This is a genomic window from Maritimimonas sp. 2304DJ26-3 (assembly GCF_056591635.1).
In genome coordinates this window covers 692,059-774,280 of record NZ_JBWQOK010000002.1, presented here as the reverse complement: position 1 = coordinate 774,280, position 82,222 = coordinate 692,059, and the positions used below count along the sequence as shown (strand labels likewise).

Genomic DNA, 82,222 nt, shown 5'->3' with positions numbered 1-82,222 from the left:
GTTTAGCGTGAATTAGTTACGATTAATTAGTCTTTGCATTATTGGTGGTAACTCACGATAAGCAGGTAAATTTACTGTTACATCTCTATCATATTCGAAAGAGGCAGTACCGTCTTTTCCAGAATCTATAAATATAAGCCTGTTGTATTGATCAAAAATCATAGATTTACCTCGTTCTGAGCCTGAGCCAGCAGTTAGCTTTACACAACTTTGCGTAACACCATCTGGGCAAGTTTGTGGTGTTTCAATTATATTGTCACTAGCATATTTTGTTTTAATATAATCGGGTGAGTATAAAAAAGCCCAATGTATAAAAATAGGAAACCCACCTATTTGAGATTGTAATCTATCAAATGATTGCCTAATCTTTCTTCTTAATGCTTCAGTATCTATATCAGAAAGATTTTCAAGAAAATTTTCAAGCTCATCGAAATAATTACTTGAATTGGTATTACTAAAACTTTGAAGATTCATCATATTTAGTATGTCTATGTATCTGTTAATTAGACCAGCATCTTGTACTCGATCTATTGCATCTAAACCAAGATTTGTAATTCCTTCCATTTTAAACCTGGTATAAACAGTTGAGCCTTGCATTTTAACAGGGGTATACCAGTAACCATCTTTATCTACATATTGCATAATATCTACAGCTTCTTGGGTATTACTTTCATTTAAATTTATCTCAGGTAATGTTATTCCAATCATTGATGTTTTTTTGGAATCTTTTGCACGCATTGATAAAGCTTTATTATCCCAGTCGAACTCAGCATAAAGAGACCCTTTTGATTCACCTTCATTATAATAGATACCATTACCATAAATACTAAGCCCCCCATTTACCTCTTCAAAAGTCGCATTCATAGTAAGCCTTATATCGCCTTGTCGCAGCATTATTTGTCGGATGACTTCATCTAATTCGGGCAAACTTTCAACAAAATTATTTAGAGAATTTTGTATACCATCCCATATATCACTAAGTTCGGATGATGTCTGTGTTTGTGCTTTTGTAGTAGTGTTTATCAATAATACAATAGCTATAAGTATATATTTCGTTTTCATTAGATTTTATTTTTATTCTAAATATTCATTATTGTTAAATGTTAATGTTTCGGGCTGTAGCTCTATGCAGCGCATTTGGTAATTTTTGGAAGAAGATTCAACCGATGTAAAAGAGACTTCCATAATCATGGTGTTTTTACTAAAAGGCGAATTAGCTTCATCGGTGCGCCTTGAAAACATAGTTCCAAATAAGGTTGCAGGTGCTTCATTAGTAACCCAAAGCTTCGTTGTACCAATTTGAGAAGATATTTCATAGCCCTTGCAGTTGTAGCCTAGTATTGCTTTTTCGCCAATAGATTTTACTTTTTTATCAGGACCATCTTTATATGCACCAATAAGTTTAGCTTTGGTAAGAATATTCATTTTTTTGTGAGCTCTTCTTTTTTTACTGTTTATTTTGGTGTAATAAACTTCTACATTACGTTGGCTATCGTAAATAATATGTTCGGTTAAGTTTTTATTAGTTTGCTTTTTGGCATAATATGTTTTACCAGGTTGTAGGTAATATTGGGTTTTTTTGCTACCGTTGTTATTTTTTACTTCCATAACTGCTCCATATGAAAATTTATAATCACTAGGAAGCTTTATGTTATTATCTGGCGGCGCAGGCTGAAGCTCGCCCATCATCTCCATAGATGAATTTGATCTCTTGCTTTTATTTGTTTCATTCGTATTAAATACATTGCCAAAAAGACCACCTTTTTTCCTTTTCTTTTTAACAGAACTTTTTTCTGAAGAATTTTGAGATACACTATCTTTTTTTGCAACCTTAGATATTTTCTCCTTAAGTTTTTTAAGAAATTGTGCTTCTGCATTAGTATAGCCTAAACATGTGAGGCTAAATGCGAGAATTATTAACTTTAGTTTCATAATTGAATTTTAAATTGGCTCTATTGCCTTTTTAAGTAATTACATTGTTAGATTTAGAATCTAACTTTGTAAAATTATGCTATGTAAGCCAAGCTAAATGCTACATATGTAACAATGCATATAAATTATGTAACATCTTTAAAAAAGAGGTTAGGTAAGTAGTTTTGAATATGTAAAATTATACTTGATTAATTACGTTATATTTTATATTTCTCTTTTCTTTGTGCGACGTATGAGAATTGTTGTTTTGTTTCTATTTTTATTCACTTGTTTGAGTTCTTTTACTCAAGTCGGGGGAGAACGTATATTCAATTTTTTAAACGTTACAACTTCAGCAAGACAAGCATCTTTAGGTGGTGAAGCATTAACTTTAACAAAAGATGTTAATCAGCCTTTATGGAATCCGTCTATTATTACGAATGAAATTGACAATCAAGTCGGACTGAGCTATGTAGACTTTTTAGCAGATGTTAGTTACGGCTCATTATCTTTTGCACACTTATTTACCAGACGTATAGGTACATTTCATGCAGGTATTACCTTTGTCGATTATGGTAAGTTTATAGCTGCAGATGAACAAGGAAATGAAACAGGTACTTTTAAAGCAAGAGACTTGGCTTTTCAAATTGGTTACGCGTATCAATTGCCATGGGATGGTTTTTCGGTAGGAGCAAATATTAAAGTAATTAGCTCTCAGATAGAAAATTTTAGCTCAAGTGGTTTGGCTGCAGACTTCGCTATATCATATTACAATGAGTTTAAACCTTATATGTTTACAGCTGTTATTAGAAATATAGGTTATCAGATATCTGTTTTTGATGAGACAAGAGAAGAATTGCCTTTAGAAGTTGCAGTTGGAGCATCGTATAAACTAGAGCATATCCCTTTAAGATGGCACTTAACCTTAAGTAATTTACAACAATGGAAGTTGGGCGTACCAAACCCTTCAGATAGCCAAACTAATATTGGAGGCGAAACAACAAACGATGATATTACTTTTTTAGGAAATGCAATTCGTCATGTTAATGTTGGTGCAGAATTTTTTCCTGATAAAGGATTTAACCTTAGACTAGGTTATAATTTTAGGCGTGGTAGAGAATTGCGTTTGACAGAAAGTAGAACTTTTGCAGGCTTTACAGCTGGCTTTGGTTTAAAAATGGGTAGATTTAAACTGAATTATGCATTTAGTAAATTTCACCCTGTTTCTAATACGAATACATTTTCATTAAATATAGATCTCGCTAGAGAAGGATTTAAACGACATTAAATTGAAAGAAGAAAACAAAATAATTATTGCTATCGATGGCTTTTCATCTACAGGAAAAAGTACTATCGCCAAACACCTGGCTAAAGAGCTAAACTATTTATACGTAGATACTGGTGCTATGTATAGAGCGGTAACTTATTACGCAATGCAACATGATTATGTAACTTCTAATTATTTTGATGCTAAAAGGCTAATAGCCGATCTAAAAAAAATAAAATTAGAGTTTAAGTATAGCGGAGATTCTAAATTTTCTGAAATGTACCTTAACGGGAAGAATGTAGAGCGTGAAATAAGAACAATAGAGGTTTCTAAGTTTGTAAGTTTAGTTTCAGAAATTTCAGAAGTTCGTAAAAAACTTGTTGAACAGCAGCAAAAGATGGGAGAGAAGAAAGGTCTGGTGATGGATGGTAGAGATATTGGTACAGTGGTTTTTCCAAAAGCAGAACTGAAGTTGTTTATGACGGCTTCACCAGAAAAAAGAGCCAATAGACGTTATAAAGAATTATTAGATAAAGGCCATAAAGTTGATTATGATGAAGTGCTAGAAAACGTACAACAACGTGATCGAATAGATTCCACAAGAGAAGACTCTCCATTAAGAAAAGCTAAGGACGCCGTTGAATTTGATAATAGTGATATGGGTTTACGCGAGCAGTTTGAGCGTGTGTATAGTCTAGCTTTGATAAGAATTAAAGAGAAAAACAACTAATAAAATTGAACCTATTTTTTAAGTTTTAAAAAGTTTACCTTTGGCGAAAGTGTTTTGTTGATTTTAGCTTTTTGCAAATTGAATTAATGGGATTATATTTCCACTATCAGCTTTTCTTAAAGCATTAATGTATTCTTTTCTTACATAATCAGATTTTACCATATTTGATTGATGCCAAGAAAATATTTCCTCTTTAAATATTGACTCCATAATAATGTCGGCAATCATTCTAGAGTGCCTTCCATTTCCATTTGGAAAACAATGAATTGATACTATTCGATGCTTAAACCTTATAGTAGTTTCTTCAGATGAATAAGTTTTGTTTTTAATCCAATATTTAGTGTCGTCGAGTAAATTTTTTAATTCAATTCCAATTTGTATCCAGGGAATTCCAATATTTTTTTCAGTTTTTCTAAATTCTCCTGCCCATTTCCAGACATCGCCGTACATTCTCTTATGTAAGTTTTTCACAAACTTTTCTGTCAAAATTTTTTCAGGTTTGAATTTTGTATGAATAGTCCATTCGACTGCTTTTTCAATATTCAATTGCTCAAATTCGTCGAGTTCGCCTTGAGTAGTAATTGACTTTATTTTTAGACCTTCCTTTTCATCTTCGTCTAAAGGTGTTTGTCCATCTTTATAGTCGAGTTCTAATCCCATAATGACTTTCTCGTTTCTCGTTTTATTTCAGTAGCAAGTTCTTTTATGGTTTTAGCTATTTTTTCGTCGCCAATACCTTGGTCCTCCAATTTCATATTTTGGTTGGTCCTTAAAACTATTTTTTTGGCCAGCTTTTCAGCTTTTTGCTGTATTAAATTGTTAATCGTTCCATCTTTTGGTATCAACGCATAAACTAATTTTAAGTCCATTACGTTGGCTACATCTTTTAAAGAATTCAGTGTTATGGTACCGTTAGCCTCACTTTCCTCAATTCTTTTAACACCTTGCCTTGTTATGCTTAATTTGGTCCCAAGTTGGGCCATAGTCATATTCAATGTGGTCCTTACTGTATTTATCCAGCCACGTTCTGGGACTAGGACCTTATCAGTTTTAGAAAATGGTTGAAGTTTTTGGTCCAATTGTTCTATTAGAAGTTTTCGCTTATTTCTCATTTGTTGTAACTTTTTAAGTTTACATGGTTAAATTAATGTAAACAATAGCATTTACAAATATAATAAAATGTCAACATAAAAGTTTACAAAAAATAATAAAAGTAACTCATTACGTTTACTTTTAGTAAATCATTTAAATTAAAGACTACTATAAGGATATAAATTCATTTTAATGATTCATATCTGACAACAAACGAAGTTACCTGAAAAAAAATGTAAGAACAAGCTAAATTATACTACGGTATATTCAAATATTTATGAGTTTGCAATGAGATTTTCCATTCAGGGTGTTCCATCACATAATCTACTAATAAAGGCGTCATTTTTTCTTGTTTGCTCCATTCTGGTTGTAAAAACAGCACACAATCTTTATTGACTTTTGCCGCTTGCTCTTCAGCGAATTGAAAATCATTTTTATTATGAATTATCATTTTCAACTCGTGAGCTTCTTCATAAATTTTTTCAAGAGGTAGTTTATTCTTTTTTGGCGAAAGACAAATCCAATCCCATTTTCCAGATAACCGATAGGCACCAGAAGTTTCTATATGTGTTTTTATATTTTTCTGTTGCAAATTTTTAGTTAGATAAGACATATCCCACATTAGTGGTTCGCCACCGGTAATGACAACAGTATCAGAATATTTTTTAGCATTAACTGTGATTTCATCAGCATGCGTTGGTGGGTGCAAATTGGCATTCCAACTTTCTTTTACATCACACCAATGACATCCAACATCGCAACCACCAATTCTAATAAAATAGGCAGCTGTACCCGTATGATATCCTTCACCTTGAATGGTATAAAACTCTTCCATTAACGGAAGCATTTCTCCTTTATCAACTAAATCTTTTGTTTTTTTATCCATTATTTTACCGCCGCGATCACATCGATCTCAATCTTTGCATCTATTACTAAATCGGCGACAAAGGTAGTTCTTGCAGGTTTATTTTTAGGGAAATATTGACGAAAAACTTCATTAAAATCTGAAAAATCATTTTTATCTGTTAAGATTACTGTACACTTAGCTACATGCTCTAGATCAGAGCCATTTGCTCCTAATACTGCCTTTATATTTTCTAAAGCTTGAGTTGCCTCAGCCTTGATTCCGCCGTGAGCGATCCTTAACGAATCATTATTAAAACCAACTTGACCTGTTAAGAATAAAATATCACCAATACGCACTGCGTCTGAATAAGGAGCACTCTTTCTTCGTTCGATTTTTGATTCTAAAAATTCAATTTTAGACTTTGTTACTTCAACGATTTCTTGTGCTTCTGTTTCTTTATTCTCTTTTACAGGACTATTACATCCGAAAAACATGAATAATAAAGCTACAATTGGTAAAAAGGATAGTTTTTTCATAATTATGTAGTTAGTTGTAACGAAGATACAAAATAAGCGTATTTTAAATAGTGTGTTAATTTTTGATTTGGAATTATAAGTCTTATTTTTATGACTTCAATCAAACCGATTATTCTAAATGAGTAAAAAAGAGGAATTCTTTAATTATATAAATGAAGGTTATAAGACCAAGGGAGATTTTATCACTTTAGGAGCTGCCATGTTAGGCGAAGAAACCGTAACAAATGCATTTGTTAAGGTGCCTTTAAAAACATTGAACCGTCATGGATTAATTGCTGGAGCTACAGGTACAGGTAAAACTAAAACTTTGCAGGTTTTGTCTGAGAACTTATCAGATAAAGGAATTCCAGTATTATTGATGGATGTTAAAGGAGATTTGAGTGGATTGGCTCAACCCAGCCCAGGGCATCCAAAAATTGATGAACGTCATGAAAAAATAGGATTACCCTTTGAAGCAAAACCTTTTCCAGTTGAAATCTTAACAATTTCTGAACAAGACGGTACTCGTTTACGAGCTACAGTATCAGAATTTGGTCCAGTATTACTTTCAAGGATTCTAGATCTTACAGAAACACAAAGTGGTATTGTTGCTATTCTTTTTAAGTATTGCGATGACAAGAAACTACCATTGCTAGATTTAAAAGATTTTAAAAAGGTACTTCAGTTTGCTACAGATGAAGGTAAAGAAGAGTTGCAAAGTGAATATGGTCGTATTTCCACAGCTTCAACTGGAGCAATACTCCGTAAAATTGTAGAAATTGAACAGCAGGGAGGTGACCTTTTCTTTGGAGAACGTTCTTTTGAAGTGAATGATTTAACCAGAATTGATGAAAATGGAAGAGGAGTAATTTCGGTATTACGTTTAACAGATATACAAGATAAGCCTAAGTTGTTTTCAACATTTATGTTGCAGCTTTTAGCTGAAATTTATAGTACTTTCCCAGAGCAAGGTGATTCTGGCAGACCAGAATTAGTACTATTTATTGATGAGGCGCATTTAGTTTTTGAAGAAGCTTCCAAAGCGTTATTAAATCAGATTGAAAGCATTGTAAAGTTAATTCGCTCTAAGGGAGTAGGTGTGTATTTTGTAACACAAAACCCTAAAGATGTGCCAGAAGATGTGTTGGCACAATTAGGTCTTAAGATACAACATGCTTTACGTGCTTTTACAGCAAAAGATAGAAAAGCAATAAAATTAACGGCAGAGAATTATCCTGATTCAGAATATTACGATACCAAAGAAGTATTAACCAGTTTAGGTATCGGTGAAGCTTTGGTTTCTGCATTAAACGAAAAGGGAATTCCAACACCATTGGCAAGAACTATGTTGCGCGCACCAATGAGTAGAATGGATGTTTTAACTTCTGATGAATTAAAGGAACAAATTACAAGTTCTAAAATTGCAAAAAAGTATAATGAAGAAGTAGACCGTGAAAGTGCCTACGAAATGCTTAATGGTAAAATAGACCGTATCAACAAAGAGGAAGAAAAAGAACGTAAGGCTAAAGAAGCTGCAAAAACTAAAAGAAGAACTTCAACAAGAAAAAGTACTCGAATGAACCCAATTTTAAAAGTGGTAACGAGTGCAACTTTTATTAGAGGAGTTTTAGGAGTATTAAAGAAGGTAATGCGATAAAGATGAGAAAAATATTAGGTTTTGTGTTGGTAGCTATGCTATTTACACAGTGTAAAAAAGAAGATAATTATACAATTGCTAAAGGTCAGTTAGGTAAACTAACATCTATAACGCAAGTGCAAGAACTTAAAGAAATTTTTGCAAAAGATTCTTTGGTGTCTAATTTAGGTGAAGGTGATTTTGCCAATGCGGCATATGATGAATATCGAGTTTTCGAAAAAGGAGGAAAACAATTGCTAACCCTAATACCAAAAGAGCAGCACGACTCAACTTCTACTATAGAAAGCATACAGATATTTGATAAAAGATATAAAACAGTAAAAGGATTAAACCTTGGATCTACTTTTAAGGATATTATTGATAATTATACTGTAAATAAAGTAGAGTCTACTTTTTCGTCGGCGGTATTGTTTATTGACCAAATAGATGTAACAATTGCAATAGATAAAAAAGATATAGGTATAAATGATTTTGGTGTTCAAAAGGTACGTTTAGATCAAATACCAGATTTGGCTAAAATAAAATACTTCACCCTTTGGTTCGACTAAAAAATGGAAGAACAACTTGAAAATTTACCAAAAGAATCCAAAGAAAAACATACAGAAACCAAAAAATATTTTGCCAAACTTAAAAAGAAGAATCCAAAACGATTGGATTTATTAATGCAAGAATTGCATAACGAAGAATTTGAAAGAACAGACTGCTTAACCTGTGCAAATTGCTGTAAAACTACAAGTCCGATTTTTACTGATAAAGATGTAAGTAGAATCTCTAAGCATCTTCGTATGAAAGAAAGTAAATTTATTGGTCAATATTTACAAAGAGATGAAGATGATTTTATGGTATTAAAAACAGCTCCTTGTACTTTTTTAGACGAAACCGATAATACCTGCTTTATTTATGATGTTCGCCCAAAAGCATGTTCAGAATATCCGCATACTAATAGAAAGAAATTTATTCAACTTACAAATTTGACCTTAAAAAACACAGAAGTTTGTCCTGCTGTATTTAATATAGTTGAGGAACTCAAAAAAAAATTACCATTGTAACTAAGCAACCAATACTTTAAACTTTCATCTTAATTCAAAATAACTATCAGATGAAGAAAATTTTATCTCTTTTATTTGTACTTGCAATTTTAATTTCATGTGATTCTGATGACGATGGAGGTGAGTTTACAGAGTTATTGAAAAATCTTCAATTATGGGAGTCCTCTCAAGTAGATACATATGTATGGACAGAGAATATAAGTTGTTTTTGTGGTGGTGTATTAGAGCGGAAGTTATTAGTAATCGGAAATGTCAAGAATAGTGTTGAGTTTGATGAATCTCGTTTGCCCCCAACTCAAACTGCAGAAGATATTTTAAATGACACTAATAGTGTAGAAGAGGCATTTGATCTTATTAAAACTATAATGGATCAGAACCCAGCTTCTTTAGTAGTTGAGTATGATAGTGAATATGGATTTCCGACTTTAATTAGTGTAGATTACGATTTTCAAGTTGCAGATGATGAGATTGCTTATAGTTATTCTGATTTTAGCTTTCCGTTAATCACAAATTAAAGTAGTCAATTAGAGTATATCAAATATTTACTTCTAATCTTCTTAAACTTTTCTAGGTCTGCTTGCCAGGTTCTTCTAATTTCTTCAGCCGATAAACCTTGTTTAATTTGTTCTTGTATTTTAGTATTACCTGCATGAACAGTAAAGGTTTCTCCAAAGAACCTTTCAGTTTTAGGCGTTTTGTTATAAGCATCTATGATCCATTGTAAATCAACTTTACTTAAACGATTTTTATTTCTTAAATCAACACCGTTACAAAGCTCGCTTTTATGTTTTGGGTACTTTGCGCCAAAATTTGCTTGAGGAGTATAGCTAAAACCTGTTTTTTCAAAGAATGGGGCTCCATAAATTTGAAATTGCATTTCGGTACCACGTCCGGCATTAATAGTTGTGCCTTCAAAAAGACCAAGGCTAGGGTATAAATTTATTGCTTTATCATTAGGTAAATTAGGTGAAGGTCTTATGGCTAAACTATATGGAGTTTGATGTGTATAATTCTGTAAAGGAATTACTATTAAATCACACTTTATTCCATTCTTTAACCAACCTTCCTCATTGATCATGTTGGCATATTCGCCAATAGTCATTCCATACACTAAGGGAATTTCATTTAACCCTAAAAAACTTTTATGTTCGAGTTCTAAAGTAGGGCCATCAACATAATGTCCATTTGGGTTAGGGTGATCAAAAACGATTACAGGGATATTCGCTTCTACACAAGCTTCCATTACATATTGTAATGTAGCAATATATGTGTAAAAACGAACACCCACATCTTGTATGTCAAAAATAACTAGATCTATCCCCTTTAGGCTTTCTTGTGATGGCTTTTTACTCTTACCATGTAGAGAAATAATAGGTAATCCGGTTTTAGCATCTTTACCATCTTCAACATGTTCGCCGGCATCTGCTTTTCCGCGAAAACCATGTTCAGGTGCAAACACTTTTTGAACCTTAATTCCGTTGGTAATCAAACTGTCTACTAAGTGAGTATATGAGCTGTCTCTTTTAAAAATAACAGAAGTTTGATTGGCAACTACAGCTATTTTTTTATCCTTTAAAAGAGATAAGTATTTTTCTGTGTTATTTGCACCAACAATTACTTCCTTTTTCACAGGCTTTTCAGACTCAATTTTTGAAGTGTTTTTAGACGTTTGAGATTTACAAGAAATCATCCCCGAAAGGGAAATTAAAACCAAAAAGAAATATGTACTTTTGAACGACATTTTAATCATCTACATTGAATTACGAGTTATTTATAGCTAAACGAATTATTGCTGCTAAACAGTATAAAAGTAGTATTTCATCGCCAATAATAAAAATAGCAATTGCTGCTATTGCATTGGGTATAATAATTATGATGATTTCTATTGCTACAGGCTTAGGATTACAACGTAAGATCAAAGAAAAAATTTCTGGTTTTAATGGCCATGTACAGATTGCTAATTACGAAGATAATAACTCACAAATTACTATAAATCCTGTTTCAACTAAACAAGATTTTTATCCTGAATTTGCTTCGGTAGATGGTGTAGCAAATGTACAAACCTATGCTGCTAAAGGTGGTGTAATTAGAACAGAAACTGACTTTGAAGGTGTCATTTTAAAAGGTGTTTCACAAGATTATGATTGGTCTTTTTTTAAGGATTATTTAGTAGATGGCAAACTACTAGAGCTTACTAATGAAATGTCTTTTGATGTATTAATTTCTAGAACTACAGCAGATCGGTTAGGTTTTAAAGTTGGTGATAAATTCAACACTTTTTTTGTTAAGAATGATCCAAACAAAGCGCCTAATGTTCGTGTGTTTATAATTGCAGGAATTTACAATTCTGGCTTTCAAGAATTCGATGAAAATTATGTGATTGGTGATATCAAGCAAATACAGCGCTTAAATAAATGGAATAAAGATCAAGTAGGTGGATTCGAAGTTCTACTAGATAATTTCGACCAGTTAAAAAATAAAGGTGGTGAAATCTATGCAAACATTGGCTCAACTTTAAATGCTCAAACAATTAGTGAAAAGTACCCAGCAATCTTTGAATGGCTAGATCTTTTTGATACTAATATTTATGTAATACTAGGCATCATGATATTGATAGCTGGTATTAATATGATAACCGCTTTACTGGTACTCATTTTAGAGCGAACACAGATGATTGGTATCCTTAAAGCTTTAGGTAATTCTAATTGGAGCATTCGTAAAATATTTTTATACAATGCAGCTTATCTAATTGCTGTAGGTTTGTTTTGGGGTAATGTAATAGGCATTGGTATTTTACTAGTTCAAAAATATTTTGGTGTTATTAAGTTAAATCCAGAAACTTATTATGTAAATCAAGCACCTGTTTATTTAGATTTCGGGTATATATTGTTGCTCAATATAGGCACACTTGTATTGTGCTTGATTATGCTGTTAATTCCGTCTTATATTGTTAGTAAAATAAGTCCTGTTAAAGCCATAAAATTTGATTAGTTCTCGACTGCGCTAGAACTGACAACCCCAAACTAGATGTCATTTCGAAATGACAAAAAAACAAAATACAAAACCCACAAAATTTCCCTAAATTTGTGCTTCTTAAAATCAACACAATAAATAACTCTTAAAAAGAATAAATTTTAGAAAATGAAACCTTAGAAATTATATAATAATTTTGAGGTTCCATCTGACAAATAAAAAACAATAAAAAAGAACAGATGAAATACGATATTATAGTCTTAGGAAGTGGCCCAGGCGGATATGTAGCTGCTATTAGAGCTTCGCAATTAGGTTTTAAAACTGCAGTTGTAGAAAAAGAAAGCTTAGGTGGTGTTTGCTTAAACTGGGGTTGTATACCTACAAAAGCCTTATTAAAATCTGCTCAGGTTTTTGAATATTTAAAACATGCTGAAGATTACGGATTGTCAGTAAAAGATGCCGATAAAGATTTTGATGCTGTTGTAAAACGTAGTCGTGGTGTTGCAGACGGAATGAGCAAAGGCGTACAGTTTTTATTGAAGAAAAATAAGATAGATGTATTAGAGGGTTTTGGTAAGCTAAAGCCAGGTAAAAAGATAGATGTAGATGGTAAAGAATATAGTGCAGATCATATAATTATTGCAACTGGTGCTCGCTCTCGCGAATTACCTAGCTTACCGCAAGATGGTAAAAAAGTAATTGGTTATAGAGAAGCAATGGTATTGCCAGAGCAACCTAAAAAGATGATCGTTGTTGGTTCTGGTGCTATTGGTGTTGAGTTTGCCTATTTCTATAATTCTATGGGTACAGAGGTTACTATTGTTGAGTTTATGCCAAGTGTAGTACCTGTAGAAGATGTTGATGTTTCTAAGCAATTAGAACGAAGCTTTAAAAAGAACGGTATTAAGATTATGACTTCTGCTGAGGTTACGTCTGTAGATACTTCTGGTAAAGGCGTAAAAGCTACTGTTAAGACCAAAAAAGGAGAGGAAGTTTTAGAGGCTGATATTGTACTTTCTGCTGTAGGTATTAAAACCAACATAGAGAATATTGGTTTAGAAGATGTAGGTATTGTGGTAGACAGAGATAAGATTTTGGTAAATGATTACTACCAAACTAATATACCTGGTTATTATGCTATTGGAGATGTTACTCCTGGTCAAGCATTGGCACATGTCGCTTCCGCGGAAGGAATTTTATGTGTGGAAAAAATTGCAGGACAACATGTAGAAGCTTTAGACTATGGTAACATACCAGGTTGTACCTATTGTACACCTGAGATTGCTTCGGTAGGATTAACAGAAGCACAGGCTAAGGAACAAGGATACGATCTAAAAGTAGGAAAATTTCCGTTCTCGGCATCTGGTAAAGCAAGTGCTGGTGGTAACAAAGATGGTTTTGTAAAAGTGATCTTTGATGCCAAGTATGGTGAGTGGTTAGGTTGTCATATGATAGGTGCTGGCGTAACGGATATGATAGCCGAAGCTGTGTTAGGTAGAAAACTAGAAACTACAGGTCATGAAGTTTTAAAAGCAGTACACCCACACCCAACTATGAGTGAGGCGGTGATGGAAGCTGTAGCTGATGCTTATGATGAGGTGATACATTTATAAAAACTACTATTTAAAATATTAAAAAGCCAAAATGAAAACTTTGGCTTTTTTTTGATTTTCGTTTAACTGTTTGTGTAGATTAATTGTGTATTAAGTACTTAATATTACAAATACAACGAAATTGAATATTCGCAAGAATTTTCGAAAGTGGGCTAGGAACAAACAACGAATTATAGATATTGTTGAGCAACGTTATTTTAATTTGATACAGCCTCGTGAGTAAAACTTATAGCTCGTTTAACAATCCAAGAATTATCTTTTCTTTCCCATACCGTGATAAATTTGGCTTTTTCTACTTTTTTACCATCAACATAGAATTCATGTTCACCAATTTGCACTGCTCCGTAACTTCCTAAAACATGAGATACTGAGCTCACCAATTTGCGAATAATTGAGACAGGTTTGGAACATCTGTCCTTAAATGAGGCTATTTCTCTTTCAAAAGAGGTATTTAACCCAGAACGATCATCATAAAACTCTAAATCCGGAGACATTATTTTTTTATAAAGATCTAAATCACACTTGTTAAATGCTACATTAAATAGCAAACTGTCCATTTTTATAATTTCATTGTCTAAAATTTTTTCGGATTTCAAGTTATCCTTGCTTTGTGAAAAAAGCTGGTTAGAAAATAAAATAAAAAAAAGTAAAGAGTATTTGAAGGTTTTTAAAGAATTCATTGTCTTAATGTTATTAGATTGATAATTTTTAAGACGATTAACTCATGTAATTGTTACTCTTTTGAAGTATTCTAATGTATTACAAAATTCTTCGATAAGATGTGCTTTTATTTCATCTTAGCAATCATTAAGCAAAGTTCTTTTTTATTTTAGAAAGTCAATTTAATTCGTTGTATTTTTCAGTTCTAAAACCCATTATGAGTAAAAACAGGATAAAGCTCAGTATAAAAACACCATTTTGTATAAAGAGATAGAAAGAAACGAGTATTTCTAATATCGATAAAATGGCACCAACAAAAACTATTACAGAAGCCAGTATACCCCAAATCGCTAACCATTTCGGTACTAAACTAGTTCTTAATAAGAAATAATATAAGATAATACCACCAATAGCATACAACATTAATATTAAAAAGTGAGCAAAGTAATAAGCCTCATGGTGCATAGTTGCTAGCGTTGTAAAATGTTGCGCATCTGTTACAGTATTTACCGCGTATTCTTTACCTACAGTTAATAATGACCAATGAATAATATTACTAATAATTACTATACTAAAGTTTATTATACCAATACCAAAGTAGGCTATAGCCAAGCGCTGGCTATATTTTTTTACAATAGGGTAAAGGTAAATAGCAATAAGCACAGCTATGGCACTGCCTAAAACATCTAGACCAATTGCTAATTTCATTTGATCAGCATTTTCAGTCAACCTATTTAAAAAATTTATGATGTTATCTCTTGCACCCGATAATCCTCTTGTGGCTGTGCCCCAAGCCCCAGTTATTACTGTTAATAGAAAAAGCATACCTACAACACGACCAGTATTTTTGGTAATCTGCATAATAAAGAATTTAAGTTAGTTATGCTTGTTAGTAGTAGATTGTCTACTATTGTTACGCTCTAAAGAGCTATTTTACAAAAACTCTTTTTTTGATCATACCACCTTTGGTGTCTTTAATACTTTGTTTAAAAACAAAGGCTTTTGAATCTATTTTATCAATTTCTGTTTGTAATCTGGCTATTTCTAATCGGGTAACAATAGTATATAATATATCGAGATCACGACGCTCTTCACCTTCTTTGCCATAGCCGCCTTCACCTTTATAGATGGTAACTCCTCGTCCTAAATTTTCTGTAATCATCAAACGTAACTGTTCACTTTCTTTAGAAATAATGGTAATACCAGTATATTCTTCAACACCTTCAATCACAAAATCTACAGTTCTTGAAGCAGCAAAATAGGTAAGCATGGCATACAAAGCAACTTCAATAGATAGTACATAAGCACCTACCAAAAATATAATGATGTTAAAAATGAAAATAATATCACCTATGGTTAATCCTGTCTTTTTACTTAGGTAGATGGCTAATACTTCAGTACCATCAATTACTGCACCCCCACGAATGGCCATACCAATACCAGCCCCTAAAAAGAAGCCACCAAAAACGGCAATCAACAATTTATCTGATGTAATGATTGGGTAGGGTACTATATATAGAATAAGTGCTAATCCTAAAATGGCCAAAATACTTTTTATGGCAAAACGGCGCCCTATGTTAAAATAACCTAAGACAACAAACGGTAGGTTGACAATTACAACCAATAATGAAAGTGACAATGTAGTTGTCTCTGAAATTAGTAGAGAAATACCCATAGCGCCTCCGTCAATAAAATTATTAGGTAATAAAAAACCTTTCAATCCGAAGCCTGCAGAAAGTATGCTTAGTAATATAAAGAAACCATCATGTGCCTTATGCCATATATTAACACGTAATAGTTTGGCTTCTTGTGCTAACTTTCTATTAGCGCTGAGGTCTCTTTCTTTTTTAAATTTTCGTTTTGCCAGCGCAATACTTATTCTTTGCCATATTGATTTCATACTTATATACTTTAAAAAGGTATCGTTACTAATTTACCTGTTTTAAAATAGAAATTTGATATATTGTAAATAGAAATTAAAATAAAATGAAATTTTTTCAAAAAGAATTTCGATTGCCCCCTTTTAGTAGAGGTTATCATTTAATTACCAATTTGATTTTAGAACAAATACCAGAGTTAAATCAAATCAATAAAGGTATGTTGCAGGTTTTTATAAAGCATACTTCTGCTAGTTTAACCATTAATGAAAATGCAGACCCGACCGTTCGACAAGATTTTGAAAGTCATATAAATATAATGGTGCCCGAAAATGCATCCTACTACAAACATACTTTTGAAGGCTCTGATGATATGCCGGCACATATAAAAGCTTCGCTTATGGGTACTTCTATTCAAATACCTATAACAAATGGAAGGTTAAATCTAGGCACATGGCAAGGCATTTATCTATGCGAACATAGAGATCATGGAGGCTCAAGAAAGTTGGTTATTACTGCTTTTGGGGTTTAAGAAATGGCTAGTTCTGGTTCTAAATAATCTTCCTCTTTTTCTTTAATAAAGAAATCTAATTTATAATGACTCTTTAAGATGTCACAAAAATTACTTCTAAGTTTTGGGAATTCAAGTAGCATTCCTTTAAAATCCTGAGCAGTTGTTTTATTCATAAAATACTCCAGAACTTTAGCCGAAGCGATGGTTATTCGTTTATTAAACTTAGTTCCGTCACCATGCTTTTCATCAAAATTAATAATCTGCCTACTAACATTCTTAATGGCTTGTTTAACTCCGAATTTTTTAATGTGAATATAGGCTAGTCGCAAATGGGCTTCGTGAGTGAAATAGCATTCAGGTAGGGTGCTGTTTTCACATTGTTTTTCAAACTCATCGTTGGTTAGAAGATGATGTTTTTCAGTCATAGTTGGTAGTTTAAGAAACTTAAACTTTTACAATAGCTTAGCGAATTTAGACTAAAATCTTTAAAACACAAATTTTTAAATGTTAAGAATCATGACATTAACTGTTTATAAATCTAATAACCTTGTAAATTACTAGAGCCTCATAGGAGAGTGTAAATTACTCTCTAAACACTGTAAACACTAAGAATAAGACTAGGATGAATCGTTAACATTTTTTATAATTAATTCAAAATAAGTTTGTTAAAAAATAATTATGGTAGTGTATAAAAGAAAGCTATTCTCTAATAAAAAAATGCTATAAAATAGTATCTCTACTCACTACCCACTTTGTATATTTGCCGCTTAAATTTTAAAAATCAAAAAAATAAATGGCTGTATTAGTAGGTAAAAAAGCTCCAGAATTTTCAGCTCAAGCTGTAATAAGCGGAGGTGTATTTGAAGAAAATTTTTCACTAAATCAATATATTGGTAATAAATATGTAGTGTTATTTTTCTATCCTAAAGATTTCACATTTGTATGTCCAACAGAACTACATGCTTTTCAAGAAAAATTAGCAGAATTTGAAAAAAGAAATACTGCTGTTGTTGCGGTATCTACAGATACTGAACAATCGCATTGGGGTTGGTTACAGTTGGCTAAAGACCAAGGAGGTATCAAGGGTGTCACGTATCCATTAGTAGCTGATACGAATAAAACAATATCAAAAAATTACGATGTCTTAGCTGGTGATTATTTTTATGATGAAAATGATAATTTACAAGCTACAGGTGAGTTGGTTGCTTATCGCGGATTATTTTTAATAGATAAAGCAGGTGTAGTTCGTCATCAAATTGTAAACGATCTACCTTTAGGAAGAAATGTAGACGAAGCAATTAGAATGATAGATGCTTTACAATTTAACGAAGAACATGGAGAAGCATGCCCTGCAAATTGGAATTCAGAAAAAGAAGGCTTAAAAGCAACACACGAAGGTGTGGCCGAATATTTTCAAGTAAATTACAATTAAAATATTAGTTTACTTTTATTGATCAAAACTCCCAAAGTTATTTGGGAGTTTTTTTATGTATTTTTGAATTTAACTAAAACAGAAACTAATTATGGCTTTAATAACATTAGGTGGCAACCCTACACAGACAATAGGCGATTTGCCAAGTATAGGTTCTAATGCACCAGATTTTAAATTAAGAAAGACAGATTTATCTATCAGTTCATTGTCAGATTATAGCGGATCGAAAGTGGTGTTAAATATTTTCCCAAGTGTTGATACCGGTACCTGTGCAGCATCGGTGAGACAATTTAATCAAGAAGCTGCTGAGTTAGAGAATACAAAAGTTCTTTGTATTTCTAGAGATCTACCATTTGCGCAAAGTCGTTTTTGTGGAGCTGAAGGAATCGAAAATGTAGAGTGTTTATCAGATTTTGATAATGGTTCATTTGGTAAAGATTATGGTGTAGAAATCATAGAAGGTCCTTTCAATAATTTGCATTCTAGGGTGGTAATGGTGTTAGATGAAGACGGAAAAGTGCTTTATACAGAACAGGTTCCAGAAGTAGGTAACGAGCCTAATTATAAAGCTGCGTTAGAGACATTGTACAACTAGGATATTTAATGAATAAAAATGATAATTTTTTTATCGGCAGATTAAAAAGTATAAAGTATGCATTAAAAGGAGTTTGGTTATTAATTACTACTGAGCACAGTGTTATGGTTCAGTTTTTTATTGCCATTGTAATGACTATAGTAGGTTATTTAATAGGATTATCTTCTACCGAATGGGTATTACAATTTCTAACAATAGGCCTAGTTTTAGTTGCTGAATCTGCAAATACTGCTATAGAAAAACTGTCAGATTTTGTGCATAGAGATTATCATAAAGATATTGGATTTATAAAAGATATTGCGGCTGGAGCCCCTGCCTTTGCAGCTATAATTGCTATAATAATTGCATGTATAATCTATATCCCTAAATTTTATTAATAGCTTATATTTTTATGTATTTTTGCGTGATATTGATGTATTAATGGCTAAGAAGAAAAGATCGACCTCTAAAAAGAAAAAGAGTAACGGTATCATAAGTTTTTTTAAAAATAAACAAACACACCTTATATTTGGTGTGTTTTTAATGCTGCTTAGCATTTTTTCATTCTTTTCATTCTTTTCATTCTTTTCAAATTGGCAAGTAGATCAAAGTCAATTATCACAATTTGCTGAACGCAATGAACAAGCTAAAAACCTTTTAGGAAAATTAGGAGCTCAAATAAGTCACTTTTTTATTTATAAAGGGTTTGGTATATCATCTTTTATTTTACCCATATTGTTATTTTTTACAGGATTGGTAGCAGCATTTAACCTCCAATTAAAATTACTTAGAAAAGTATGGTTTTGGGGATTGACTCTTGCAGTTTGGCTTTCATTAACATTAGGATTCTTTTTGCCAGAAAAACCTTTATTCGGAGGTGTCATTGGGTTTGAACTAAATCAGTTTTTAAATGATTATATTGGTAGAACAGGTGTCTTTTTAATATTACTTTTTAGTTTATTGGCTTATTTGATTTCACGATTTAAGATAACACCAGATTTAATTAAAGAAAAAATTCCAAAGAAAAAAACAAAAGATTTAACTTCTGCCGCGTTAGAAGATGTAACTGATGAAGGTTATATTGCCCAAGCTATTCATGAAGAGCCAACTTCAGAAATTGAATTTGCAGTCGAAGAAAAGGAAATAGATGTAAAACCAAGGATTGAAGAAAAACCAATTGAAATTGTAGAGTCAAAAGAAGAAGTAGCTATAGAAGTAGCTAAAACTTTTGAAGAAGATCAATTAGTTGAAAATCTATCTAATAAATTGGTTGAAGATTTTGGAGAGTTTGATCCTACTTTAGAATTATCTGATTATAAATTTCCAACCTTAGATCTTTTACGTGATTATGGTAACGAAAATATCACAATAGATCAAGAAGAATTAGAACTCAATAAAAATAGAATTGTAGACACATTACGAAATTACAAAATTGGTATCGCAAGTATCAAAGCTACAATTGGTCCAACAGTTACTTTATATGAAATAGTCCCTGATAAAGGAGTGCGTATTTCTAAGATTAAGAATTTAGAAGATGATATTGCTTTGTCGCTATCAGCTTTAGGTATACGTATTATTGCTCCTATTCCTGGAAGAGGAACTATTGGGATCGAAGTACCAAATAAAAATTCTACCATAGTTTCAATGAAGTCTGTGTTGTCAACACAGAAATTTCAAAAGGCAAAAATGGAATTGCCATTGGCTTTAGGAAAAACCATTTCTAACGAAACTTATGTTGTAGATCTTGCCAAAATGCCACATTTATTAATGGCTGGAGCAACCGGTCAAGGAAAATCTGTAGGATTAAATGCTGTACTTACTTCTCTGTTGTATAAAAAACATCCTGCAGAAGTAAAGTTTGTGTTGGTAGATCCTAAAAAAGTTGAATTAACTTTATTTAATAAGATTGAAAGACATTATTTGGCCAAGCTACCGGATTCTGAAGAAGCAATTATAACCGATACAACGAAAGTGGTACACACGTTGAATTCATTGTGTATTGAAATGGATGACCGTTATAATCTTTTAAAAGATGCTTATGTTCGAAATATTAAAGAATACAACGAAAAGTTTAAAGCACGAAAATTAAATCCTGAAAATGGTCATAAGTTTCTACCGTATATAGTTTTAGTAATTGATGAGTTTGCCGATTTAATTATGACAGCTGGTAAAGAAATAGAAACACCAATAGCTCGCTTAGCACAATTGGCACGAGCAATAGGTATTCACTTAATTGTAGCAACCCAAAGACCGTCGGTTAATGTGATTACCGGTTTAATTAAGGCAAACTTCCCGACAAGGGTAGCATTCAGGGTAACTTCTAAAATAGATTCAAGAACTATATTAGATGCACAGGGTGCTGATCAATTAATAGGTAAAGGAGATATGTTGATCTCAACGGGTAGTGATTTGGTTCGTCTGCAATGCGCCTTTGTTGATACTCCAGAGGTAGATAAAATCACCGATTTTATAGGCTCACAAAGAGCATATCCAGATGCACATTTATTGCCAGAATATGTTGGTGAAGAGAGTGGCACAAGTCTTGATATAGATATCGCGGATAGAGATAAATTGTTCGAAGAGGCAGCATATGTTATTGTAAATGCTCAGCAAGGTTCGGCATCTCTATTACAACGAAAATTAAAGTTAGGATATAATAGAGCAGGGCGCATAATTGATCAATTAGAAGCCGCAGGAATTGTTGGTCCTTTTGAGGGAAGCAAGGCCAGACAAGTTTTGATAAGTGATGTTATAGCTCTTGAAGAGTATTTAAAAAATGAGAAAATCAATTAAAATGAAAAGAATTTTTACACTATTATTTTTGGTTGTAGCAGTTAGCTTTACTAACGCTCAAAATACAGAAAAAGCCAAGAAATTACTGGATGAAGTGTCGGCTAAAATGAATACTTACAAAAACATGTATGTTGAGTTTAAGTACGTTTTAGACAATAAAGAAACGGATACACATCAAGAAACAAGAGGTAATGCGACCATGAAAGGAGATTTATACAATGTAAATTTCTTAGGAATAAATCAATTATTTGACGGCAAGAGAGTTTATACTATTAACCCTGAAGACGAAGAGGTTAATATTACAGCTGCAGATGCCGAAGATGATAATACATTAACACCATCTAAGTTCTTTTCGTTCTATAAAACTGGATTTACCTATGATTGGGCTGAACTTAAAAGCATCAATGGTAGAAAGATACAATATGTAAAATTAAATCCGATTGATAGCGATTCAGCAATAGAAAAGGTAATGTTAGGTATAGATGTGAATACTAAGCATATTTATAATTTAATTGAAACTGGTAAAAATACAACTGTAACTACATTAACAGTTACCAAGTTTAAAACAGATCAATCATTGTCTGGCAATCTTTTTTCTTTTGATGAAGCTAAATATAAATCGAAAGGATATCTTATAAATAGGCTTTAAAAAGAAGTCAACCACATTTTTAAAATTAAGTATTCTCTAACAAGAGAGTACTTATTTTTTGTTTAGTTTTGACATGTCAAAATCTAGATTTGAAGATTTTAAATAAATACATACTCAAGAGCTTTCTAGTTCCTTTTCTAGCTACCTTTCTAGTCATTCTTTTTGTATTAGTTATGCAAACATTATGGCTTCAGTTTGATAAAATAGCAGGTAAAGGAATTAGCATTGCGTTAATTCTAAAGTTTCTTGGCTATATAGCACAAATGATGACTCCTACTGCTTTGCCTATAGCCATATTGTTATCTTCTATTATGGCCTTAGGGAGTCTGTCTGAAAACTATGAATTTGCCGCTATTAAATCGGCAGGTATTTCTTTGCAAAAATTTATTAGACCACTAGTTTTATTAATGATTCTGTTAAGTGGCTTAAATTTTTTGTTTTTAAATTATGCGTTTCCAAGAGCGGCATTTAAATTTAAAAATTTGCTCTTAGATATGCAAAAAACCAAACCAGCTTTAGCATTAGTCCCAGGCACATTCAATACAGAAATTCCTGGTTATAGTATTAAATTTGCCGAGAAATATGGTGAAGATGATAACTTATTGAAGGATGTACATATTTATTATGACCTTGATAAAGGAAAATCTAATACTAAGGTTATAAAGGCAGAAAGAGGGGCAATAACTACTGAAGAAGGTAGTAAATACATGACCTTAGTTCTTGGAAATGGATATCATTATGAAGATATTATTCCAAAAAAGAGAACATATCAAAAAACCAAAAGCATGCCTTTTACAAAGTCTACTTTTAAGGAGTATGTGGTCAATATAGATATTTCTAAGTTGAGTGATTTAGATGCTGCAGAATATAAAAAGGATAGAGAAATGCTTAGTTTAAATCAATTAAGTTATTATACCGATTCTTTAAAGCAACCTTATGATGATTTTGTTACTAATAAAGCTGAAAACTTTTTTATAAGAGCTGGTGTAAAAGAAATGTACACAGATTCCTTATTCAAAAAAGGTTTAGAACCTGTAGTTTTAGAAAATTTTGATTCAATAAATAAAGTAACAATTTTAGACAATGCCATTGCCAATGTAGATAGAACTTTAAAAGATATAGAATCGTACAAAAAAACATTTAAGAATAAACAAAAATTTCTAAATGTTTATAATACAGAATACCATAGAAGATTAGCATTTTCATTGTCTTGTTTGGTATTATTTTTTATTGGAGCACCATTAGGGTCAATTATACGAAAAGGTGGTTTTGGTGTACCAATGATTTTAGCAATTACAATATTTGTTATTTATTTCTTTGTATCAACATTGGGTAAAAACATGGCACATTCTAGCACTATAACTTCCGTTTTTGGAGGCTGGCTTGCCACTTTAATTTTATTGCCTTTTGGTTTGTTATTAATGAAAAGAGCGACCCAAGACAAAGGAATATTTAATATTGATGTATTTTTACAACCTATAACTGATTTTTTCAGCAAGCTATTTAGATTTAAGAAAAGAACTAAAAATGATTAGTACTGTGCCAGAAACATTAAAGTTAAACACTATAAAAGAAGCCATTAGTGACATTAAAAATGGTAAACTTGTTATTGTGGTAGATGATGAGGATAGAGAGAATGAAGGTGATTTTATCGCTGCTGCGGAGGCGGTAACGCCAGAGATGATCAACTTTATGTCGATGCATGGTCGTGGTTTAATATGTGCGCCATTAACAGAAGATAGATGTGAAGAGTTAGATCTAACCATGATGGTACAAAATAATACCGTACTACATCATACGCAGTTTACTGTTTCGGTAGATCTAATTGGGCATGGATGTACTACAGGTATTTCGGCTCATGATAGAGCAAAAACGATTAAGGCATTGGTAGATGATACTACAAAGCCTTTCGACTTAGGAAGACCGGGACATATTTTTCCTTTAAAAGCAAAAAAAGGAGGAGTTCTACGTAGAACAGGTCATACCGAAGCAGCAATAGATTTAGCTCGACTAGCAGGATTTAAACCTGCAGGTATTTTGGTTGAAATTTTAAACGAAGATGGTTCTATGGCGAGACTTCCTCAGTTAATGGAAGTTGCTAAAAAGCATGATCTAAAAGTTATATCTATTGAAGATTTGGTGGCGTATCGCATGCATCATGATTCGTTAATTGAAAAGGTAGAAGATTTTAATTTACAGACACGTTTCGGCGAATTTAGACTTAGAGCGTACCAACAAACTACCAATAATCAAGTGCATATTGCTTTAACTAAAGGTGATTGGCAAGAAGATGATCCAGTGTTGGTTCGTGTAAACTCTACATTAATCAATAATGACATTATTCGATTGCTAACTACCAAGCCAGACGATAGTTTTAGTAGAATGTTCAAGATCATAAATGATCAAGGATCTGGAGCCATTGTATTTATCAATCAAGAAAATCAATCTTTTAATTTAGTTAATCGTTTAGGGTTAATCAAAGAGCTACAATCTGAGAACGAAACTCAAGTACCAAAAATGAAACTTGATGAAAAAGATTTTGGTATCGGAGCTCAAATCCTTCATGATTTAAATATTAGCAAGCTTCGTTTAATTACCAATGGTAAGTATATTAAAAAACGTGTTGGCATTATTGGTTACGGTCTAGAGATCGTAGAGAATGTAGCTTATTAATCTTTTTCATTTTGTATTTTCGTTGTTGTGAGTATACTTCGTAAAATACTATATCCGTTTTCTTTGTTATATGGCGAAATTACAGCTACACGTAATAAAATGTATGATAAGGGCGTACTAAAATCTACTAATTTTGATATTCCGGTAATTGTTGTTGGTAATTTAAGTGTTGGTGGTACTGGTAAATCTCCGCAAATAGAATATTTGATCAGGTTGCTTAAAAGTGGCTATAAAGTAGCTGTTTTAAGTCGTGGTTATAAGCGAGCTTCAAAAGGATTTGTGGTTGCAGACTATAACGCTTCTGCGGAAAGTATCGGTGATGAACCAATGCAGTTCTACACAAAGTTTAAAGATGAGGTAATAATAGCTGTAGATGCCGACCGGGTAAATGGAATTAATCAATTAAGAGAACAATTTAATCCTGATCTAATTTTATTAGACGATGCGTTTCAGCATAGAAAAGTAGAAGCTGGTTTTAATATTTTACTAACACCATATGATAATTTATATGTAGATGATGTTATGCTGCCTACTGGTGATTTACGTGAAAAAACTAAAGGTGCAAGTAGGGCGCAGGTCATTATTGTTACTAAATGCCCTGAAAAACTAACTGAAGAAGAACAATTTGAGATCACTAAAAAATTAAATATAGAATTAAAGCAAACAGTTTTTTTTAGTAAAATAGGTTACAATAATACTGTAATTGGAAATAGTGATGAAATTCCTGTTAAAGACTTAAAAGGTTGTAAAGTTTTACTAGTTACTGGAATTGCCAAAACAAAACCACTTACAGATTTTTTAAAGCAACAAGAAATTAATTTTGAACACTTAGAATTTAAAGACCATTATAACTTTTCGGATAAAGATTTTAAGAAAATTGAAAATAGTTTCGATAAATTAAAACCTGAAAAGAAAATCATTCTTACCACAGAAAAAGATTATGTTCGGGCGTTTTCTAATAAAGAGAATATATACTATCTGCCAATTAAGACTGAGTTTTTAGAGCATGGAGGTGATTTTAATGGGTTGATTAAAAAGCATATTGAAAACGTATAGCTGAAAACTAAGTTACTTTACTATTTCTCTTTTCCCCACTTTTCCCAATTAGGAGATTCTTTTTTCCAAAGCGGTATGGCTTCAATATCTAGTTGATTATTTGGGTACATAACATACCAAGTAGTAGCTGTATATCTATCTATGCCACCACCCGCAATAGTATCTTTAAAATAATTTGTCATAAACCCCATAGTATATCCATTAGTGCCAGCCATTTTGGTCCAATTATTTTGTGTTCTAAATCTAATTTTCAATGAATCATTCTCAATAACAGGTGCTTGACCTATTATGGTTTTGATTTGAGCAAAAACCTCATTTCCTTCAAAAATTGTTAAAAAATCTGCATTTGCTACATGCTCGACTCTGTTACCTCCCCAACCGATTCTTACGGGATATCCTAATCTAACCGCATCTATTAGCTTAGATTTATCACCAAAAATTGCCTTTCCAGATGCATCATTTTGAAATACTTTTTGCCATCCAGAATTAAAATCAAAAGTATTTGTTTGTTTTGTATTGCAAGAGAAATACAATGAAATTAAAAGAAGTAAAAAACATATTTTCTTCATGATAGTAGTTTTATTCTGAATATAGAGGCTTTAAACTTTTATTTGAACTATTAGAGAACCAAGTCACAATATGATTTTGAGGAATTCTTTTAATAAGAGTGTCATTTCGTCTATCATACCAAATAGCATCGAACTCACCTTTGGTTGTAATAACCACTCTCCATTCTTCTTTCAACTTAGATGGATTAACATAATTAGCGGATAGGTTTTCCCAGTCAATAGAAGATAAAACCTGAGGATCAAGATGTGCTATTACCTCTTCTCCATCTAAAACTGCCAGCCATATCGGCTCACTCAAATGTTCAATACTATGATTTTTCCCTCTACTTCCCCAACCAATTTTTATACCCGCTCCGTTTCTTATGGCATCCATAACATTGGCTTTTGATCCCAAAAGTGTGTTGCCTGTCTTATCGTTTTTATAGATGACATTCCATTCGGTAATACTATTCTTTTCTCCACAAGACATAAAGAAAAAGACAAGGAATATTTTCCAAAATGAACCAAACCTTTTCATGATAAATGAATTATTTTATAAAGTTAATCAATTAATATAAAGAGATAATTATTTAAAAGGGTCGTAGAAAATGAGAAAAGAAACGATGAAATAAACTTTTTATTTATTCAGGATAATTTTTAAAAGTGAATGATTTGTGAATAATTTTCCATTTCCCTTCTACTTTTAAGAGTAACATATAATCTGTGTAAATGCGTTTTCTGGTTGGCATTAGAATTTCTATTTTAGCCATGGCAGCATTACCTTTATAGTCAATTGAAATAACTTTCCCTATGCGGTTGCTTTTTATTCCTTCCTTAACGTTATTAATATATTGTTTGCCAGACCAAACTCTTAATGTATCGTTTGATGTGAAATAAAGATTGAAGTCTTCGTGGAAGGCTTTGCGTAAACGATCTGGATCACCATTGGCTGTACCTTCAATATAATCATACAATACGCGGTTTATTTTTTCTATTTCTAATTGAGCATTGACATTTATAAAGCCAGATATTAAAAATATAGTGAAGATGATTTTTTTCATTCTTTATAATTTTTCGTTAGCCAGTCTATTTGATTTTTGCTACATCCTTAACTGAGCTTGTCTCCTTTTGGAACCAGATGTCAGCGACACCACGAGTGGATAATTGAAACCCTGTAATGCTACCATTTGCATCTCTTTTGAATGTAAAAGAAGTAAAGTGTCTTTGATTTCCTGTGAATTGGTCAGGCGTTCTTGGGTCTAATTGGACAGGATCTAATCTTTTATGCATAAGTACAAGTTTTCCTTGATTAACAATAAGTGAGTAAGTCGTATTCAGAGTAGTCGCATAATATTTTCCAGTAAATGAGCTTAGGTCTTTAGTCCAGTTTGCACTAACATCATATGCAATCATATTAAAAGTATCATCTCCTACGATGACTGACATGGTTTTGGGAATTGCTTTAGCATCGAAATTTACTATTACCTCACTACTAGTGATCATTTTAAAAGAATTTTTGGTCAGAGGTACAAGTGAACTTTCATTGCCTTGACCTCTAAAATATCTTAAGGTATCATTGACCATATGAATTTTTCGGCTTGTATGATTGCTATTATCCCAATAATATCCTTCAAATGCTGAAAGCTGTTTTTTTGATAATTTTTTAGAGGTAATTTTAGTGGGTTCAACAGCTGATATAGGATTTAGGAAATCCGTAATGTAAAGTTCACTAACCCCAGTGGCTGCATATCCATTATAGGCGCCATCATTTCCTAGAACAACGACGGCGAGGTCATGATCAGGATAACGAATCAATTTACTAGCATACCCTCCTGCAACTTCGATATGATATAATTTTTTAGCTCCTCTGAAATCCCAAAAACGATGGCCACCGGTGTATAATGCCGTATTAATTTCGTTTACATTTTGTCCGTTAACAATAGAAAGATTGTCGAATTTTTCCATCATTTTATTCGTGCCAATTTTTGGGCTTTCGAGTTCTTTTAGCCAAAGACACATATCTCCAACGGTAGTGTATACATCAGATACTATAGTATGACCATTATTCATGGTTGAACTGGTAAACCCATCATTATGTGCAAAATATCCCTGGGCTTTGTTGGCTATTATGGTTCTATTAGTATCGAATGCAGAATTTGTCATTCCTAAAGATTCAAAAATTTCTTTAGTAATAAAATCAGGGTATGACATTTTACTAACCTTAGCAATGAGATCTTCAAGAATCATAAACCCAGCATCTGAATGACGTTGCACACTTCCACTTTTGGGCGCGGATTCTGCTTGATTCCGAATTTGACTATATGCCTGATCTTTGGTAAAAAGATCTTCCGTTTTCCAACCAGCAAGAACCTTGGAAACTTCATCATTATTTAATCCACCAGTATGATGTATCAATTGTTGTATAGTAACAGCAGATGGAAATGTAAGTTTAGGTAAGTATTTTCGAATATCATCTTGTAAAGAAAGTTTACCCCGTTGTTCCAATAACAATAGTGCATACACTGTGAATTCCTTACCTAGGTCGCCTATATGGAACTTAGTTTCTGGCGTAATTGGAATTTGATGTTCTAAATTAGCTAGGCCATAACCTTTGGTGTGTACTATTTTGCCATCGTTCAGAATGCCTACTGCTATACCAGGATTATTTTGAGTATTCCATTGAGAAAAAACTGCATCTATCTGAGATGCTGTGACTTTTCTTTTTTGAATCTCTTGTGAAAAAGAAACAATACATATAAAGAATAAAAATGATGTGATTAGATTTTTCATTTATAAAGAGGTTTTTATTGTTCTAATACTTTTACTATTTCTTGAGCTACAGAAGTTGCAGCGGTTGGATCTTGGCCAGTAATGAGTCTACCATCTACTTTATAGTAACTATCCCAACCTTTGTCTGAATACGAAAAGTTACCACCACGTTCCTTAATTATTTCTTCTATTGAAAAAGGAAAGGTTTTATAATATGCTGCTTTTTTATTTTCGAAAAGGTCAGGAAATCCATTAACTTCTTTACCAGCATATAAATAATTACCATCTGTATCTTTTACGTTTGCAAGACCGGCGGTACCGTGGCAAATAGCAGAAACAACCCCATTATTGCTGTATATAGAAGTAGTAATATTTTGAATAGTTTCATTTTCTGGAACTCCAAACATTGCCGAACCGCCACCTCCATAATACACTGCTTTATAATCATTAGGGTCAATATCTGATGCTTTAAATGTAGTTTTGAGTTTATTCATAAAGTTTACATCATATAAATACTGCTTTTGAAGAGCATCTGAAGTTTGTAGGTACCCTATTGGTATGGCACCACCACTTGGGCTGACAAAATCTACTTTATAACCTTTTTTCACCAAAACATCATATGCAAATACTATTTCTGCAAAATGATTGGCTGCATTCATATCTGTTTCCCCATAAGTATCTTGATTCGAAACAATAAACAAAATGTTACCTTTTGAAATATCATTTTCGTTTTCTTTTGATGTGTTTGAACAACCAACTAATAACACTGTTATAAATAGATTGATTAAATACCGCATTGCTAATTTTTTAAATTTTAGCTAATATGGTTCTAAAGAAGTAAAAATGATTTTTAACTTATAAATTAGAAGTTCGGATTTATAAATTGGAACTATTCTTAAATTGAGATGGAGTAGTGCCAGCTAGTTTTTTAAAAGTAGTAAAGAAAGTCGATTTAGAATTAAAACCACATTCATATCCTATAGCTTCAAGTGTTAGGTTGTCATTATTACCAAGCATATTTTTGGCCGCTTCAATGCGATATTCATTAATAAAGACAGAAAAGTTTTTACCTAAATTATCGTTTAATAATTGAGAAAATTGATGAGTAGTAAGGTGGATTTTTTTTGCAACATCAGAAGATTTTAAGTTAGAATTTTTAAATAATTCTTCTTCTGTTATCACTTGTTCTAGTTTTTGAACTAATTCATTTGCTTTAGATGAATCAATCTTTTTATCTCCATATTTATTAATCGAATTAAGTAAAATCGTATTCCTATTCTTCCCAAAGAATAAGAATAAAATTAGCAAATATAAAAGAAATGAAAAAGCAAGAGCACCAGAAATATAATTTATGAAGCTTCCAAAATAATACGAAGCCAGTATTAATAAATTACCAACTATAATACTTAGTAGCCAAATATCTAATTTTTCTAGCCTATTTTTTTCACTAAAAACTTTATTTATGATGGGCTTCATAACATGTATTGAAGCTAAAATATATAGAAACCATTGAATGTATATAGCTTTTATTATATATGGTCTCCAAAGTGATACATTGTGCTTAAATGGATATATATAACCGAATACAACCGCAATAGGTAGTAATATGGAAATATGATATCTCCAAGTAATTTTAATATTACTTTTAGGGTCAACTGCAGAGTTTATATAGAAGTATAAAAAAGGACCTATAAAGAAACAAGCAGTGAGGCCAAATTGCAAGTAGTGAAAAGAAAGGTCCGGATTAAAATGAAAGAAAACGGATTTACCAACTCGTATACTAACCATTAGTAAAAAAGCTCCTAAAAATTTATTCGAAATATGTTTAGGTTTAGCATAAAGCAAAAAATAGAGACTTAGAACTAACCCATTAAAAGCACCTAAGGCGCTAAAAAAAAATAAAAGTTCTCTGCTATATTCCATTAAATTTTTCTGTTTCTGAGTTTAAAGATATTAATTAAACTTAAAACATTGCAAATAAAAAACGCCCTCAGAAGAGGGCGCATTTCTTAACTAACTCAAATAATTCATACAATGAAAACAAATTAAGATATTTGCTTCACTTAGTATATATCAACTCTCGTGCCAAACTATAATTTAAAGTTAAATTCAATAAAAAAACGCCTTCGATCGAAGGCGTTTTCTTTTAACTAACTCAAATAATTTATACAATGAAAACAAACTTTATCAGATTGTATTCAATTATATAACGCAAAGTTGCGGCTAAAATTGTCTTTTTTGAGTTAATGAACAGTTAAACAGTTGTTATAGAACTGTTAAGGTTTTATAAAATATGCTTTTGAGCTTTATAAGAAGATCTTACCAATGCACCACTTTCTACATGCCTAAAGCCCATCTCTAAACCTATCTTTTCGTATTTTTTAAATTGCTCTGGGGCAATAAACTCCTTTACAGGAAGATGTTTTTTACTAGGTTGTAAATATTGACCAATAGTAACTACGTCTACATTATTTGAACGTAAATCTTCCATAGTTTGAATGACTTCTTCTTCTTTTTCACCTAAACCTAGCATAATACCAGATTTTGTTCTATTAATACCTTGATTTTTTAAGTATTTTAAAACAGCCAAACTACGATCATATTTTGCTTGTATACGCACTTCGCGAGTTAAACGACGAACTGTTTCCATATTATGAGAAACAACTTCTGGCGAAACTTCTATAATTCTATCTAAATTTTTGTGAATTAATTGAAAATCTGGAATTAATGTTTCTAACGTAGTTTCTGGATTCGCTCTTCTAATAGCTTTTACTGTTTCTGCCCAGATAATAGAACCTCCATCTTTTAAATCATCACGATCTACAGAAGTTACTACAGCATGTTTAATCTGCATGATTTTTATAGAACGGGCTACTTTTTCAGGCTCTTCCCAATCAACAGTTTCTGGTCTACCAGTTTTTACACCGCAAAAGCCACATGAACGCGTGCAAACATTACCTAAAATCATAAAAGTTGCCGTTCCTTCTCCCCAACATTCACCCATGTTTGGACAACTTCCACTAGTACAAATAGTATGTAAATTATACTTATCTACTAATCCACGTAGCTCTGTATATTTTTTCCCTACAGGTAGCTTTACACGTAACCACTTTGGCTTTTTTACAGGTTGTATTACAGGTGTTACAGACATAGGTTAAAATCGAAAGGCAAAGTTACAAATTCATTAGGTACCATATACCAAAACCGATAAGGAAAATAATACCCAAATAACTTAAAATTTTCATTAATATAGATGGGTGCCATTCTTTAGGTGTATGCTTACTAGAAATTAATTTAAAGTTGGCAATGGCATAAAATGGCGCAGTTAAAAAGGATAAAATTGTAGCAATCTTAACCATGGTAATCATATTAGAAATAAAGAATGATAAGATGATAATGGTGCCTAGAGATAAAAGTAGTATCCAAACTAAGTAATTTGATTTAAATTCTTTGCTGAATAATAATTCAGTTGATCTAGCCATAGCTCTAGGTGAAGCGTCTAGTGTTGTTAATGTAGTGCTAAACATAGTTGTAAAAGCTGCTATTGCAATAAAAATTGAAGTTTCTTTACCTAAATTTTCTGTGTAAAGACTAATGAGTTGTTGAGCAAACTTACCTGCCGAACTGCTAAATTGTTCTCCAGAACCAAACATAACCAATGCGCCCAAAGTGATAAAACAAGTGCCAAGAAATACTGTACCTATATAACCAATATTAAAATCGAAAAGTGCTTTTTTCGGAGTAAAATCTTCAGCAGTGGCTTTTTGTTTTTCTAATGCCCAAAGTGAATGCCAAGCAGAAATATCCAATGGTGCGGGCATCCATCCTAAAAAAGCTATTAAAAATGTAATCTCTAAAGTTCCTTTAGGGATTATCTGACTAAAATCAAATGAAGCATCTGAATTAAAAACTGCCATTACTAACGCAACTATTGTGCTTACGGTTAATGTGATGATAATAATCTTAATAAAATTATCTAAGAATTTGTATTTACCTATCATTAAAATTAATAAACAAATAATAGTGATAATTATGCTCCACGTAGTTAAATTTGGAGTGATGCCAAATAGATTAGAAGCTAGACCAGCAGTAACAATAGTTACCGCAGCTTGTATGGTAAACATTGTGGCGAATGTGAGGATGTAATATGATATTAATACACTTTTACCTAATTTTTTATAGCCATCTATTAAACTTTCGCCAGTAGCAGACGCATATCGAGGACCATATTGAAAAAAAGGATATTTAAATAGATTCACTAAAAGTAAAGCCCATAGTAAACCAAAACCAAAATCTGCACCAGCTCTTGTTGATTGTACTAAATGCGATACACCTATTGCGGCACCAGCAAATAATAAACCTGGACCAAGGGATTGTAATAGCTTCTTCATTCAAAAATTAAATGAAGTGAAAGTACTAAAATTTTAAGAATCAGATTTTTTAATAATCTCAGCTAATAGTTTTTTAGCACGTAGTAATTTAACCTTTACATTATTCATAGGTTCGTCTGTTTCTTTAGCTATTTCTTTATAGCTCATTTCTTGAAAGAAGCGTAGATTAATAATCTCTTGATAATGTGGTTTTAATTGCTTGATGTAAGCCAATAATTGCGCAAGATTTTGCTCTATAATTAATTTGTCAACAGGTGTAGGCTCTTCATCTTTTACATCATAGATTTCTGAATCCTCTTTGTCGATAGAAACAGTTTCTGTTTTTTGTTTACGTAATTGATCTATCAACAGGTTGTTTGCGATTGTCAACAGCCATGTTTTGAATTTATACTTTTCATCAAAAGAATCGATCTTGTCAAAAGCACGAGCAAAAGTTCTAATCGTAATGTCTTCGGCCTCGTTTTCATCATTAGTTTTGCTATCTAAAAATCGATAAACATCTTTCCAGAAAGTATTTAAGAGTAGGGTATAGGCTATCTCTTCGCCCTTCTTGGCACTTTGTATGGCTTCTATTATTTTACCTTTTTCGCCCATTACTTATTACCAATGTTTTGGTTTGCTGAATATATTACTAAAGAATAACCCTAATTGAGAAAAGACCAATATAAAATCTAATATTGGCGATAATATGACTATATCTTTTTCATTCAATTTTAAAGAGGACTTATAAATAGCGATATATTGAGAAATTAGACGAATTATTACTAAGATAGTTACAAGTTGCCAATTAAACGAAAATAATAAGAGTATTATTGCTAATAACCAGAACGCCAGTTGTGAAAAATAAAATAGACCCAGCAAGAATTTATGGATAGGCTTGTAATAATTAGCTGTTGAAATATGTCTTCGCTTTTGTTTGAACCAAGATGAGAATGTTTTTTTTGGCTCTGAAATTGTAAAACTATCTTTAGTAAAGCAAATAGCAGTATTTTCTTTAGTTGCTATTTGATTAATAAATAAATCATCATCTCCAGATTTTATAGATAGATGAGTTTCAAATCCATTTACATGGGAGAATAGTTCTTTCTTATAGGATAAATTTCTACCAACGCCCATATAAGAGAATCCCAATTTAGCATAGGAAAAATACTGCATTGCAGTTAATAAAGTTTCGTAACGAATTAGCCGATTAATAAACGTTGGTAGCTTTTTGTATGCTCCATAACCAAGGATTACTTCTTTATTCTTATCAAATTTAGAAGTTATTTGCGAAATCCAATTTTGAGAAACTGGTTCGCAATCAGCATCTGTAAATAATAAATAATTATTAGATGCAACAGCTATTCCTTTGGTGATGGCATTTTTTTTATTTCCAAAATATTGATCTGTAGCTTCTAAATAAATGTACTTTAGATTTTTATGATCCTTTTGAAAATCCTTGCTGACTAGTTCAGTATCATCAGTTGAAGCATCATTTACGAGTACAACTTCAAAACTTTCAAAGTCTTGATTAAGAATTTTAGGCAAGAAGTTTTTAAGATTATGAGCTTCGTTTTTCGCCGCAATGATTACAGAAATGGGTAATGATTTCTTTTCTGAATTATACTCTTCCGCGAAAGCAAACTTCCCAAAAAGGAAAATCCAATACAAAACTTGAATAAATACAGTAGCAACAAAAATATAAAATAGAATGGCCAGTAGCATACGCTACAAACTTACTTATTTATGTTGAGGTTCGGCACAGGTATCAAATTGGTCAGGTGTTTTACCACAAAAACCACAAGATTCACCATCTTTATTTAGCATAGGGTTTTGACTAGCACATGTGCCTGCAAATTCTCCATCTTTTTTTGCCCAAATTTTTATAGCAATGCCTGCAAATGCAAACGCTAATAAAGCAAGTGTGATTAGAAATAGTTTCATGCTAAAAATCTTTCTGCAAAGATACAAAATGCGCTATTAAAAAAGCATAAAAAGATTATTGTATATTTGATGTATTGTGACCTTATTTGATTATAAGTGTCTCAATAATAATCAATTAATTTAATCTTAACTATTATGAAAAAATATCTAGCAGAAATGCTCGGAACATTTGTTCTTGTTTTTATTGGCTGTGGTAGCGCAGTTATTGCTGGTGGTGATGTAGGGTTTTTAGGAATTGCATTTGCATTTGGTATTGCTGTTTTGGCAATGGTATATGCTATTGGATCTATTTCAGGATGTCATATAAATCCTGCAATTACAGTGGCAATGCTCTTTTCGGGCAAAATTGATGCTAAAGATGCTGGTGGTTATATTGTATTTCAAATTATTGGTGCCATTTTAGGTGCCGGAGTATTATGGTTTATTGCTCAAGGATTGCCAGGTTATGACATTGCTGTTAATGGATTAGGACAAAATGGATATGGAACAGGTTCCCCAAAAGGATATGGTATGCAAGCAGGTTTTATAGCTGAGGTTGTACTAACGGCTATTTTCTTGCTGGTTATTTTTGGTGCCACGCATAAAAATGCAAATGGTAAGTTTGCAGGTATTGCTATAGGTTTGGCTTTAACGATGATTCATATTGTTGGAATTCCTGTAACGGGTGTTTCTGTAAATCCTGCTCGTAGTATTGGTCCTGCTTTGTTTGTAGGAGGTGAAGCATTATCACAATTATGGCTATTTATAGTAGCTCCGCTCATTGGTGGAATAATTGGTGCTTTACTTTGGAAAGTAATTAAACCAGCTGATGATTAGAAGTGTAAAATAATGTTTATAAAAAAAACCTCACTGCAGTGAGGTTTTTTATTTTTTCTAAAGTTTGCTTATTGTTTAGATATGGTTCTGTTTTAATGAACTATATCGGTCGATAAGCGAAGTTAGCCGAAAATAATTCAAGAATCAAACTAAATTATAGTAGAAGCTTAGATAATATTTACTTCAGCTTCTAAGTCAATTTCAAACTTTTCTTTAACAGTTTGTTGAATTTTTTTTGAAAGCTCAAAGATTTCTTGCCCGGTTGCATTACCATAATTTACGAGCACTAGTGCTTGTTTTTTATGAACACCAGCGTCACCAAAGCGTTGCCCTTTAAATCCACATTGTTCCACCAACCAACCAGCTGGTACTTTAATTTTTGTTTCAGAAACTTTATAATAAGGCACTTCAGGATGTTTATGTTGTAATTGTCTAAACTGATGTTTAGAAATAACAGGGTTTTTAAAAAAACTACCACTGTTACCTATTTCTTTTGGGTCTGGTAATTTACTTTGCCTAATAGTAATTACCGCATTAGATACATCTTTTATGGTAGGCTTTTCAATAGCATTACTTCCTAACTCAGATTGGATTGCACCATAAGAAGTATTTAGCTGATGTTTATTTTTTGAAAGTTTGAAAAGAACAGAGGTAATTATATACTTTCCTTTAACATGACGTTTAAAAATAGAATCTCTGTAACCAAACTCACAATCCACATTTTTAAACTTTACTAAATTCCCTGATTTAATTTCTAGAGCTTCTAGTTCATGCATAAAGTCTTTTAATTCAACTCCGTAAGCACCAATATTTTGAATAGGAGCAGTACCCACATTACCAGGAATTAAAGATAGGTTTTCAACACCTCCATAGTCATTTTCTAAACACCATAAAACAAATTCATGCCAATTTTCGCCAGCTTGTACTTTTACAAATACATCCTCTTTGTCTTCCTTTAGAATCTCTTTTCCTTTTAAATTTAGATGTATTACAAGCTTTTCAAAGTCTTTAGTGAGTAACAGGTTGCTTCCTCCGCTAAGTATAAAGAAATCTTCATGATTTTTTAAAATTTCTTCTAAATCTAGAATTGATCTGGCATTCACAAATTTTTTGGCTTTAACGTCTATACCAAATGTATTGTAGGGTTTTAAAGATATGTTTTGTTGAATCTGCATTAAGAATTATAAGCTTCTAAAGCTGCCTTTAAGATTTTTACAGAACGGATCATATCCTCTTTATTTAGGACATATGCAATACGTACCTGGTTTAAGCCTAATCCTTTTGTAGAGTAAAACCCTGCAGCTGGGGCCACCATAATAGTTTCATTATTTAAATGAAATTTTTCTAAAAGCCATTGCGCAAAATCGTCAGAATTTTTAACTGGTAACTCAGCGATACAATAAAAAGCGCCATTAGGCTTCGCTACTTTAACGCCGTCTATTTTTTGAAGCTCAGTAATCAATGTATTACGTCTGTCTACATATTCTTCAATAACATTATCAAAATAGCGCTGTGGTGTATCTAAAGCAGCTTCACTAGCTATTAGAGCATAAGTAGGAGGACTCAAGCGTGCCTGAGCAAATTTTAAAGCAGTTTGTATAACTTGTTTATTTTTAGAAACAATACATCCAATTCTCGCACCGCACATGCTATAACGTTTGGATACTGAATCTATAACAATTGTATTATCATTTATACTTTCTTCTTGCAAAACAGAATAATGAGTTGCACCGTCATAAGCAAATTCACGATAGACTTCATCAGCAATTAAAAATAGATCGTACTTTTTGACGATTGATGCTAACTTTTGTATTTCTTCTTTGCTGTATAAATAACCTGTAGGATTACCTGGGTTACAAATTAATATTGCTTTGGATTTAGGTGTAATTAATTTTTCAAACTCTTCAATAGGAGGCAAGGCAAAATTATCTTCTATTTTAGAAATTACCGGTACAACTTTTACACCAGATGCTGTAGAAAAACCATTGTAGTTGGCATAAAAAGGCTCTGGAATGATTACTTCATCATTAGTATCCATAATACTGCCAAATGTAAAGAGCAAGGCCTCGCTACCTCCAGTAGTTACAATAATATCATTGGTCTCAATGCTAATATCATTTTTGGCATAATATGTTGATAGCTTTTGTCTGTAAGCTTCCGAACCTTCTGAACGAGCATATTCTAATACTTCTAAATCAGCATTCTTAACAGCATCTAAAGCAACTTTTGGTGTTTTAATATCTGGTTGTCCTATATTTAAATGATAAACTTTAGTTCCTCGCTTTTTTGCATCTTCAGCAAACGGCACTAATTTTCGGATTGGAGACTCAGGCATTTGCTGCCCTTTAGCAGATATTTTAGGCATTTCTATTTTATAGTTAGATATTCTACAAATTTCAGAAAATTATATCGAAAATTAGTACAACTTTTCTAAAGATTTTATTCCGTTAAAATTATGCTAAAAGTTTTAGTAGCTATTTGAGTTTTTGTAGTTTTAAGAAAGTAAACTAACTCTATGAACTACCGCATAAAATTGCTATCTTTTTTCTTTCTTTATTTATGCGTATCTAAACTTACCGCCCAAGATAGATTCTATATTAAGAACAATGGTAAAAGCTATGCTATGAGTTTTAAGATGGTAAATAATTTGATTGTTTTACCTATAGAAGTAAATGGTTCAAAGCTTAATTTTCTACTAGATACTGGTGTAAATAATACCATAATGTTCAACTTAAGTTTAGAAGATTCAACCAAATTAAAAAATACACAGAAAATTAGAATAAGAGGTTTAGGCGAAGGAAGTTATATAAACGCAATTCAATCTAAAAATAATCTATTTAAAATTGGAAATATTTTAAATGGACAACATATGATCTATTTAATACCAGGTAGAGAATTTGATCTCTCGGCCAGAATGGGTATGGATATTAATGGAATTATTGGTGGTGATATTTTTAGAGATTTTGTTATTGATATTAACTATACCACGAAAAGGGTTAAGTTTTACAACCCAAATTCCTACAAATATAAAGAGTGTAAGAAATGTGAAACATTTGACCTCACTTTTAATAGAAATAAGCCATATGTTGATATTAAGGTTAGATCAGATGATAAAATCATAGACACAAAATTGTTAATTGATACTGGTGGTAGTAAAACAGTTTGGTTGTTTGATAAATCGAGTGATAATATTAAGTTGCCCGAAAAATATTTCGATGATTTTTTGGGTAAAGGATTAAGCGGTAACATTTATGGTAGACAGAGCAAAATAGATGAAATAATCTTAGGGCAATATAGCTTTAAGAATGCAAATGTGTCGTACCCTGATTCGACATCTATCGCTACAGCTTATAGATTTAAAGAACGAAATGGAAGCTTAGGAGCAGGAATTTTAAAACGATTTAGAATGCTTATTGATTATAGAGATAAAAAATTGGTATTAAAGAAAAAATCATCTTATTACAACGACCCTTTTTTGTACAACATGAGCGGTATTGAATTGATTCATAATGGCACAATGCTCATTAAAGATAAAAAGGATTCATCAGGCCTTAATTTTGGAGGAAGAGGAGAAAGTCGAGGAATTGTGCAAGTTATCTTTGAAATGGTTTACAACTTTAAGCCATTGTATACTATTTCATTCATTAGACCAAATTCACCTGCAGAGAAAACAGGTTTATTAGCTAACGATATTATTTTAGAAGTTAATAGTAAGCCTGCTTATACTTATAAGATGGAAGAAATAATTCATTTGTTCTCAACAAAAGAAGGAAAACTTATAAAGCTATTAATCGAAAGAAATGGTAAAAAACTTTTTTACTCTTTTAGATTAAAAGATATGCTAAAATAAAAAAGCGACCCTATTGAGTCGCTTTTTTATTATTTAGTTGTTATTTTCTACTACACTTTTTTCTTTCCGTTCAAGTATAGATAAGGCGCTTTCTTTTTTTACACGTCCCTTAATATAGATTACTTTTTTAGCTTCAGAAGCATTAGAAAAAATTGTAATTGCTTTATTAAAAGGGGAAACTCTATTGGTGTCATATTTTACTTCTAGTTCAGCAGTTGCTCCAGGCATAATAGGCTCTTTTGGCACAGTTGGCACTGTACAGCCACAGCTTGTTTTAACATTAGAAATAATAAGTGGCGACTTTCCTACATTCTTAAATTTAAAAACACGTTTTCCATCTGAACCCTTTTCTACAGTTCCATAATCAATAATTTCTTTTTCAAACTCAAATATTGGAGCATTCGGGTCTGCTTTTTTTTCCTCAGAAGTTCCCTGCGCATTGACAGAAAAACTTATCAAACCAATAACGAATAATAAGGCTAATTTTTTCATTTTATGATATGCTTTTAATAGGGTAAAGATACTTATTTTTTATCTTAAAATTGTAACGGCTAAAGTTTTAACATATTGTTGATAATTGTAACTTTGCACTTCATTTTTATCAAGAAGTACGCCAAATGAAAATTCCAGCAACTTATAGTTCAAATAAAGTAGAAGAGAAGTGGTATAACCATTGGATGGAAAACGATTTTTTTCGGTCTACACCGGATGAAAGAGAACCTTATAGTATAGTGATTCCACCACCTAATGTAACCGGAGTTTTACATATGGGGCACATGCTGAATAATACTATTCAAGACGTATTGATACGTCGTGCTCGTTTGTTGGGTAAAAATGCTTGTTGGGTGCCTGGTATGGATCATGCCTCTATAGCTACCGAAGCTAAAGTAGTTGCTAAACTTAAGGAACAAGGTATAGATAAAAATAATATCACTCGTGAAGAATTTTTAAAGCATGCTTGGGATTGGACTCATGAATATGGAGGAGTAATTTTAGAGCAATTAAAAAAATTAGGATGTTCTTGTGATTGGTCTCGTAAAAAGTTCACCATGGATGATGATATGAGTGAAGCTGTAATTAAGGTATTTGTAGATCAATACAACAAAGGAAATATTTATCGAGGTTATCGTATGGTGAATTGGGATCCAGAAGCCCAAACCACATTGTCTGATGAAGAGGTTATTTACCAAGAACGAACGGATAAACTATACTATGTAAAGTACCAAATAGAAGGTGAGAGTGAATTTGTAACTATTGCAACAACTAGGCCCGAAACTATTTTAGGAGATACTGCAGTTTGTATAAACCCTAATGATGATCGTTATACGCACTTAAAAGGCAAAAAAGTAATTGTACCTATTTGTAATAGAGTGATATCTATAATAGAAGATGATTATGTAGATATAGAGTTTGGTACCGGCTGTTTAAAAGTAACGCCAGCACATGATGTAAATGATAAAGAAATTGGTGATCGTCATAACTTAGAAGTTGTAGATGTTTTGAATGCTGATGGTAGTATGAATAGTTTTGGTCTTCATCATCAAGGGAAAGATAGAGTAGTAGCAAGAAAAGATGTTGCCAAAGAACTAGAAGAATTAGGTTTATTAGTTAAGATTGAAGATATCACCCATAATGTAGGAACTTCGGAGCGCACAAAAGCTGTGATTGAGCCAAGACTATCTGATCAATGGTTTTTAAAAATGGAAGAGCTGATAAAACCAGCAATTAAAGCGGTGCTTGAAACAGAAGAGGTAAAGCTTTTTCCTAAGAAGTTTAATAATACATACCGTCATTGGGTAGAAAATATTCGTGATTGGAATATATCGCGTCAATTATGGTGGGGACAGCAAATACCAGCTTACTTTTATGGAGATGGTAAAGAAGATTTTGTTGTAGCCGAAAATATTAATGAAGCAATTGAGCTTGCGAAAATAAGAACGAATAATCAAGAATTGACCTCTAACGATTTAACTCAAGACCCTGATGTTTTAGATACTTGGTTTTCATCTGGTATTTGGCCAATGAGTGTATTTGACGGTATTCGAAATCCTGATAATGAGGAAATTAATTACTATTATCCAACAAATGATCTAGTTACAGGCCCTGATATTTTATTCTTTTGGGTTGCACGTATGATTATTACAGGTTATGAGTATAGGGGTGAGCGACCATTTGAAAATGTATATTTAACTGGACTGGTCCGTGATAAACAACGTCGTAAGATGAGTAAATCTCTCGGAAATTCGCCAGATGCACTAAAATTAATGGAAGATTATGGTGCCGATGGAGTTCGTGTAGGTTTATTGTTAAGTAGCGCAGCTGGTAACGATTTAATGTTTGATGAAGCTTTATGTCAACAAGGAAAACAATTTGCCAATAAAATATGGAATGCTTTTCGATTAATTAAAGGTTGGCAAGTAAGTAGTTCAATTGAGCAACCGGCGTCTTCTAATATTGCTATTGAATGGTATAAAAGTAAATTCAATAAGACTTTAACTGAGATTGAAGATCATTATAGTAAATATCGTTTATCTGACGCTTTAATGTCTATTTATAAGTTGATATGGGATGATTTTGCTTCTTGGCTTTTAGAGATTGTAAAACCAGGTTATGAACAGCCAATTGATGAAAAGACCCATTTGGCTGTTATAGCTATTCTTGAGAATAACTTAAAAATATTACATCCTTTTATGCCGTTCTTGACTGAAGAGATTTGGCAATTCATTGCTGAAAGAACTCCAGAAGAAGCTTTAATAGTTGCTAACTATCCGAGTGTTGAAAAGATAGATGAGAGCTTAATCAAAGAATTTGACTTTGCTACGGAGGTGATCTCTAGTATTAGAACTATCCGTAAGGATAAAAGTATTACGTTTAAGAATAAAATTGATTTGTCAATTCTTAATAATGAGACGACTTCTGATAGATTTGATGTTGTAATAAAGAAATTAGGTAATGTAGATACATTGAATTATACGCCAGAAAAGATAGATGGAGCTTTAAGCTTCAGGGTTAAATCGAATGAGTATTTTATCCCTATCTCGTCAGATAATATTAGTATAGATGAGGAAATAAAAAAATTAACAGAAGAATTAAATTATACAGAAGGCTTTTTAAAATCTGTTCAAAAGAAATTAGCAAACGAACGTTTTGTTTCTGGCGCTCCAGAACAAGTAGTTGATAACGAAAAGAAAAAGGAGGCAGATGCCTTGGCTAGAATAGAAACTATTAAGGCAAGCTTGGCAAGTTTGGGATAATCACTTTACCCTTTAATTAATTTTTTTAGAAGAGAAATTTGCCCAAAATGATAGTAGGCATGTTCTATCATTCCTTCTATATTTCTTTTATAAGTACCATACTTTTCTTCTATGAATACATTATCTAGTTTCTCATCAGACATTTTTTCAATAAAATTTGCAAACTTTTCAGCATTAGCTAAAAGTGAAGTTACTAATTGTTGCCACTCTTTTTCAGATTTAGTTGGAGGCATATCAAAACTGTATTTATCTCTAATTTCTAATTTGCCTTTTTCGAAAAAATTATTAAGTCCGGAGATGTAGTAGTTAATATGAAAAGTTAATAAAGCGATGGTATTTAAAGAACCAACTTTAGTAGTGGCTTCTTGCCAAGTAATATCAGCCAATTGTTCTTTAAGATTGGTATTTGCAATCCACTTTCCGTTGAATAAAACTTCTCGAAATCTATTGGCAAGCAGAACTGACTGACTCACTGAAATTTACTTTTTCTTTAAATAAATAATTGCATCGATAGCTACCTCGCTCCAAGTTTTACTAACTAAGTCAGGCCCTTTATGTAATTCAAAACAGGCTTTACTTAGTGAGTCTAAAGCTGCTTGAGCATTAAAGTCATTTACAATATCTAATGTGCCTGTCAACTCAACTAATTGCCCACTAATAATATAAGTAATAGGTATTTCTTTACTAACATTATTCATTTTTAGGTTTACTGTACCTTTTCCATCATTATTTAAATTTAATATTCCTGTTAAAGAAACGGTTGCATCCATTACTCCAAAGAAAAGTTCTTTAAGCTTCCCATCACGTTCATCATCACCAGAAAAAAGGCTACTTACAGGTAAATTGAATTCAGCCCCATTCAAGGCCTCTAAAGCTGTTGTTGCCTCTTGTGTATTCGAAATTTCAACAGTTTTAAATTGTCCTTTCACAGGAATTTTTGAGGTAGTTTTATAACCTGTCCAATTTACAGTAATAGTTTCTGCAACTACTGAGAATTTTGCTGGTTCTTTCTTTACTTGTTTTTTACATGAAACGATAGTAAAGGATAGTATAATTGCTACTGATAAAAAAACGATTTTTTTCATGGTTTTAATCTATTTTTTGTTGTGTAATTTTTTCTACAAGTTCAATATATTGTTGTTTTGCCATGTCTTCAGAAATTTCATTGATCTGAAACCAAGCATTCAATTTAAAAGCATTTCGAATTGCGTCATGACCCGATGGTGTTGAATAGTTATTTCCTTTAGTAGCTTGCTTATAATAAGCATATAACTTAAGCATAGTATCAGGTGGTAACTTTTCTTTCATAGAAGAAGATATTTCATAGGCTTTCTCAAATTTTCTATTAATATCTTCCATGCTTGTTTTTACTTTAACAGGAGATTAAACGCGTTCGGCAATTACTGTTTTAGCACCAATCGCTTTTTGATTTAAAGAAACATTTATTTTCATATCTAAAGGTAAAAAAATATCTACTCTAGAACCAAATTTTATAAATCCGGCATCTGTACCTTGTTTTACAGTTTCATCTTTTTTAGCATAGTTTACAATACGTCTTGCCAAAGCGCCAGCTATCTGTCTATATAGAATTTCGCCAACGTTATTATTTTCTACAACAATGGTGGTACGTTCATTTTCTTCTGAAGATTTTGGATGCCAAGCAACCAAGTATTTGCCTGGATGGTACTTGCTGAAATTTACTTTTCCACTAATTGGATATCTTGTGACATGTACATTTAACGGAGACATGAAAATAGATACTTGTCTACGTTTATCTTTAAAATATTCGTTTTCTTGAACTTCTTCAATGACCACTACTTTACCATCTACGGGAGCAATAATTTGATTTAAGTTTTCAACTGCTATTCGTTTGGGGTTTCTAAAAAACTGAAGAATCAAAATTAATATCAATAATAGAACTACCATTAGTGATTTATTGAGCCAATAATTAGCAATAAACTTATCTATAAGCAAAAAGAGTACCGTTAAAATAACAATAGTTATTGTGATAATTTTATAACCTTCTTTATGAAACATAGTCTAATAAAATAAATGCAAATATACATAAACAAAGGGGGCAGCAAAGATAATACTGTCTAGTCTATCCAGAAATCCACCATGTCCGGGAATAAGGTTGCTGCTATCTTTTACCTGAGCTTCTCTTTTAAATTTTGATTCAATCAAATCGCCTAATAAACCAAAAATAACAATCAGAACAGCGATGATCATCCAACTTACTAAGGTTAAAATTGGGACGTACTGAGCTAAGAAATATGCAGCGATAAGGCTTGCAACTAACCCACCAAGAGCTCCTTCAACAGTTTTATTTGGTGAAATTTTCTCATAGAGTTTTGTACGCCCTAATGTAGTGCCAATTAAGTAAGCAAAACTATCATTAGCCCATATTAGTGCAAAAATACTAATGATGGTCTTAGGATGATACTCACCATTTATAAAAGGAATACTTGTCATAAAACTAAAAGGCAAAGCTATATAGGCTACAGCCAATAAAAAATGCCCCATTTTACTTGAAGTAATACTAATCTTTGTAATAAATAATTGATAAATAAAGGGTATGAATAATGAAATGATTAGAAAAAAATGAAAGTATTTTGAACTGAAAATTGATAACTCAGAAAAACGTAAATAGATTAGGATGGCAACTATATATGCCCAGTTATATTTTAAATTAATGAGTCGTTTAAATTCATATAAGCACAACATCATTAAGATGAAAAATAAGGCATAAAAGGACTCTTTTGAATATAAGGTTGCACCTACTATAATAGCGACATATACTATGCCCGAGAGTGCCCTTGTAAGCAATTCTTTCATCTTATAAATCTTCTAGTAAAAGCAAATAAAGATTTTTTGCATTTGTATTACCATAATTCAAAAAATCATCTTTTGCTTTTCCAGGCATATAGCTTTTGATTGAACTAATATTGGTAGGAAAATCATGAACATAATTTTTTCGTATTGCCATTAATCCTTCACTAGTCGTTCTAACTAGTTGACTCGTTCTTGCTAATACAATAAAGTGGTTGGGTAACTTAGATAGTTTATATTGTTGTACTTGATTTGATGAAAACATCACACTACCATTATCAGAGATTAAGTGTTCACATAATGAAAAGAATGGAGCATTTAAGGATATATTCTGAGTACAACTCTTATTGATAATTGTCAATAATTTGACTAAATCGCGGTCAATACAAACAGTTTCTTCCCATTGATTTTCTTCAATGATGTTGAGTAAATTTTGATTAACTTCTTCTAAATTAGAACAGTATAAGAATTTACCTCCTTTTTTAATGAAATTATGAACAAATATATCATCTAAAGAAAGATCTGCCGTGTCTATGGCAGATCCTTGTTCGCTTGAAGCGGAAATGTCTTTATTTTGGTTGAATAACTTTTTTAATAGATTCATAGTAAAACTAGTGAGCTACTCAAAAGTAATAAAATGTTAAAAATTAGGCGAATTCTGTTGAAATCTCGCCTTCATTGTTCACATCTTTAATAGGATTGTCTTTTGTTTTCTTTACTGTACCTTCTTCTGAAGCAACTTCTTCCACAGCTTTAGGGCTAGCTAAAGGCTCTTTTTTAAATGGTCTCTTTCCAAATATTCTCTCCAGATCATCGCTGAAAATAACCTCTTTTTCTAACAATAATTCTGCTAATTCAGTCAACTCCTTTTTATGTTTGATCAAAATTTGCTGAGCTCGTTCATATTGGTTTTCAATTAATTTAGAAATTTCTTCATCAATCAATTGAGCTGTTTCTTCACTATACGGTTTTGAGAAATTATAGTCAGATTGACCACTAGAATCATAATAAGTAATATTGCCAAGTTTTTCGCTTAAACCATATACAGCTACCATAGCTCTAGCTTGCTTGGTAATTTTTTCAAGATCACTTAAAGCCCCAGTAGAAATTTTATCGAAAACAATCTTTTCAGCTGCACGACCACCTAAAGTGGCACACATTTCATCAAGCATTTGTTCTGTTCTAACAATCATGCGTTCTTCTGGTAAATACCAAGCCGCTCCTAATGATTGCCCACGAGGAACAATTGTTACTTTTACTAATGGAGCAGCATGTTCCAACATCCAGCTAACTGTTGCATGACCAGCTTCATGGTAAGCAATGGTTTCCTTTTCTTTCTGAGTGATGATTTTATTCTTCTTTTCTAACCCTCCAACAATTCTATCTACAGCATCCAAAAAATCTTGATGCTCTACCGCTTTATGGCCCTTTCTAGCTGCGACTAATGCAGCCTCGTTACAAACATTAGCAATATCAGCTCCGGAAAAACCTGGTGTTTGCTTAGCTAAAAATTCCACATCTGCATTTTTATCTAGCTTCAAAGGTTTAACATGAACTTCAAAAATCTCTTTACGCTCATTCATGTCTGGCAAATCAACATAAATTTGTCTATCAAATCGTCCTGCACGCATTAAAGCTTTATCTAAAACATCTGCACGGTTAGTAGCAGCTAATACAATTACATTAGTATCAGTACCAAAACCATCCATTTCTGTTAATAGCTGATTTAATGTATTTTCACGTTCATCATTACCACCAGTAATATTATTTCTACCTCTAGCTCTACCTATAGCATCAATTTCATCTATAAAAATAATCGATGGCGATTTTTGTGCAGCTTGTTTAAACAAATCACGAACACGTGAAGCACCAACACCCACAAACATTTCCACAAAATCAGAACCAGATAATGAAAAGAAAGGAACTTTAGCTTCACCAGCTACTGCTTTTGCTAATAAGGTTTTACCTGTGCCAGGAGGGCCTACTAATAAGGCTCCTTTTGGAATTTTACCACCAAGTCTAGTATATTTTTCAGGATTCTTTAAGAAGTCTACAATTTCTTGAACTTCTTCTTTTGCACCTTCTAAGCCTGCAACATCTTTAAACGAAGTTTGTACTTTTTGATCTTGGTCAAAAAGCTTTGCTTTAGATTTACCAATGTTAAAGATTTGCCCACCTGGACCACCACCACCACCAGCACCAGACATCCGACGCATAATAAATATCCAAATTGCAATAATAAAGATAAACGGCAACCACATAAAAATGCCATCCCAAATATTAGTTTGTTTGGCATTATCTCTATCAAAATCTAAGTTATATTCAGTTTTCTCAGTATTTAACTCATTTTCGAAATTTTGAAGATCTCCAAAATCAAAAATATACATTGGGTTACCTTTACTGAAAAAAGGACTCTTAGTTTTAGCACTGTGCTTTTCTTTACTTAAAGCATCTTCTTTAATGAAAACTTGAGCGAAATCGTCATTTACAATAACTATTTTGCTAATATCATTATCCTTAAGGATGGTTTTAAACTCATTATCAGATAATTTATCAGTGCTTAGGTCAGAACTGTTAAAGAATTGATACCCTAAAATAAGTGCGAAAAGGATACCATATACCCAATAAAAATTGAATTTAAATTTAAACTCTTTAAAAGGCTTATTATTTTTTTTATCTTGACTCATGTAATTGTTCTAAAAATTAAAATTAGTAGGCAGCTTCGATCGAAGTAATTTTTGCATCGCCCCAAAGACTTTCTATGTCATAGAATTCTCGAACCTGCTTTTGAAAAATATGCACTACAACATTTACATAATCGATCAATATCCATTCTGCATTTGCTTCACCCTCTACATGCCATGGTTTATCTTTTAAAGACTTACCAACCACTTTTTGTACAGAACCTGCAATTGCATTTACTTGAGTATTAGAATTACCTTCGCAAATAATAAAATAATCACATACTGTATTTTCTATTTCTCTAAGATCTAAAATGCTTACTTTCTCGCCTTTAACCTTCTCTATTCCCTTTATAATTTCAGTAATTAACTGATCTGAGCTCGCTTTGGTCCTCGTCATTAAAATTCTTTAAGATTACCGCAAAGGTATTATATTTTATCGTTAATGAAATGTTATATTTGTAATATTCCATAATGAAAATAGTCAAACTTAATGCCATTAATTCAACCAATACTTTTTTAAAAGATTTGGTTAAAAATTCTAACGTAGAAAATTGGACAATTGTTGTAACAGAGGAGCAAACAGCTGGTAAAGGACAGCTACAAAATAAATGGCACTCTGATCCTGGTAAAAACCTCACCTTTAGTATATTGTGTGAATTGGAAAATTTTAAAGTTCAATATGCTTTCTATTTGAATTGTATAATTTCATTGGCAATTTTTAATGTTTTACAAGATTATATACCTGAAAAATTAAAAATTAAATGGCCTAACGACATTTTGTCATATGCTAAAAAATTATGCGGAATTCTAATTGAAAATACTGTCAGTAATGATAGAATTATAAGATCAATTATTGGAGTTGGTCTTAATGTAAATCAGATTAATTTTGAAGGTCTCCCAAATGCAACATCTTTAAAATTAATTACCAATAAAGAATTTAATAGGGATGTTTTACTGAAAAACCTAGTGAATGAAATTAAAAAACAATCAGTATTGATTGAGAATCATTATTTTAAAGGAATTAAAACAGCTTATGAAAGCCATTTGTTTAGAATGAATACACCAGCTATGTATGAAAATATCCAAGAAAACCAATTTATGGGTAAAATACTTGGTATTGATGATTTTGGAAAATTATTAATTGAACATGAAAACGAATCAATTGAAGCTTATGACTTAAAAGAAATTCGATTTATTTAAAGCTGCTCTATATTTTCGCTTAGAGTATTGATGAATTTTTTTAACGGACTTTTCACCATCATTGCCATCATAGGATTAAATTTGCCATCAAAGACTAATTGTACCTCACTACTTTCATCATCTATCTCATAAATATTTCCTGTTAAAGTAAAAGGAAGTTTATCACTTGCAGCTCCAAGTACAACTTTTTCATTAGGTACTAATTCTTTAATTTTTAGTTTAATTTCTGGCATACCCTTTAAAGCGAATACAAAACCGTTTTCTCTAGTTTCAAATTTGTCTATACTCTCTGGCATAATCTTTTCAAAATTTGCAGGATCTGCTAAAAACTCATACATGTCTTTGCTAGACTTTTGTGCTGTTACGCTTGGGCTTTCTAAATTCATGTTTTTATAATTATTGCCACCTGTCTGGATGTTTTCTCCACTCTTGTAGCGTTTTTAATTCGTTATTATTTATATAATTTGATTCTGTAGCTTGATCTAATAAATGATTGTAATCACTCAAAGTTAAGAGTTCTACTTCAGAATTTCTAAAATTTTCTTTTGCAAAATCAAATCCATAAGAAAAGATAGCGACCATACCCTTAACAATAGCCCCTGAACTTTTTAATGCTTTTACAGCATTTAAACTACTTTTCCCGGTGCTTATTAAATCTTCAATAACAACTGCTTCTTGTCCACTTTCTAAATGACCTTCTATCTGATTTTGTCGACCATGTTTTTTTGGCTCTGGTCGAACATATACAAAAGGTATGCCTAATTTTTCAGCAACTAAAACCCCAATTGCTATCGCACCAGTTGCAACACCAGCAATTACATCTGGTTTGCCATACTTTTCTTTTACTATTTTAGCTAAATTTTCACTTAAAAAATTACGAACCTTTACAAAAGATAATGTAGTTCTGTTATCGCAATAAATTGGTGATTTCCAGCCTGAAGCCCAAGTAAAAGGTTCATTGGGTTGTAGTTTTATGGCTTTGATTTGTAAAAGTAATTCAGCAGTTTTTTTTGCTGTATTTTTGTCTAAAATCATATCGCAAATGTATACAATTTTTGTAAATGAAAATGTTATTTTTTTGGACCAAAAGCCTACTAATAATCCTGACATTCCTTCTCATAGTTTTGAAAATATAGAACTTAATGAGATCATCCTTCAACTAGAAAATGATGAATTGAAATCTATCCACATTTATCATCATAATCTCAAAGAACTTTGGGAAGGTTTTCAAGATAAGTTTAAAATTATTAAGGCGGCTGGTGGCGTGGTGTTTAATGAAACTAATGATAGTTTATGGATATTCAGAAATGGTAAATGGGATCTGCCAAAGGGAAAAATTGAAGCGGGTGAAAATATTGAAGAAGCAGCTTTACGAGAAGTAGAAGAGGAATGTGGTGTGACCAATCTAAAATTATTGGGTCTTATAACTAAGACTTATCACGTATATAAGTATAAAAACAAAAGAATATTAAAGGTTACATATTGGTTTAAAATGACTTCTACTCTCGACCAAAAGCTAACTCCTCAATTGGAAGAAGGTATTACCAAGGTAGAATGGGTAGGAGCTGAAAAGCTTAACGAAGTCTTAAAAAACACATATAGAAATATAGATTTATTATGTAAATTTGCAATCCGTTAAGAAAAAGTAGGAAAAAACGGACCCTAGTTGTTATACATTAGATAAGTGTATTAAATAAAATAAACAAGCCAATTAATTAGAATTGCTTATGAAAAAAATTACTCCCCTAGTTATTATTGCTATTATAAGTTTGCAAAGTATTTTTGCGCAAACATTAACACATTCTACCAGTCAAAATATTGTTGATGGTAATTCATTAGGTTGTAACACCAAAGACGGAGATGGTAATGTTATTTTTGTTCAAGCTACTACTTACTATAGAGCTTTTGACCTCAACGATTTTGGTATTATTAGTGATTATGATATTACATCTATTGATTATGGAATAGAATCATTGTCTGATGCTCCTGCTGGAGGATTCCCGGTTACTGTAGGTGTTTATTCAGTAAATGGCATTTTTCCAAACGGAAGCTTAACACTAATTACTGAAGTTACTCAAAATTTACAAGATCAATCTCAAACAATTGTTAATGTGCCAATTACTGCTACTATTGCTGCAAATGCAGAATTTGTAGTAGCAATTTCTGTACCTTCAGACGATCCAGACGATGGAGGTGCTGGTCAGGTTAAATTTGATATAGGCTCAAATAACGATGGTCAAAATGATCCATCATATTTTTCAGCAGATGCTTGTAATCTAAATATGCCAACCGATTTCGAAGACCAAGGTAGACCAGATATTCATATGGTAGTTAATGTGAATGGTAATGGTTCAACTGCTAGTACAGGTGATTTAGACTTAGTAAGTTTTAGTTATTACCCGAATCCGGTAAAAGAGAGTTTAAATATGATTGCTAAAGAGGAAATCTCAAGCGTCGAAGTTTATAATGTTTTGGGCCAGCAAGTAAAGTCTATGAAGACCTCACAATTAAATGCAAGTTTAGACTTAACATCACTTTCGGCGGGTACCTATATGGTAAGAGCCAGAGTAAATGACAAAGTAGGTTCTTTTAAAGTAGTTAAAGAATAAGAAAATTATATAAAAAAAATATAAGCTCTGCGTTTTGCGGAGCTTTTTTTATGCGCTAGATAACAGTTGTTTACTTTATAAAATAGCCTATCTTTGCCGCCTTAAAATTTTAAGATCATGACTGAATTTATCAGAAAGCGTACAGCCAATGTAAAAAACGATGTTTTATCAGGTTTAACAGTGGCATTGGCATTGGTGCCAGAAGCAGTAGCTTTTGCTTTTGTGGCTGGTGTAGACCCATTGGTTGGATTGTATGCTGCATTTATGATCGGCTTAATTACAGCTATTTTTGGTGGTAGACCAGGTATGATATCCGGTGCTACTGGAGCTTTGGCTGTAGTAATGGTAAGTTTAGTTGCCGAAGGTAATGCACTTGGTGCGGAAGGAGAAAATCTTGGACTGTATTATCTTTTTGCTACGGTTATTTTAATGGGAATTATACAGATGTTAGCTGGTGTTTTTAAACTAGGAAAGTTTGTGCGTTTAATTCCGCATCCAGTAATGATGGGCTTTGTAAATGGGTTAGCAATTGTAATATTCTTATCCCAATTAGGGATGTTTAAAGAAGTAGTCAATGGAGAAAAAGTTTGGATGCAAGGAGCTACTTTATGGATTATGGCAGGATTGGTAGCCTTAACCATGGGGATTATGTTTGGTTTGCCTAAACTTAATAAAAAATTACCTGAAGCCCTAATTGCTATTCTTGTAGTTTCTGCAATTGTAATTTTTGGAGGTTTAGACGTAGCTACTGTTGGTAGTTTTATTAGAGAGGGTGGTGGCGAAGGCTTAAAAGGAGGGTTACCTGTTTTTCAGTCTGAAATATTTGATAAGGTTCCTTTAAATCTTGAAACGTTTAAGTTCATATTTCCATACGCATTGATCTTAGCAGCTATTGGGTTGATAGAATCATTAATGACTTTGAATTTAGTTGATGAATTGACTGAAACTCGCGGAAACTCTAACAGAGAATGTTTAGCACAAGGTGGTGCTAATATTGTTACAGGGCTGTTTGGAGGTATGGGCGGTTGTGCCATGATTGGTCAATCAATTATCAATATAAAAGGTGGAGGTAGAGGTCGCTTATCGGGTATTGTGGCTGCTTTAGCCTTACTAGCGTTTATATTATTTGCTTCTGGTTTAATAGAACAAGTTCCAATCGCGGCTTTGGTAGGCGTAATGTTTATGGTAGTAGTAGGTACGTTTGCATGGTCTAGTTTTAGAATTTTGAATAAAATACCAATAAGTGATGTAATTGTTTTAGTGGCTGTTTCTGCATTAACAGTAGTTTTTGATTTAGCAATTGCTGTAATAGCTGGTGTTATAATATCTGCATTGGTTTTTTCTTGGGAAAATGCCAAACGTATTCGCGCTAAAAAATATGAAAAAGAAGATGGTACTAAAGTTTATGAAATTTGGGGACCATTATTTTTTGGTAGTATACAGGCATTTAATGGTAAGTTTGATGTAAAAAATGATCCAAAACAAATAGAAATTGATTTTATGGAATCACGTGTTTCAGATCATTCTGCTTTAGAAGCTTTATTCAACTTAATTGGTAAATATGAAGAAGCTGGTAAGCAAATTAAGATCAAGCATTTGAGCCCAGCTTGTCAAAGATTAATGGTAAAAGCTTCTCCACGTTTAGCTAGTGTAATTGAAAAAGCCATAGACGATCCTCGTTATCACGTGATGGCTAAAGTGATGGATTAATTACTTTACTTTCACACTATCTGGAACGAGTTTAGTATAATCACCATTATTACGGATTACGTCTCGAACTATAGATGAAGAAATATACGAAGTGCTAGCAGCGGTTAAAAGAAAAACTGTTTCAATAGGAGCTAAATCACGATTAGTATGCGCAATCGCTTTTTCAAACTCAAAATCGGCTGGATTTCTGAGTCCACGCAAAATAAATTCAACACCTATCTCTTTACAAAAATCAACGGTTAGTCCTTTGTAAGTAACTACCTTTACCTTGGGTTCATCTTTAAAAGAGTCTTCAATAAATTGTTTACGTTCCTCTAGGGAGAACATATATTTTTTATCTGCATTAACACCAATTGCTACAATTACTTCATCAAACAATTGTACACCACGTTTTATAATATCATAATGACCTAAAGTAATGGGGTCAAAAGATCCAGGAAATAATGCTTTTTTCATAATCATTAGTTTAAAGCGGTTTCAATAGCATTAACAAATAATGTTTCTAAACTTATACCTGCAGCTTCTGCTTGTTGAGGTAATAAACTAGCTTCAGTTAATCCAGGTACTGTATTGATCTCTAAAAAATAAGGTTCATCACCTATAAAAATATATTCTGCACGCGAAAATCCATTTAAGTTTAGTATTTCATAAACTTCTTTAGCAACTGAATTGAGTCGTTGTAATTGTTTTTTAGAAATTCTAGCTGGCGTAATTTCTTTGGAGGCTCCCAGATATTTAGCTTCATAATCAAAGAAATCATTTTCAGAAACGATTTCCGTCGCTGGTAGCACTTTAGTTTTCCCTTTGTAGTTTATAACTCCAATAGAAACTTCAATACCATCTAAAAAAGATTCTATTAAGATCTCGTTATCTTCCGCGAAAGCATAATTAATGGCTTCTTTTAAATTTTTCTGTTGTGTTACTTTACTGATGCCAAAGCTAGAACCTGCATTGTTTGGTTTTACAAAGCATGGTAAACCTACAGTTTTTATAATTTCTTCTTCATTAATTACATCACCATTATCCAAATAAACAGAAGTAGCTGCCTTTATACCATAATGCCTAACTACACTTAGTGTATCTCGTTTATTAAATGTTAATGCCATTTGATAAAATGGAGCAGACGTGTGTTTTATTCCTAAAAGATTAAAATAAGCCAGTATAGTACCGTCTTCACCAGGATGCCCATGAATTGCATTAAAAACACAATCGAAGGAAATCTTGTTTCCATTTAGTAAAAAAGAAAAATCTCCTTTATCGATATTGTATTCTTTATTATCTATAAAAACTACCCATTTTTCCTTTAAAATATGGACTTTATAAGCGTTGTATATTTGTTTATTTAAGTGTTTATAAACTACATTACCGCTCATTATCGAAATTTCGACTTCAGATGAGTAGCCTCCCATAATAATGGCAATATTTTTTTTCACGTAGCCTATTTAGAAATGGTTATTAGAACAAAAGTATTGATTCTTGCTGTTAAAAATACTACTTTTTTGAGTAAGTTTGTGATTGCTAAATAAAACCAAAATGCAGCTAATACAGTATTTAAAAAGTAAGCAATTTTTACGGACCATTATTACCATATTATTAAGTGTTGTAATTGTTATTTTTTTATTGAATAGATTTTTAAGTTATAGAACCAATCACAATCAAAAAATACCAGTACCAGATTTGGCTAAGCTTTCGTTGGATGAGGCTGATAAAAAGTTAAAGGATGCTAACCTAGCATTTATTGTTATAGATTCTGCAAGTTTTAATGCAGAGTATCCACCAAAGTCGGTATTAGAACAAAACCCTGGAGCTGGCGACTTTGTAAAAGAGGGGCGCAAAATTTATTTAACACTAAATGCTTCTAATTACCGTAAAGTAGCTGTTCCAGATATTTTAGGAAAAACAAAACGTCAAGTGGTAACTCATTTAACATCTATAGGCTTTAGAATTGGAAACTCGAGTTATATACCTGATATTGGTCGTGATGTGGTTCGTAAGCTTAATTTTAACGGTAAAGAACTCAAAGCAGGCGATCTTGTGGCTAAAAACTCTAAAATTGATATGGTCTTAGGTGATGGAAATTTGGGCAACACGAGTGATATTGATGAAGATGAAAATTAATGAGTGAGCAACCTGCCGAAATAGAACAAGACGATCTTTACGAGCATTATAAGTTTACCGCAAGTGAAGGGCAAGAGCCTTTACGTGTTGATAAATTTCTAATGAATTTTATAGAAAATGCTACACGTAATAAGATTCAACAAGCGGTAAAAGCAGGTAACGTTTTGGTAAATGATGCAATTGTAAAGGCTAACCATAAAGTAAAGCCTAACGACGTTGTTAGAGTAGTGTTGGCTCATCCGCCACACGAAAATTTATTAGTGGCCGAAGATATCCCAATTGATATCACTTATGAGGATGATGATGTAATTGTAGTGAATAAGCCAGCAGGTATGGTTGTACATCCTGGTCATGGTAATTATACTGGCACATTAGTTAACGGACTCATACATCATATAGAAAACTTGCCAAAAAATTCTAATGAACGCCCAGGTTTAGTGCATAGAATTGATAAAGACACCAGTGGCTTATTGGTAGTTGCTAAAACAGAATTTGCTATGGCAAATTTGGCAAAGCAATTTTTTGATCGCACTACTGATAGATTGTATTATGCTTTGGTCTGGGGAAATATTGATGAAGATGAAGGCACCATTACCGGAAATGTTGGACGTAGCTTTAAAAATCGGTTGCAAATGGATGTTTTTCCTGATGGAGAACATGGTAAGCACGCAATAACACATTTTAAAGTTATTGAGCGATTTAGTTATGTAACGTTGGTCGAATGCAAGCTAGAAACCGGTAGAACACATCAAATTAGGGCGCACTTTAAACATATTGGGCATACCTTGTTTAATGATGAGCGCTATGGAGGAGAAAAGATATTAAAAGGAACAACCTTTACTAAATACAAACAGTTTGTAGATAATTGCTTAAAGGTTTTGCCTCGTCAGGCATTGCATGCCAAAACTCTCGGTTTTGAACATCCAACTACAAAAAAATGGATGCAGTTTGATTCTCAAATTCCTCAAGATATGCAGTTAGCTTTAGAAAAGTGGAGGAATTATACTGTGAATCAAAAAGATTAGGTTTTGTTTTTCCTATAATCAACGGCAGTAATTTTACCTTCTTCATTAATAATATGAGTTTCTTTACCAGGTACAATATCGGTGTTGTGAGCAGCAACACATAACCATCTGTTTTCTTTTTTTTGAACTACAAATGTGAATATATTCTTTCTATCAAGTGGGTTATTTATTTGATTTGTTCCCGTTTGATTGCTTAGTTTCATTCGGGCATGAACAATAGCAATATTATCTCGTAAAAACGTCACTCTTGTCTTGCGTAATTCAGCTATCGATTTATTGAATATTCGCTTTAAACCATAATCATGAGCTCTAAAAATTGAATCACGGTTATGCCACCATAACCCAACTACATTTATAAACTCAGCATCTTCGACAAAAAGGCTAGCTATACCTTTAGCATCTCTATTATTCCAGAAACGAATAAATAGAAGTGGAATGTCTTTAGGTTTCTTTGCTATAGTATTCATATAAATCCTTTAAGTTAAAAGAGCACTCATAAATTTTGGTAATACATGTATTGGTTTTAAAAGTACTAAAAGTTTGATGATTGCCGTTTTGAATTGTATTTTTATATCATAAATAAAAGTAGAAATGAAAATAGTAATCTCACCGGCAAAATCTCTCGATTGCGAAACACAAATACCAACTAATAAATATACAGAACCCGCTTTTTTGGAACAATCAGAAAAACTGTCAAATGTTTTAAAAAAGAAAAGTGTTAAGCAATTATCAAAATTGATGAGCATTTCTGATAATCTTGGACAATTAAATTATGAACGTAATCAAAATTGGTCTTTGCCATTTACTACCGATAATGCGAGACAAGCTATTTATACATTTAAAGGCGATGTATATCGTGGCTTAGATATGGCAACGCTGCCGGAAGATAAACTAGACCAATTACAAAATAAGTTACGAATTTTATCAGGTCAGTATGGTTTACTAAAACCGTTAGATTTAATGCAACCTTATCGTTTAGAAATGGGTACACGATTGAAGGTTGGTAGAAAAGACAACCTATATCAGTTTTGGGATAATTCTATTACTCAAGCTTTAAATGATGAATTAAAAGATGATGAATTATTTGTAAACTTGGCTAGTGCAGAATACTTTAAAGCAATTAAACCTAAAGTATTAAAAGTGCCTATTGTCACACCAATTTTTAAGGATTTTAAAAATGGACAATATAAAACGATTATGACCTTTGCTAAATTAGCAAGAGGTTATATGGTGCGTTATATAGTTGATAATAATATTGAAGACATTGAAGGTTTAAAAGGATTTGATAGAGAAGGTTATGCCTTTGATGCAAATATGTCTACTGAAACTGAATTAGTTTTTACACGTTAACAGTCAGATAAGCTAACTTTTACGGCCAAGCCACCTTCTGAAGTTTCCTTGTATTTGTTATTCATATCTTTTGCTGTTTCCCACATGGTATCTACCACTTTGTCTAGTGGTACTTTTACATTTTTAGGATCAGTTTCTAAAGCTAATTCTGCCGCATGAATAGCTTTAATTGCACCCATAGAATTTCGTTCTATACAAGGCACCTGTACCAAGCCGCCAATAGGGTCACATGTTAGACCTAAATGATGCTCCATAGCTATTTCGGCGGCAATCATTACTTGTTCAGGACTACCACCTAATAATTCGCATAAAGCAGCAGATGCCATTGCAGAAGAAACTCCTATCTCCGCTTGACAGCCTCCCATGGCAGCAGAAATTGTTGCACCTTTTTTAAAGATACTGCCTATTTCGCCAGCTACTAATAAAAATTGCTTAATATGTTTAAAATTAGCTTCATGATTTTCAATCACTAGATAGTACATTAATACAGCAGGAATCACACCGGCACTTCCATTAGTTGGTGCGGTAACCACTCTTCCTAATGAGGCATTTACTTCATTTACACTTAAGGCAAAACAACTTACCCATTTTAATATTTGTCTGAATTTTACTTCGGTTTTACGAATAGTTTCTAGCCATTCTTGAGGGGAATTATACTGTAAATTACCTTTTAACTTTTGATGTGTATCAAATGCACGACGGCGAACATTGAGACCACCAGGTAAATTTCCTTCCGTATGACAACCTATATACATGCATTCTAACATTGTGTTCCAAATACGCTGCATTTCAAAATCGATTTTTTCATTAGAATGAATTGATTTTTCATTTTCTAGAACAACTTCAGAAATTGATTTGTTAAGGTCATTACAATATTCTAGCAATTCACTAGCTTTTTGAATAGGATGAGGAAAAACTGTATTAAAGATTTCTTCTTGCTTCTTTGAATTTACTAATTCCTCTTTTACTACAAACCCACCACCAATGGAGTAGAAGGTAGAAGAGATGCTATTTTCTTTTGCATGAGTTGTAAAGGTTAATCCGTTAGCATGAAAAGGTAAGAATTCACGATTAAAAACGATAGAATCTTTAATGTTAAATGGAACCTCTAATTGATTATTTAAATTCAAGATTTTGGTACTTTTTATTTTATCAATTATCTTAGAAATATCTTCAACAGGAACAGTTTCAGGGTCAGCTCCAGACAATCCCAATAAAATAGCCAAATCTGTTGCATGCCCTTTTCCCGTTAAGGATAATGAACCGTATAAATCGACTTTGATATTATCAATTTTATCAAAAAATTTAGCATCTTTTAGTTCTTTAATCCATCGTTCTGCAGCACGCCAAGGTCCTAATGTATGGGAACTTGAAGGTCCAACACCAATCTTTAACATATCAAAAACACTAATGCTTTCCATTCTAATAATAAATTTCAGCTAAAGTAAAAAAAGGTTTAATTGAGGCAGCTTTTATTCATTAAATATTTTGTTTACTTCAAATTTTATGACACTATGTCATTTTTATCAAAACTTTTCTGTCAAAACCTTTAAAAATGGCTACTGGCATAAAGATTGACATTAGCTAACCGAATTAGTAAATAAAATCAAAATAACAATTAAAATATATTATGAGTAAAATTATAGGAATTGATTTAGGAACAACCAACTCATGTGTTTCTGTAATGGAAGGTAATGAACCGGTTGTAATTCCTAATGCTGAAGGAAAAAGAACTACACCATCTGTAATTGCTTTCGTTGAGGGAGGTGAGATAAAAGTTGGTGATCCTGCAAAGCGTCAAGCGGTTACGAACCCAACAAAAACAGTTTATTCTATTAAAAGATTTATGGGTAATAAATACTCTGAGTCTCAAAAAGAAGCTGAAAGAGTGCCTTACAAAGTTGTAAAAGGCGATAATAATACACCAAGAGTTGATATAGATGGTCGTTTATATACACCACAAGAATTATCGGCTATGGTATTACAGAAAATGAAAAAAACGGCTGAAGATTACTTAGGCACTTCGGTAACTCAAGCGGTAATTACTGTACCAGCATATTTTAATGATGCTCAACGTCAAGCTACTAAAGAAGCTGGTGAAATTGCTGGATTAAAAGTAGAACGTATCATTAATGAGCCTACTGCCGCTGCTTTGGCTTATGGTATGGATAAAAAGAATGAAGACAAAAAAATTGTTGTTTTTGACTTTGGTGGAGGTACACATGATGTATCTATCTTAGAATTAGGTGATGGCGTTTTTGAAGTATTATCTACTGATGGCGATACACATTTAGGTGGTGATGATGTTGATCAAAAAATAATCAATTGGTTAGCTGAGGAGTTTAAGAATGATGAAAATATGGATCTTCGTGAAGACCCGATGGCGTTGCAGCGTTTAAAAGAAGCTGCTGAAAAAGCGAAAATTGAATTATCATCTTCTGCACAAACAGAAATCAATTTACCTTATGTAACTGCTACTGCTAGCGGACCAAAGCACTTGGTAAGAACGTTAACGAGGTCTCATTTCGAAAAATTAATTGATGATCTAATTAAAAGAACAGTTGAACCATGTAAAACTGCTTTAAAGAATGCAGATTTATCAACTGGAGATATCGACGAAATCATTTTAGTTGGTGGTTCTACTCGTATCCCTGCGGTACAAGAAGCTGTAGAGAAATTTTTTGGTAAGAAGCCGTCTAAGGGTGTTAATCCTGATGAGGTTGTGGCTGTAGGTGCCGCTATTCAAGGTGGTGTATTAACAGGAGACGTAAAAGATGTATTGTTATTAGATGTAACTCCATTATCACTAGGTATAGAAACTATGGGTAACGTAATGACAAAGTTGATTGAGGCAAATACTACGATTCCTACAAAGAAATCACAAGTATTCTCAACTGCAGCAGATAATCAACCATCTGTAGAGATTCACGTGTTGCAAGGTGAGCGTGCTATGGCAGGTGATAATAAAACAATTGGTCGTTTCCATTTAGATGGAATTCCACCAGCGCCAAGAGGAGTGCCTCAAATTGAAGTGACATTCGATATTGATGCAAATGGTATTATCAATGTATCTGCAAAAGATAAAGGTACTGGTAAAGAACATAATATTAGAATTGAAGCTTCTTCTGGATTAACAGATGAGGAAATCGAAAAGATGAAAGCTGATGCTGAAGCTAACGCTGAAGCGGATAAATTAGCGAAAGAAACAGCTGATAAGATCAATGGAGCTGATTCTATGATTTTCCAAACAGAAAAGCAACTAAGTGAATTTGGTGATAAATTATCTGATGATAAAAAAGCACCAATTGAAGCTGCTTTAGAAGAATTGAAAAAAGCACACGAATCTAAAGATTTAGCGCAAATAGATACTGCTATGGAAAAGATTAATGAAGCTTGGAAAGTAGCCTCAGAAGAAATGTACAAAGCACAGCAAGAAGCGCAAGCTGGAGGAGCTGCTGGTCCTGATGCCGGAGCCAACGGTGCTGCTACAGAAGGCGATGATGTACAAGATGTAGACTTCGAGGAAGTGAAAGAAGAGTAGTCTAAGACTACATTTAGTATAAAAAAACCCGCTCAGCTGAGCGGGTTTTTTAATTTTTGCCATTACACATAAGAATATCTATCTTGGCTATACCAAATCTTAACCTATGACCAATAATAAACCCGAATGGTTACAAGCTTTAGAAGCGCAATCTTGGCAAGCTGAATTAATAGCTTCTGGTTTAGCCATCTATGGATCTCTATCTATGGGGGTTTATCTTGATAGTTTTGCTGAATGGGCTGTTTTGCGATTTAGTGACCGTATTTTAAATATTTTGTATTTCATGTTACTATACATTTATACAGCACATGCGGTTTTGGTTGTTAGTTTTATAACACATTTAGTACTTCGTATTTTATGGGCAGGTATTTTAGGACTAAGTTCTGTATTTCCTGGTGGGATAAATATGGAGAGTAAGGCGTATCCAGAACATTTTAAGGAAAAACTAAAAAAAGAGTTTCCGGATCTATCGCAATATTCATTAGAATTAGATAAGCTATGTAGCTTAATATTCTCAATACTTTGTGCTATGATTATGGTACTAATTAGTATATCAATTTGGCTCTTTATATATATAGGCCTCAGTGAACTATTGATTAAATTTTTACCAGTAGAGACTGTTAATTATATTGGTTACGGATTTGTAATATTATTTTTTCTAGTAGCGATTATTAGTGGTTTGACATCAGCGGGAGTATTAAAAAATACTTCTTTTGCTAAAAAATATTCTTATAAGATGAATCAATTTTTTAGTAAGGCTATTTACTTTATTGCCTATAAGCCATTTAATTATATTATTCAAACCATTAGAACAAATGTAACTTCTAAGTTATTTTTTGTGGGAATGTTTGCTATTATTATAATAAGTATGTTTATGGCATTGCCTAGATTTAGAAATATTGTGCCTTATTATAAGTCAGATATTTTTGTAAAATTAAATTCACACGAATCGTATGTGATTCAGAATAGTTATTTAGATAAGCTTGAAGCCAAAAGAATTTTAGAACCCGTTATACAGAGTGAAATAGTTAAGGATAACTATTTACAATTATATATTCCTAAATACAAACGTGAACAACCACTTATTAAAAATATTTGTGGAGAATTTAAATGGGATGATAATATATCTATTCAAAAAAACCGTGAGTTGAGAAATGATTTTAAAGTAGAATGTGCTAATAATTATTATTCAATTTCAATAGATAATAAACTCGTAAAAGAAGTGGATTACCAATACAGAAGAAATCTTTATAATGATAGAGAAGGCTACCAAGTATTTATAAATATTGATAGTCTTCCTATAGGAAATCATTCTATTCAGATAGAAAGCGCTTATAGTGTTGATGATGTTACTTTTAAAAGAAGTATTCCTTTTTATAAGACTAGAAATTAATTAAATTTCAATTTTACCTTGTAAATACTTTACGGCTTTACCTTTTATAAAAACTCTGTCATTTTCTAATCTGCAAAATAGTTCACCAACGCGATCAGAAATTTGTAAAGCATGTAACTCTTTTTTGCTTAAATTTTTAGACCAGAAAGGAGTTAAAGTACAATGTGCTGAACCTGTTACAGGATCTTCAAAAAGAGTTGCTTGAGGTGTAAAGAAACGTGAAACAAAATCTACTTTTTCTCCTTTTGCAGTTACTATGATGCCACCAGGGTCTATATTTATTTGGTTCAATAGGGCTTGGTCAGGTTTTAAATTTTTGATTTCAGCTTCATCATTATACATCAATAAGTAATCTCTAGCCTTATAGACCTCTTTTGGTTGAATATTAAATGAATCAGCTATGATTTTTGGTAATTCTACTTCTATAGGTGGGCGAGAGGGGAAGTCCATTTCTAGAAAGTCGCCTACTTTTTTTACTTTTAAAATACCGCTTTGAGTTTTAAAAGAGATAATGTTTGCATTATAATTTAAATATTCAAATAGAACAAAAGCAGAGGCTAGTGTAGCATGTCCGCACAAATCCATTTCTATTTCTGGTGTAAACCAACGTAAGTGATAGTTACCGCTATCTAATTTTACAAAATAAGCAGTTTCAGCAAGATTATTTTCTTGCGCAATTTTTAAAAGTAAATCATCAGGTAGCCACTTTTTAAGGGGACATACTGCAGCAGGGTTTCCGCCAAAGAGTGTATCAGTAAAAGCATCAATCTGATAAATATCAATATACATTAGCCATACAGTTAAGTATAGCTAATGTACAATAATATACTTTTTTAAATTTTTATTTAAAGAATATCTGGGTATAGAAATACCTACCCTTGCTGTCTTTTTTTACAGCAATACCTGTGTGTGTAAAATCACCTTCTACATTTGCTTTTAACCAAGCGTTTTGTAAACAAGCCAATAGAGCTTTTTCAGCACTAACATCAAAACCAATGTTTTCAGTAACTTCTTCTGCACTCTCTTTTTCTTCTAGAATTTCCCACCTAACGTCGTAGTTGTCATGGCTAACTCCTTTTTTAGTAACCATATATTCGGCATGTTGAGCAGCTAATTTATCTGCAGTTGCATTTCTCTTTAAAAGAGTTTTGCCAATACTAGCACGATGATTATTTACTAATACTATAAGTTCATTAGCAACGGTAAATTCATCAGCAACGTTTGGGTTATGATCTAATTTGTCATCAGACCAAGACAATAATAATAAAGCGACAGGGATTACCCATAATAATAATTTTCTATTCATGATAATTATAAGTTGTTTAGCTAGTTTATATAACTCAGTTTTTAAGGATTTAGTATATTTCTTTACTTAACTAATTTCGATAGAATAACTGTGTATAGTAATATTTACCTTGATTGTCTTTAATTGCGGCTATACCAATATGTGTAAAATTACCTTCAATATTTGCTTTATGACCGCTACTATTTAACCATCCATTCATTACGCTTTTTGCAGAAGAATATCCAGCAGCAACATTCTCTCCAGCGCTCTTTGCATTTACTTTTTGCTGCAATTCATTGAATCTATCGCTAAAATAATCATGACTAATTTCACCTTGATTAATCATGTAATTAGTATGTTCTTTAGCTAAATTATCAGCAATTGTATTACGCTGAAGCTCAGATTTACCAATGCTTTTACGATGCTCATTTACTAATAATAGGATTTCTTCTTCTATAGTTAGTTCGGCCTCAGCGATAATTTCTTCTTCAAGAGAAATAATTTCTTCGTCTCGAGAACAGGACAATACGATAAATAATAAGGGGAGTATCAAGATTTTTATCTTTCTACTCATATTAAAGGAATTTAGATATATAACTTATTATAAAGAGATTTAGTATTGATCAAGCATTATTATAGTAATGATTTTTTAGTTGAATATTTTATTATACAAACTCTAATGAAATCTAGTACCTTTATCAGCTGAAAAATCAAACCTTGAACTTAAGTAACTACACTTCTGAGTTTCGCTATAACTTAAAACTGGCATACCCTGTAATGTTGGGTATGATTGGCCATACATTGGTCAGTTTTATTGACAATATCATGGTAGGTCAGTTAGGAACGGCGGAGCTAGCGGCTGTATCGTTAGGAAACAGCTTTATTTTTATTGCAATGAGTTTAGGTATTGGTTTTTCTACAGCTATAACTCCTTTGGTTGCGGAGGCTGATGGTGAAAATAATATAGAAAAAGGTAAGCAAGCTTTTAATCACGGGTTGTTTCTATGTACCATATTAGGTATTTCATTATTTTTTGTGATACTACTTATTAAACCGTTAATGTATCACATGGATCAGCCAGTTGAAGTTGTTGAGTATGCCATGCCATATTTAAACCTAGTGGCTTTTTCTCTTGTACCACTTATAATGTTTCAAGCTTTTAAGCAATTTGCAGATGGGCTTTCGCAAACAAAATATGCCATGTGGGCAACAATTTTGGCCAATGTGATTAATGTGATCTTAAATTATTTATTGATTTTTGGAAAGTTCGGATTTCCTGAGTTAGGAATTATAGGTGCGGCTATAGGAACACTAGTCTCTAGGATTATTATGCTAATTTTTATTTGGATTTTACTAAAACAAAAAGAAAAATTCAAGCCATATATAGAACGGTTTAGCTTTAAGAATATAAAGAAAGTTATTCTTAAAAAAATAATTGATTTAGGGTTTCCATCTGCATTACAAATGCTTTTTGAAGTTGCTATTTTTACTGCTGCTATTTGGCTTTCTGGAGCTTTAGGTAAAAACCCGCAAGCGGCTAATCAAATTGCATTAAATCTATCTTCAATGACATTTATGATTGCCATGGGTTTAAGTGTTGCTGCTATGATACGTGTTGGAAATCAAAAGGGATTGAAAAATTTTAAAGAATTACGAAGGATAGCTATTTCTATTTTCTTTTTGGTAGTTATTCTTAATATTGTCTTTGCATTGATCTTTATGATCTTTAATCAAGATTTACCATTGTTATATCTCGATCACAATGATTTAAGTAATCAGGTAGATAATATGGCAGTGATCGGTATTGCTGCTAAATTATTATTAGTTGCCGCGGTATTTCAGATTTCTGACGGAGTTCAAGTAGTAGTTTTAGGCGCTTTGCGCGGATTGCAAGATGTAAAAATTCCTACTTTTATAACATTTGTAGCTTATTGGGTTATTGGCTTTCCGATTAGTTATTTTTTAGGAAAAGAGGATGTTTATGGAAGTGTAGGTATCTGGATCGGTCTATTAGCAGGCTTAACTGCTTCTGCAATTATGTTGTATATTCGATTTAATTATCTCACTAAAAAATTGATAGCTCAGGAACATTAATATGGGTATCGTTTTAAAACAATCTTTTAAAAACACCATCATTATTTTTTTAGGTTTCGCTATTGGCGGAATTAACACATTATTTCTTTACGTATGGTTTTTAAACGAAGATTATTATGGGTTAACAGTTTTTTTGCTTTCTGCTGCAAATATCATTTTGCCATTACTTGTTTTTGGTATGCAGCATACAATTATAAAATTCTTTAGTGCTTATAAAACAAAACGAGAGCAAGATCAATTCTTAACTATTTCTTTAATATTGCCATTATTGATTATTATTCCTTTAGGAGTAATTGGTGCATTGACCTATGAAACTATAGCATATTGGCTATCAAATAAAAATGCTATAATAAAGCCCTATACATATCTTATTTTTCTTGTGGCTATTTTTATGGGCTATTTTGAAGTCTTTTACTCTTGGACGAAAATCAAATTGCAATCAGTTTTTGGTAATTTTATAAAAGAGGTTTTTGCACGTATTTCGGCAACTATTTTATTGATTTTAGTTTTTCTAGATAAGATTACTGAAGTACAATTTATCTACGCTATTGTAATTGTCTATTTTATAAGAATGATCATTATGATGGTGTATGCTTTTTCTCTTTATAAACCAACATTTACACTTAAATTCCCTGATAATTTAAAAGAAATTATAAGTTATTCTTTTTATATAATTCTTGCAGGATCGGCTGCAGGTATTTTATTAGAGATTGATAAGTTTATGATTCCACAGCAAGAATTAATAGCCAAAGTAGCTTATTATTCTGTGGGTATATATATCGCTTCTGTTATATCTATTCCATCAAGAGCAATGAAACAAATAATAAACCCACTTACTGCACAAGAGTTGAACAATAATAACTTAGACGAGGTGAGTTCATTATATAAAAAGAGTTCGCTAAATCTTCTTATAGCTGGCGGATTACTTTTTTTACTGATCAATTTAAATGTAGAAGACCTCTATTTACTTATTAATAAACCAGAATTTTCAGTAGGTATTTATATTGTATTAATCATTTCAATATCAGAGATTATAAAGACAGCTATTGGTACCAACGGAGCTATAATGACCAATTCTAAATATTATAAAGTTTTCTTTTATTTTTCAGTTGCAATGGCTATAAGCGTTATACTTCTGAATAGATGGCTAATAGGCTTAATGGGTATTAATGGCGCTGCATTAGCTACATTATTGGTAGTATTTGTTTTTAGTAGTGTCAAGGTAGTTTATATTTTACTCAAATTAAAAATGCAGCCTTTTACCGTAGCTACTTTAAAAATTGGCGTAATAGTACTAATAATGTTTGTGACATTCTATTTTTGGAATTTTCCGTTTCATCCTATAGCGAATATCTTATTGAAGACGTTATTAATTTCAACTATCTATCTACTTTTAGTGGTTAGGTTAAAAATATCTGGTGATATTCAAGAGGTGTTTAAAAATTATATAAAATAAAAAATCCCGCACCAAAAGTATTGATACGGGATTTCAGCCATCGTCTAATTATCTTCTCCTTTTTCGTTCTTTATAGTCATCATCGAAATCATCTATCTTTTTCAATTTCTTACGCTTAATGATCTTTCCTTTTTTATGACCTTTCTTTAATCCTTTACTATATCCTTTTTTATCACTTTTTGATCTATAGTAGTAGTAATCATCATCTTCTCCGTAATCTTCATAGTCATTATAAAAATCATCATTGTAGAAGAAATTGTCATTATAGTCATAGATAAAGTCATCAAAATAATAATCGTCAAAGCGACTTCCGTAATCAAAACGTGGCTTTACTTGACCGAAGTAGCGTACTCTTCCAAAACGATCATATTTAAGGTGTAATCCACCAATACGCTTTAATCTTCTTCCTCTGTTGTAATCGATGAACACCGAACCAACTCTAGTTACATTACCATATCTATTGTAATTGATAAATACATTGCCAACTCTACGAACTCGACCAAAATAGTCTCTGTCTATTTTTATGCCTCTATGTAGAATTCGCTTAGAATAACGCCTACCATTTCTGTAGTAATACTGCGTTCTATAATTGCGAGAACGTGTATTAAAATCTACATCCCCATTCGGGAACACGAAAAACTTAATACCGCGTTCGGTAAACTTAATTGGGTTAGTACCATAGTAGCTAAAATAACCCTTAGTACTGTTTGTTTTAATGCCTTCGTTGGCTTCAGCAGTAGAAACCATCATGAGCATTCCTAAAATTAATAGTAGTCCTTTTTTCATAATATATGGTTTTAAGGATTATGCCTACTCTTTAGTTTTTCGGCTTCCACTTTCTTTAGGATTTTCAAAGAGCGTGCCAAAGAAAATTTGTTTACTATTAATGATCATAATTTTACTATTTAAATGCTAGATAATCAGCTCATTAAAAAAATGAATATTTTTTGATGTAACCAGAAGAAAGAATATAACACTAATTATAAATAATACTCTCTTAGATTACAGTTGTTAATAATAAGTTGATTAATGATATATCTAAAAAGAGTATGGCGTAAATTAATTATTATATTTGCGACTAACCGTCAAATTTTAACCCTAATAATATGATTAATGCTATTCAACACAATCTTAATAGAGGAGTAAGATTATTGAATAATATAACAGATATTCAATACAGTGATGAGTCTGTAAAACCTTATTACTCAAGTATCGGTAGGCATATGCGCCATATTTTAGATGTTTTTGATTGTATTTTTGATGGGTTAGAAACCAAACAAATAGATCTTACAGCAAGAAAGCGTAATGAATTAGCCGAAAATAAAATTGCTTTTGGATTGGCTTATTTTGATGAAATTTTAACAAAAGTTAAAACCATAAATAACATAAATCTAGATCAATTAGTAGAAGTAACAGATGATCTAGGTTTGGGTAAAGTTACCGCTAACTATACTCTGAATTCAATTTTAATTCAGGCACATAGCCATGCTATTCATCATTTTGCAAGTATAGGATATATTATTGCTGAATTAGGGATAGAATTACCTGATGCTGATTTCGGTTATAACCCAACTACTCCAAAGTTTGAAAGAAGAATAGGTTCTTAATTTACTCTGTTTAAGCTTATAATTTTCTTGGAGTATTTTCTAAGCCAAATAATATCCTTTAGATAAGGGATTAATTTTGGGTAAGAAACATTAAATATATCGTGATTTTTTCGAGCTATTTTATTAATGATCTTCCAATGATTTTTAATACTCTTTAAAGCATCTAAGTAAGTAGTTCCTTTTGGGTCATAAATATGAGTAGGTTCTGAAATGATACCATTGATTTCTAAAATTTTAAAATCCTTACCTTGTTTTAGTTTTTCAAAGGTGTCATATTTTATATCAAGTCTACCATAAAACCAACCATTTATTTGTTTATTTAAATTGTCGATTGTTTTCCTCAGTTCGTTGCAAATCAAATGATTTCCATTTATAAACTGAGTTCCTTTAGAATGATTTCCGATAACTGTTAATACTTTTTCTTCATCCTTCTTAAGAATACTATCCATAGTGTTTTTATGGATGTTTTTTAGTAAATCGAAATAAAGATATGCTCTCTGATCGTTTAAAATGAGTTGAGAAAGTGTAGAAGTACCATCGCCTATAATGGTTAAAAATTTCTTTAAGGTGATTGAAGATATGTCACCTTGCTTTTGATCTGGCATTCTAGAATAGAAAATTCCACATTCGTTTTTATAGTCTACAAACTCTTGGATAATAATAGCAACATCATTTCTTTTTAGATACTCTTTTAACTCATTTTCTGAGTCAATTTTTTTTACAAGATAGCCTCTAAAACCAACATCTGGTTTTGCAATTAATGGGTAGGTAATATTTGCTGCATTAAGTTGTTCTTTGGTTTTGTTAAATTCTTGATAGGTTTCTACTAAAACTGTTTTTGGGCGAAAACTTTCAGGAATCAACAGTATTGTTTTGTATTTAGACTCCGTACCATTTCCAGAATATTTTATCGCAGGATTGGTAGCCGAGAAAAAAATTAAGTTTCTGGCTTTTATTGCTTTGAAGATATAATATGGAATCAAAGGAACATAAAACATATATGTTGGCCAATGCTCCCATTGGGTGAGTTTGGTATAAAAAACCTTATTCTTCATCCTTTTCAAAAATCGACTTCATAATGCTTATTACAGCTTTGGCGGTAACAACTATTGCTAAAAGAGCTAATATAATGCCAATAACTAAAATTATATAAGAATTGTTTTTTGCTAATGCTTTAAAGCCCATAGTTATTATAATGGGAGCTCCAAAAAGTAATGGTAATGCCAAGGCAAAATATTTTAATCCTTTAGAGACAGGTGTTTTTTTTGCACTCATTTTTTATAGTTATTAATTGCATTTCGCACACTACCACATTTTAGTAGTAATTCATTAGCTAAACTTTCAGAAATGTTAAGGGCATTCATAACCATTTTAGTACCTCTATCTACTAATTTATTATTAGATAACTGCATGTCTACCATTTTGTTTCCTTTTACTTTACCGAGTTGTATCATAGTAGTAGTAGAAAGCATATTAAGTACTAACTTCTGAGCTGTGCCTGCTTTCATTCGAGAGCTTCCAGTGACAAATTCAGGGCCAACTACAACAACAATTGGAAATTGAGCAGTTAAGGCCAGTGGGCTATCAATATTGCAAGTAATACATCCTGTAACAATACCTTGTTTATTACAAGTTTCTAATGCGCCAATTACGTATGGAGTTGTGCCAGAAGCAGCTATACCAACTACTACATCTTTTTCTGAAACTTGGTGTTCTTGTAAATCTTTCCAACCTTGTTCAGTACTATCTTCGGCAAATTCTACCGCTTTTCTAATAGCAGCATCACCTCCAGCCATCAATCCAATAACTAAATCATGTGAAACACCAAAAGTAGGAGGGCATTCAGATGCGTCTACAATACCTAATCTACCACTTGTGCCAGCCCCAATATAAAATAAGCGACCACCTTCTTTTAACTTATTAATTATTTGCGCAGTTAATTTTTCTATTTGAGGGATTACTTTTTCAATAGCATGAGGTACAGTTTTATCTTCATTATTGATATTTGTCAATAATTCAGAAATAGACATCTTTTCAAGATGGTTATAGTGCGAATCTTGTTCAGTAGTTTTGGTAAAACTCATCCTCAAAAATACTCATAAAAGAAATATGTGACTATTTTTTGTAAGTAAATGTGACCTTTAGAAAAAAGATGTGTCTTAATTAATGAAAAGGAAAAAGTTAATTAAGTGTTTTAAGTTCTGACTACTTTGAATTAGAAAAGGAAAAGATGGTAATTTAAAAGGCAGGTGAAATTTCACCTGCCTTTTTTTATTAATTTAAGCACTTTAAATAGATGATAAAATATCGTTAAGGGTGGTATTAGGCCTCATAGCAGCATTTGCTAGATCATCATTTGGTTCATAATAACCGCCAATGTTTACGGTATTACCTTGAATATCGTTTAATTCATCAATAATTTTAGATTCATTGGTTTGCATTTTCGTTGCAATTCTAGAAAACTGATCTTTCAATTCAGCATCTTTATCTTGATTTCCTAGAGCCTGTGCCCAATACATAGCCAAGTAAAAATGACTACCTCTATTATCTAATTCACCAACTTTACGTGAAGGAGATTTTTTAGTATCTAAAAATTTATCTGTAGCATCATCTAAAGCCTGAGCAAGCACTAATGCTTTTTTGTTGTTATTGGTTTCGCCTAGATGTTCTAATGACACAGCTAAAGCTAAAAATTCACCTAAAGAATCCCAACGTAAGTGATTTTCTTCTACAAATTGCTGAACATGTTTTGGAGCAGAGCCACCGGCACCTGTTTCGAATAAACCACCACCATTCATTAAGGGAACAATAGATAACATTTTTGCTGAAGTTCCTAATTCTAGAATAGGGAAGAGGTCTGTTAAATAATCACGTAATACGTTTCCTGTTACAGAAATGGTATCTTTACCTGCTCTAACTCTTTCTAGCGTAAAAGTAGTTGCGTCTGCAACAGACATAATGTATATTTCTAACCCTGTTGTATCATGATTACCTAAATACTTTTCTACCTTTTTAATGATTTCTGCATCATGAGCTCTGTTTTTATCTAGCCAAAAAACAGCAGGAGTTTGTGTGGCTCTAGCTCTGGTCACAGCTAGTTTTACCCAATCTTCAACTGGAGCATCTTTAGTTTGACACATTCTCCAAATATCACCTTCTTCAACATTATGTTCCATTAAAATAGTTCCATTAGTATCAATTACCTGAACTTTTCCTGCTGAAGCAATTTCGAATGTTTTATCGTGAGAGCCATATTCTTCAGCTTTTTGAGCCATTAGACCTACATTTGGAACTGTTCCCATGGTAGTTGGATCAAAAGCCCCGTTCTTTTTACAGAAAGCTATTGTCGCTTCATATAAATTTGCATAAGAACTATCTGGAATTACAGCTTTAGTATCTTGTTGTTTTCCTTCTTTGTTCCACATTTGACCAGAAGTACGAATCATTGCAGGCATAGAAGCATCAATGATAACATCAGAAGGCACATGTAAATTGGTAATTCCTTTATCAGAATTTACCATAGCAACATCAGGGTTATTTGCAAAAGCAATATCAATATCTGCTAAAATTTCATTTCTCTTGCTTTCAGATAATTCATCAAGATTGCTTAGTAAATTTCCAAAACCATTATTCACATCAACCCCAATTTCTTCAAAAGTCTCAGCATGATTTTCAAAAACATCTTTAAAGAAAACTCTTACGGCATGACCAAAAATAATTGGGTCAGAAACCTTCATCATTGTTGCTTTCATATGTAAAGAGAACAAAATGCCTTTATCTTTTGCGTCTTTAACTTGCTTGTCTAAAAAGGCTAATAAAGCTTTTTTACTCATTACAGAAGAGTCAATAACTTCTCCAGCTAATAAGGATGTTTTTTCTTTTAAAACTGTTTTGTTGCCATTTGTATTTGTATGTATAATCTGTACATCTGTTGCATTAGAAACAGTTACCGATTTTTCATTATGGGCAAAATCACCATGAGACATAGTTGAAACATGAGATTTTGAACCTGAGCTCCAGGTACCCATAGAATGCGGATTCTTTCTGGCATAATTTTTAACCGCCTTTGGTGCACGTCTGTCTGAGTTACCTTCACGTAAAACAGGATTTACTGCTGAACCTTTTACTTTATTATATCTAGCTAAAACGGCTTTATCGTCTTCGGTTTCTACTTCTTCAGGATAATCTGGTAACGCATAACCTAAGCTTTGTAGTTCTTTTATTGCTGCTTTTAATTGTGGAACAGAAGCGCTAATGTTAGGTAGTTTTATAATGTTTGCTTCGGGCTTCTTTGCTAATTCTCCTAACCGCGCTAGTGCGTCTTCTACACGTTGGTCATTATTTAAATAGTCTGAAAAATTTGCTAATATTCTTCCTGCTAAAGAAATATCTTTGGTTTCTATTTCGATATTAGAAGTTTTGGTAAAAGCTTTAATAATAGGTAGAAATGAGCGTGTGGCTAGTGCAGGCGCCTCGTCGGTTATAGTATAAATTATCTTTGAAGTTTCAGACATGTTTAATGTTTTAATATTCTAGATCTGCTAAAAACGAGTAGAGTTTTTATCAGGCTAAAATTTTAGCGAAGCAAATATACTATTTATCGCGCTAATTTTTAATAAAATGAAGATCACTAAATGTAAAAAATGTGTATAAAATAAAAAGCACCTTAATTATGCGGTTAAGGTGCTTTGGGTTGTTGTTTTTATAATTTTTTATCAAAAATTGTGCGCTAAACACTGAATTAAGAAATGCTAAAAACAACATAAACGATTGCTCGTTTTAAATTGAATCTAAATAGCTCATAGTAATTCTTATTCATAGCTTAATTAAAAAAGGGGTAATTTAATTTTATTTAGATTCAAGGGTAAATTTAAATGAATATCAATCTATAATGCACTTATCAGTAAATCAACTTGTTAACTAGTTTCAAACAAGTGTTATTAACAATTGTTAATAAGCGTGATTATTACAAACTAAAGCCGAACATGAGAATCATATCCGGCTTTGAGCTGAAACATTTAACACGAGTTTGTAATTAATTGCTTAATTACTCTTTACTATTAATAAAAACAGTTCACTCTGTTAATATATTTCGGTTAACCCTTTTTTAATACTTTTTGTTTGTAAAAACAACCAAAGATTGTATTTAAAACGATTAACAAATTTTTAATCTCTTCAATATTTCCAATTATTCATGCTAAATACTTGGTTCTATTCTATAGAAATTAAAAACAAAAGAACGTTCTTTTTAGAATTTACGTTTTATTAGTTTCAAAATTATTTAATCCGAAGGCTAAATCATTTCTCTACTTCTAACCCTTTGTAAATTCTATTGCTAAAATAGTATGTTAATTTATTTTGTCAAGAAAATTAGGGTTAGACTTATTAATAAGTTTTCAATAAGATATGAGAAATATTTATTAACAATTGTTAATGTAAAAAGACCGTTTTGAATTTTCAAAACGGTCTTTACTATTTTTTCTAAAACTAGAATTAAGCGCGTTGCTCTTTAATTCTTGCTTTTTTACCCGTAAGGTTTCTAAAGTAATAGATTCTAGCTCTTCTAACTTTACCTTTTTTATTTACTTCTATCTTTTGAATAGCTGGTAAGTTAATTGGAAAGATACGCTCAACACCAACAGTACCAGACATTTTTCTGATGGTAAACGTCTCTGATGTACCAGTACCTCTTCTTTGAATTACAACACCTCTAAAGAACTGAGTTCTGGTTTTGTTACCTTCTTTAATTTCGTAATATACAGTAATTGTATCACCTGCAGAAAACTCAGGATTTTCTTTTTTTGTTACAAATTCGTCTTGTACAAATTTTACTAACGATTCCATTGTTTTTATTTTAATGGTTAACCAAAATCAACATTCACGATTTTCGTCAGAGGTTAATTTTGCGAGTGCAAAGATAATTAAAAGTTTTTATTTCAATAATTTAATTGAAGTTTATTTTTTTTCCTTTTTAAGGAGTTCTGGTCTAATCTGCTCGGTTCTTTCTACAGCTTTTTCGTGTCGCCAGGTATCTATTTTAGGAAAATTTCCAGATAGCAGAACATCTGGTACAGTATCTCCTTTATAATCAGATGGTCTTGTGTAAACTGGCGGAGCTAATAATCCGTCTTGAAAAGAATCAGAAAGGGCAGAGGTTTCATCGCCAATTACACCAGGGATTAAACGAATAATACTATCGCATAAAACTGCAGCACCTAATTCACCACCACTTAAGACATAATCTCCAATCGAGATTTCTTTAGTAATAAATTGATCACGCACACGCTGATCTACACCTTTATAATGACCGCAAAGAATGATAATATTTTCTTTTAAGGATAAGCTGTTAGCTATTTGCTGATCTAGAATTTCAGCATCTGGTGTCATATAGATAACCTCATCGTAGGCTCGTTCTGATTTTAATTGAGAAATACATTTATCTATAGGTTCTATCATTAAAACCATACCAGCGCCTCCACCAAATTGATAGTCGTCTATTTTGCCATATTTATTTACGGCATATTTACGTAGGTCATGAAAATGAACTTCTACAAAACCTTTGTCAATACCTCTTTTAATAATAGAATACTCAAAAGGGCTTTTAATCAATTCTGGCGAAACCGAAATTATATCTATACGCATGGTGCAAAAATACAGAATTGAATAAAGCTTTAATATTTATTAAAACAATTCTTTTTAGGTAGAGATTTTAAAGTTTCGCTTATCGGTTTGTGTATGATTAGTTGCGGGATGGTTCGCAAGAAACATTCCGCTGTGGGCTAAGATAATTAATGCGAGTGCTTTTCCGAAGTGAAAATCCGCAGCAATTAATTATACACGTTGTTGTATGCAGTACTTTTTCATTTAATTTCTTACTAAAATAGAATCAGGCATTATTTTAAAAGAATTTTTGTTTATTCGACTTTCTGTTCTATTAAGCATAAATAAATCTTTATTTGTCTTATTATTTCCATTTTTGATTAACTGATAATTATTATAATTATGCTTATAGAGTTTTTTTACATTTTCTCTGATGTCTCCAATTTCACCATCGAATAATTCACAACTATAAAAATTATTATAATCTCTAAAAGATTCTATACTGTTTATTGATAAATCTAAAAAACCTCTCTCGCAATTTCCATAGTCACAAAAATCCTTATCAAGCCTAATTAAAAAGTTGTCTGTAGAGGCGAAGTTATCTTTATTGAATAATATTTCAATATTAAACTGGACGAAATATGCTTTAGAATCATTTAATTCATAATTTAAATCCTCATTTTCATTAATAATTGGGAATCTGGGTATTCTTATCAAGAATCTATCAGGATTATCAATTTTAATAGTATGAGATATTCTTTTTGAATATTCTTTTTGCTTAGAAGTTGGGTCTATTCTTATGACATAATCTCCAGTTGGTTCAAATTTACTTTCATCAGCTATACAATTAATATCTCCGAAATATAGAGTCCAGATATTACGAATTTTTATCCTTACCTCTTTAATGAATATAAGATCATCACCTATGTTTCTAAATTTTAAGTCAATTGTATAGTTATTTAAATTTTTTTCATCATATTTTTCTGAATCATTTTGCCCATAATATAGAAATGAATCTACAATTTCTAATTCACTTTTTTTTTTATAATTGAATCTATAGGGTTTGAAATTTGCCCTTGAAGTAATTTATTAAATACTTCGATAGCCTTTAGGTTTTCATAAAACAAGCTGTCTGCCTTTTTTTGAGTAGGCAAGGGAAGATTTTTGTCTCTTCTATCTTTATCTAATTGTTTGTGTGTGAAACAAAAACTTTCAATTCTAAAATTTAGAGCATCTACAACTTCTCTTGGTGTATACTCAGCTGTTTCCCTAATAGTTTTCTTATAATAATCGTAAACAGCAGAGCTGTCCTTTGCATTACTTACATTTTTCAGCACATTTAAAAATCCAAGTCCAATTCTACCTCTTTTAACTATGGAGTCCGTTTGTTTATAATTCTTTTTAGGATTTATCAATGTCATCCCACATTTTGACTTCCCAAAATAATCTCCAGTGCTTCCACAACTAAATGTAATGGTAATAATTAATCCAATTAAAAAAAGTGTTTTCAAAAATTTCATATTGATCGGTTTTGTTAGTATTGCATACAACGTTTAGATATGGTTGCGTTTTAATGAACTATATCGGCTGATAAGCGAAGTTAGCCGAAAATAATTCAAGAATCAAACTAAATTACTTTCGGCTATTTTGAAGTTTAAATATTGAATTGTAAACCAACTACAATATTTCTACCCATGTTTTGTATACCGTCTGCCTTTAAGCGAGATAGATGGGCAACATATTCTTTATCTAATAAATTGTTCACATTCAAACTCGCATTAAATTTGGTTTTACCTAAAGAGAAGTTTCCACCAAAACCAAAATTTAACAAACTATACCCATCAGTTTCTGTTTCAAACTGGCTCACGTTGTTCTGCTTAAATGCAGTTTCTAAAGTCAGGGCAATAAAACTGTCTTTTAACCAATTAGTATCTTTAAATTCAGTACGTAAGGTATTATTCCATTGGTTGGCAGGTATTAATGGTAAATAATCGCCATTATCTTGTTTACCTACTACCATTTCAAAACTACTTTCAATATGTAACCAATCTAGTGGGTGCGGGTGAAAATGAAATCCTGCCTCGCCACCATACAATTTGGCATTATCTTGTACATATTCAAATACCTGATTACCTTCTTCTAACTCACCTGTTGGGCGTAAGAATATATAATCATTAATTTTATTGTAGAATCCATTAACGAAGAATTCTATATGTTCATTTTTATACTCTAGAGCTAAATCTAGTTGGTAGTTTTGTTCATTGTCAAGACTGGCGTTGCCAATTTCAAAACGGTTAGTACCGTGATGTACGCCATTTGAGGTTAATTCAGCTAAATTAGGTGCTCTAAAACCCGTAGCTAGATTTAGACGGGTTGTAATGACTTTAAACAATTCCGTTTTATAGCCCAACGAAGCTGTAAAGCTATTAAATGATCTATCAATTGCTTCAAACACACGCTCTTCTTCCTCGTGGTCTTCTTCTTCATCTTCATGTTCTTCTTCTTCGTGCCCATGTTCTTCAATTTCCATTCGTTCGGTAGTAATGTTTCTATTATCAAAACGAAGCCCGCCCTGTAGATAATTGTTATCCCAACTATATGCTATTGTTCCAAAAGCACCTAAGTCATTTACTTTAGCGTTCGGTATTAAGAGCTCTTCTCCAAAATTCTTATTTTCTTGATGTAGCCCTTGTATACCGACAATGGTTTCTAGATTGCCAAATTTAGGTAAGTGATATTTAGCATCGTAAGTAAGCGTTTTTAGCTTCATATGCAAAGCTAACTCTGGTTCTTCTTCGCCATGCTCTTCCTCATCTTCGTGTTCTTCTTCCTCATCTTCGTGTTCTTCTTCCTCTTCTTCATGGTGTTCTTCAAATTCTTTTCTATTGTTAGCTATATAACCCACATTTATATCTAAGTTAGAATTTTTAAAATAGATGTGATTATGCATACTTAAAATGTGATTATCTATACGCTGAAACGGAGCTTCTAAAGATATTTGAGTATTTTGTTCACCTATTTCTTCTGGTATGCCAATTTTTGATAGGTTATAATTATATCTAAGCTCAGAACGAAAATTTTGTAACTCTAAACCCATCGCAGTTTTAAAATCATACTCATCGAAACGCGAGTTGGTAACGCGCTCACCATTAGCTGTCTCATAGTCGATATGTCTATTATAAGTACCACGACCTAAAAATTGTAATTTTTCGCCAGATGCTTTAAAAACATACGTAGTATTTGTGCCTTCCGTATTCGAGAAATATTTAGAACCAATTGTTGAACTTACAGAATTTGCATTTGCAAATTTTTCAGGGTTTAGATATAGTACTCCGCCTAAAGCATCGGATCCATACAGTAGTGATGCTGGGCCTTTAATCACTTCGGCACTACCAATACCAGCTTCATTAATACCAAGACCATGTTCATCACCAAATTGTTGATTTTCTAAACGAATACCTTGTGTATAGACCAAAACCCGATTGCTACTTAATCCTCTAATAACCGGCTTACCTATATTTGTACCAGTAGAGATTTGTGAAACACCAGGAATTGTAGCCAAACCTTGAATTAAAGTTGGCGCTCCGGCTTTTTGAATTTGTGCTATAGTTTTATGTTCAACCTTCATCACATTTTCACTCTGTAATTTGTTAAAAGGAGTAGAAACTATTATTTCATCCATTTCAAAAACAGACTCTTCAAGAACAATATTTAATTCTTGTTCAGCATCATCAAATGACACTGATTTAAGTACTGATTGATAGCCGATATAAGCAAAGACAATATCTACATTGCCTTTAGGTAGGTTCTTAAATTCATAGGAACCATCTTCACTAGAGGTAACTCCCTTATGCAGTTTTGGAGCGTATATTTCTACACCGAATAATGGATTTTGATTGGCGTCAGTAATTTTTCCGCGCAAGCTATTTTGACTATATGTTATAAGTGATAATCCTAAAAATAGGATAGATAATTTTAATTTCATTTTAAAGTATTTTATTGTTTTCTTCCACGTAAGTAGAAGCCTAATTATTCACAGCTGAATTTTTAACAATAAAATAAGGTGGAGCACGAGAAGATTTTAATGATAAGTACCCGTATGAAGTAGCTTGAACTTTATTTTCAAAATAATGATCAAACTTCTTATTTAAAACAACTTTAAATGTAAAGTCAATACCATCTGAATGATTTTCAACAGGTGTATGATAAATACTACAATCTAGATTTTCACTATGAAAATGCTTTACATCTTTTGCATTACAAACTTTATGCTCATGATTCTCTAATGCATGAAATGCTTGTGCTGTATATGGAAATAGCACAATAGCAGCTAGAATAAAGCCTAAAATTCTATAACGCAAACTTTCTTTCATTAATAAATATTAAACACTAGTGCTTTTACGAAGCTTCATATTTAACGCTTCAACTCCTAGTGAAAATGCGATCGTAAAATACAAATATCCTTTAGGAATAACACCCACTTCGGTGTTAAATATTTGTAAATGTGCCATATGTGCACCTTCTGAGATTAAAATGAACCCTATCAATATTAAAAATGATAAACCTAACATTTGTACCGTTGGATGTTTACTAACAAATTTATTTACCGGGTTAGCAAATAACATCATAATTATCATAGAAAGCACCACGGCGATGATCATAACTATTAGCGCTTCATCAATAGTGGTACCTTTTTTATCAATTCCGGTAGTCATACCAACAGCAGTTAAAATAGAATCAAAAGAAAAGACAATATTGATCATTGTTATTTGAAAAATAACGCTATTTAAGGTTGCTTTACCTTTAGATGTTGAGCCATCCTCTTCATGACCTTCAACTTTATGATGAATTTCTTGAACACTTTTATAGAGTAGAAAAATACCACCGGCAAGCATAATTAAACTTTGTCCTGTCACTCCAACTTTTAACCAAGACCAATCTAAATGATAGATTATTTTGTCCATTGCAGTTAAGTATGAAATTCCGAAAAGCAGAATCACGCGTAAAAGCATGGCTAAGAAAAGCCCGATATTGGTGGCTTTTTTTTGATGTTCCTGTGGTAGTTTATTAGATGCAATCGATATAAATAAGATATTATCTATACCTAAAACAATTTCTAAAAACACAAGTGTTAATAAGGCCATCCAGATACCTGGATCGGTAAACATTTCTAACATAATCTTATTTTTTTAATTTTATTGCTTTTCCTTTTTGCTTAAAATTAGAACCTTTATAGTATGCTTTAAAGGTATAGGTGTTTCCTTTTATTCCAGTAATTTTTACATAAA

At 32.1% G+C, this 82,222-nt stretch carries 87 protein-coding genes (1 of these 87 cut by a window edge); 32 read left to right on the top strand and 55 right to left on the bottom strand.

The window, feature by feature from the left end; genetic code table 11:
* Positions 1-12 precede the first annotated feature (12 nt).
* Both AC1EUV_RS08590 and AC1EUV_RS08585 read right to left on the bottom strand, forming a co-directional pair.
* Positions 13-1,062, bottom strand: coding sequence for a hypothetical protein (locus AC1EUV_RS08590; protein WP_480198277.1), 1,050 nt, complete (start codon positions 1,060-1,062; stop codon positions 13-15).
* 12 nt (positions 1,063-1,074) lie between these two features.
* Complete coding sequence (locus tag AC1EUV_RS08585; RefSeq protein ID WP_480198276.1) at positions 1,075-1,932, bottom strand: DUF4412 domain-containing protein; 858 nt, start codon at positions 1,930-1,932, stop codon at positions 1,075-1,077.
* 232 nt (positions 1,933-2,164) lie between these two features.
* Here AC1EUV_RS08585 and porQ point away from each other — a divergent pair, with 232 nt between their 5' ends.
* Complete coding sequence (gene porQ / locus AC1EUV_RS08580; protein ID WP_480198275.1) at positions 2,165-3,199, top strand: type IX secretion system protein PorQ; 1,035 nt, start codon at positions 2,165-2,167, stop codon at positions 3,197-3,199.
* A gap of 1 nt (position 3,200) precedes the next feature.
* The gene (gene cmk / locus AC1EUV_RS08575; protein WP_480198274.1) at positions 3,201-3,908 is read left to right on the top strand and encodes a (d)CMP kinase; all 708 of its coding nucleotides are present in this window, start codon (positions 3,201-3,203) and stop codon (positions 3,906-3,908) included.
* 63 nt (positions 3,909-3,971) lie between these two features.
* On the opposite strand, the gene AC1EUV_RS08570 is transcribed toward cmk, so the two are convergent.
* The 4 genes from AC1EUV_RS08570 to AC1EUV_RS08555 all read right to left on the bottom strand — a co-directional run bounded on the left by AC1EUV_RS08570 (position 3,972) and on the right by AC1EUV_RS08555 (position 6,383).
* Positions 3,972-4,568 carry a mobile mystery protein B gene (locus tag AC1EUV_RS08570; protein WP_480198273.1) on the bottom strand — a complete coding sequence of 199 codons (597 nt, stop codon included), beginning with the start codon at positions 4,566-4,568 and terminating at the stop codon, positions 3,972-3,974.
* Entirely contained in the window at positions 4,559-5,020 is a 462-nt protein-coding gene (locus AC1EUV_RS08565) for a mobile mystery protein A (RefSeq protein ID WP_480198272.1), read from the bottom strand. Before AC1EUV_RS08565 ends, AC1EUV_RS08570 begins: the two co-directional genes overlap by 10 nt.
* A 236-nt stretch (positions 5,021-5,256) precedes the next feature.
* Complete coding sequence (locus AC1EUV_RS08560; protein WP_480198271.1) at positions 5,257-5,886, bottom strand: 7-carboxy-7-deazaguanine synthase QueE; 630 nt, start codon at positions 5,884-5,886, stop codon at positions 5,257-5,259.
* Positions 5,886-6,383, bottom strand: coding sequence for a RidA family protein (locus AC1EUV_RS08555; protein WP_480198270.1), 498 nt, complete (start codon positions 6,381-6,383; stop codon positions 5,886-5,888). Before AC1EUV_RS08555 ends, AC1EUV_RS08560 begins: the two co-directional genes overlap by 1 nt.
* A gap of 118 nt (positions 6,384-6,501) precedes the next feature.
* Here AC1EUV_RS08555 and AC1EUV_RS08550 point away from each other — a divergent pair, with 118 nt between their 5' ends.
* The 4 genes from AC1EUV_RS08550 to AC1EUV_RS08535 are packed head-to-tail and all read left to right on the top strand — an operon-like array spanning position 6,502 to position 9,583.
* Positions 6,502-8,019, top strand: coding sequence for a helicase HerA-like domain-containing protein (locus AC1EUV_RS08550; RefSeq protein ID WP_480198269.1), 1,518 nt, complete (start codon positions 6,502-6,504; stop codon positions 8,017-8,019).
* A 2-nt stretch (positions 8,020-8,021) separates the two neighbouring features.
* Positions 8,022-8,567 (top strand): hypothetical protein, encoded by a 546-nt coding sequence (locus tag AC1EUV_RS08545; protein WP_480198268.1) that lies wholly within the window; start codon positions 8,022-8,024, stop codon positions 8,565-8,567.
* A 3-nt stretch (positions 8,568-8,570) separates the two neighbouring features.
* On the top strand, positions 8,571-9,068 hold the full coding sequence (locus AC1EUV_RS08540; protein WP_480198267.1) for a YkgJ family cysteine cluster protein: 498 nt from the start codon (positions 8,571-8,573) through the stop codon (positions 9,066-9,068).
* A 50-nt stretch (positions 9,069-9,118) separates the two neighbouring features.
* Entirely contained in the window at positions 9,119-9,583 is a 465-nt protein-coding gene (locus AC1EUV_RS08535) for a DUF6174 domain-containing protein (RefSeq protein ID WP_480198266.1), read from the top strand.
* A gap of 5 nt (positions 9,584-9,588) precedes the next feature.
* On the opposite strand, the gene AC1EUV_RS08530 is transcribed toward AC1EUV_RS08535, so the two are convergent.
* Entirely contained in the window at positions 9,589-10,818 is a 1,230-nt protein-coding gene (locus tag AC1EUV_RS08530; protein ID WP_480198265.1) for an exo-beta-N-acetylmuramidase NamZ family protein, read from the bottom strand.
* Positions 10,819-10,823: 5 nt separating this feature from the next.
* On the opposite strand from AC1EUV_RS08530, the gene AC1EUV_RS08525 reads away from it, so the two are divergent.
* Together AC1EUV_RS08525 and lpdA are read left to right on the top strand one after the other, a co-directional pair.
* Positions 10,824-12,059 carry an ABC transporter permease gene (locus tag AC1EUV_RS08525; RefSeq protein ID WP_480198264.1) on the top strand — a complete coding sequence of 412 codons (1,236 nt, stop codon included), beginning with the start codon at positions 10,824-10,826 and terminating at the stop codon, positions 12,057-12,059.
* A gap of 221 nt (positions 12,060-12,280) precedes the next feature.
* Positions 12,281-13,654 (top strand): dihydrolipoyl dehydrogenase, encoded by a 1,374-nt coding sequence (lpdA, locus tag AC1EUV_RS08520; protein WP_480198263.1) that lies wholly within the window; start codon positions 12,281-12,283, stop codon positions 13,652-13,654.
* Positions 13,655-13,851: 197 nt separating this feature from the next.
* On the opposite strand, the gene AC1EUV_RS08515 is transcribed toward lpdA, so the two are convergent.
* The 3 genes from AC1EUV_RS08515 to AC1EUV_RS08505 all read right to left on the bottom strand — a co-directional run bounded on the left by AC1EUV_RS08515 (position 13,852) and on the right by AC1EUV_RS08505 (position 16,214).
* Positions 13,852-14,211 carry a nuclear transport factor 2 family protein gene (locus AC1EUV_RS08515; RefSeq protein ID WP_480198262.1) on the bottom strand — a complete coding sequence of 120 codons (360 nt, stop codon included), beginning with the start codon at positions 14,209-14,211 and terminating at the stop codon, positions 13,852-13,854.
* Positions 14,212-14,491: 280 nt separating this feature from the next.
* Entirely contained in the window at positions 14,492-15,175 is a 684-nt protein-coding gene (locus AC1EUV_RS08510; protein ID WP_480198261.1) for a DUF4386 domain-containing protein, read from the bottom strand.
* A gap of 67 nt (positions 15,176-15,242) precedes the next feature.
* The gene (locus AC1EUV_RS08505) at positions 15,243-16,214 is read right to left on the bottom strand and encodes a YitT family protein (RefSeq protein ID WP_480198260.1); all 972 of its coding nucleotides are present in this window, start codon (positions 16,212-16,214) and stop codon (positions 15,243-15,245) included.
* Positions 16,215-16,300: 86 nt separating this feature from the next.
* On the opposite strand from AC1EUV_RS08505, the gene AC1EUV_RS08500 reads away from it, so the two are divergent.
* Entirely contained in the window at positions 16,301-16,723 is a 423-nt protein-coding gene (locus AC1EUV_RS08500; protein WP_480198259.1) for a secondary thiamine-phosphate synthase enzyme YjbQ, read from the top strand.
* Here AC1EUV_RS08500 and AC1EUV_RS08495 read toward each other — a convergent pair.
* Positions 16,720-17,130 carry a hypothetical protein gene (locus tag AC1EUV_RS08495; RefSeq protein WP_480198258.1) on the bottom strand — a complete coding sequence of 137 codons (411 nt, stop codon included), beginning with the start codon at positions 17,128-17,130 and terminating at the stop codon, positions 16,720-16,722. The genes AC1EUV_RS08500 and AC1EUV_RS08495 overlap by 4 nt on opposite strands.
* A 368-nt stretch (positions 17,131-17,498) precedes the next feature.
* Here AC1EUV_RS08495 and AC1EUV_RS08490 point away from each other — a divergent pair, with 368 nt between their 5' ends.
* The 8 genes from AC1EUV_RS08490 (at position 17,499) to lpxK (ending at position 25,882) form a co-directional block, all read left to right on the top strand.
* Positions 17,499-18,137: a peroxiredoxin gene (locus AC1EUV_RS08490; RefSeq protein ID WP_480198257.1), complete on the top strand. Its 639-nt coding sequence runs from the start codon at positions 17,499-17,501 to the stop codon at positions 18,135-18,137.
* A gap of 91 nt (positions 18,138-18,228) precedes the next feature.
* Positions 18,229-18,732, top strand: a complete 504-nt coding sequence (gene tpx, locus AC1EUV_RS08485; RefSeq protein ID WP_480198256.1) for a thiol peroxidase — start codon at positions 18,229-18,231, stop codon at positions 18,730-18,732.
* Positions 18,733-18,740: 8 nt separating this feature from the next.
* Entirely contained in the window at positions 18,741-19,109 is a 369-nt protein-coding gene (locus AC1EUV_RS08480) for a diacylglycerol kinase family protein (RefSeq protein ID WP_480198255.1), read from the top strand.
* A gap of 43 nt (positions 19,110-19,152) precedes the next feature.
* Positions 19,153-21,504, top strand: coding sequence for an FtsK/SpoIIIE family DNA translocase (locus AC1EUV_RS08475; protein ID WP_480198254.1), 2,352 nt, complete (start codon positions 19,153-19,155; stop codon positions 21,502-21,504).
* 1 nt (position 21,505) lies between these two features.
* Positions 21,506-22,153 (top strand): outer membrane lipoprotein periplasmic chaperone LolA1, encoded by a 648-nt coding sequence (gene lolA1, locus AC1EUV_RS08470; protein WP_480198253.1) that lies wholly within the window; start codon positions 21,506-21,508, stop codon positions 22,151-22,153.
* Between the two features lie 68 nt (positions 22,154-22,221).
* A complete protein-coding gene (locus tag AC1EUV_RS08465; RefSeq protein ID WP_480198252.1) occupies positions 22,222-23,688 on the top strand; it encodes an LptF/LptG family permease in 1,467 nt (488 codons plus the stop codon).
* Positions 23,681-24,826, top strand: coding sequence for a 3,4-dihydroxy-2-butanone-4-phosphate synthase (gene ribB / locus AC1EUV_RS08460; protein WP_480198251.1), 1,146 nt, complete (start codon positions 23,681-23,683; stop codon positions 24,824-24,826). Before AC1EUV_RS08465 ends, ribB begins: the two co-directional genes overlap by 8 nt.
* Positions 24,827-24,853: 27 nt before the next feature.
* Complete coding sequence (gene lpxK / locus AC1EUV_RS08455; RefSeq protein ID WP_480198250.1) at positions 24,854-25,882, top strand: tetraacyldisaccharide 4'-kinase; 1,029 nt, start codon at positions 24,854-24,856, stop codon at positions 25,880-25,882.
* A gap of 20 nt (positions 25,883-25,902) precedes the next feature.
* Here the strand turns inward: lpxK and AC1EUV_RS08450 are convergent, their stop codons facing one another.
* From AC1EUV_RS08450 to AC1EUV_RS08400, 11 genes are all read right to left on the bottom strand, one after another.
* Positions 25,903-26,451 carry a hypothetical protein gene (locus AC1EUV_RS08450; protein ID WP_480198249.1) on the bottom strand — a complete coding sequence of 183 codons (549 nt, stop codon included), beginning with the start codon at positions 26,449-26,451 and terminating at the stop codon, positions 25,903-25,905.
* Positions 26,452-26,461: 10 nt separating this feature from the next.
* Positions 26,462-26,968: a hypothetical protein gene (locus AC1EUV_RS08445; protein ID WP_480198248.1), complete on the bottom strand. Its 507-nt coding sequence runs from the start codon at positions 26,966-26,968 to the stop codon at positions 26,462-26,464.
* Positions 26,969-27,071: 103 nt separating this feature from the next.
* Complete coding sequence (locus AC1EUV_RS08440; RefSeq protein ID WP_480198247.1) at positions 27,072-27,491, bottom strand: nuclear transport factor 2 family protein; 420 nt, start codon at positions 27,489-27,491, stop codon at positions 27,072-27,074.
* A gap of 25 nt (positions 27,492-27,516) precedes the next feature.
* Positions 27,517-29,220 carry a serine hydrolase domain-containing protein gene (locus tag AC1EUV_RS08435; RefSeq protein ID WP_480198246.1) on the bottom strand — a complete coding sequence of 568 codons (1,704 nt, stop codon included), beginning with the start codon at positions 29,218-29,220 and terminating at the stop codon, positions 27,517-27,519.
* A 14-nt stretch (positions 29,221-29,234) separates the two neighbouring features.
* Positions 29,235-29,996, bottom strand: a complete 762-nt coding sequence (locus AC1EUV_RS08430) for a type 1 glutamine amidotransferase domain-containing protein (RefSeq protein ID WP_480198245.1) — start codon at positions 29,994-29,996, stop codon at positions 29,235-29,237.
* A gap of 79 nt (positions 29,997-30,075) precedes the next feature.
* Positions 30,076-30,987, bottom strand: a complete 912-nt coding sequence (locus tag AC1EUV_RS08425; protein WP_480198244.1) for a helix-turn-helix domain-containing protein — start codon at positions 30,985-30,987, stop codon at positions 30,076-30,078.
* Between the two features lie 496 nt (positions 30,988-31,483).
* Positions 31,484-32,350, bottom strand: coding sequence for a lipoyl synthase (lipA, locus tag AC1EUV_RS08420; RefSeq protein ID WP_480198243.1), 867 nt, complete (start codon positions 32,348-32,350; stop codon positions 31,484-31,486).
* A gap of 22 nt (positions 32,351-32,372) precedes the next feature.
* Positions 32,373-33,590, bottom strand: coding sequence for an Nramp family divalent metal transporter (locus AC1EUV_RS08415; RefSeq protein ID WP_480198242.1), 1,218 nt, complete (start codon positions 33,588-33,590; stop codon positions 32,373-32,375).
* 33 nt (positions 33,591-33,623) lie between these two features.
* A complete protein-coding gene (locus AC1EUV_RS08410; RefSeq protein ID WP_480198241.1) occupies positions 33,624-34,184 on the bottom strand; it encodes an RNA polymerase sigma factor in 561 nt (186 codons plus the stop codon).
* A gap of 6 nt (positions 34,185-34,190) precedes the next feature.
* A complete protein-coding gene (locus AC1EUV_RS08405; protein WP_480198240.1) occupies positions 34,191-35,294 on the bottom strand; it encodes a glycosyltransferase in 1,104 nt (367 codons plus the stop codon).
* 15 nt (positions 35,295-35,309) lie between these two features.
* Entirely contained in the window at positions 35,310-35,513 is a 204-nt protein-coding gene (locus tag AC1EUV_RS08400) for a membrane or secreted protein (RefSeq protein WP_480198239.1), read from the bottom strand.
* Positions 35,514-35,648: 135 nt separating this feature from the next.
* Between AC1EUV_RS08400 and aqpZ the strand changes: the two genes are divergently transcribed.
* Positions 35,649-36,329, top strand: a complete 681-nt coding sequence (gene aqpZ / locus AC1EUV_RS08395) for an aquaporin Z (RefSeq protein ID WP_480198238.1) — start codon at positions 35,649-35,651, stop codon at positions 36,327-36,329.
* A gap of 167 nt (positions 36,330-36,496) precedes the next feature.
* On the opposite strand, the gene murB is transcribed toward aqpZ, so the two are convergent.
* Entirely contained in the window at positions 36,497-37,504 is a 1,008-nt protein-coding gene (murB, locus tag AC1EUV_RS08390; protein ID WP_480198237.1) for a UDP-N-acetylmuramate dehydrogenase, read from the bottom strand.
* Positions 37,504-38,694, bottom strand: coding sequence for a pyridoxal phosphate-dependent aminotransferase (locus AC1EUV_RS08385; protein WP_480198236.1), 1,191 nt, complete (start codon positions 38,692-38,694; stop codon positions 37,504-37,506). The genes murB and AC1EUV_RS08385 overlap by 1 nt, the downstream gene beginning before the upstream one ends.
* A 258-nt stretch (positions 38,695-38,952) precedes the next feature.
* Here AC1EUV_RS08385 and AC1EUV_RS08380 point away from each other — a divergent pair, with 258 nt between their 5' ends.
* Positions 38,953-40,179 (top strand): aspartyl protease family protein, encoded by a 1,227-nt coding sequence (locus AC1EUV_RS08380; protein ID WP_480198235.1) that lies wholly within the window; start codon positions 38,953-38,955, stop codon positions 40,177-40,179.
* Positions 40,180-40,212: 33 nt separating this feature from the next.
* Here AC1EUV_RS08380 and AC1EUV_RS08375 read toward each other — a convergent pair whose 3' ends face one another.
* The gene (locus AC1EUV_RS08375; RefSeq protein ID WP_480198234.1) at positions 40,213-40,671 is read right to left on the bottom strand and encodes a DUF1573 domain-containing protein; all 459 of its coding nucleotides are present in this window, start codon (positions 40,669-40,671) and stop codon (positions 40,213-40,215) included.
* Between the two features lie 125 nt (positions 40,672-40,796).
* Here AC1EUV_RS08375 and AC1EUV_RS08370 point away from each other — a divergent pair, with 125 nt between their 5' ends.
* Positions 40,797-43,433: a valine--tRNA ligase gene (locus tag AC1EUV_RS08370; RefSeq protein WP_480198233.1), complete on the top strand. Its 2,637-nt coding sequence runs from the start codon at positions 40,797-40,799 to the stop codon at positions 43,431-43,433.
* 5 nt (positions 43,434-43,438) lie between these two features.
* On the opposite strand, the gene AC1EUV_RS08365 is transcribed toward AC1EUV_RS08370, so the two are convergent.
* Genes AC1EUV_RS08365 through rsfS form a run of 8 tightly spaced genes read right to left on the bottom strand, consistent with a single transcriptional unit; the run spans position 43,439 to position 49,343 of the window.
* On the bottom strand, positions 43,439-43,906 hold the full coding sequence (locus tag AC1EUV_RS08365) for a DUF1572 domain-containing protein (RefSeq protein ID WP_480198232.1): 468 nt from the start codon (positions 43,904-43,906) through the stop codon (positions 43,439-43,441).
* 6 nt (positions 43,907-43,912) lie between these two features.
* Positions 43,913-44,518: a YceI family protein gene (locus AC1EUV_RS08360; RefSeq protein WP_480198231.1), complete on the bottom strand. Its 606-nt coding sequence runs from the start codon at positions 44,516-44,518 to the stop codon at positions 43,913-43,915.
* A 4-nt stretch (positions 44,519-44,522) separates the two neighbouring features.
* Complete coding sequence (locus AC1EUV_RS08355; RefSeq protein ID WP_480198230.1) at positions 44,523-44,792, bottom strand: acyl-CoA-binding protein; 270 nt, start codon at positions 44,790-44,792, stop codon at positions 44,523-44,525.
* A 24-nt stretch (positions 44,793-44,816) separates the two neighbouring features.
* On the bottom strand, positions 44,817-45,470 hold the full coding sequence (locus AC1EUV_RS08350) for a phosphatidylserine decarboxylase family protein (RefSeq protein ID WP_480198229.1): 654 nt from the start codon (positions 45,468-45,470) through the stop codon (positions 44,817-44,819).
* A 3-nt stretch (positions 45,471-45,473) separates the two neighbouring features.
* A complete protein-coding gene (locus AC1EUV_RS08345) occupies positions 45,474-46,268 on the bottom strand; it encodes a phosphatidate cytidylyltransferase (protein ID WP_480198228.1) in 795 nt (264 codons plus the stop codon).
* A 1-nt stretch (position 46,269) separates the two neighbouring features.
* Positions 46,270-46,866 (bottom strand): LUD domain-containing protein, encoded by a 597-nt coding sequence (locus AC1EUV_RS08340; protein WP_480198227.1) that lies wholly within the window; start codon positions 46,864-46,866, stop codon positions 46,270-46,272.
* A 43-nt stretch (positions 46,867-46,909) separates the two neighbouring features.
* On the bottom strand, positions 46,910-48,949 hold the full coding sequence (ftsH, locus tag AC1EUV_RS08335) for an ATP-dependent zinc metalloprotease FtsH (RefSeq protein WP_480198226.1): 2,040 nt from the start codon (positions 48,947-48,949) through the stop codon (positions 46,910-46,912).
* Between the two features lie 22 nt (positions 48,950-48,971).
* A complete protein-coding gene (rsfS, locus tag AC1EUV_RS08330) occupies positions 48,972-49,343 on the bottom strand; it encodes a ribosome silencing factor (RefSeq protein WP_480198225.1) in 372 nt (123 codons plus the stop codon).
* A 74-nt stretch (positions 49,344-49,417) separates the two neighbouring features.
* Here rsfS and AC1EUV_RS08325 point away from each other — a divergent pair, with 74 nt between their 5' ends.
* Complete coding sequence (locus tag AC1EUV_RS08325; protein WP_480198224.1) at positions 49,418-50,146, top strand: biotin--[acetyl-CoA-carboxylase] ligase; 729 nt, start codon at positions 49,418-49,420, stop codon at positions 50,144-50,146.
* Here the strand turns inward: AC1EUV_RS08325 and AC1EUV_RS08320 are convergent.
* Positions 50,143-50,532 carry an STK_08120 family protein gene (locus tag AC1EUV_RS08320; protein ID WP_480198223.1) on the bottom strand — a complete coding sequence of 130 codons (390 nt, stop codon included), beginning with the start codon at positions 50,530-50,532 and terminating at the stop codon, positions 50,143-50,145. The genes AC1EUV_RS08325 and AC1EUV_RS08320 overlap by 4 nt on opposite strands.
* A gap of 10 nt (positions 50,533-50,542) precedes the next feature.
* Positions 50,543-51,181 (bottom strand): orotate phosphoribosyltransferase, encoded by a 639-nt coding sequence (gene pyrE, locus AC1EUV_RS08315; protein ID WP_480198222.1) that lies wholly within the window; start codon positions 51,179-51,181, stop codon positions 50,543-50,545.
* Positions 51,182-51,188: 7 nt separating this feature from the next.
* Between pyrE and AC1EUV_RS08310 the strand changes: the two genes are divergently transcribed.
* The 3 genes from AC1EUV_RS08310 (at position 51,189) to AC1EUV_RS08300 (ending at position 54,465) form a co-directional block, all read left to right on the top strand.
* Positions 51,189-51,785, top strand: coding sequence for an NUDIX hydrolase (locus AC1EUV_RS08310; RefSeq protein WP_480198221.1), 597 nt, complete (start codon positions 51,189-51,191; stop codon positions 51,783-51,785).
* Positions 51,786-51,873: 88 nt separating this feature from the next.
* Positions 51,874-52,755: a T9SS type A sorting domain-containing protein gene (locus AC1EUV_RS08305; protein WP_480198220.1), complete on the top strand. Its 882-nt coding sequence runs from the start codon at positions 51,874-51,876 to the stop codon at positions 52,753-52,755.
* A 117-nt stretch (positions 52,756-52,872) separates the two neighbouring features.
* On the top strand, positions 52,873-54,465 hold the full coding sequence (locus tag AC1EUV_RS08300) for a SulP family inorganic anion transporter (RefSeq protein WP_480198219.1): 1,593 nt from the start codon (positions 52,873-52,875) through the stop codon (positions 54,463-54,465).
* Here the strand turns inward: AC1EUV_RS08300 and coaD are convergent, their stop codons facing one another.
* The gene (gene coaD, locus AC1EUV_RS08295) at positions 54,466-54,921 is read right to left on the bottom strand and encodes a pantetheine-phosphate adenylyltransferase (RefSeq protein WP_480198218.1); all 456 of its coding nucleotides are present in this window, start codon (positions 54,919-54,921) and stop codon (positions 54,466-54,468) included.
* A gap of 5 nt (positions 54,922-54,926) precedes the next feature.
* Entirely contained in the window at positions 54,927-55,898 is a 972-nt protein-coding gene (locus AC1EUV_RS08290) for a D-alanine--D-alanine ligase (RefSeq protein ID WP_480198217.1), read from the bottom strand.
* A 100-nt stretch (positions 55,899-55,998) separates the two neighbouring features.
* Between AC1EUV_RS08290 and AC1EUV_RS08285 the strand changes: the two genes are divergently transcribed.
* Positions 55,999-56,583, top strand: coding sequence for a PASTA domain-containing protein (locus AC1EUV_RS08285; RefSeq protein WP_480198216.1), 585 nt, complete (start codon positions 55,999-56,001; stop codon positions 56,581-56,583).
* Positions 56,583-57,608 (top strand): RluA family pseudouridine synthase, encoded by a 1,026-nt coding sequence (locus tag AC1EUV_RS08280; RefSeq protein ID WP_480198215.1) that lies wholly within the window; start codon positions 56,583-56,585, stop codon positions 57,606-57,608. The genes AC1EUV_RS08285 and AC1EUV_RS08280 overlap by 1 nt, the downstream gene beginning before the upstream one ends.
* Here the strand turns inward: AC1EUV_RS08280 and AC1EUV_RS08275 are convergent.
* Positions 57,605-58,075, bottom strand: a complete 471-nt coding sequence (locus tag AC1EUV_RS08275; RefSeq protein ID WP_480198214.1) for an SgcJ/EcaC family oxidoreductase — start codon at positions 58,073-58,075, stop codon at positions 57,605-57,607. The two genes, AC1EUV_RS08280 and AC1EUV_RS08275, sit on opposite strands and share 4 nt — an antisense overlap.
* Positions 58,076-58,199: 124 nt before the next feature.
* Between AC1EUV_RS08275 and yaaA the strand changes: the two genes are divergently transcribed.
* The gene (gene yaaA / locus AC1EUV_RS08270; RefSeq protein WP_480198213.1) at positions 58,200-58,958 is read left to right on the top strand and encodes a peroxide stress protein YaaA; all 759 of its coding nucleotides are present in this window, start codon (positions 58,200-58,202) and stop codon (positions 58,956-58,958) included.
* Here the strand turns inward: yaaA and AC1EUV_RS08265 are convergent.
* Positions 58,955-60,379, bottom strand: coding sequence for an L-serine ammonia-lyase (locus AC1EUV_RS08265; protein WP_480198212.1), 1,425 nt, complete (start codon positions 60,377-60,379; stop codon positions 58,955-58,957). The genes yaaA and AC1EUV_RS08265 overlap by 4 nt on opposite strands.
* A 209-nt stretch (positions 60,380-60,588) precedes the next feature.
* On the opposite strand from AC1EUV_RS08265, the gene dnaK reads away from it, so the two are divergent.
* Both dnaK and AC1EUV_RS08255 read left to right on the top strand, forming a co-directional pair.
* Positions 60,589-62,499, top strand: a complete 1,911-nt coding sequence (dnaK, locus tag AC1EUV_RS08260) for a molecular chaperone DnaK (protein ID WP_480198211.1) — start codon at positions 60,589-60,591, stop codon at positions 62,497-62,499.
* Positions 62,500-62,605: 106 nt separating this feature from the next.
* Positions 62,606-63,892 carry a hypothetical protein gene (locus tag AC1EUV_RS08255; RefSeq protein ID WP_480198210.1) on the top strand — a complete coding sequence of 429 codons (1,287 nt, stop codon included), beginning with the start codon at positions 62,606-62,608 and terminating at the stop codon, positions 63,890-63,892.
* Here the strand turns inward: AC1EUV_RS08255 and AC1EUV_RS08250 are convergent, their stop codons facing one another.
* From AC1EUV_RS08250 to AC1EUV_RS08240, 3 genes are all read right to left on the bottom strand, one after another.
* The gene (locus tag AC1EUV_RS08250) at positions 63,893-64,681 is read right to left on the bottom strand and encodes a PhzF family phenazine biosynthesis protein (RefSeq protein ID WP_480198209.1); all 789 of its coding nucleotides are present in this window, start codon (positions 64,679-64,681) and stop codon (positions 63,893-63,895) included.
* A gap of 52 nt (positions 64,682-64,733) precedes the next feature.
* Complete coding sequence (locus AC1EUV_RS08245; protein ID WP_480198208.1) at positions 64,734-65,198, bottom strand: CAP domain-containing protein; 465 nt, start codon at positions 65,196-65,198, stop codon at positions 64,734-64,736.
* Positions 65,199-65,268: 70 nt separating this feature from the next.
* Positions 65,269-65,751 carry a CAP domain-containing protein gene (locus AC1EUV_RS08240; protein WP_480198207.1) on the bottom strand — a complete coding sequence of 161 codons (483 nt, stop codon included), beginning with the start codon at positions 65,749-65,751 and terminating at the stop codon, positions 65,269-65,271.
* Between the two features lie 143 nt (positions 65,752-65,894).
* On the opposite strand from AC1EUV_RS08240, the gene AC1EUV_RS08235 reads away from it, so the two are divergent.
* Both AC1EUV_RS08235 and AC1EUV_RS08230 read left to right on the top strand, forming a co-directional pair.
* Positions 65,895-67,271 carry an MATE family efflux transporter gene (locus AC1EUV_RS08235; protein WP_480198206.1) on the top strand — a complete coding sequence of 459 codons (1,377 nt, stop codon included), beginning with the start codon at positions 65,895-65,897 and terminating at the stop codon, positions 67,269-67,271.
* 1 nt (position 67,272) lies between these two features.
* Positions 67,273-68,727, top strand: a complete 1,455-nt coding sequence (locus AC1EUV_RS08230) for a lipopolysaccharide biosynthesis protein (protein WP_480198205.1) — start codon at positions 67,273-67,275, stop codon at positions 68,725-68,727.
* Between the two features lie 48 nt (positions 68,728-68,775).
* On the opposite strand, the gene AC1EUV_RS08225 is transcribed toward AC1EUV_RS08230, so the two are convergent.
* Positions 68,776-69,513, bottom strand: coding sequence for a hypothetical protein (locus AC1EUV_RS08225; RefSeq protein WP_480198204.1), 738 nt, complete (start codon positions 69,511-69,513; stop codon positions 68,776-68,778).
* Between the two features lie 320 nt (positions 69,514-69,833).
* Between AC1EUV_RS08225 and AC1EUV_RS08220 the strand changes: the two genes are divergently transcribed.
* Positions 69,834-70,334 carry a DinB family protein gene (locus tag AC1EUV_RS08220; protein WP_480198203.1) on the top strand — a complete coding sequence of 167 codons (501 nt, stop codon included), beginning with the start codon at positions 69,834-69,836 and terminating at the stop codon, positions 70,332-70,334.
* Here the strand turns inward: AC1EUV_RS08220 and AC1EUV_RS08215 are convergent.
* The 12 genes from AC1EUV_RS08215 to AC1EUV_RS08160 form a co-directional block, all read right to left on the bottom strand.
* Entirely contained in the window at positions 70,331-71,389 is a 1,059-nt protein-coding gene (locus tag AC1EUV_RS08215) for a D-alanine--D-alanine ligase (RefSeq protein ID WP_480198202.1), read from the bottom strand. The genes AC1EUV_RS08220 and AC1EUV_RS08215 overlap by 4 nt on opposite strands.
* Entirely contained in the window at positions 71,379-71,609 is a 231-nt protein-coding gene (locus AC1EUV_RS08210) for a DUF6095 family protein (RefSeq protein WP_480198201.1), read from the bottom strand. The genes AC1EUV_RS08215 and AC1EUV_RS08210 overlap by 11 nt, the downstream gene beginning before the upstream one ends.
* Entirely contained in the window at positions 71,606-72,418 is an 813-nt protein-coding gene (gene murQ / locus AC1EUV_RS08205) for an N-acetylmuramic acid 6-phosphate etherase (RefSeq protein WP_480198200.1), read from the bottom strand. Before murQ ends, AC1EUV_RS08210 begins: the two co-directional genes overlap by 4 nt.
* A gap of 204 nt (positions 72,419-72,622) precedes the next feature.
* Positions 72,623-74,848, bottom strand: a complete 2,226-nt coding sequence (locus AC1EUV_RS08200) for an NADP-dependent isocitrate dehydrogenase (protein ID WP_480198199.1) — start codon at positions 74,846-74,848, stop codon at positions 72,623-72,625.
* Between the two features lie 979 nt (positions 74,849-75,827).
* The gene (gene rplS, locus AC1EUV_RS08195; protein ID WP_480198198.1) at positions 75,828-76,178 is read right to left on the bottom strand and encodes a 50S ribosomal protein L19; all 351 of its coding nucleotides are present in this window, start codon (positions 76,176-76,178) and stop codon (positions 75,828-75,830) included.
* Positions 76,179-76,289: 111 nt separating this feature from the next.
* Positions 76,290-76,976 (bottom strand): tRNA (guanosine(37)-N1)-methyltransferase TrmD, encoded by a 687-nt coding sequence (trmD, locus tag AC1EUV_RS08190; RefSeq protein WP_480198197.1) that lies wholly within the window; start codon positions 76,974-76,976, stop codon positions 76,290-76,292.
* A gap of 222 nt (positions 76,977-77,198) precedes the next feature.
* On the bottom strand, positions 77,199-77,651 hold the full coding sequence (locus AC1EUV_RS08185; RefSeq protein ID WP_480198196.1) for a hypothetical protein: 453 nt from the start codon (positions 77,649-77,651) through the stop codon (positions 77,199-77,201).
* A gap of 308 nt (positions 77,652-77,959) precedes the next feature.
* The gene (locus AC1EUV_RS08180) at positions 77,960-78,454 is read right to left on the bottom strand and encodes a hypothetical protein (protein ID WP_480198195.1); all 495 of its coding nucleotides are present in this window, start codon (positions 78,452-78,454) and stop codon (positions 77,960-77,962) included.
* A gap of 134 nt (positions 78,455-78,588) precedes the next feature.
* Positions 78,589-80,919, bottom strand: coding sequence for a TonB-dependent receptor (locus AC1EUV_RS08175; protein WP_480198194.1), 2,331 nt, complete (start codon positions 80,917-80,919; stop codon positions 78,589-78,591).
* A gap of 40 nt (positions 80,920-80,959) precedes the next feature.
* Positions 80,960-81,307 carry a hypothetical protein gene (locus tag AC1EUV_RS08170; protein WP_480198193.1) on the bottom strand — a complete coding sequence of 116 codons (348 nt, stop codon included), beginning with the start codon at positions 81,305-81,307 and terminating at the stop codon, positions 80,960-80,962.
* A gap of 9 nt (positions 81,308-81,316) precedes the next feature.
* Complete coding sequence (locus tag AC1EUV_RS08165) at positions 81,317-82,111, bottom strand: TerC family protein (protein WP_480198192.1); 795 nt, start codon at positions 82,109-82,111, stop codon at positions 81,317-81,319.
* 4 nt (positions 82,112-82,115) lie between these two features.
* Positions 82,116-82,222, bottom strand: partial view of a DNA topoisomerase IV gene (locus AC1EUV_RS08160; protein ID WP_480198191.1) — the 3' portion only. The gene runs 268 nt beyond the window's last position; 107 of the gene's 375 nt are visible here — the last part of the coding sequence; the start codon falls outside the window, past its right edge; the stop codon is at positions 82,116-82,118.

Coding starts and splice junctions, on each gene's coding strand:
- AC1EUV_RS08215 (WP_480198202.1), bottom strand. CDS start 71,389: ATGAAGAATAAGGTTTTTTATACCAAACTCACCCAATGGGAGCATTGG.
- AC1EUV_RS08565 (WP_480198272.1), bottom strand. CDS start 5,020: ATGAGAAATAAGCGAAAACTTCTAATAGAACAATTGGACCAAAAACTT.
- AC1EUV_RS08445 (WP_480198248.1), bottom strand. CDS start 26,968: ATGAAAAGGTTTGGTTCATTTTGGAAAATATTCCTTGTCTTTTTCTTT.
- AC1EUV_RS08530 (WP_480198265.1), bottom strand. CDS start 10,818: ATGATTAAAATGTCGTTCAAAAGTACATATTTCTTTTTGGTTTTAATT.
- AC1EUV_RS08170 (WP_480198193.1), bottom strand. CDS start 81,307: ATGAAAGAAAGTTTGCGTTATAGAATTTTAGGCTTTATTCTAGCTGCT.
- AC1EUV_RS08400 (WP_480198239.1), bottom strand. CDS start 35,513: ATGAAACTATTTCTAATCACACTTGCTTTATTAGCGTTTGCATTTGCA.
- AC1EUV_RS08275 (WP_480198214.1), bottom strand. CDS start 58,075: ATGAATACTATAGCAAAGAAACCTAAAGACATTCCACTTCTATTTATT.
- lipA (WP_480198243.1), bottom strand. CDS start 32,350: ATGTCTGTAACACCTGTAATACAACCTGTAAAAAAGCCAAAGTGGTTA.
- AC1EUV_RS08415 (WP_480198242.1), bottom strand. CDS start 33,590: ATGAAGAAGCTATTACAATCCCTTGGTCCAGGTTTATTATTTGCTGGT.
- AC1EUV_RS08475 (WP_480198254.1), top strand. CDS start 19,153: ATGGCTAAGAAGAAAAGATCGACCTCTAAAAAGAAAAAGAGTAACGGT.
- AC1EUV_RS08570 (WP_480198273.1), bottom strand. CDS start 4,568: ATGGGATTAGAACTCGACTATAAAGATGGACAAACACCTTTAGACGAA.
- lpdA (WP_480198263.1), top strand. CDS start 12,281: ATGAAATACGATATTATAGTCTTAGGAAGTGGCCCAGGCGGATATGTA.
- AC1EUV_RS08585 (WP_480198276.1), bottom strand. CDS start 1,932: ATGAAACTAAAGTTAATAATTCTCGCATTTAGCCTCACATGTTTAGGC.
- AC1EUV_RS08425 (WP_480198244.1), bottom strand. CDS start 30,987: ATGGTTAGTATACGAGTTGGTAAATCCGTTTTCTTTCATTTTAATCCG.
- AC1EUV_RS08490 (WP_480198257.1), top strand. CDS start 17,499: ATGGCTGTATTAGTAGGTAAAAAAGCTCCAGAATTTTCAGCTCAAGCT.
- AC1EUV_RS08480 (WP_480198255.1), top strand. CDS start 18,741: ATGAATAAAAATGATAATTTTTTTATCGGCAGATTAAAAAGTATAAAG.
- AC1EUV_RS08360 (WP_480198231.1), bottom strand. CDS start 44,518: ATGAAAAAAATCGTTTTTTTATCAGTAGCAATTATACTATCCTTTACT.
- AC1EUV_RS08375 (WP_480198234.1), bottom strand. CDS start 40,671: ATGAAAAAATTAGCCTTATTATTCGTTATTGGTTTGATAAGTTTTTCT.
- murB (WP_480198237.1), bottom strand. CDS start 37,504: ATGCAGATTCAACAAAACATATCTTTAAAACCCTACAATACATTTGGT.
- AC1EUV_RS08440 (WP_480198247.1), bottom strand. CDS start 27,491: ATGAAAAAAATCATCTTCACTATATTTTTAATATCTGGCTTTATAAAT.
- AC1EUV_RS08220 (WP_480198203.1), top strand. CDS start 69,834: ATGATTAATGCTATTCAACACAATCTTAATAGAGGAGTAAGATTATTG.
- AC1EUV_RS08230 (WP_480198205.1), top strand. CDS start 67,273: ATGGGTATCGTTTTAAAACAATCTTTTAAAAACACCATCATTATTTTT.
- AC1EUV_RS08245 (WP_480198208.1), bottom strand. CDS start 65,198: ATGAATAGAAAATTATTATTATGGGTAATCCCTGTCGCTTTATTATTA.
- porQ (WP_480198275.1), top strand. CDS start 2,165: ATGAGAATTGTTGTTTTGTTTCTATTTTTATTCACTTGTTTGAGTTCT.
- AC1EUV_RS08380 (WP_480198235.1), top strand. CDS start 38,953: ATGAGTTTTAAGATGGTAAATAATTTGATTGTTTTACCTATAGAAGTA.
- pyrE (WP_480198222.1), bottom strand. CDS start 51,181: ATGATTTTAGACAAAAATACAGCAAAAAAAACTGCTGAATTACTTTTA.
- AC1EUV_RS08545 (WP_480198268.1), top strand. CDS start 8,022: ATGAGAAAAATATTAGGTTTTGTGTTGGTAGCTATGCTATTTACACAG.
- AC1EUV_RS08165 (WP_480198192.1), bottom strand. CDS start 82,111: ATGTTAGAAATGTTTACCGATCCAGGTATCTGGATGGCCTTATTAACA.
- AC1EUV_RS08535 (WP_480198266.1), top strand. CDS start 9,119: ATGAAGAAAATTTTATCTCTTTTATTTGTACTTGCAATTTTAATTTCA.
- AC1EUV_RS08345 (WP_480198228.1), bottom strand. CDS start 46,268: ATGAAAGAATTGCTTACAAGGGCACTCTCGGGCATAGTATATGTCGCT.
- rsfS (WP_480198225.1), bottom strand. CDS start 49,343: ATGACGAGGACCAAAGCGAGCTCAGATCAGTTAATTACTGAAATTATA.
- dnaK (WP_480198211.1), top strand. CDS start 60,589: ATGAGTAAAATTATAGGAATTGATTTAGGAACAACCAACTCATGTGTT.
- AC1EUV_RS08255 (WP_480198210.1), top strand. CDS start 62,606: ATGACCAATAATAAACCCGAATGGTTACAAGCTTTAGAAGCGCAATCT.
- AC1EUV_RS08285 (WP_480198216.1), top strand. CDS start 55,999: ATGCAGCTAATACAGTATTTAAAAAGTAAGCAATTTTTACGGACCATT.
- trmD (WP_480198197.1), bottom strand. CDS start 76,976: ATGCGTATAGATATAATTTCGGTTTCGCCAGAATTGATTAAAAGCCCT.
- AC1EUV_RS08175 (WP_480198194.1), bottom strand. CDS start 80,919: ATGAAATTAAAATTATCTATCCTATTTTTAGGATTATCACTTATAACA.
- AC1EUV_RS08515 (WP_480198262.1), bottom strand. CDS start 14,211: ATGGACAGTTTGCTATTTAATGTAGCATTTAACAAGTGTGATTTAGAT.
- AC1EUV_RS08265 (WP_480198212.1), bottom strand. CDS start 60,379: ATGGAAAGCATTAGTGTTTTTGATATGTTAAAGATTGGTGTTGGACCT.
- AC1EUV_RS08225 (WP_480198204.1), bottom strand. CDS start 69,513: ATGAAAAAAGGACTACTATTAATTTTAGGAATGCTCATGATGGTTTCT.
- AC1EUV_RS08350 (WP_480198229.1), bottom strand. CDS start 45,470: ATGTTTCATAAAGAAGGTTATAAAATTATCACAATAACTATTGTTATT.
- AC1EUV_RS08300 (WP_480198219.1), top strand. CDS start 52,873: ATGACTGAATTTATCAGAAAGCGTACAGCCAATGTAAAAAACGATGTT.
- rplS (WP_480198198.1), bottom strand. CDS start 76,178: ATGGAATCGTTAGTAAAATTTGTACAAGACGAATTTGTAACAAAAAAA.
- AC1EUV_RS08385 (WP_480198236.1), bottom strand. CDS start 38,694: ATGCCTAAAATATCTGCTAAAGGGCAGCAAATGCCTGAGTCTCCAATC.
- AC1EUV_RS08305 (WP_480198220.1), top strand. CDS start 51,874: ATGAAAAAAATTACTCCCCTAGTTATTATTGCTATTATAAGTTTGCAA.
- AC1EUV_RS08435 (WP_480198246.1), bottom strand. CDS start 29,220: ATGAAAAATCTAATCACATCATTTTTATTCTTTATATGTATTGTTTCT.
- AC1EUV_RS08370 (WP_480198233.1), top strand. CDS start 40,797: ATGAAAATTCCAGCAACTTATAGTTCAAATAAAGTAGAAGAGAAGTGG.
- tpx (WP_480198256.1), top strand. CDS start 18,229: ATGGCTTTAATAACATTAGGTGGCAACCCTACACAGACAATAGGCGAT.
- AC1EUV_RS08510 (WP_480198261.1), bottom strand. CDS start 15,175: ATGCAGATTACCAAAAATACTGGTCGTGTTGTAGGTATGCTTTTTCTA.
- AC1EUV_RS08405 (WP_480198240.1), bottom strand. CDS start 35,294: ATGCTACTGGCCATTCTATTTTATATTTTTGTTGCTACTGTATTTATT.
- AC1EUV_RS08500 (WP_480198259.1), top strand. CDS start 16,301: ATGAAATTTTTTCAAAAAGAATTTCGATTGCCCCCTTTTAGTAGAGGT.
- AC1EUV_RS08560 (WP_480198271.1), bottom strand. CDS start 5,886: ATGGATAAAAAAACAAAAGATTTAGTTGATAAAGGAGAAATGCTTCCG.
- AC1EUV_RS08540 (WP_480198267.1), top strand. CDS start 8,571: ATGGAAGAACAACTTGAAAATTTACCAAAAGAATCCAAAGAAAAACAT.
- AC1EUV_RS08310 (WP_480198221.1), top strand. CDS start 51,189: ATGTATACAATTTTTGTAAATGAAAATGTTATTTTTTTGGACCAAAAG.
- AC1EUV_RS08340 (WP_480198227.1), bottom strand. CDS start 46,866: ATGAATCTATTAAAAAAGTTATTCAACCAAAATAAAGACATTTCCGCT.
- AC1EUV_RS08280 (WP_480198215.1), top strand. CDS start 56,583: ATGAGTGAGCAACCTGCCGAAATAGAACAAGACGATCTTTACGAGCAT.
- AC1EUV_RS08555 (WP_480198270.1), bottom strand. CDS start 6,383: ATGAAAAAACTATCCTTTTTACCAATTGTAGCTTTATTATTCATGTTT.
- AC1EUV_RS08450 (WP_480198249.1), bottom strand. CDS start 26,451: ATGAAGAAAATATGTTTTTTACTTCTTTTAATTTCATTGTATTTCTCT.
- coaD (WP_480198218.1), bottom strand. CDS start 54,921: ATGAAAAAAGCATTATTTCCTGGATCTTTTGACCCCATTACTTTAGGT.
- AC1EUV_RS08410 (WP_480198241.1), bottom strand. CDS start 34,184: ATGGGCGAAAAAGGTAAAATAATAGAAGCCATACAAAGTGCCAAGAAG.
- AC1EUV_RS08550 (WP_480198269.1), top strand. CDS start 6,502: ATGAGTAAAAAAGAGGAATTCTTTAATTATATAAATGAAGGTTATAAG.
- ftsH (WP_480198226.1), bottom strand. CDS start 48,949: ATGAGTCAAGATAAAAAAAATAATAAGCCTTTTAAAGAGTTTAAATTT.
- AC1EUV_RS08430 (WP_480198245.1), bottom strand. CDS start 29,996: ATGCGGTATTTAATCAATCTATTTATAACAGTGTTATTAGTTGGTTGT.
- AC1EUV_RS08505 (WP_480198260.1), bottom strand. CDS start 16,214: ATGAAATCAATATGGCAAAGAATAAGTATTGCGCTGGCAAAACGAAAA.
- AC1EUV_RS08200 (WP_480198199.1), bottom strand. CDS start 74,848: ATGTCTGAAACTTCAAAGATAATTTATACTATAACCGACGAGGCGCCT.
- AC1EUV_RS08355 (WP_480198230.1), bottom strand. CDS start 44,792: ATGGAAGATATTAATAGAAAATTTGAGAAAGCCTATGAAATATCTTCT.
- ribB (WP_480198251.1), top strand. CDS start 23,681: ATGATTAGTACTGTGCCAGAAACATTAAAGTTAAACACTATAAAAGAA.
- AC1EUV_RS08495 (WP_480198258.1), bottom strand. CDS start 17,130: ATGACTGAAAAACATCATCTTCTAACCAACGATGAGTTTGAAAAACAA.
- yaaA (WP_480198213.1), top strand. CDS start 58,200: ATGAAAATAGTAATCTCACCGGCAAAATCTCTCGATTGCGAAACACAA.
- AC1EUV_RS08325 (WP_480198224.1), top strand. CDS start 49,418: ATGAAAATAGTCAAACTTAATGCCATTAATTCAACCAATACTTTTTTA.
- AC1EUV_RS08180 (WP_480198195.1), bottom strand. CDS start 78,454: ATGAAATTTTTGAAAACACTTTTTTTAATTGGATTAATTATTACCATT.
- lolA1 (WP_480198253.1), top strand. CDS start 21,506: ATGAAAAGAATTTTTACACTATTATTTTTGGTTGTAGCAGTTAGCTTT.
- AC1EUV_RS08320 (WP_480198223.1), bottom strand. CDS start 50,532: ATGAATTTAGAAAGCCCAAGCGTAACAGCACAAAAGTCTAGCAAAGAC.
- murQ (WP_480198200.1), bottom strand. CDS start 72,418: ATGAGTTTTACCAAAACTACTGAACAAGATTCGCACTATAACCATCTT.
- aqpZ (WP_480198238.1), top strand. CDS start 35,649: ATGAAAAAATATCTAGCAGAAATGCTCGGAACATTTGTTCTTGTTTTT.
- AC1EUV_RS08210 (WP_480198201.1), bottom strand. CDS start 71,609: ATGAGTGCAAAAAAAACACCTGTCTCTAAAGGATTAAAATATTTTGCC.
- AC1EUV_RS08590 (WP_480198277.1), bottom strand. CDS start 1,062: ATGAAAACGAAATATATACTTATAGCTATTGTATTATTGATAAACACT.
- AC1EUV_RS08240 (WP_480198207.1), bottom strand. CDS start 65,751: ATGAGTAGAAAGATAAAAATCTTGATACTCCCCTTATTATTTATCGTA.
- AC1EUV_RS08250 (WP_480198209.1), bottom strand. CDS start 64,681: ATGTATATTGATATTTATCAGATTGATGCTTTTACTGATACACTCTTT.